Source organism: Terriglobia bacterium, assembly GCA_020073185.1.
GTDB lineage: Bacteria > Acidobacteriota > Terriglobia > Terriglobales > Acidobacteriaceae > JAIQGF01.
Genome location: JAIQFT010000016.1, coordinates 1 through 84,830 on the forward strand (window position 1 = coordinate 1; position 84,830 = coordinate 84,830).

Annotated in this window: 75 protein-coding genes, 1 tRNA gene and 1 pseudogene; 38 read left to right on the forward strand and 39 right to left on the reverse strand. The window is 61.8% G+C overall.

Features of this window, described 5'->3' with window-relative positions; genetic code table 11:
• Positions 1-232 precede the first annotated feature (232 nt).
• Positions 233-307 (forward strand) — tRNA-Cys (locus tag LAN64_07665).
• Positions 308-409: 102 nt separating this feature from the next.
• Positions 410-691: a hypothetical protein gene (locus LAN64_07670; protein MBZ5567714.1), complete on the forward strand. Its 282-nt coding sequence runs from the start codon at positions 410-412 to the stop codon at positions 689-691.
• A 90-nt stretch (positions 692-781) separates the two neighbouring features.
• Here LAN64_07670 and LAN64_07675 read toward each other — a convergent pair whose 3' ends face one another.
• Positions 782-1,681 (reverse strand): NAD(P)H-binding protein, encoded by a 900-nt coding sequence (locus LAN64_07675; GenBank protein MBZ5567715.1) that lies wholly within the window; start codon positions 1,679-1,681, stop codon positions 782-784.
• A 264-nt stretch (positions 1,682-1,945) separates the two neighbouring features.
• On the reverse strand, positions 1,946-2,275 hold the full coding sequence (locus LAN64_07680) for an STAS domain-containing protein (protein MBZ5567716.1): 330 nt from the start codon (positions 2,273-2,275) through the stop codon (positions 1,946-1,948).
• A gap of 1,007 nt (positions 2,276-3,282) precedes the next feature.
• Here LAN64_07680 and LAN64_07685 point away from each other — a divergent pair.
• Both LAN64_07685 and LAN64_07690 read left to right on the forward strand, forming a co-directional pair.
• Complete coding sequence (locus LAN64_07685) at positions 3,283-3,651, forward strand: PilZ domain-containing protein (protein MBZ5567717.1); 369 nt, start codon at positions 3,283-3,285, stop codon at positions 3,649-3,651.
• A 231-nt stretch (positions 3,652-3,882) separates the two neighbouring features.
• Positions 3,883-4,590, forward strand: coding sequence for a DUF4197 domain-containing protein (locus LAN64_07690; GenBank protein ID MBZ5567718.1), 708 nt, complete (start codon positions 3,883-3,885; stop codon positions 4,588-4,590).
• 76 nt (positions 4,591-4,666) lie between these two features.
• Here LAN64_07690 and LAN64_07695 read toward each other — a convergent pair whose 3' ends face one another.
• The 15 genes from LAN64_07695 to dsrA form a co-directional block, all read right to left on the reverse strand.
• Positions 4,667-6,079 carry a cobyrinate a,c-diamide synthase gene (locus LAN64_07695; protein MBZ5567719.1) on the reverse strand — a complete coding sequence of 471 codons (1,413 nt, stop codon included), beginning with the start codon at positions 6,077-6,079 and terminating at the stop codon, positions 4,667-4,669.
• A 10-nt stretch (positions 6,080-6,089) separates the two neighbouring features.
• Entirely contained in the window at positions 6,090-6,347 is a 258-nt protein-coding gene (locus LAN64_07700) for a hypothetical protein (GenBank protein MBZ5567720.1), read from the reverse strand.
• A 17-nt stretch (positions 6,348-6,364) separates the two neighbouring features.
• Entirely contained in the window at positions 6,365-8,074 is a 1,710-nt protein-coding gene (gene cobA / locus LAN64_07705) for a uroporphyrinogen-III C-methyltransferase (GenBank protein MBZ5567721.1), read from the reverse strand.
• 70 nt (positions 8,075-8,144) lie between these two features.
• A complete protein-coding gene (locus tag LAN64_07710) occupies positions 8,145-8,297 on the reverse strand; it encodes a hypothetical protein (protein ID MBZ5567722.1) in 153 nt (50 codons plus the stop codon).
• Positions 8,298-8,300: 3 nt separating this feature from the next.
• Entirely contained in the window at positions 8,301-9,806 is a 1,506-nt protein-coding gene (locus LAN64_07715; protein ID MBZ5567723.1) for a YeiH family protein, read from the reverse strand.
• 3 nt (positions 9,807-9,809) lie between these two features.
• The gene (nrfD, locus tag LAN64_07720) at positions 9,810-10,961 is read right to left on the reverse strand and encodes a polysulfide reductase NrfD (GenBank protein MBZ5567724.1); all 1,152 of its coding nucleotides are present in this window, start codon (positions 10,959-10,961) and stop codon (positions 9,810-9,812) included.
• Positions 10,962-10,973: 12 nt separating this feature from the next.
• Entirely contained in the window at positions 10,974-11,738 is a 765-nt protein-coding gene (locus LAN64_07725; GenBank protein ID MBZ5567725.1) for a 4Fe-4S dicluster domain-containing protein, read from the reverse strand.
• Positions 11,735-12,136 (reverse strand): sulfate reduction electron transfer complex DsrMKJOP subunit DsrJ, encoded by a 402-nt coding sequence (gene dsrJ / locus LAN64_07730; protein MBZ5567726.1) that lies wholly within the window; start codon positions 12,134-12,136, stop codon positions 11,735-11,737. Before dsrJ ends, LAN64_07725 begins: the two co-directional genes overlap by 4 nt.
• The gene (locus LAN64_07735) at positions 12,129-13,724 is read right to left on the reverse strand and encodes a (Fe-S)-binding protein (GenBank protein MBZ5567727.1); all 1,596 of its coding nucleotides are present in this window, start codon (positions 13,722-13,724) and stop codon (positions 12,129-12,131) included. The genes dsrJ and LAN64_07735 overlap by 8 nt, the downstream gene beginning before the upstream one ends.
• Complete coding sequence (gene dsrM, locus LAN64_07740; protein MBZ5567728.1) at positions 13,699-14,706, reverse strand: sulfate reduction electron transfer complex DsrMKJOP subunit DsrM; 1,008 nt, start codon at positions 14,704-14,706, stop codon at positions 13,699-13,701. The genes LAN64_07735 and dsrM overlap by 26 nt, the downstream gene beginning before the upstream one ends.
• Positions 14,707-14,715: 9 nt before the next feature.
• A complete protein-coding gene (locus LAN64_07745; protein ID MBZ5567729.1) occupies positions 14,716-15,162 on the reverse strand; it encodes an RsbRD N-terminal domain-containing protein in 447 nt (148 codons plus the stop codon).
• A gap of 4 nt (positions 15,163-15,166) precedes the next feature.
• A complete protein-coding gene (locus LAN64_07750) occupies positions 15,167-15,529 on the reverse strand; it encodes a TusE/DsrC/DsvC family sulfur relay protein (protein ID MBZ5567730.1) in 363 nt (120 codons plus the stop codon).
• On the reverse strand, positions 15,499-16,698 hold the full coding sequence (locus LAN64_07755) for an FAD-dependent oxidoreductase (GenBank protein ID MBZ5567731.1): 1,200 nt from the start codon (positions 16,696-16,698) through the stop codon (positions 15,499-15,501). The genes LAN64_07750 and LAN64_07755 overlap by 31 nt, the downstream gene beginning before the upstream one ends.
• 35 nt (positions 16,699-16,733) lie before the next feature.
• On the reverse strand, positions 16,734-17,819 hold the full coding sequence (gene dsrB / locus LAN64_07760; protein MBZ5567732.1) for a dissimilatory-type sulfite reductase subunit beta: 1,086 nt from the start codon (positions 17,817-17,819) through the stop codon (positions 16,734-16,736).
• Positions 17,816-19,015 carry a dissimilatory-type sulfite reductase subunit alpha gene (dsrA, locus tag LAN64_07765; GenBank protein ID MBZ5567733.1) on the reverse strand — a complete coding sequence of 400 codons (1,200 nt, stop codon included), beginning with the start codon at positions 19,013-19,015 and terminating at the stop codon, positions 17,816-17,818. The genes dsrB and dsrA overlap by 4 nt, the downstream gene beginning before the upstream one ends.
• 273 nt (positions 19,016-19,288) lie before the next feature.
• On the opposite strand from dsrA, the gene LAN64_07770 reads away from it, so the two are divergent.
• The 4 genes from LAN64_07770 to LAN64_07785 all read left to right on the forward strand — a co-directional run bounded on the left by LAN64_07770 (position 19,289) and on the right by LAN64_07785 (position 23,390).
• Positions 19,289-19,906 carry a bifunctional precorrin-2 dehydrogenase/sirohydrochlorin ferrochelatase gene (locus LAN64_07770; protein MBZ5567734.1) on the forward strand — a complete coding sequence of 206 codons (618 nt, stop codon included), beginning with the start codon at positions 19,289-19,291 and terminating at the stop codon, positions 19,904-19,906.
• Between the two features lie 280 nt (positions 19,907-20,186).
• Positions 20,187-20,852, forward strand: a complete 666-nt coding sequence (locus LAN64_07775; GenBank protein MBZ5567735.1) for a DUF2461 domain-containing protein — start codon at positions 20,187-20,189, stop codon at positions 20,850-20,852.
• 314 nt (positions 20,853-21,166) lie between these two features.
• On the forward strand, positions 21,167-22,744 hold the full coding sequence (locus LAN64_07780) for a 3,4-dehydroadipyl-CoA semialdehyde dehydrogenase (protein ID MBZ5567736.1): 1,578 nt from the start codon (positions 21,167-21,169) through the stop codon (positions 22,742-22,744).
• Positions 22,745-22,826: 82 nt separating this feature from the next.
• Complete coding sequence (locus tag LAN64_07785) at positions 22,827-23,390, forward strand: BON domain-containing protein (protein ID MBZ5567737.1); 564 nt, start codon at positions 22,827-22,829, stop codon at positions 23,388-23,390.
• A gap of 133 nt (positions 23,391-23,523) precedes the next feature.
• Here the strand turns inward: LAN64_07785 and LAN64_07790 are convergent, their stop codons facing one another.
• Positions 23,524-24,465 (reverse strand): 2-dehydropantoate 2-reductase, encoded by a 942-nt coding sequence (locus LAN64_07790; GenBank protein ID MBZ5567738.1) that lies wholly within the window; start codon positions 24,463-24,465, stop codon positions 23,524-23,526.
• 608 nt (positions 24,466-25,073) lie between these two features.
• On the opposite strand from LAN64_07790, the gene LAN64_07795 reads away from it, so the two are divergent.
• The gene (locus LAN64_07795; protein MBZ5567739.1) at positions 25,074-25,991 is read left to right on the forward strand and encodes a DNA adenine methylase; all 918 of its coding nucleotides are present in this window, start codon (positions 25,074-25,076) and stop codon (positions 25,989-25,991) included.
• Here the strand turns inward: LAN64_07795 and LAN64_07800 are convergent.
• The 6 genes from LAN64_07800 to LAN64_07825 form a co-directional block, all read right to left on the reverse strand.
• Positions 25,980-26,675, reverse strand: a complete 696-nt coding sequence (locus LAN64_07800) for an HNH endonuclease (protein ID MBZ5567740.1) — start codon at positions 26,673-26,675, stop codon at positions 25,980-25,982. The two genes, LAN64_07795 and LAN64_07800, sit on opposite strands and share 12 nt — an antisense overlap.
• Positions 26,647-26,901 carry a helix-turn-helix transcriptional regulator gene (locus tag LAN64_07805; GenBank protein MBZ5567741.1) on the reverse strand — a complete coding sequence of 85 codons (255 nt, stop codon included), beginning with the start codon at positions 26,899-26,901 and terminating at the stop codon, positions 26,647-26,649. Before LAN64_07805 ends, LAN64_07800 begins: the two co-directional genes overlap by 29 nt.
• A gap of 158 nt (positions 26,902-27,059) precedes the next feature.
• Positions 27,060-28,064 carry an ArsA family ATPase gene (locus LAN64_07810; GenBank protein MBZ5567742.1) on the reverse strand — a complete coding sequence of 335 codons (1,005 nt, stop codon included), beginning with the start codon at positions 28,062-28,064 and terminating at the stop codon, positions 27,060-27,062.
• A gap of 3 nt (positions 28,065-28,067) precedes the next feature.
• Entirely contained in the window at positions 28,068-29,057 is a 990-nt protein-coding gene (locus LAN64_07815) for an arsenical pump-driving ATPase GET3 (GenBank protein ID MBZ5567743.1), read from the reverse strand.
• Positions 29,058-29,175: 118 nt separating this feature from the next.
• Positions 29,176-29,451, reverse strand: coding sequence for a hypothetical protein (locus tag LAN64_07820; protein MBZ5567744.1), 276 nt, complete (start codon positions 29,449-29,451; stop codon positions 29,176-29,178).
• Positions 29,452-29,570: 119 nt separating this feature from the next.
• A complete protein-coding gene (locus tag LAN64_07825) occupies positions 29,571-29,858 on the reverse strand; it encodes a hypothetical protein (GenBank protein ID MBZ5567745.1) in 288 nt (95 codons plus the stop codon).
• Here LAN64_07825 and LAN64_07830 point away from each other — a divergent pair.
• Entirely contained in the window at positions 29,857-30,540 is a 684-nt protein-coding gene (locus LAN64_07830; protein MBZ5567746.1) for a hypothetical protein, read from the forward strand. The genes LAN64_07825 and LAN64_07830 overlap by 2 nt on opposite strands.
• Positions 30,541-30,581: 41 nt before the next feature.
• On the opposite strand, the gene LAN64_07835 is transcribed toward LAN64_07830, so the two are convergent.
• Together LAN64_07835 and LAN64_07840 are read right to left on the reverse strand one after the other, a co-directional pair.
• Positions 30,582-32,663 carry a carbon starvation protein A gene (locus tag LAN64_07835; protein ID MBZ5567747.1) on the reverse strand — a complete coding sequence of 694 codons (2,082 nt, stop codon included), beginning with the start codon at positions 32,661-32,663 and terminating at the stop codon, positions 30,582-30,584.
• A 181-nt stretch (positions 32,664-32,844) separates the two neighbouring features.
• On the reverse strand, positions 32,845-34,068 hold the full coding sequence (locus LAN64_07840) for an ABC transporter permease (GenBank protein MBZ5567748.1): 1,224 nt from the start codon (positions 34,066-34,068) through the stop codon (positions 32,845-32,847).
• Between the two features lie 356 nt (positions 34,069-34,424).
• Between LAN64_07840 and LAN64_07845 the strand changes: the two genes are divergently transcribed.
• The 4 genes from LAN64_07845 to LAN64_07860 all read left to right on the forward strand — a co-directional run bounded on the left by LAN64_07845 (position 34,425) and on the right by LAN64_07860 (position 38,397).
• A complete protein-coding gene (locus LAN64_07845; protein ID MBZ5567749.1) occupies positions 34,425-34,844 on the forward strand; it encodes a PilZ domain-containing protein in 420 nt (139 codons plus the stop codon).
• Positions 34,845-35,175: 331 nt separating this feature from the next.
• Complete coding sequence (locus LAN64_07850; GenBank protein ID MBZ5567750.1) at positions 35,176-36,474, forward strand: transglycosylase SLT domain-containing protein; 1,299 nt, start codon at positions 35,176-35,178, stop codon at positions 36,472-36,474.
• Between the two features lie 28 nt (positions 36,475-36,502).
• A complete protein-coding gene (locus LAN64_07855) occupies positions 36,503-37,453 on the forward strand; it encodes a hypothetical protein (protein ID MBZ5567751.1) in 951 nt (316 codons plus the stop codon).
• 80 nt (positions 37,454-37,533) lie between these two features.
• Entirely contained in the window at positions 37,534-38,397 is an 864-nt protein-coding gene (locus LAN64_07860) for a hypothetical protein (GenBank protein MBZ5567752.1), read from the forward strand.
• An 80-nt stretch (positions 38,398-38,477) separates the two neighbouring features.
• Here the strand turns inward: LAN64_07860 and LAN64_07865 are convergent, their stop codons facing one another.
• The 7 genes from LAN64_07865 to LAN64_07895 all read right to left on the reverse strand — a co-directional run bounded on the left by LAN64_07865 (position 38,478) and on the right by LAN64_07895 (position 53,468).
• Positions 38,478-41,621 (reverse strand): efflux RND transporter permease subunit, encoded by a 3,144-nt coding sequence (locus LAN64_07865; protein MBZ5567753.1) that lies wholly within the window; start codon positions 41,619-41,621, stop codon positions 38,478-38,480.
• A complete protein-coding gene (locus LAN64_07870) occupies positions 41,618-42,814 on the reverse strand; it encodes an efflux RND transporter periplasmic adaptor subunit (protein MBZ5567754.1) in 1,197 nt (398 codons plus the stop codon). Before LAN64_07870 ends, LAN64_07865 begins: the two co-directional genes overlap by 4 nt.
• Positions 42,815-42,940: 126 nt before the next feature.
• Entirely contained in the window at positions 42,941-46,057 is a 3,117-nt protein-coding gene (locus LAN64_07875) for a multidrug efflux RND transporter permease subunit (GenBank protein MBZ5567755.1), read from the reverse strand.
• Between the two features lie 2 nt (positions 46,058-46,059).
• Positions 46,060-49,176, reverse strand: coding sequence for a multidrug efflux RND transporter permease subunit (locus tag LAN64_07880; protein ID MBZ5567756.1), 3,117 nt, complete (start codon positions 49,174-49,176; stop codon positions 46,060-46,062).
• Positions 49,173-50,345: an MdtA/MuxA family multidrug efflux RND transporter periplasmic adaptor subunit gene (locus LAN64_07885; protein ID MBZ5567757.1), complete on the reverse strand. Its 1,173-nt coding sequence runs from the start codon at positions 50,343-50,345 to the stop codon at positions 49,173-49,175. The genes LAN64_07880 and LAN64_07885 overlap by 4 nt, the downstream gene beginning before the upstream one ends.
• A gap of 204 nt (positions 50,346-50,549) precedes the next feature.
• A complete protein-coding gene (locus tag LAN64_07890; protein MBZ5567758.1) occupies positions 50,550-52,982 on the reverse strand; it encodes a hypothetical protein in 2,433 nt (810 codons plus the stop codon).
• 102 nt (positions 52,983-53,084) lie between these two features.
• Positions 53,085-53,468, reverse strand: a complete 384-nt coding sequence (locus tag LAN64_07895) for a holo-[acyl-carrier-protein] synthase (GenBank protein ID MBZ5567759.1) — start codon at positions 53,466-53,468, stop codon at positions 53,085-53,087.
• 313 nt (positions 53,469-53,781) lie between these two features.
• On the opposite strand from LAN64_07895, the gene LAN64_07900 reads away from it, so the two are divergent.
• Positions 53,782-55,089 (forward strand): citrate synthase, encoded by a 1,308-nt coding sequence (locus LAN64_07900; protein MBZ5567760.1) that lies wholly within the window; start codon positions 53,782-53,784, stop codon positions 55,087-55,089.
• A gap of 149 nt (positions 55,090-55,238) precedes the next feature.
• Here the strand turns inward: LAN64_07900 and LAN64_07905 are convergent, their stop codons facing one another.
• Positions 55,239-55,967 carry a response regulator transcription factor gene (locus LAN64_07905; GenBank protein ID MBZ5567761.1) on the reverse strand — a complete coding sequence of 243 codons (729 nt, stop codon included), beginning with the start codon at positions 55,965-55,967 and terminating at the stop codon, positions 55,239-55,241.
• 146 nt (positions 55,968-56,113) lie between these two features.
• Here LAN64_07905 and LAN64_07910 point away from each other — a divergent pair, with 146 nt between their 5' ends.
• From LAN64_07910 to LAN64_07935, 6 genes are all read left to right on the forward strand, one after another.
• Positions 56,114-56,713, forward strand: coding sequence for a hypothetical protein (locus LAN64_07910; GenBank protein ID MBZ5567762.1), 600 nt, complete (start codon positions 56,114-56,116; stop codon positions 56,711-56,713).
• 158 nt (positions 56,714-56,871) lie between these two features.
• Positions 56,872-57,417 (forward strand): hypothetical protein, encoded by a 546-nt coding sequence (locus LAN64_07915; GenBank protein ID MBZ5567763.1) that lies wholly within the window; start codon positions 56,872-56,874, stop codon positions 57,415-57,417.
• 116 nt (positions 57,418-57,533) lie between these two features.
• Positions 57,534-59,111 carry a bifunctional phosphoribosylaminoimidazolecarboxamide formyltransferase/IMP cyclohydrolase gene (gene purH / locus LAN64_07920; GenBank protein ID MBZ5567764.1) on the forward strand — a complete coding sequence of 526 codons (1,578 nt, stop codon included), beginning with the start codon at positions 57,534-57,536 and terminating at the stop codon, positions 59,109-59,111.
• Between the two features lie 213 nt (positions 59,112-59,324).
• Positions 59,325-61,433 (forward strand): tetratricopeptide repeat protein, encoded by a 2,109-nt coding sequence (locus tag LAN64_07925; protein ID MBZ5567765.1) that lies wholly within the window; start codon positions 59,325-59,327, stop codon positions 61,431-61,433.
• A 198-nt stretch (positions 61,434-61,631) separates the two neighbouring features.
• Positions 61,632-62,765 (forward strand): deoxyguanosinetriphosphate triphosphohydrolase, encoded by a 1,134-nt coding sequence (locus LAN64_07930; GenBank protein ID MBZ5567766.1) that lies wholly within the window; start codon positions 61,632-61,634, stop codon positions 62,763-62,765.
• Between the two features lie 74 nt (positions 62,766-62,839).
• Positions 62,840-63,532 carry a hypothetical protein gene (locus LAN64_07935; protein MBZ5567767.1) on the forward strand — a complete coding sequence of 231 codons (693 nt, stop codon included), beginning with the start codon at positions 62,840-62,842 and terminating at the stop codon, positions 63,530-63,532.
• 107 nt (positions 63,533-63,639) lie between these two features.
• Here LAN64_07935 and LAN64_07940 read toward each other — a convergent pair whose 3' ends face one another.
• Both LAN64_07940 and LAN64_07945 read right to left on the reverse strand, forming a co-directional pair.
• A complete protein-coding gene (locus LAN64_07940) occupies positions 63,640-64,164 on the reverse strand; it encodes a hypothetical protein (protein ID MBZ5567768.1) in 525 nt (174 codons plus the stop codon).
• 78 nt (positions 64,165-64,242) lie between these two features.
• Positions 64,243-65,313: a metal-dependent hydrolase gene (locus LAN64_07945; GenBank protein ID MBZ5567769.1), complete on the reverse strand. Its 1,071-nt coding sequence runs from the start codon at positions 65,311-65,313 to the stop codon at positions 64,243-64,245.
• Between the two features lie 138 nt (positions 65,314-65,451).
• On the opposite strand from LAN64_07945, the gene LAN64_07950 reads away from it, so the two are divergent.
• The 15 genes and pseudogenes from LAN64_07950 to LAN64_08020 all read left to right on the forward strand — a co-directional run bounded on the left by LAN64_07950 (position 65,452) and on the right by LAN64_08020 (position 79,863).
• Positions 65,452-65,847, forward strand: a complete 396-nt coding sequence (locus LAN64_07950) for a thioesterase family protein (GenBank protein ID MBZ5567770.1) — start codon at positions 65,452-65,454, stop codon at positions 65,845-65,847.
• A gap of 132 nt (positions 65,848-65,979) precedes the next feature.
• Positions 65,980-67,191 carry a tRNA guanosine(34) transglycosylase Tgt gene (gene tgt / locus LAN64_07955; protein MBZ5567771.1) on the forward strand — a complete coding sequence of 404 codons (1,212 nt, stop codon included), beginning with the start codon at positions 65,980-65,982 and terminating at the stop codon, positions 67,189-67,191.
• Between the two features lie 211 nt (positions 67,192-67,402).
• On the forward strand, positions 67,403-67,726 hold the full coding sequence (gene yajC / locus LAN64_07960) for a preprotein translocase subunit YajC (protein MBZ5567772.1): 324 nt from the start codon (positions 67,403-67,405) through the stop codon (positions 67,724-67,726).
• Positions 67,727-67,860: 134 nt separating this feature from the next.
• Positions 67,861-69,340: pseudogene (locus LAN64_07965) on the forward strand (protein translocase subunit SecD).
• Between the two features lie 110 nt (positions 69,341-69,450).
• The gene (gene secF / locus LAN64_07970) at positions 69,451-70,659 is read left to right on the forward strand and encodes a protein translocase subunit SecF (GenBank protein ID MBZ5567773.1); all 1,209 of its coding nucleotides are present in this window, start codon (positions 69,451-69,453) and stop codon (positions 70,657-70,659) included.
• 148 nt (positions 70,660-70,807) lie between these two features.
• Positions 70,808-71,545 carry a TonB family protein gene (locus LAN64_07975; GenBank protein MBZ5567774.1) on the forward strand — a complete coding sequence of 246 codons (738 nt, stop codon included), beginning with the start codon at positions 70,808-70,810 and terminating at the stop codon, positions 71,543-71,545.
• A 207-nt stretch (positions 71,546-71,752) separates the two neighbouring features.
• A complete protein-coding gene (locus tag LAN64_07980; protein ID MBZ5567775.1) occupies positions 71,753-72,505 on the forward strand; it encodes a MotA/TolQ/ExbB proton channel family protein in 753 nt (250 codons plus the stop codon).
• Between the two features lie 167 nt (positions 72,506-72,672).
• Positions 72,673-73,146: an ExbD/TolR family protein gene (locus LAN64_07985; GenBank protein MBZ5567776.1), complete on the forward strand. Its 474-nt coding sequence runs from the start codon at positions 72,673-72,675 to the stop codon at positions 73,144-73,146.
• A gap of 116 nt (positions 73,147-73,262) precedes the next feature.
• Positions 73,263-73,700, forward strand: a complete 438-nt coding sequence (locus LAN64_07990) for a biopolymer transporter ExbD (GenBank protein MBZ5567777.1) — start codon at positions 73,263-73,265, stop codon at positions 73,698-73,700.
• A 143-nt stretch (positions 73,701-73,843) separates the two neighbouring features.
• Positions 73,844-74,656 (forward strand): tetratricopeptide repeat protein, encoded by an 813-nt coding sequence (locus tag LAN64_07995; protein ID MBZ5567778.1) that lies wholly within the window; start codon positions 73,844-73,846, stop codon positions 74,654-74,656.
• A 187-nt stretch (positions 74,657-74,843) separates the two neighbouring features.
• Positions 74,844-75,887, forward strand: coding sequence for a methyltransferase domain-containing protein (locus tag LAN64_08000; protein MBZ5567779.1), 1,044 nt, complete (start codon positions 74,844-74,846; stop codon positions 75,885-75,887).
• Positions 75,888-76,078: 191 nt separating this feature from the next.
• Positions 76,079-77,620 carry an acetyl-CoA carboxylase biotin carboxylase subunit gene (gene accC / locus LAN64_08005; protein ID MBZ5567780.1) on the forward strand — a complete coding sequence of 514 codons (1,542 nt, stop codon included), beginning with the start codon at positions 76,079-76,081 and terminating at the stop codon, positions 77,618-77,620.
• A 189-nt stretch (positions 77,621-77,809) separates the two neighbouring features.
• The gene (locus tag LAN64_08010; protein ID MBZ5567781.1) at positions 77,810-78,307 is read left to right on the forward strand and encodes an acetyl-CoA carboxylase biotin carboxyl carrier protein subunit; all 498 of its coding nucleotides are present in this window, start codon (positions 77,810-77,812) and stop codon (positions 78,305-78,307) included.
• A gap of 492 nt (positions 78,308-78,799) precedes the next feature.
• Positions 78,800-79,096 carry a hypothetical protein gene (locus tag LAN64_08015; protein MBZ5567782.1) on the forward strand — a complete coding sequence of 99 codons (297 nt, stop codon included), beginning with the start codon at positions 78,800-78,802 and terminating at the stop codon, positions 79,094-79,096.
• 170 nt (positions 79,097-79,266) lie between these two features.
• Positions 79,267-79,863 (forward strand): thymidine kinase, encoded by a 597-nt coding sequence (locus LAN64_08020; protein ID MBZ5567783.1) that lies wholly within the window; start codon positions 79,267-79,269, stop codon positions 79,861-79,863.
• Positions 79,864-79,871: 8 nt separating this feature from the next.
• On the opposite strand, the gene LAN64_08025 is transcribed toward LAN64_08020, so the two are convergent.
• Positions 79,872-80,240, reverse strand: a complete 369-nt coding sequence (locus LAN64_08025) for a PilZ domain-containing protein (GenBank protein MBZ5567784.1) — start codon at positions 80,238-80,240, stop codon at positions 79,872-79,874.
• 81 nt (positions 80,241-80,321) lie between these two features.
• On the reverse strand, positions 80,322-80,936 hold the full coding sequence (locus tag LAN64_08030) for a hypothetical protein (protein ID MBZ5567785.1): 615 nt from the start codon (positions 80,934-80,936) through the stop codon (positions 80,322-80,324).
• Between the two features lie 970 nt (positions 80,937-81,906).
• Here LAN64_08030 and LAN64_08035 point away from each other — a divergent pair.
• Positions 81,907-82,941 carry a site-specific DNA-methyltransferase gene (locus LAN64_08035; GenBank protein ID MBZ5567786.1) on the forward strand — a complete coding sequence of 345 codons (1,035 nt, stop codon included), beginning with the start codon at positions 81,907-81,909 and terminating at the stop codon, positions 82,939-82,941.
• Here the strand turns inward: LAN64_08035 and LAN64_08040 are convergent.
• Complete coding sequence (locus LAN64_08040) at positions 82,841-83,596, reverse strand: BglI family type II restriction endonuclease (protein MBZ5567787.1); 756 nt, start codon at positions 83,594-83,596, stop codon at positions 82,841-82,843. The two genes, LAN64_08035 and LAN64_08040, sit on opposite strands and share 101 nt — an antisense overlap.
• Before the next feature lie 91 nt (positions 83,597-83,687).
• Here LAN64_08040 and LAN64_08045 point away from each other — a divergent pair, with 91 nt between their 5' ends.
• Complete coding sequence (locus LAN64_08045) at positions 83,688-83,987, forward strand: MarR family transcriptional regulator (protein ID MBZ5567788.1); 300 nt, start codon at positions 83,688-83,690, stop codon at positions 83,985-83,987.
• Positions 83,988-84,830: the final 843 nt, after the last annotated feature.

Consider the following 84,830-nt stretch of genomic DNA (forward strand, 5'->3'; position numbering starts at 1 on the left):
GTGAAAGCTGTGCGCTTGCAAAACCGCCACGCACACGCTGCTCAATCGCACGCGCAAACAATGCGACGGCATACTCCCGGAACTGTCAAACTTTGGGAGCCTCCCCGGCAGAGCCGGGGGAACTCCTAGTTGCATTAGCTCTTCGTCGGTTCCCTACTCCGCTTTGCCTCTGGCGCGTGCACCTCGACTCTTGTCGTCCGGGCGCTTAAACTTAAGGCGCCGCACTGAGGGCGGCGCGGTACCCAAGTGGTAAGGGAGAGGTCTGCAAAACCTTTATACGTGAGTTCGATTCTCACCCGCGCCTCCAAAACTGCCCTTAGCTCTTAGCCGTTAGCTTCCGGAGACTCGGGCAACGCAAGACATGCCGATCCCAGTCTAATTGTATGGCGCCGATGGAGGCGCGCCGGGAATGCATAGGCATGACTACATCACCACGCTGCTGATCGCCTGTACGCTTGCTGCGCCGCTGGTGAACGTCGGCTGCGCAGAGCACAGATACGCCCGCGTATACGACCCCTACCGTCGCGACTACCATCGCTGGAGCCCGGGCGAAGACGCCTACTACCGCCGCTGGGAAACGGATAACCATAGAGAGCATCGCGAGTGGGCTCAGCGCAGCCCCGAAGAGCAGAAAGAATACTGGGGTTGGCGGCACGGCGGTCATGGTGATCACGACCACGACAAACACTGATTCCCGGGGAGTTCGCGTCGCGACCTGCCGATCCGCCGTCCACGCCCTTGACCAAAGACACGCCGCGCGAAGCTCGCGTACCACTAAGCTTCACGCGGCTGCTGCCCGGCTTTGGTAGAGAGGCACGAACTCCTCCGCTACAAAAGCCTCGTACGAAGTCGGCGAACTATTGCGTGCGGAGCGTTGCTCCCACGCCCGCATGTACCCCGAATTCATGGCAGCAGACATTTCCAGAATAAGATTGGCCGTGTTCAGTGAGAGGCCGGTTTGCGTCAACCCCATGCGCACCTGCTCGTCAGGCGCCTGAATGTATGCGAGGTCAGGGTTACCGATTGCTGTGCCGATGATCGCCGCGGCTTCGGTCATGCTGATGTCGCGCTGTCCCAACAACTCGTGGGTCTCCCGCTTGAAGTCGAGCCCCCACAGTACCTCGGCGGCAAAGGCGCCGATATCGCGGGTGGCAATCATCGGGAGCTTCAGGTCGTGGCGCAAAGGCCCGGAGGTGATGCCGTGGGCTTTAATGATCCCGATTTGCGCGAGAGTGTTTTCCATGAAGTAGCCGGCGCGTAGATGGAAAACGTTGAGACCTGCAATGCGATTGAGCCGCTGCTCAAGATGATGCAGCCCCACCACCGGCCCGGTGTGCTCAGATTTGTCCGCCCCGATGCTGCTGAGGGAAACCGCGTACTCGACCCGCGCCTTCTCGATGGCGGCGGCGATTGCTTCTGTGAGGCGGTCTTGAAACGCGCGGAAGTCGTGGCTCCGCATGTCCGGCGGAATCATGACGTAAACCGCCTTCGCCCCAGTGAAGGCATTGGTCAGCGTCTGCGAGTCCGAAATGTCGCCGACAAATGGTTGCGCACCTTTTGCCGCCAGCGCTTTCAAACGCTCGGCATTCCAGCCAATCGCCCGAACTTGTTGCCCCTTGGCCAGCAGGCTGTTCGCAACCACACCTCCCGTGTTCCCGGTTGCACCCATGACAACGTACATAGCAGTCTCCTTTTCAAGCCTTAGATGATGGATGAACCTCGGAGTGCTGCCTGAATATTCGCCTGTGCGGCGGCTTCGCTGTTCCAAGAAAGGGGATAAGCAGCCAGCGCGGCGTCACCGACAATGCAGCTTGGGACCGCGGCCCAGCTGCAACCGGTTCGGCAGACCCGAGCATCCAGCCGGAGGAACGGCTCCGCGCGCGGTTCAAGGTTTACGCAGGCAGGCGCACCTGGCACTGCGGAAGGGGCACTGCAGCCAGTATGCCTACGCGGCGTCGTCACAATCCTGAATGGCAGGGCGAACCTGAAGGACCGAACTCAGTTGCGTGGTCTCCAACACCTCACGGATTCGCTTCGAGGGATTTGTCAGTTGGATGGTTCTATCTCCATCCTTCGCCCATTTTTCCAATGCGACCAAAACTCCCAATCCACCTGCGTCAATTGTCTCGACGCCGCGGAGGTCGATCTGAAGATGGCGTTTGTCCTGAGACATTACTGCCCGGAGAAGGTCATCGGCTCCGTCACCGCGAACGATCCTACCCGAGCAGCGCAGCACTGTAACGTGCGGGAAATTATGAATTTCAAACCTGAGCACTTGGCCCTCCACGAACGGTTGCAGGCTCGCGTATGAAGATGAATACGTCGTTACAGAACGTCTGGTTCTGAAGGATATTCGCCCTGCAAATTAGACGTTTCAGGAGCCCAGACGTTTCCAAAATTGAGCTGGGGCGAGAGTAGCGCAATCCGGTTGGAACTGCGTGAGGGGGCGCCTGAAACAATCACCTGGGCTGCCGCGCGGACAATGGACCAACGTCGATGCAACAGCCTGAGTTACGATTGCCACTCCCAGCCGCAAACACAGCGCAGGGTTTGGTTTGGAGACGATTTGCACAAGACGCCGTTGCACTGGGGGCAAGAGCGCATCCAGACGCCGTTCTCTGAATCAACAGGCTCCAATCCTCTCCTGGGCGTAACGAGGGCGCCCCGATCATCATCGATGCAGACGGTTTCTAGTCCCATACTGGCGCCGTTCACGAGAACTGCGACAAAGTGACCCTGCGTAACGTGGCCACAATCACGCCGCACGACGAATGATGGTTGCCGGTTCCTGCTTCTTCCTGGCCATCTGCGCCGTCTGGTTGGCCAGGCAGCGGCCGGCTTCGGGCGCGGCGCTAACCATGGTATCGGAACCGCATACGCACCATGAACACGTCCAGCACTCAGGTTTCTTGCGAACCAGGCCTCCGGCACGCAGACACAGCGCCGCTTTGTAAACATCGGTGCGAACGTGAGGATAAGGTAGCACCGCCACAACATAGGCCAACCGTGAACCGGAACCAACAGCCTTGGCGCATCTGGCGGAAGTAGTCGTACACTGCTAAATCCGCCTTTGGAACATGCACAACGGGGAAATCTCGGCGCAACACGGCGCATCAAGGCGCACTGTCCAGGCAGCGCCCGCTCCCCCTACCCTGCCTCGCGGCTGCCGAGACAGTTGGGTTGCGCAATCATTTCGGGAACTCCGGGCTGGGATGTGTGATGACGGTCACATTCAAGTATCCGGGTGCGTGCGACGATGGCCGGGAATTCTGACCACGGTACATGAGCCGTCAGCCCTGGGAAACATCGGCCCTGAGTGTTGTGGGAGGCACCGTGACCGATTCCAAATTCAAAGAACGACGCGGCCAGCACCGCACTCGCTTCGAAGCTCCGGCGACCGTGACTGCGGGCAAGCACAGGATCGCCGCGTCCACGAAAGACATCAGCGACCGAGGACTGTTCTTTTTCACCGACGCTCGTTGCAAAGTGGGCAGCGAGATCGACATCGTTATTCGATTGCCGGAGGGAGTGGGATTGCCGTTGAGCGGTATGGTTTGCTGCCATGGGCGCGTCGTTCGCTCGAATTCTGCTGGCGGGCAGTACGGCGTTGCTATGCGGATCGACCGTATCGCCGCAGTGCCGCAGGCATAGGCCCGCCGATTCGGCGCTCTTCGGCCTGCAAGGCCACGTGTGAGACCATTCGCTCTTGGTGTTCCCCAGAGCCGCACCCACATGTTTCGCTTACTCGATCGAACCAAGGAACATATTCCGTTTCAATTGCATTCCTTCAAGGTTACGAAGAACAGGGCTGCGGGTAGAGTCAGGTTGTTGCTGCTGGGCAAGGAGGCTCTCATGCGGCGCATTCTGCAGATTTCAATCATCATGACAGCAGTCGTCGTCGGTTGCGTGGCGCAGACGCAGATTGACGACATCTGGAAGAAAGCGAATCAGAAGGCGCAATCAGCGAACCTGAGCGGAGCCGGCCTGAGTACCGACAAAATCACGGCCGGGCTGAAAGAGGCGCTCGCTGTGAGCACTGGCAAGGCGGTGGCGACCACCGGCAAGCCGGATGGGTTTCTCAAGAACGAAGCCATCAAGATTCTACTTCCCGACAAGCTTCGGAGTGTTGGGAAGGGGATGCGGCTCCTTGGAATGGGATCGCAGGTGGACGAACTTGAAGTGGGCATGAATCGCGCCGCTGAGCAGGCCGCTCCACAAGCCAAGCAGATATTCCTGAGCGCTGTAACCAAGATGACGTTTGATGATGCCCGCAAGATCCTGTCGGGCGGCGATACGGCGGCAACCGAATATTTCAAAGGGCAGACCTCCGCGCAACTGACCACGGCGTTCAAGCCCATTGTTCACAAAGCCATGGTGAATGTGGGCGTCATCAAACAGTACAACGCCATGATGCAGAACTCCGTCGCCGGCCCCCTGGGAGCCCAGAACTTCAACCTTGATGACTACGTCGTAGGGAAAACACTGGACGGGCTTTTCTACATGCTGGGTCAAGAAGAGAAGAAAATCCGCAAGGACCCGGTAGCCCGGACAACTTCCCTGTTGAAGGAAGTATTCGGAAAACGGATGTGACGCGGCTTCGGCGAACAGAGAATTCGATCGGAGGCTCCGCTGTGCTGGAGACGGACCTCGGGTGGCGCATCGCGCGTTAGTTTCCCGCCGTAGCCATCGAGGATGACGCGAAACGCCGCGCGGCATTCACCAGTCCGCTTGCCCATTGCGGAGTTGCCAGGGCATGCACGTGTGTGTAGCCCGCCCAGACGTTCCCGGACACGATGCCGTCACGGTGCTGCCAGGCGCCAGAGCCACGACGGACTTCGCAGACGGTGTCGAGCGTGTCAGCCTGCAATTCGATCCGGGAGTAGTGAAATTCATGGCCGCGAATCACCAGCCCGGATGGATAAAACGGATTCTGGCGGTCAACCAGCAATTCGGTGTATCCGTGGCCCTGGGCCGTACTGCACACATGGGCGTCGAAGGGGAACAGGCCCGCCATCGGATGGCGCGAGCCGTGCCAGACGATTCCCCGGGATAGCAACATCAAGCCGCCACATTCGGCGTAGATCGGCAGCCCACTCTGCGACGCCTCGCGCACGGATTGCAAGAACGACGTGTTCGCCGAGAGCGCGGCGGCGTGGACTTCGGGAAAACCTCCGCCGATATAGAGCGCCGACAATCCTGCGGGCAACCTGCCGGCGGTAAGAGCGGAAATGGGAAGCAGTTCGGCGCCGGCGCTCTCCAGCGCTTCCAGGTTCTCAGCGTAGTAAAAGCTAAAGGCGGCATCCCTAAGATAGCCGACTCTTAAATGGGAAGCGTCGGGCAGATTGGGTTTCGGCTCAAGCTCGGCGCGCAGAGGTCCGGCGGTGCGCGCGATGCGCACAATGGATTCCAGGTCCAGGTGGAGCACGACTTCGGCGAGCAGTTTGCTTTCCAGCGCCTCGCGCGCCGTGTGGTCGTCCGGCGTGACCAGACCGAGGTGGCGCTCGGGCACGAGTTCGCCGATGTCGAGCTTCGGGACAACCCCGACGACAGGAATGTCGGAAACCGAGGCAATCGACTCGCGCACAATCTGCTCGTGTCGGCGGCCGTTGACGTGGTTCAGTACCAGGCCGGCGATCTGCAGATCAGGATCGAGCTGCCGCGCGCCCAGGACGAAGGCGGCAGCGGTGCGCGTGACTTTCGTGACGTTCAACACCAGCAGGACCGGCGCCTGCAACGCCTTGGCAAGCGCGGCGCTGCTGTGAGTGCCGGCGACATCCATGCCGTCGAACACGCCGCGGTTGCCTTCGATGAGGTTCAACCCATCGGAAACCCCGTGGCGGGCGAAGGATGAAACGGCGCAATCGAAGCCCATCAGGTAAGTATCGAGGTTGCGCGCGGGATTGGCCGACGCCCAACTCAGCCAGGCGGCGTCAATGTAGTCCGGGCCTTTCTTGAACGCGCGAACTGCAATACCGGCGCGGCGCGCGGCGAGCAGTAGCGCCATGGAGACAATGGTTTTCCCGCTGCCGCCGCCCAACCCGGCGACAACCACGCGCGGCAATGTGCGCTCCTCTTTCACTGCAAGCCGCCTAGCCGGCACTGGTCCCTTCCTCTTTCGGTGGCAACTGGATGTAGGAGCCGCCCAGATAGGCGTAAATACAGCGGCCGGAATCAATGAGGATGCGAATGGCCTGTTTGCATTGCTCCTTGTTGCAAGCTTCCTCTCCAAACTTGGCTACCATGGCCTTGGTGAGATCGCCGGCCTTGAGGTTCTTCTTCCCGGCACATTCGACGATCAGGGCGTACATTTCCTCGGCGATTTTTTCGACGGGTACCGCTTCCGGCATAGGCCCTCCCTGAAAACTCAATCCGCGCACGCAGCCGCGAGGCTGGTCTTGCACGACTCCGGTTCCGTGCGACGCGCGGTGACCAGCGCACTGTCGCCGCAGATGATGGTGGATTCCACAACCGCAAAACCTGAGCGCTGCAGCGCCGCAGTGAGCCGGTCCGACGACCAGCTATGGACGATGCCGTCGGCCACCTGGCGCGCCAGCGCCCGGAGGGCGGCATGCGGCGCCGGTTGGACGCCCACGGGCAGCAGCGAATCGTGGCACAGCAAAACGCCGTCCGGCGGCATGGAAATTTGCGACAGGAGACCGGCAATGTCGGGTGTGCCGCACCACTCGAGCACGCCCGAGAGTATCACCGTTCCGAACTCTGCGCGGGGCACGCCGGTGCGGTCGCCGGAAAACGGGTTCCAGCCGTGCACTGCCAGTTCCGGCCAGCGCAGTGCGACGGCTTTGCCGTAGGCGACGTATCCCCACCCAACCACGAGCAGCGGGCCGGCGGGCGGCGCGTCGAGGCGGTTCACCACCTCGGCGGCGGCCAGGGCGGCCAGGCACTCGGCGGCCTGCGAGCGCAATTCCTTGTTCCGGGCGACGAACCCGGTTTGATGGCCGTGGCGCGCGAAGTCCGAAAGCGCGTCCCAGTTGCAAAACTGGGCGGCGTCATAGAGGAGCGCGGCGCGCAGGCCCTGCGGCGAGGTCTGGCGCAGATAACGCGACGCCAACTCAAGATTGCGGTAGCCGTCGGCGCAGGATTCGACCAGGCGCAGCGCAACAAGTGTGTTGAGGATCTCGCTGAGCGCCGCTGCGTCGAGACCAAGCTCGTGGGCAAGATCACACACCGGCACGGGCTCTTCCAGCGCGTCGAATAGCTCATTCTGCAGAGCCCACCCCAGCACCTGCGCGCCGAAGCCGGCGGCCGCCAGACGGAAAAGCTCGTCGGGCGCCGGCCCCAAAACCGCGGAAGTAGCGCGCGCGCGGCTGAGGTCGCGCTGGGAATGTTTCAACCTCTCGCGCAGCCGCACCACTTCGCCGACAACGAGAGTTGCGGGGGGTTTCAACGCGGCACGGCGGCACTCTTCAGCGATGGTGGCGAGGGTTCCGGTGACAGTGAATTCGTCGTGCCAGAACGCCTTCTGGACCATGGCGGAGGGGGTTTCCGGGGCACGGCCAGCGGCGATCAGCTTGGCGGCGATCTTGTCCACGTTGTGGACTCCCATGAGAAATACCAGCGTGTCGAGGCGCGCCAGGGCATGCCAGTCCATGCGCGCTTCCGTCCCGTTGGCGTTGTGGCCGGTAACAATGGCGACCGACGACGCGGCGTCGCGATGGGTGACGGCGATGCCCGCGCTCAACGGCGCCGACAAGGCGGAACAGACGCCGGGGATGACTTCAAACGGAATGCCGTGGTCGGCGAGGTACTCGGCCTCTTCGCCGCCGCGTCCGAAGACGAACGGATCGCCGCCCTTGAGGCGGATGACGACTCTTCCCTCGCGCGCTTTTCGCACCAGCAGTTCGTTGACTTCATCCTGGCGCGAGTCGTGCTTCCCGACCGGCTTGCCCATATAAATGCGCTCCGCCGACGGACGCGCGAGGGCCAGCACTTCTTCCTGGATCAGGCGGTCGTAAACAATGACGTCACCCGTCTTGATGAGTTCGGCGGCCTTGACGGTCAGCAGTTCCGGATGACCCGGACCCGCGCCCACCAAATAAACTTTTCCCGGATACATGATCAGACTCGAATGAGTTCCATATCCGGATTGCGGACCACGCTTGCGCGTGGTCCGCAACCCAGGTGTTCTACAAGTACGCTCGGCTGATGGCGACCAGCACGAACAACAAGATGACCCCGGTTCCGAAGGTGTACCAGATCAACTTCTTTTCAATCGGAAGCAGGGGCTCCTTTTCTCTTTCCATCTTTTGCAGTTCATCTTTCAAACGCACATCTGCCATACATCACCCCTTTACGATTGGTGGCAACACTCCGGCGAAGAACAGCCAGGAAATCAGCAGGCCGACCCAGATGATGAACCCGAACAGGCACAGCACGTAGACGCCTGCCAGCTTGGCAATTCCTTCCTCCCAGAGCTTGCGGAAGTTGGAGAGCACACCAATGGCGAAGAACGTAAGCACGAAGAACAGGGCACGAAGGACGTTGGCCTGCCCCATCGACGCCTTGACCTTCGGGATCAGGGCCGGAGCCAGTACGCCGATCGCCAGCACGATCACGAACGTGGCAACGTACCCGAGGATGAATTTCGGGAAGCGCTGCCAGATCGCGGAGGCTTTCACCTTTTCGCCCTGCTTGTGTTCGATCTTAGCCGACCACACCCACGCCAGAATGAACGCCCACACGCCGATGAAGATGTCGATGAACACCTTCACCGTGGTGCTGACGCCCATGATCCAGTTGGGAGCGTAGTTGACCCCGGTTGCGGCCATGGCCTTGGCGCGAATCAGCGAATCGGCAATCGCGCCGCTAGCCACTGCCGCGCCGTCGGTCTTCACCGCCAATCCCATCCAAGCGCCCGCCACCATCGGCTGTCCATAGAGCCAATGCTGCGCGGCGAACGGAAGGATCATCAGTTCGACCACGGCGAAAATCACGACCAGCGAAGACACCATGATCGGCACAATCGGGCGTGCCTTGATGGCGCTGCCGGTGGCAATTGCCGCCGACACCCCGCAGATCGAAATACCCGACGCCAACGGCGCCGCCCACTCGCGGCTGAACCCGAAGTACTTGCGCGAAACGAAGTACACGATCGGCCAGTAGATCAGGTAAGCCTCGACGATGGCGCACGCGCCGCGGAAGATCACGGAAGTGGCAAGCGCCCGCTGCTCCAGCGCGGCGATACCCAGGAACCCACCCAGGATGACGATCGCCGTCTTGATGTAGAGCTCGGGCCGGATTGCCTCTTTCATGCTCTTGGCAACGCCCGGCAGGAAATTCCCCACGATCAGGCCCGCCAACAATGCCAGGATGAATCCCGACTCGTTGGTCAGGTTGAGCGACCATGGGATCTTCAGCGCCGCCCGCTTATCAGGAGTCGCTGCGATGTAGGCCCAGCTTCCAATAAACCAGCACACGTAACTGATGAAGAAAACGCCGGTAAAGCCTTTTGCGAAGGATTTGAGGTTGGCGCGCAAGGCCTTCGCGCCAGCCAGTAGGATCGCCAGCAAGAATATGTAAGTGCCGAGCAGAGAAACCAGCCCCGGCAAAGTTTTATAAGCTTTCGACGCGGGTGCGAGTGCCTTCGCCGGCGCGGTCCAAACCGCCGTCGTGACTACCCACCCCAGGATGTCGGCCCCGAACAGCAGGCCGAGTGAAAGTATGAACACCCCCAGACCGATGCACACCGAGAGCCAGTCCTCGCTCAGCCACGGTTGTGGCGGCGGAGCCGCAGGACGTGCTTCTCGCGGTGGCGCCGGTCTTGGTGGCGCCTCAACCAACGTTGCCATGGTTCACCTCACCTCGCGTACAGAAACCGTGATCTTGTAGAACACGGTGATCATTAACGCCCCAATCGCCCACACCCCCAAAACGATGGTCCATTCCGGGGCGGTGGGCGAATATCGAGTGACCGATCCCAGCGGCGAAGGCACGAAGCCGCCGACGATCAGCCCTAGCCCTTTTTCGATCCAAAGAGAAACAAACACCAACACCGACGCGGCCGCCAACAGGGTGTCTCGCTCCCGCAGCCTGGGGACCAGTAGCAGGACCAGCGCGGCCATTGCCGCAGCGACCGAAATCCACATCCACGGAACCAGGTGGCGCTCCCCCTCGAGCCCCACGAACAGGTACCGGAAATGCTCCATCTCCTCGGGAATGCGGCTGTAGAAGACCGTGAACAGCTCGAGGAGAACAAAGAACACGCTGATCGACGTCGCGTAGGCGACAATCACGCCCAACTTGCGGATGGCCTCCTGCCCAACGTCGAATGACGTCAGCCGCCGCAGCAGCAGGCACAGCAGGATCAGCAAGGCCGGTCCGGAGGCGAACGCCGATGCCAGGAAGCGCGGCGCCAGGATTGCCGACAGCCAGAACGTGCGGCCCGGAAGCCCGCTGTACAGAAACGCGGTTACGGTATGAATGCTGACTGCCCAGGGGATGGAAAGGATCGCCACCGGTTTGATCCATCGCGGCGCCGGCACTCCGTTGTGCTCTGCACTCAGCATCACCACCGAAATCACCGCGTTCAGCGCCAGGTATCCGCCCAGCGATACCATGTCCCAGAACATCACCGAGTGCAGCGTGGGATAGCGCAGCACGTTCAGCACCCGCGCCGGCTGTCCCATGTCCACCAGGATGAAGAGCATGCACATGGTCACGGACGAAACCGCGAGCAGCTCGCCAAGAATCGTGATCTTCTGGAATTGCCGGACGTCATGCAGGTAGTACGGCAGCACCACCATCACCGCCGACGCCGCCACGCCGACAAGAAACGTAAACTGCGCGATGTAGAGGCCCCAGGTAACATCGCGACTGAGCCCGGTGATGACCAACCCGTAGCGAAGCTGCCGGAGGTAGCAGACACCGCCCAGCGCGATCAGGACCAGCAGAAATGCGAGCCAGCCCCAGTACCTGCGGCTGCCGACCATCGCCTTTTCAAACATGAACATAGGCGGTCAAACCAAATAGAAAATCGACGGGCCGGTGCCCAGCTCGGGCGTGCGCTGGATCGAATAACGAGCGCGCAAAACTTGACGCACGGATGACTGTTCGTCGTTCAGGTCGCCGAAGAGGATGGCTTTCTGCCGGCACGCCTCCACGCACGCCGGCGCGCGCCCGTTCGCCAACCGCTCCTCGCAAAAATTGCACTTCTCCACCACGCCCTTGGTGCGCGTGGGAAATTCCGCCGTCAGGTTGCGGATATACGGCCGGGGATCGGACCAGTTGAAACTCCTCGATCCGTAGGGGCATGCCGCCATGCAGTAGCGGCAGCCGATGCAGCGGTGCCAGTCCATCATCACGATGCCGTCTTCGCGCTTCCACGTGGCCGCCGTGGGACACACGCGCACGCAGGCGGGATTGGCGCATTGGTTGCACAGGATTGGCAGCACATGCCCTTCCAACGCCCGCCGCGTGTAATCGGTCTGCTGGAAGGAGAAGACTTTTTCGTATCGCTCTTTCCACACCCACTTCACTTCGCGCTCGCGCTCGGGGATGTTGGGGACGTTGTGCGCCAGACGGCAGGCATTCAGGCAATCGTCGCAGTCCTTATCGGCACGGCATTTCTGGAAATCAATCACCATGCCCCAGCGCTTGGCGGCGGCTGACGCTTGCGGAGCGGTAGGATCGGCGGCGCTGATCGCCTGCACCGCCTTGGCCGCGCCCGCGCCCGCAGCCGCCAAACCTGCTACGCAAAAAAATTCCTTGCGCGTGATCTTCATGGCGTCCTCCGGGCGACGGAGGTCGGGTCCACATGGCAGTCCCAGCAGTACGGGCCTGAAACGGCCGCGTAGGTATGGCAGCGATCGCAGAACTCCCCTTTCTTGGTGTGGCACTCGCCGAGACAGGTGGCAGAGAGATTGACGCGGTATTTCTTGCCGTCGTACGAGGTGTAATCCAGGCGGCGCTCGCGCACCGCGCCTTCGCGCCATTCGTTGAGCAGCTTCATGTGCGAGGCGCGCATGAACGCGACCGGCGCCACGCAAGTCTTCTGCTGTTCCGGCAATTTCAACTGCGGCCCCGCCGCCGTGGTTTTGGCGTAAACCGCGTGCCAGACGGGATACGTCGCCATGGCGACGAACAGCAGCAAGCCGATCGCGATCAGCACCCGGTCACGCATGGGTTGCCTCCGCTGACAGCGGTTCGCCGCGCAGATCGGCCGTGCGTGGCTTCTCGCCGCGCATGACGAGAGCGTTGCCGAGCAACTCGTGCACGCCCCCGACTTCCACGCCCGGCGCCCAGTACTCCATCAACGTCGGCAACGTCGCCTTATCAATGGCGCAAATGCAGGCCAGCAGGTTGACGCCGTGCCTCTCCTGCACATACTTGACCGCGTTGGCGCGGGGGAAGCCGCCGCGCAGGCGCATTTCCAGGTTCTCGTCCGTGCCCAGGCCGGCGCCGCTGCCGCAGCAGAAGGTCTGCTCGCGGATCGTGTTCTCCGGCATTTCGAAGAACCGGTTGCAGGCGTTGCGGATGATGTACCGCGGCTCCTCCAGTAGGCCCATGGAGCGCGCCGGATTGCAGGAATCGTGATAGGTGACCCTCCAGCGGTCGTTGCGCGAGGCATCGAGCCGCAACTTGCCGCTGTGAATCAGGTCGGCGGTGAATTCGCAGATGTGCACCATGCGCGTCGAGCGCGCGTTCTCGAATTTCGTCCCAGTGATCGGCGACACCGGCTTTTCCAGGAAGTCGGCAGGACCGTTCATAGTGTCCATGTACTGGTGAAGCACGCGCCACATGTGGCCGCACTCCCCGCCCAGGATCCACTTCACGCCCAGCCGCTTGGCTTCTTCGTACACTTTCGCGTTCAGGCGTTTCATCAGCTCATGCGAGCTGAACAGCCCGAAATTTCCGCCCTCGGAGGCGAAGGCGCTGAAGCTGAAGTCCAAGCCGATCTCGTGGAACAGCATCATGTAGCCGAGCAGCGTGTAGTAGTGCGGCTCGGCGAAGTAATCGGCCGACGGCATGACGAACAGAATTTCAGCGCCCTTGCGGTTGATCGGGACGTCGACCCGGATGCCGGTGATCTCTTCCAGTTCGTCGGCCGCGAATTCCAGGCTGTCCTTGAAGCCGTGCGGCTGGATGCCGAGGTGATTGCCGGTGCGGAAGCAGTTCGCCGCCGGCTCCAGCACCCAGTTGGTGTTGCAGCCGATCAGGTTCAGCAACTCGCGGCCGATCATGGTGATCTCGGCCGTATCAATGCCGTACGGGCAGAAGACGGAGCAGCGCCGGCATTCGGTGCACTGGTAGAAGTAGTAAAACCATTCCTTGACGATGTCTTCCGTCAACTCGCGCCCGCCGGCCAGTGAGCCAAAAATGCGGCCGGCCAGCGTGAAATAGCGGCGGTACACGGAGCGCATCAATTCGGCGCGCACTACCGGCATGTTTTTCGGGTCGCCGGAGCCGACGTAGAAATGGCACTTGTCGGCACACGCCCCGCAGCGCACGCAGATGTCCATGAATAGCCGGAACGACCGGTATTTCTGCAACCGCTCCTTCATGCCTGCCAGCAGAATCTGTTTCCAGTCGGGCGGGAGCTTCCAATCGGCGTCGAAGGGCTGCCAGTCGCGCGGATTCGGCAGACCGAGGGCGCGGACGTTTTTGGCCGCGGCGCTATAACAAAAGACGCCCTTGCGGAATTGAACCGCAGGGTCCTTCCAGTTACCGCCCGGCTTTTTCGCCTCAATCTGCAGAAGCTCTGGTGGCATGGTCGGCCTCGAGCGGAATCTCTGCTGCCTTGAGCTTGTCCCGGAAGTCGTCCTCCCACTCCGCGTAACTGTGAGTCTTGACCGGATAGTTCCAGGGGTTCACGTGCCGTTTCGCACGGTTGTTATTGGCAAGATTTCGGGTCGGGCTGAGAAACACTCCGCCCATATGCATCAGCTTGCTGAAGGGGATGTACGCCGCCAGTACACTGATCAGCGTCAGGTGCACGGCAAACACCGAACCCAGCGCCGCCGGATGCACCGGGTGAAACGCCGCCAGCCCGAGCGCGAACTGCTTGACGGCGACCACGTCCACGCGGGTCACGTAGCGCATCAACAGGCCGGATGCGGCAATGCCGATCAGCGTCAGCAGCGCGAAGTAGTCGCTGAACTGCGAAATGTAGCGGACCACCGGGTCGCGGAAGCGGCGCAACAGCAGGTACGCGAGCGCGCACGCAAGCACGATGTCCGAGACGTAGACGGCCGGCACGCCGAGTTGGAAAAAGCTATCGATGCGTGCCAGCGCAACGACCAGCGCAGGCACGGGCTCGATGAACAGCCGCAGATGTCGAACCAGGATCATGAGCAACGACCAGTGAAACGCCAGCGCCGCCAGCCAGAGGTACTTTTGCTCGGACAAGATCAGCCGTCTCTCGCGGAGCCCGACCTGGCTGTTGCGGAAGAGCGAGCGGAAGAGGAGGATTTCCAGCCCCATGCGGCCCAGCACGCCGCTGGTGGTTGAGGGATTCTCCAACGACGCGCTCTTGATCCAGGGCAGTGATGCTTGCTGCCCGCAAGTGGTCGGGATGCGAAACGGCACCGGCGCCGCCGCCCATTGCACGACGCGGTAGCAGAGGCCGGCGAGGAAGACGGCAAAGCCGGCATAAGCGACGGCGGCCATCCACGCGCTCCCGCCGATCAACACTCCTGCCCCGGCGGCTACCATGACCGCGCCGAGGGCCCCGAATACGTACACCACCTGCATCTCTTCGCCTCACGGATGGCGCAGCGCCGGCCGTACCCGCAGGCGGCGCCGGGCCTCGTTGGCGCGAATCTCGGCGATCTGCTCGCGGCACAGCATGTACCGGTCGAACGCCATGAGCGCGAGTTGATCGATGCGCGCCTCGATCATCGCCGGCCGCGCCGGATTCGATCCGCGCACGATGGGCCGCAGCAGGAACACGAACCCGACCGCTTGGCTGGGCGTGAAATCCTGCACTACGCGAATACGCACGATTGCGTCCAGCGCCGGCGCGATGTTGCCTGCGTCCATGTTGCCGAGCACTTCCTGCAACAATACGGCCATGCTGGTGTGCAACGCGTGCCCCACAGGGTTGCGGAATCGATCCTTTTCCGACGCCAGAAACTTGGCGCTCAGGTGGGGAAAGGACTCCAGAGTCTGCGCCAACCACTGCTCCACCAGGTCATCACTGCTCGCCATAACATCACACGCAGCCCGTTGGTTTGGGCAGTCCTGCCAGCTTGCACGCACCTTTGGCCGGCCCGGACGGGAACAACTGATAAATCTCGCTGAGCTTGTATCCCGTCTCTTTGCAGAGCTTCCGCACCATGGGCGCGATGCCGAACTGGACATAGTAGTTGCGGATGTAGTTGATCACCTTCCAGTGCCCGTCGGTGAGGTCGGTGATCGCCTCGGTTTGCGCGAAATCCTTGGCCACGTCCTGGTTCCAGCGCTCGGGTTCCTGCAGAAATCCGTCTTCATCCACTTCGTACTTGCGTCCTTCGAATTCGAATACCGGCACGGTTCTGACCTCGCTTAGTTCAGCTCGATGTATCCGCAAGGGCATGCTTCCACGCACTTCTTGCAGCCATTGCAGAGTTCGAGCTTGATCTTGTAATGCTCGCCCTTGGGCAGTTTCACGAAACAGTTGTTGGTGCAATACATCCAGCAGGTTTCGCAGTCCATGCACATGCCGCACGACATGCAGCGCTTGGCTTCTTCGACGACCTCGGCTTCGGTGAGGCCGAACTGGATCGCCGGGGAAACCTCAGCGTGCGGCGGCGCCGCCGGATACCAGTCCAGCTTCACCCGCTCCGCCTTGATTACTGGGGGAGGGGCGGCTTTGCTCTCCGGCTGGCGGCCGGACAGAAAACCGTGAATTGATTCCGCGACCGAGCGTCCCTGGGCGATTGCGGGACTGATGGTGTTGGCGACGCGCGCGTCCAGCTCACTGACTTCCACGTACGGGCCGGCAGGAGACTCGGGAACAAGTTCGCCTACCACAACGGCGCCCTCTCCATCGCGTTGGACGGCGAGCTGCGATGCCTTCTGCAAACCCATGGCGAAGAAGACGGCGGCGTGATCGCGGCGAATATCGGCGAGGGTTACGTCTCGCCCGATCGCCGAACCGCATTTGATCTGCACCCCTAAGTCGAGCAGGTTCTTAATCTCGGCGTCCAGCACCTCCCCGGGGATGACGCTGCGCGGCATGCGGTAGCGCATCATGCCGCCCGGTTGCGGCGCGGCATCGAATACCGTTACCGCGTAGCCGTGGCGCGCCAACTGGTACGCGCACGAGAGTCCCGCCGGCCCGGCGCCCACGATCGCCACTTTTTCGGCGACCGCGCCGGTTGCCTTCGCGAGCTTGAACCCGTGCGCGATTGCATAATCGCCCAGGAATCGCTCGACCAAGTGAACCGCGACCGCGCCATCCTTCGCCTTGCGGTTGCACGCCAGCTCGCACGGGTGTTGGCAAGTCCTGCCGCAGATCGCGGGAAACGGATTGCGTTCGGCGATCCGCTTCCATGCCAGCTCGAACGCCTGCGCTGGCGTTCGTCCGTACGCCGACGCCTGTGCCAAGCCGACCAGCACGTCGCGGATGTCATTTCCGTGCGGACAACGGTCCGCGCACGGCGGCGTCATTTCCACATAACGGGGGCGCAACGGGCTGACATCGCCAGACCCCGCTGTCGCCCCCTTGATCACCGGCTTCTTGACTTCCTTGAATAGCCCCATGAGCCCATTCCCGCTGCCGCGGGCCTCAGGCGCAATCAGTACTTGATGTGCGCCGACCTCGCATACGTCAACCCGGCATGTTTGAAGTCGTCAATGTGGTAGCGGGTGAACTCGAACCCGGTGAGCTGGAAGAACCGCGGCCAGCCAACGCGCTCGATCCACTCGCCCACGCGTTCGTACTTGCGGGCGTTCTTGGCGTACACGTCCACGATCTTGACCACCGCATCCACCACCTCGGGCCAGCGCGGCGGATTGTTGGGCAGGAACGGAACCGCCAGCTTGGAGAACTTCGGCGCGCTGCGCGCGTTGCTCACCTTGCCGCCCACCCAGATCGAAAGCCCGTCGTGCTCCGGGTCGTTCATTGGCATGGCCGGGCATACCGTGTAGCAGTTGCCGCAGAACATGCATTGCTCCTCGATCAGCTCCACCGAGGGCTTGCCCTCATACGTTGCCGGGCGGATCGCGCCGGTGGGACACGATGCGATCAGCGTCGGCACCTCGCACACCTTGGGCAGGGTGGCGTGCTGGATTTTCGGCGGCACCGTATGAATGCCGAGAATGGCGATATCCGAACAGTGCACCGCGCCGCACATGTTCAGGCAACAAGCCATCGCGATGCGCAGCTTGGCCGGCAAGTCCTGGTGGGTAAAACGGTCGTAGAGCGCGTCCATCACCGCCTTCACAATGCCGGACGCATCCGTCGCCGCCGAGTGGCAGTGGACCCAGCCCTGTGTGTGCACGATGTTGCTCAGCGAATTCCCCGTCCCGCCGACCGGGAAGCCAAGCTGCGCCAGTTCCTGCTTGAGCGGCTCGATGTTGTTCCGCTCTTCCAGCAGGAACTCGATATTGTTGCGGCTGGTAAAACGGAGGTGCCCGCCGCAGTACTTGTCCGCCAGGTCGGCGAACTTACGCAGCGTCTGCACCGCCATCAGCCGGGGCGTGGCTGCGCGCACGGTGTACAGCCGGTCGCCCGATTCCGCCACGTGACACAGCACGCCCGGCGCCAGCATTTCGTGATACTTCCATTGCCCGTAGTTCTTCTTCACCAACGGAGGCAGGAACTTCTGGTAATGCGGCGGTCCAATGTCGGTGATGCGTGGAGTCTTCGGTGCCGTTGTCATTGCGCGCCTCCGTTCTTGGTTTCGAAGAATATGTATGGGTTGTCACGCGGCGCCGACACCATCTCCGCCACCGGTTCCAGACCGATTCCGTCCAGGAACGCCGGCATGCCCACGCGCTGAATCAACTCGCCCACCCGCTCGCGGTTGGTGCCGTACTCATCCCAGAAGTCCCAGATCCGTTTGACCAGTTCCTTCAACGTGTCCAGCAGTTCGGCCGCGGGAACAAACGGGATCAGGACCGAGGAGAGCAGCGCCCCCTGCATGATCGGCGCCTTGGCCCCGATCAGGATGACCGCGCCGCGTTCCTTGCCGGGGCGCAGCGCCTTGGGCAGCACGTTGATGCAGTGCATGCAGTGCACGCATTCGCGGTTGTCGATCGAGAGCTTCTTGCCGTCCCAGCCCATGGTTTTGGTGGGGCAGAGATCGCAGACCTCTTTCTGGATATCGACGCCAGCGGCGGCGTAGTTGGCGACCTCCGCATCGTCAACCTGGATGTCGTCCTTCCACGTCCCGATGACGGAAAGATCGGCGCGCGCGATGGAGGCGACGCAATCGTTCGGGCAGCCCGCAAACTTGAACTTGAACTTGTAGGCGAACGCCGGACGATGCAGTTCGTCCTGGTAAGCCTGGGTGACGTCGTAGCACAGCTTCATGGTGTCGAAGCAGGCCCACTCGCAGCGCGCCATGCCCACGCAGCAGTTGGGAGTGCGCACCGCCGAACCGGACCCGCCCAGGTCGAAGCCGTTTTGCGCCAATTCCTGGAACGCAGGCTCAAGTTGGTCGGTAGTCGTTCCCAGCAGGATGATGTCGCCGGTGGAACCGTGCATGTTGGTCAGGCCCGATCCGTGCCGCTCCCAGATATCGCAGATCGTCCGCAGCGCATCGCTGGTGTAAAACCATCCCGCGGGATGGTTCACGCGCATGGTGTGAAAATGCGCGACCTGGGGAAATTCTTCCGGGAGGTCGCTGTAGCGGCCGATTACGCCGCCGCCATAGCCGAGCACGCCGACCATGCCGCCGTGCTTCCAGTGCCCCTTCTTCTCCTCGTAGGAACGTTCCAACTGGCGGAGCAGGTCGGTTGCTTTTTCGCTGCTTTGCGAGGCTGATTTGATTTCCTTGACGAAGCTGGGCCATGGGCCTTGTTCCAACTGGTCCAGCAGCTCGGTTTTCGGTTTTCCGTTGGTGGCATCGGCCATGATGTCTCCTTTGCCTCCTGCCAATTTCCGCAGGAATGCAAGTGGGCTAACGGTTCAGCCTAGGCCCGCTAGAACGCGCTGAATGTGACCCGGGTCAAGCAAGGATGTGATCGGCGAGTACATCACAGGCCATAAAGACAGTGATCACAGGCACGATGTGATAGTGGGGGTGCGCCGCCTGCCGGACGAAGTGGCGCAATGACCGCTGTTGATGCGGGTCCCGCTGGGGTACCATGTTGATATCGCGAAGCCCCCTGGCAGCGAGGATGAGGGATGGACCTGTTTCCCATTTTGGTCCGATTGCGGGCCCGCCGATGCGTCGTGGTAGGCGCGGGTGAGGTTGCGGCCTCCAAAGCGGAGGCTCTGCTGGCTGCCGGCGCGCCGGTGATCGTGGTTGCGCCGCGCGCCGGTGAATGGGTCCAGGAGCAGGCGCGGGCAGCCCGCCTCACCTGGCATCAGCGTGAGTTCGTGCCTCACGACCTTGACGGCACGTTTCTGGTGATCGCCGCTACCGATTCCCCTAGTGTGAACGAAGCAGTTTTTCGCGCCAGCGCCGAGCGGGGGATGCTGTGCAATGTCGTAGACGATCCGGAGCACTGTGATTTCTTTTATCCCGCGGTCGTGCGCCGTGGAGCATTGCAGATTGCCGTCTCCACCAGCGGGCAGAGTCCTGCCCTGGCGCACCGCCTGCGTGTGGAGTTGGAGCAGCAGTTCGGGCCGGAATACGAGCACTGGGTAGAGCACGTCGGCCGGCAGCGCCGCGAAATTCTTGCCCGCAACATGACAGAGGAAGACCGGCGCCGGTTGCTGGACGAGATTGCCAGCCGCGCCGCGTACGAGGAATTTGTCCGCGCGCGCCCCACGGTCACCGAACCCGCGCAAAAGGAATGACCGGCGGCCTGCCGCTCGGTAGTCCAGCCTGTGATCAACACCACACCCACTCAAGGAAACCGGGCTTCATTCCTACCCCCCGCCAATGCTGTCGTTCGCGGCCGCAGGGCACTGCCGCTGGAGCAAGGCTGTGCGTTGTGCCAGGAAACGGGCTCAAGGGTGTGACCTGCATCACGTGACATCGTGCAAGCGGGATACGGCGCTGCAAGCGCTGACTCGCCGGTCCTGTCTTGGCACCTGCGCTGGAGGCGAAGGCAACTGCCCGGCTACACTACGGGTTATGCCCGCCTATTTCACTGCAGAACTATTCGACTTCCTGAAGCGGCTCAAGCGCAACAACAACCGTGACTGGTTTCTGCGTCACAAGCAGGAATATGAACGCTGCGTTCGCCAGCCGGCGCTGAACTTCATCGCCGATTTTGCCGGACCGCTATTCGAGATCTCGCCCTACCTGGTCTCCGATCCGCGCTCCAGCCGGGGATCGCTGTTCCGCATCTATCGTGACACGCGGTTCTCCCACGACAAGCGCCCTTACAAAACTCATCTGGCAATGCGCTTTTCCCATGCCGGGCGCGACGTCCATTCACCCGGCTTCTACCTGCACTTGGAGCCGGGCGGGTGCTTTGCCGCCGCCGGACTATGGCATCCGGAGCCGCCGGTCCTGTTGCAGGTGCGTACCGCGATCACGGCACGCGCCGAGGAATGGAGAAGAGTTCGCGGCCTGTTGAACTGGGACGACGCGAACAAGCTGAGCCGCCCGCCGCGGGGATTTGCGCCCGACCACGCGTTCGTCGAAGACCTCAAGCTGAAGGACCTGGGGACCTCCGTCGACTTCAGCGACCAGCAAGTGTGTAGCCCCAGGTTCATGCCGGTGTTGGCTGGCGCGTGCCGCACCATGGCGCCGCTGGCGCGGTTCTTGAGCAGCGCTCTGGGACTAAAATTCTGATCATGCAGCGGCCGCCGTCCATCCACGAAGTGCTTGCAGCGCTGGACTGGGTGCGGCGCGAAATGATGCACCGTGGCTCACCCGACTTCATCCGCCAGCGCGAGCTCGAGGCGCGAGTGCGCCGGTTGGCCTCCCGACTGGCGCGCGGTCGTGGTTCTTCGCGCCGGGCGGTTGGTGTGAAGCCGCGCGGCGTCCGGTAGACTCTAATTGCCGGGGCTGTGGATTCCCGGGCGGCATGATCGTCGTTCGTCGTTGACCCTTAGCGGTTCGCGCAACGACTAACGACAAACGACCAACGACATTCAGGAGCGGAGATGAAGCTGGCGAACTATGTCTGCGGGCAGTGGCAGCAAGGCGCGGGCAGCGGCGAGGCGCTGCTGGACCCGGTCACCGGCGAAGAACTGGCGCGGGTTTCGTCCGAAAACATCGATGCCGGCGCGGTGCTCGAATTCGCGCGCCAGCACGGCGGCCCGGCGCTGCGGGCGCTCTCCTACGCGCAACGCGCCGACCTGCTGGCCAAGGTTGCCGAGGTGCTGGCGGCCAATCGCGCGGAATACTTCCGCATCTCTGTGCAGAACTCCGGCGCCACCGAGGCGGACGCCTCCTTCGACGTGGACGGCGCAATCTACACCATGAAGCACTACGCCAAGGCCGGACGCGCGCTGGGGGACGGCACCATGCTCAAAGAAGGCGCCGTGGTCGCGCTCTCGAAAACGGGTGCCTTCGTCGGGCAGCACTTCCTCATGCCGCGCAAAGGCGCCGCCGTTTTCATCAACGCCTTCAACTTTCCCGCCTGGGGGTTCTGCGAGAAGGCCGCGCCGGCGTGGCTTTCCGGCGTGCCCGTCGTGGTGAAGCCGGCCTCGGCCACGGCGTGGCTCACGCAACGCATGGTGGAAGATATCGTCAAGGCCAATGTTCTGCCCGAAGGCGCGCTCTCCATCCTATGCGGAGCGGCGCACGACCTCCCCGAGCACGTGCGCGAGGAAGATGTCATCTGCTTCACCGGCTCGGCGCAGACCGGCATGAAAATCCGCTCGCATCCTAACGTGCTCGCCCGCTCGGTGCGCGTCAACCTCGAGGCTGACAGCATCAACTCCACGATTCTCGGCCCCGACGGTGCGCCCGGTAGCGACGTGTTCGACTTGCTGGTGAAGGAGGTGGTGCGTGAGATGACCCTCAAAACCGGCCAGAAATGCACCGCGATCCGCCGCATACTGGTTCCGCGCGCGCAGTTGAAAGTCGTGGGCGATGCCATCGCCGCCAAGCTCGCCGCGGTGAAGGTCGGCAATCCGCGCAATCCGGAAGTGAAAATGGGTCCGGTGGTCAGCAAGTCGCAGCAGGCCGCGTGCCTGAAGGGAATCGCGCAATTGAAGAACGAATGCACGGTGGTATTTGGCGGCGATGACAATTTCCAACCGATCGACGCCGATGCGCAGCGCGCCGCCTTCGTCCAACCCACGCTGCTCGCCTGCACCGACGGGCTCAGTGCCGGCGCCGTGCACGATGTCGAGGTCTTTGGTCCGGCGGCTACGCTGGTGGCCTACGACTCTACCGGCGACTTGATTGCGATCGCCCGCCGCGGCCTCGGTTCCCTGGTCGGCTCCATCTTTTCTAATGATCCGCAATTCGTCGAGCAAACGGTACTCGGTATCGGCGATCTGCACGGGCGCATTATGGTGGTAGACGGTTCCGTCGGCGCCCAGCACACCGGGCATGGCAACGTCGTGCCCAGTTGTCTGCACGGCGGCCCCGGGCGTGCCGGCGGCGGTGAAGAGGCTGCCGGGTTGCGCGCCCTGCTGCTCTATCACCAGCGCATGGTGGTGCAGGGGCCGTCCGCCCTCGTCGCCAGCCTCGCGGCGCGCTGCACCGATGCCGCGTTGCTCTACACGTAAACCGCCAAGGTGCGTTACAGAACGCCGATTCAGCTCAACGCCAACCCTCCTCGCCGCATCGTAAATAAGGGAGGTGAGTAGCATGCGGAAAGTGTGCCTGATTTTCACTTTCGTTTTCTTTGCCGCCACCTTGTCTGCCCAAACCACCGCGCTGCCGCAGGAGCGCGAGAAGCTCGGCGGCGCCGAACCGACGCAGCGCATTACCCGCGAGGTCCTGCACGAGCTGCTGATGCTGCCTTACTACAGCGTCTGGGATAACCTCGCGTTTCAGGTGAACGGGTACACGGTCAAGCTCTCCGGCCAGGTAACGAATCCATCCACCAAGTCCGACGCGGAGTCCGCGGTGAAGCACATCGAGGGCGTGGACAAGGTGGTCAACGACATCGAGGTGCTGCCGACATCGCCGGCGGACGACCGCATCCGGCGCGCGGAGTACCACGCCATCTACGGCTTCGACGGGCTGAGCAAGTATTCCTGGGGCGCGGTGCCTTCCATCCACATCATCGTGAAGAACGGTCACGTGACGCTGGTCGGGGTGGTGAACAACCCGGCCGACAAGCAGATGGCGGAAATGCAGGCTAAGAGCGTGCCGGGCACGTTCGCGGTTACCAACAACCTGCAAGTGGAGAGCCGGGGCAAGAAGTAGTCTGCATGAAGGGGTGGCGCAGGCCTTCAGGCCGGCGGTTTCTGTGAGGCAAAAAAGCAAGCGGACTTTAGCCCCTGCGGTGCATCCGGCGAAAGTCCCTCAGCGGCTGAAGCCCTGCTCCACCCAGGAGTGCTCAATGGCCGGAGCGGGCCCGTGCCTCTTGCGGCAACAGGCTGGCGTAGATGAACTGGGTGGCAGGGCTGGGCACGCCGCCAGCCATGCCGAAGCGGACTACGCTGCCGATGATGGCCTCCAATTCGGACGGACGCCCGTCCGCGACGTCGCGCTGCATGGAGGCGGTACCTTCCTTGGGCATGGTGTCGATAAACGCCATGGTGCGCGTGACGATGTCGTCGGCGAGGCGCACGCCACGCCGGCGCGCGACCGCCGCCACTTCCTCCATTACTTGCTGCAGTAGCGCGCGCGTAGGCGGCGACTGACGCACTTCGCCTACGTTAGCGCGTGACACAGCGCCGACCCCGCTTACCGCGGTGATGAACAGCAGTTTTTCCCACAATGCCGACTGGATGTCCGGCACCGCCTTCACGTTGACACCGGCGGCGCGAAACGCTTCCAGCAGCGCGCGGGCGTTGCCTGCCAGTTCCGAACCGTCGAGTTCCCCGAGCACGACGATCGGCTCCATGCCGCCGATCTTGATCACCCCCGGGGCGGCGATGGAGGCGATGATGCGGCACAATCCGCCCAACACGTGCTCGCGACCGAGCACCTGCACCAGGTCGTCGACGGCTTCCACGCCATTCTGCAGGGGCACGACACGCGTGTTCGGTTTCACCAGCGGGCGCATCGCTTTGGCCGCAGCGGGCACCTGCCAGGCTTTGACGCCGACGAGGACGATGTCCACCGGTCCAATGTCGGCGGGATTGTCGCTGGCCGCGGCAGGAGTGATGGTGAACTCTTCCTTCGGCGTTTGTATGCGCAGGCCCTTTTCGCGAATGGCCTGCAGATGTGCGCCACGCGCAATCAGCGATACGGGATTGCCTGCGCGCGCGAGCACGGCGCCGAAGTATCCTCCGACTCCGCCGACACCATAGACAGCGACTTTCAATTCGCTCATTGGCTCATCCCGGCGACCGGTTGTGGGAAGGCTAAGTCCGCCATCGTCATCTTTAACGTCACTGTGCTGCGGACCTCATTATCAAACAAAGGGACGATGGCGCGCACGCACATTGTCGAAGGGCGAGCGAGGTTGGCGTTAGTAGTGCAATCAGTTTTCATATACCCCCCTGGGGTGTGTGAGTAGTGGAATCAATTACTTAGCCACGGTATACCGTCGAAAACTCACGGTAACCGTGGGGAAGGAGTGGTCAGTGGCTGGTGGCCAGTGGCGAGTGCATGTGGGAGCGACCGGCGGAGTAAGGCGCGCCATCGAAGAGTCGGCCATAATGGTCCCTATTCTGAGCTTAGCAAACTTGAGGGGTAAACCCGCCACATATGGCGGCGATATTTCTCCAGCATTTTCAACAGCGTGCGGGGAAACTTCGGGTTTTGGGGGGTTGACAAGATAGCAGCCCGGATAGGCTGCGGGCTGATGCTGGGTGCGGAAGAATTCGCATTCCCGCCCTTCGGTATTGGGAAAATTCTCATTCCTGCAAATCGCACAAAGCGGACCGCTTTCCTCGCGCTTCCTTCTGGCGTACATACGATGTATATATGTAGCAGCCAATGCGTTTCGAGACTCCACATCCGATTCCGTATCAGGGCAGCAAGCGGCTGCTGGCGCCCGCAATTCTCTCGTTCGTTCCCCCACAGCGGTTCCGACGATTGGTGGAGCCGTTTGCAGGGTCAGCGGCAATCACACTCGCGGCAGCACAGAAGAATCTTTTCCGCGAATATGTGATCGCAGACATTCTCAAGCCGCTCACTGATATCTGGCGCGCAATCCTGAACGAACCATCAAGGTTGAGCGCAGCATACCGGGAACTGTGGGAATCGCAATTGCGCGGCGACCCGATAGACCGGTTCAATGCCATTCGCAACCAATTCAATTGCGACCACGACCCGGCAAAGTTGCTCTTCCTTCTGGCACGATGCGTCAAGAACGCCGTGCGGTTCAGCACCGCAGGCCAGTTCAATCAGTCAGCGGACAAGCGTCGGCGCGGAACCCACCCGGACACGATGGGCAAAGAGATTGAGGGTGCTCACAGGGTCCTTAGTGGCCGCTGCGAAGTTGTGTGTGGAGACTTCCGCTCTGTTTTGAGCAGCGCAACTGACACCGACCTGATCTACATGGACCCACCGTACCAAGGTACGAGTGAAGGCAGGGACAGGCGCTACATAAACGGCGTGGCGCGGAGTTCAATGGTCAAGCAGCTCGAAGACCTGACCGCACGTCGAATTGAATATCTGCTGAGCTACGACGGCCACTGTGGTGGCAAGACCTACGGCGAAGCGCTTCCAGCACACCTGAATGCGCATCGTGTCCTGTTGGAGGTCGGTCGTTCGAGTCAGGCAACGTTGAATGGGAAGGAGGATGTGACCGTCGAGTCGGTCTACTTGTCGCCGGGACTCGCAGACCAGTCGCACCCGACTCGTCCAGTGCCGCTGAAGCAGTTCGGTGCGCAAGCGGCTTTATTTTCCTGACCTGACAAGTTCCTTGATTGCGGTTGGGAGGTCTCTACCCTCACGCTTGCACTTTTCGCGGATAGTGTCAAAAGCCTTCGCGTCGTCACCTTCCCAGACCAAGTCGATTCTGCGTATCTCCTCAAGCGCAACGTGTGTGTGCATCTGCGGATTTGCCCAGTAACAGCTTTGGCATTTCGCAATACTCTTGAGCTGCGCAAAGTTGGCGCAGTGCTCGCAAATCCATGACTTTCGCCGATTGCACGAGCCGCAAAGGACCATGTAGGAATCAGGCTTGTCTTTCAGCGACTCGCCAGCAACTTGGAATGGAACGCGATGGTCTACCTGGAGATCGTGCTTGGCGGCGCAGAGTTGGCACTTGTGACCAGCAACCGCGATGATTTCCTCCCGGTTCCGCTTCGGCAGCGCGATGCGACCGGCCCTGGAATCGCATACGCTCTGCTTGAGGTCGAAAGAATATGCGGCGATGGACTTGCCAGACGAACTCTTCACCCGCTTCGTAATGATGGGAAAGCCGAGATCGAGCGCATCCATTCGTGCGCGGGGTGGGTGGTCGTACCCGATGTCCTTGAGTTCCTCCGTCGTGATGCTTCCGTTCTTGGCGATGCGATCAAGCACGAGCCGCGCTCGCTTGTTCGTCACGCCTTTAATGCGCTTAAGAAACTCTGATGGAACTTTTCCCACGGTGGCCGCGGCTTTCGGAAATGAGTTCTGCCGGTGACGTGCGCAGAGCGATTGCGAGATCGTTCAAGGTTTCGAGCGTCACATTGCGCTCTCCCCGCTCAATCGCACCGACGTAGGTCCTGTGCAACCCGCACCTCTCGGCCATGACTTCCTGCGACCAGCCCCGCGCACGCCTCAGCGCACGCAGATTATGAGCTAGGATGGCATTCGGATGCGGTTGCGGCATCGGTGCAAGTCTGTTCAAATGATGACTGTATATCTACAGACTAGATGTAGCAGGTATCACGGATGGAACTGGCGGGTGGCGCCCGTCCCCTTCGCTACCAAAATGTGGGAACCCACCCTCCGCGATTCGAAGGGTGGGATCAAGGACGACTAATTCGCTTACTTGCTCATTCCGGCCGCGACCGGTTGCGGGAAGGCGAAGTCTGCCACCATCCTCAACGCCGCGGTGCCGCGGACTTCGTTATCGAACAGCGGCAGGACGGCGCGCACGTTGTCGAAGTCGCGCCAGATTTCCGCCATGTAGTTGTCCTGCATGGCCACGCGGTTGCGCACGAACTCGGGCGAGTCGGAGCGCACCTGGGCCTTGTCGATCAGCATGTTGACGATGACGCCGCCGACGGGAATGCCGAAATCGTGGAACCAGTTGATGAAGCGCTTGATCACCGCGATGGGCAGCGCCTCCGGCAAGGTCACGAAGAAGAACGCGGTGAGCGCTGGGTCGGTAAGCAGGTCGCGGGCGTGCGCGATGCGCTCGCGGAAGCTGAGCAGGTAATCCATCAGCGGGTCGGCTTCCTTCTTTTTGGTGAAAGAGAACAGGTCGCGCAGCGACTGCGCTTCCTCGCGCGACTTCACCATCTTGTTCACCCACAGCGAATACACCTTGCTCATGCCGAGCAGGCGGCGGGCGTTAGCGGTGGGCGCGGTATCGAAGACGTAGGCGTCGTACTCGTTCTTGAACATCAGGTCCACCATGTTCTCGAACATCGCCGACTCCTCGAAGGCCGGATTCATGGTGGCGCTCTCCACGAACATGTCGGCCTGGGTGGAAATCTCGGCGAACTTCAGGAACCAGCGGATCTTGGTCTTGATGTCCTGCTTGGAGCGCTCGATGGTTTCCTTGGTGTCAATCTCGTAGGCCCAGAGGTTGGGAACGTTGTTCACCGGAGTGGCCTTGCCGTAGACGTCCTGGTCGAGCAGGCCGCTGAGCGAGTGCACCGGGTTGGTGGAGGCGAGCATGACGCGCTTGCCCTGCGACGCCAGATGAAGCGCCGTCACGCCGGCCATGACGGTCTTGCCCACGCCGCCCTTGCCGCCGAAGAAGGAGAACTTCAACTGCGGGTGGTCGGTCATGTAATCGGTGAGTGAGTGATTAATCCCCGGCATGGCTCAGTGCCTCCCGTTTCCGTTGCCGTACATGATATCGGCAAGCTTCTCGATCATCTTCAGGCCGGTGACGTCGCGCTCCAGCTCGGGAACGCGGCTGACCACCTGCTTGCCGAAGGTCAGATCAATTTCTTCCAGGTAGTGTCCCTGCATCTTGAGGCGGTTCTGGAGGTAGGGCGGTATGTCCTTGCCCGCCAACTCGGCCGGCAGCACGCGATTGACGACGTAGCCGGCAATAGGCACGTCGAACTTGGCGAACAACTGCGCCGCCTTTTGGGTGTCGAGAATGATCATCTCCTCCGGCACCACGACGAAGAAGAACGCGGTCTTGTCCCGGTCGGTCAAAATTCCCGACGACTGGTTGATGCGGTTCTTGATGTACAGCAACTCGTTCAGAACCAGGTCTTCTTCGGTCGTCTTCTGCCGCTTGATGCGCGCCACCATCACTTCGTGCTGACGCATTTCCTCGCGCAGCTTGGTGATGCGGTTGATCCACTCGTCGTAGACCTTGGCCATGGAGAGGTAGTAGAGGGCGTGGCCGAGCGGAACCAAGTCGTAGATGTAGTAGTCGTAGTCGCCGCCGACGACGATGTCGACCACGGCATCGAAGATGGCCGACTCCTCCATCGCGGGCTCGGCCGAGGCCGCCTGGATGTAGTGCTCAATCTCCTCCGGCACCTCCGCCAGGCCGTACATGTCGAGGATCTTCTTGCGGATTTCGTTCTGGTAATTCTTGATGTGGCTGTCGGCGTCAATCTCCTGGGCGTAGAGGTTGTCCATGATCTTGACCGCGCCCTTGCCAAAGATGTCCTTCTGGAAAATGTCGCTGAGCGAGGCTTGCGGGTCCACGGAGAAGACCAGGACCTTGTGTCCCTGCTGCGCCAGCCAGAAGGCGGTGGCGGCGGAGAAGGTGGTTTTACCCAAGCCTCCCTTGCCGCCGAACATGATGTAACGCCGTTCTTTGTTAGCTTCGAAAGTTTCGCGGAATGACATGAGTGAATCCTTTATGAGTGCGTACGAATTGCGGTTGTCGGTTGTCGGTCAGCGGTTATCGGTAAGCAAAACCCGGTCATTAACCGTAAACCGACGACCGAAGACCGAGAACCTGCCTTTAAAACATGGCGTCGGAAACGTCCTTCTCCCGCAGCATGCGGCGCTTCCAGGTGGCGATGTTGGGCACCACGTAAGGGAGCAGGCGCAGCGAGTAATACGGCGGCAGGATGGGAACGCCGATCAGGTCGCCCATGGTGATCAGGATGAACAGGTGCTCCATGCTGGCGCGGGTACGCATGGCGTAGCGCGACATGTCATGAGCGCTCATCCCGTAGGCGATCTCCTTGATCTTGCTGAACAAGCCCTGTTTTTCGTCTTTCGGTTCGTCTGCCATAAGTCTCCTCAATTGCGAAACTGCGGAATTGCCGAATTGCGGAACTGAAACGCCAAGTTGCAAATTCGTTATTGGGCTTTGAATTCCGCAATTCCGCAGTTGTGCAATTCCGCAATCCTTCAAACTCCGTGCAGGTGAAACTCTTCCTTATCCGACAAATCGCGCTCCCGCATGACGCGACGCTTCCACTTCTCGATGGCCGGGACGACGTAGGGGAGCAGGCGCAGCGAGTACAAGGGCGGCAGCACGGGGACGCCGATCATGTCGCCGAAGGTGATCAGCATGAACGCCGACTCGAGCTCGCCGCGCATCTCCAGCGCCTGGCGCTCGAACTCATAGGCGCAAAAGCCGTGGATGAACTCGCGGATCTTGCGCCATGCGTCACCTGACACTGCCGTTGCCCCCATGTTCATCCGTCGCAGCCTGACCGCGCCGCGCTACAATCCTAGTTCCCTGGCGCTTGGCATGTCGCTCAATCTCGCTCTGTTCATCGTCGTCGTCATCTTCGTGGTCGGCTGGTTCGCTGCCGGCACGCACTACAACGTCCGCAAGGGCGAAGCCGCGCTGACCTGGCTGCAGCAGGGCCTGCCGCTGATCGGCGGCAAGACCACGCTGCGCTGGCTCGGCTCCTCCGTCGTCGAGCTCAAAATCCACCCGGCGAAAGCGCCCTTCCGCGAGGCCGCGGTGCTGGTGGTGCTCGAACCGCGCGACGTCGCGCTGCTCTGGTGGATCGCCCGGCTGCGCGGCCGCCGCGACCTGCTGGTTTTCCGCGCGACACTGCAGCAGCGCCCGCGAATCGAAATCGAGGCCCACGACCCGAAATCGTGGACCCTCGGAACGCCCGGGAAGCCCGAGGGCTGGGAAAGTGTCACCGCTCCCGCGCCGCTCGTTGCCCTAGCTCCCCGGCTCCAGCGCAGCGCTGCCGACGCGCTTGCGGCGGCCACGTTGGAGGGCTGCCGGCTGGTCCGACTCACCGTCCGCGCCACCGCACCTCACCTCGAAGCGCAGTGGCGGCTCGATCAACTCCGCAAGCACGAGCCGCGCGAGGTGTTCGAAGCCATACGCAGCATCAGCTCCCTGCTTTCGTAGTTCGCAGTCGGTAGCCCGGCCCGGACTAGCGACCACTGCCTTTAGTCGTGCGCCGACACCAGCTCGCGCTCGCGGTCGCGAGTCGGAGTGGGCGTGGCGCCTTTCACGTCCAGCTTCCGCCAGGCCTTGAACGCGTCCCAGGCGATCAGGATGGCCGCAATGAACAGCAGGCCGGCCACGATCAGCATCGCAATCGCGCCGAAGCTGTTAATCGGCTGCGCTGCAATCTTGGGATTGGACAGGATGCTGGCGTACAAGTTATATGCGGTGACCAGGATCGCCGCCATGGTGGTGACGTACATGAAGATCATCGGCCAGAAGGCATAGCGCGGACTGCGTCCGATGGACTTCAACCACAGGCTGACGATCAGCAGGCTCAGCGCCGCCATCAACTGGTTGGATGCGCCGAACAACTGCCAGAGGTAAATCCAGGTGCCGCTGAGCACGAGCACGAGCGCCAGACCCATGGAGACGATGGCAGAGATGTGCGCGTTCTTGAACCCAGCCCAGGTATCGCCCAGCCACTCGCCCAAAGTGACGCGCATGACGCGGAAGACCAGTTGCACCATGGTGAGCACGATGACAACGAATACGCCGAAGCCCAGGGCGGTACCGTAGGCCGGGGCAATGGCGCCGAAGGTCACCATCCCGAGCAGTTTGCCTACACCCGCCGCGAAGGCTCCCGCACCTGCGCCGCCGGCGATGGAAACCGCCACCAGCGAGAGGAGTGCGAGCGCGTTCTCGGAGAACATGCCGCCGCCGCCGACCGGAAGCGCGTCGGTTTCATATTCCAACTGCCGCGCCGTGCCGATGGAGCCCACCAGCGCGTGCCAGCCCGAGATGGCGCCGCAGGCGATGGTCACGAACAGCATTGGCCAGATCGGCTGGATGGCGGGCAGCGCCTGCAGGATGTTGCCGGCCGCGTCCTTGGCCTGGCTCATCGGCATCAAGGTGGAGAACACCTTGGTCTGGAAGGTGACCGCCTTGATCATCTCGGGATTGCCGAACAGCGCGCGCACACCGCCGACAATGGCGCCGAGCGCGGATAGTCCGATGGTAATGAACGTCACCCAGAACCCAATATAGTTCGTCGGCTGAGCGAATCGCCAGATGGGCAGCACCGTCCCGAGATAGGAGAACAGGAACACCATCAGGCACCAGAAGACGAACGAGGGCATCATCTTGATGGCGCCGCTCTTGTCCACGTACTTGGGAACAATCTTGCCGTCGGCAGTGATGACGGTGGTCGCCAGCCGCGGGTCGGCCTTGGTCGGGTCCACCACCGTGTACATGGGTTCGCCACCGGTGATCCGGTTCAGCCCGTTGCCAACCTTCTCGACGACGGAATTCACCGGGCCGCCGAACACGATGGTGGCCGCCGGCTTGCCATCGGGCGTGACGCCTTTCGCGCTGCTGATTCCCTTTGCGCCCAGCGCCATGCCGCCCAGAGTGAGCGCCACGGCGATGAAGGTCACCAAGATCAGGTCCATCTTCCACTTATAGAGCATCTGCCCCATCAGCAGGCCCATGATGGCGAGCATCAAGATGCCGAACGGGACGTCGGCGCGCGGATCGAAAATGCCGGCCATGATGCCGACGAATGCGCCCGCGAGCAGCAACAGGTAGAAGAAGATGAAGACGAACAGGATGATGCGGGCGCGCGGCGAGATCAGCCGGTGGGCAATGGCGGACAGCGAATTGCCGTCGTTGCGGACGGCCACCACGATGGCCGAGTAGTCGCTCGCCCAGCCCAGGAACGAGACACCCAGCGTCAGCCACAGCAGGGCCGGCATCCAGCCCCACAGCGTGGCCGCGGCAATCGGGCCGACGATGGGGCCCGCCGCCGCGATGGACTTGAAGTGATACCCATACAGCACGTTGCGGCTGGTGGGCATAAAGTCCACCCCGTCCATGTACATGCGCGCCGGCGTCGCCTTCTTGTCATCGGGACGGATGACTTCGGCATCAATGCGCCGGGCGTAGCGGGTGTAGGCGAGCCAGATCATCACCGCGCCCAGAACCGCCACTACGGGCGCGGACATGGGCGTCTTGGTTACCGCGAATCCGCCTGCCACCAGAACGGGAATCAGGACTAGTGCGAGGATCGTGAGCCGGATCTTCATCGGAACCTCCGTGTCACAAAAAGCACTGCGCGCGACACGCGAAAGCCCGCATTCCCGGAAATGGGAAGAGGATAGGCGGGGTGCTAGCCGGCGCTCCGTGCTGACGCTATGTCATTGATTTCAGGAAAACGGTGATGCAACGCACAGCCCTGTGTGAGCTTGGCGTCCCGACCCTTGCCGCCTACTCGTAGCGGAGAGCTTCGATGGGGTCGAGCTTGGAGGCCTTGCGCGCGGGATAGAAGCCGAAGAACACGCCCACGGCGACGGCGAACAGGGCAGCGATGACGATCGCCTGCGGCGGGATTTCCATCGGCCAGCGCAGCGCGCGTCCCACCAGGTAGGAGCCGACGACCCCGAACGCGACACCGATCAGGCCCCCGAACAGACTGAGCATCACGGCCTCGCCGAGAAACTGCATGGCGACGTCGCTGTCGGTGGCGCCGATCGACATGCGCACGCCGATTTCGCGGGTGCGCTCGGTCACCGAAACCAGCATCACGTTCATGATGCCGATGCCGCCCACCAGCAGCGAGACCGAGGCAATCGAGATCAGCAGCAACGAGAAGGTGCGGCGGGCTTCCAGTTGCGTGTTGATGAATTCGTCGGGGCGGCGGATGTTGAAGTCGTCGTCTTGGCCGGGGCGAATGTGGTGGCGCTCGCGCAGCAGCGCGGAAATCTGCTGGATGGCGGGATTGATGGCCTCCGCGGAAACCGCCGAGCAGACGATATCGTCGAGCCAACTGTTGCCCTTGAGTTTTTTCTGCGCGGTGGTGTAGGGCATGACGATGGTGTCGTCCTGGTCCTGGCCAAAGGCGGTTTGTCCCCGGGGCGCCAGCACGCCCATCACCTGGCAGGGCAGGTTTTTCACGCGGATGACTTTGCCGATGGGGTCCTCGACATCAAACAGTTGCTGGCGCACGGTTTCGCCGATGACGCAAACATCGCTGGCGCGGTCCACGTCGGCCTGCGTGAAGGGTGCGCCCATCGATAGCGACCAGCGCTTGATGGTGAACCATTCCGGCGCCACCCCGCGATAGCCGGTGTTCCAGTTCTTGTTTGCGTAAATGATTTGAATGCGGGAATCCACGTTGGCCGAGGCCAGCTTGACCAGCGGCACCTGCTTGACGATGGCCTCGACGTCGCTCTGCAGCAGCGTCTTGGTGCCGTGGCTGCCGCTGCGGATGCCGTTGGGGGCGCGCGATCCCGCCTCGATCCAGATAAAGTTGTCGCCGAGATTGTTGAGCTGTTCCTGGACCTGCGCCGAGCCGGCCTGCCCGATGGCGACCACGCAGATCACCGCGCCAATGCCGATGGTGATGCCCAGCACGGTCAGCGTGCTGCGCATCTTGTTGCGGAACAGCGCGCGCAGGGCTTCGCGGATGATGGCGCGGGGAGACATTGACAACATGATTCTACGCCCAGCTTGGGTACAACCGAAGGTTATGAAGATCGACTTCCGCGAGCACGCTAGTCTAGGGCTCGTAGCGGCTGCAGGATTCGGTCAGAAGTTGAAAATGGCGACGCACAAACGTGAGTCCCTTAACAGGTATGGCGTTGCGGTCATTTGAATAAAGGCAGTCACCGCGGTCAGGAAACGCTGGCATCGGTCAAACTGGCAGAAAAGCGCGCGTCGGCCTAAATACTCTTCGTGCCAGCACCAAAGTACCCTTCCAAACTCTTTGTTCCGAGGACTAGAGTCAACTCGGCTCGGGACGCCCTACCAAGATGCCAGTGAGACGAATCTTACGGAGGCTTTCTGCCTTGCGCAGGTCGCAGGCTAACCGCATCAAGGCTGTCATCTTTCCGCGTCGTCAGCATCCACGGGCATACCTGACCACCGAGGTCAGAGTGGAAGGACACGACCTCGCCTTCACCGCCCGCAGCGTGCAATTGGGAACAAGCGGCATGTCTCTGGAGCACGCAGGCCAGCTTGCGATGGCATACCCGGTACTGCTGACGTTCGCCTTGCCGTCAGGCTTTCCGGTTAGGGTCGGCGCGGTGGTTTGGTGGAAGACGAAAGAACTGGTCGGCTTGCGCTTTGACCCCCGAGACGACAACCGCCAGATCCAAGAATGGGTACAGAGAGCGGCAGTCGCTAAGAGTGCCGCCGCCAGGAGTGAAGAGGCGGCGACGGCCGGTGCCGTAGACGCTTCACAAATCGGTGACTCAAGCTACGCGTAACCAGAACCGCTTGTTTAGCAGTTGCGGGGCCAGAACCTCGTTTCCGTGCGGTGTTCTAAATTAGGAAACCACCCAGATTTTGAAATTGACATCGGGCCGTGTCGGGAATACCGTAAAATCGTCCCCCATATAACTGTTACCTCACGGTGGCGCCATCGGGACGGTACTCCCTATGTTTAGGTCCTCTTGTCGGCTCATCTTTGCGCTGGCAATCCTCGTTCTTCCTCTAGGGTCGCAGCAAACACTTCATTCGGCGCCACAATGGCCTTCAGACCAAGAGTTCTTGAGGGTGAATCGGGCGATCCAAGCAGCGTGCCAGCGGTACACAAACGTGGACGAGACGCTCGTTTGGGCGCTGATGTGGGAAGAGAGCAAGTATGATCCGCTGGCATTGGGCAGCAAGGGCGAGGTTGGGCTGGGACAACTGATGTCGCGCACGGCAGAAGCACTTGGGGTGCGCGACAGAACGGATGTGAATGAGAGCGTCACTGCCTCAGTGAAACACCTTTCGTATTTGTTGACGAAATATAAGAACAACACCCGACTCGCGCTTGGGGCATACAATGCCGGCGAGCCGGCAGTAAATCGCTGCAAGTGTGTTCCAGCGGCTTCGCGTCCTTACGTCAGCCGTATTGATCAGAACCGATTTTTTGCACGGCGCATTGTCGAGTATGTCCAACAGGCAATACTGCCGGTTGCTACGCACGTCGCGCAGGCCAAGCAACTGGAAGAGCGCGTAGCTACGCTCCAGACGAATATTCATCTGGATGCCTCGGCTCGAACCGAGTTAGGCAAGGCACGTGAGACGCTTCAGCGGACGCAGGCCGAGGCGGATGCTCTTCGCGCCGAGCGTGACCGCTTGCAGTCCGAACTTCGACGGGAGAACAGCGTCGGAGCACAGGCACTTGTCATGACTGATACCTTGCGCCAGAGGCTTGAGTTGGTCGAGAAGCAGATCAACACGGGTACCGTGTCGCAGCAGAACGGAACTGAGGCATTTGTCGAATTGGCCGATATCAAGCAGGAGGTTGCCGATCTAAAAGCAGCAATCGAAGCGCGCAATGTGCAGGACAGTGAAACTCAACGCCGTATCGCGGAATTGGCAGCAGCAGTTGAGCGAGCCTCCGACAAGCCGTTGCCGATCGCGAAAGCCGCCAAGAAAAGTTCCACCGAACCGCCGACGGTTGCGCTTGTTACGGCTTCATCGCAGCCGGGAACTTACTTGGCAGACAGCGCCTTGAGTGGCGTGCTGCAGGACGCTCTCTTGAAACACGGGCTGGGTGTAAACGTTGAATTGGAGACGCCAGAGTTCTTGACGCGTAACCTCAATGCGCTCATTGCAGGCCACGGCGAGGCCCTGAAGAAATCCAGGGCAAAGCACGGGCCAAATTGGAACTACGTGGTAGTGGTTCGCTTGGTCGGAAAGCCGAATGGCGACGGAATGGAAGGTACGACTGCGTACAGAGTAATCGCTGACTCACGACTTTATTCGGTAAAAGGCGACATATTGGGCATGCAAACGTTTTCGGAAACAGGCGCAGGTTTTTCGGAAGCGCAGGCCAGAGATGCTGCGACGGCGAGGGTGGGTCGAGTAATTGCTGAGTACGTCAGTTCTGCTCTTCCTCGTTGAATCAGGAGGCGTTATGAGGCGCAGGGGAATGCGCGTTTTGACGATGTTCGCTCTAGTTCTATTTCTTTTTAGCGTCGCGACTCCGGTGATGGTTTCTCAGGACGTGAAGACGTTATCCTCAACTTTGGCGAAGAGCATAACTGCATCTGGTCGAAGGAATGTCGCGGTCGTGGATTTCACCGACTTGCAGGGCAACGTGACGGAACTTGGCCGGTTCTTGGCGGAGGAATTCTCTGTTGACCTGTTGGGCGAGGCGAAGGGTTTCGAGGTGATTGATCGCACTCACCTTAAAGCGATCTTGCAGGAACATCGGCTCGCGACGACCGGTCTGATTGACCCGCAAACAGCCCGAAAGCTGGGGCAGATCGCCGGTGTTGACGCCCTCGTGACCGGTACAATAGTGCCGCTAGGCGACAGCGTCAGGCTTTCTGCAAAGGTCCTCGATACGAACACGGCGAAGATGCTCGGCGCAGCGACCGCGGAAATTCCAAAGACCAAAACAGTGGAAGAGCTCTTGCAACGCGGTATCGGTTCAACAGCTCGTGTTGATGGAGCGCCTTCGCAACCACCGCCAACAGTTCGCTCGCCGGAATTCCGGACGGAGTCTTACAGGATCGTTGCGGAATCGATGCGAAAGGTGGACGACAAGGCAACCCTATTGCTTAACGTCGATGCGGTCCGCTCAGAGGTTACTCACCTCGAACTAAGAGAGTGTTCGTTGTTAGATGAAAGCGGTGAACGCTGGGAAGCGGCAATTTTTATTCAAAATTTCTATTGTGGCGACAGTGCCCAAATAAGTCAGGCAGGATGGGGTTGTGCTGGTGTGGACTTACTGCCCAATTCGAAGGTGAGGAGCCAATTCTGGTTCAAAGCTAGGGGTAGCACTGCCGGAACCCTGTTCTCTTTGAACTGCATCGAGGGATCGCCAAGGAATGGCCGTACTGTCCACATGGAAAATATTCCGCTGAAAGGACGATAGGTACACGGTTGTGGTTTGCGTGAACAAGCATGCATTGCTGACCGCAAGAACCGCTGCTCTTGAGCAGGAGAGTTTACGGCGTGAGAGTCTACCTTGAGCGGTTCATAATCCCGATCCTCGCAAGCCTGCTCGCGGCGGTGCTCACGGGCCAGTTTGCCGTCTCCGCGACATACCGCACACAAATCATGTTGGGCGTTGCGGGAGTTGCATTGATTGCCGCTTTGGTCGCGCAACGGACAGCGCTCGCTCAGGTCGATCGGGATTCTGATGCGAAATCGAGGTTTTTCTCCGTTGTTCTTATACTCGCTGCATGCGCTACTGCTGGTAGTTACCTTCTCGTCCGCTCGCATCCCACGTTGTTAACGAGTGCGCATTCTCAGAGTACCGGCACCGCCGCTGATCAGAAGCAGGTAGGTCAGCAACAGCAGCCCTCAAGCGAGCTTGGATCAGCCCGAACGGCCGTACCACAAACGTCTAACCCGCCGATTCGGGATGGTGTTTCTACTGAACCGAATGGCAGCGGCCGTCATGACCTCAGGCAATGGGCCGTGTTGATTGCGGCCGAGGAAGATACCGGCTTTCCGGAACTGAAGAGTACCGTGTCTGACGCCCTTGCAAGTAAGGGGCATAACATCACAGAAATCCGTCATAATCCCGAAGCGTTTGGAAACGCGGTCGAGCTGAGACGAGCACTGGCTCGTCAATGCGATGGTCTTGTGGCTGCGAAGCGCGTATCCGCCATATCAGAAAGTACTGATCTGGACAAACTGCTAACCGCCCGCGTAACCCTCGATGTCAGGATTCTTAGCATAAGCGAAGCCACAACGGATGTTCGCTTCCGGTTGGAAGAAAATGGCGCAGGGTTCACGGCAGCAGACGCCAACTCCAGGGCGAATGAGCGGATCGCAAAGCAGCTTCGGGAACGATTGAGTGTGATTCCATAGGGGCCTCGAATCATCACATTCGGCGAGCATTTGCCCACCGGACCTCTGAGAGTTGCTGACCACTAACCGGCCCCTGCTTTTCAATCGTGGTGTCCCAGCAGCGCGGCTTCATCCAGTGGCGTGGCGGCGCGCGCCTTGCGGCGTTCTTGCCACACCTGAACGCGACGTTGCAAGCGGTCCAGATAGACGTAATAAACAGGAGTGATGTAGAGGGTCACGAGCTGCGAGAAGAGCAGTCCGCCGACCACCGCCAGGCCCAGTCCGCGCCGCGACTCCGCTCCCGCGCCAAAGCCGATGGCGATGGGCAGCGTGCCCATCAGCGCCGCCATGGTGGTCATCATGATCGGACGGAAGCGCACCAGCGCGCCCTGGTAGATCGAGTCCTCCGGCGACTTGCCTTCGGTGCGTTCCGCTTCCAGCGCGAAGTCGATCATCATGATGGCGTTCTTCTTCACGATGCCGATCAGCATGATGATGCCCACGAAGGAATATAGGTTCAATTCCTGGTGGAAGATGAGCAACGTCAGCAGCGCGCCCACGCCGGCGGAGGGCAGGCCGGAAAGAATGGTGAGCGGGTGGACAAAGCTTTCGTACAAAATTCCCAGGATGATGTAGATCACGAGCACCGCCGCCACCAGCAGCAGGCCCATGCCGGTGAACGACTGTTGGAAGGCCTGCGCCGTGCCCTGGAAGGTGCCGACGATGTCAGGCGGCAGAATCTTCTGCGCCTGCTGCTGCACCACGCGCGTCGCGTCGCCCAGCGCCACGCCCGGCTTCAAGTTAAAGCTGATGGTCACCGCCGGCAGCTGGCCCAGGTGGTTGACGGTGAGCGGACCGACGGAGGGCACGAGCTTCGAAACCGTGTCCAGCGGAATCAGCTTGCCCGCGTTCGAGCGAATGTAGAGCGACGACAGCTCGCTGGGATTGTTCTGGTACCGCGGCTCCAGCTCCGTGATCACGTAGTATTCGTTGTTGGGCGTGTAAATGGTGCTGACCTGGCGCGTGCCGTAAGCGGAGTAGAGCGCGTCGGTAACCTGGCCCGGAGTCACGCCCAGGGCGTAAGCCTTGTCGCGGTCCACCTGGATGGTCAACTGCGGGTTCTTGACCTGCAGATCGCTGGTCACGTCCTGCAACTGCGGCAGATTGCGCAGCGCCGCTTCCAGCTTGGGCGCGCTGGAATACAGTTCGGCCAGATCGGGCGTCTGCAGGGCGTACTGATACTGCGACTTGGTGAGATTGCCGCCAATGCGGATGGTGGGCGGAATCTGCAGGAACGCGTTGATGCCGGGCACCTGCGCCAGTTGGGGACGCAACTCCTGGATAATCTCGGTCGCGCTCATGTGGTGGACGCGGTATTTCTTGTCCTTGAGGCGAAAGAACATGCGCCCCTGGTTGAGCGAGCCGCCGAAGGAGGGATTTCCTCCCATCGAAGAAATCAGGTTCAGCACGTTGGGATCGCGCCGCACTATATTGGCCGCCTTCTGCTGCAACTCGAACATGTCGTGGAACGATATTCCTTGCCGCGCCTCGGTGAAGGCGAACACCAGCCCCTGGTCTTCGTCCGGCAGAAACCCGGTCTTGACCTGAAGGTAGAGCACGGCGGTGAGTGCGATCACCACCAACGACACCATCAGGGTGGCGAACTTGTGCCGCAGCACCTTCTTCAGCGACCAGTCATAGCCGCGCAGCCAGGCGTCGAAGACGCGCTCGCTGGCCTGGTAGAAGCGGCCGTGCTCGCTCGGCGCCTGGTGCTTCAGGAAGCGGCTGCACAGCATCGGGGTCAGGGTCAGGGACACGAAGCCCGACACCAGGATGGCGACACCGATGGTGACCGCAAATTCGTGCAACAGGCGGCCGATGATTCCGCCCATGAACAGCAGGGGAATGAACACCGCCGCCAGAGAAATCGTCATCGAGAGGATGGTGAAGCCGATCTCGCGCGAACCTTCCAGCGCTGCCTGCATCGGGCCCTTGCCCATTTCCATGTGGCGGACGATGTTCTCCAGCATGACGATGGCATCGTCCACCACGAACCCCACCGAGAGGGTTAACGCCATCAGCGACAGGTTGTCCACGCTGTAGCCGAGCAGGTACATCACCGAGAAGGTGCCGATAATCGCCATCGGCAGCGCGAACGAGGGAATCACGGTGGCCGAAATATTGCGCAGGAAGAGAAAGATCACCATCACCACCAGCGCGATGGTGAGCAGGAGGGTGAACTTCACGTCGTTGACCGAGGCGCGAATCGACTCCGAGCGGTCGTACAGGGTATCGATTTTCACCGAGGCGGGAATCTGCGCTTCCAGGCGAGGAAGCAGCTTCTTGACGCCGTTGACGACTTCGACGGTGTTGGTGCCGGGCTGGCGCTGGATAGCGAGCACGACGGCGCGGTCGCCGTTGTACCAGCTCGCGCTCTTGTCGTCCTGCACGCTGTCGATGACTCTGCCCAGTTCGTTCAGGCGCACCGGCGAGCCGTTGCGGTAAGCCACGATCATGGGGCCGAACTGCGCCGCGTTCTGCAACTGGCCGTTCGACAGCAGCGTGAAGGTGTTGGTCTTCCCGTACAGCGTGCCGGTGGGAGTGTTGGTGTTGCCGGCGGCCAGGGCGGCGGTCACCTCGTTAATGCCGATCTGACGGCTGGCCAGCGCGCGGGGATCGAGTTGCGCCCGCACCGCATACTTCTGCGAGCCGAACACCGACACCTGCGCCACCCCGTTCACCATCGAGATATTCTGCGCCATGGTGGTTTCGGCGGCCTCATCCACGTCGGACAGCTTGAGCGTCGGCGAGCTGACGGCGAGATACAGGATCGGCTGGTCGGCGGGATTAACTTTTTGGAACGACGGCGGCGTCGGCATCTCCGGCGGCAGTTGGCTGGCCGCCTTGGATATCGCCGATTGCACGTCCAGCGCGGCTCCGTCCAGGCTGCGGCTGAGGTTGAACTGGATGGTGATGTTCGAGCTCCCCAGCGCGTTGGTCGAGGTCATCGAATCGATGCCGGCGATGGTGGAAAACTGTTTTTCCAGCGGCGTCGCCACCGAGGACGCCATCGTCTCCGGGCTGGCGCCGGGCAACTGCGCGATCACCTGGATGGTGGGGAAGTCCACGTTGGGCAGGTCGCTGACCGGCAGCAGCGTGTAGGCAAAAATGCCGAAGATCAAGATCGCCGCCATGACCAGCGTGGTCATGATCGGCCGCTTGATGAAGAGCTCGGAAATACTCACTGGCTGCCTCCGGCCGCAGGGGCCGACGCGCTGGTGGGAACCGTACTCTGCACATTGACCTTGCCATTCGGTGCGATGCGCAGCTGTCCATCCACCACCACGCGCTCGCGCGGCGCCAGCCCGCTGGCAATCAGCGTCAGATCGTGAAACGTGCCGCTGGTTTGCACCGGCTGCGGCTTTGCCGTGTTGTCCTGTGTCACGATGTAGACGTAGGTGCCCTGTTGGCCGGTCTGCACCGCCTTGGTCGGCACGACAATCGCGTTCTTGCGGACCGAGAGGTCCAACACGACATCCACGTACTCGCCGGGCCACAGCCGCTTGTCCTTGTTCTGGAAGGTGCCCTTCAGCTTCACCGTGCCCGTGGTTGGATCCACGCCGTTGTCAATGAACGTAAGCGTGCCCTCGCCGGGGTCGGTCGTCTGCCCCTTGGGATACGCCAGCACCTTGAGATGCCCGCTGCGGGAATATTCGCGCACCTGCTGAAGCTGTGTTTCAGGAATCGAAAACGTCGCGTAAATGGGCGCGATCTGGTTGAGCTGCACCAGATAGGGCGTGTCGTTCGCCTTGATCAGGTTGCCGACGTTGATCAGCAGCGCCCCGGCGCGCGCCTCAATCGGCGCCTTGATATCGGTGTAGCGCAGTTGCACCTTGGCGGCGTCCACCGCGGCCTTGTCGGCGTTGACCGCCGACGCGTTGGCCTGCGCCTGCGTGCGCATCTGCTCCGCCTGCTCGCGCGAAATCACGCCCTGCTTTTCCAGCGCGGTGTAGCGGGCGGCCTGCGCCTGCGCGTTGACCGCATTCGCCTGATCGCGCTGCAAGTTGCCTTCGGCCTGCTCTAGCGCGGCCTGGAATGGCGCCTTATCGAGTTGGAACAGCAACTGTCCCTTGCGGACGTCGTCGCCTTCCTTGAAGTAAACGCGCTCCAGTTGTCCGTTGACCTGCGAGCGGATTTGCACCGTCTGGTACGCTTCGACGTTGCCGATCGCCGTGATCTGCACCGGAATGTCGCGCTGCTCCACGCTCGCGACCACCACCGGAGCCGCAGGCCGCTGCGCGCTCTGCCCACCGGGGCCAGCCGCCTGCGCGGTGTTCTTGCTGCAACCGAGAAGAACCAGGATGACTGCGAGCGCTGCCGGCAAGGCGCAAGAGCGCAACTTCACAAAACGCGGCTTCATGATGTCGTTACGGATCATTGCGAATGTGCGATGCCCCCACGAACGCGAAGTAAGCAACTACTTACTCTTCGATGCTTCCGATGTAAAGAGGGATTCGCCAGACCAAGTGAAGATTTTACCTTTGTTTACATTCTGACGAACGAACTACGGCGCATGTGGCTCCAAGCCGGCCCCGCCTCCCAGCTCGGGTCCCGCTTTGCCGCGCAGCCGGATCAGCTTCCAGCGCAGCCGGTCGAGATACAGGTACATCACCGGCGTGGTGAACAGGGTCAGCGCCTGGCTGACGATGAGCCCGCCCACGATCGTTAGTCCCAGCGGCCTGCGCAATTCCGCGCCCACGCCTCCGCCCAGCGCTAGCGGCAGCGCGCCGAACATGGCCGCCAGGGTGGTCATCATGATCGGCCGGAAGCGCAGCAACGACGCCTCGTAGATGGCCTTGTCCGGCTCCATGTGGCCGCGCCGCTCCGCGTCGAGCGCGAAATCAATCATCATGATGGCATTCTTCTTCACGATCCCAATCAGCAGGATGATGCCGATCAGTGCCATCACCGTGAGGTCCGTCTTGGAGATCAGCAGCGCCAGCAACGCGCCCACGCCCGCCGAAGGCAGGGTGGAGAGAATCGTGATCGGATGCATGTAGCTCTCGTAGAGCACGCCGAGCACGATGTACACCGTAACCAGCGCTGCCAGGATCAGGATCGGCTGGTTCTTCAAGGATTCCTGGAAGGCCGCCGCCGTGCCCGAAAAGCTGGCCAGAATGTTGCCGGGAAACATCATGCGGCGCTCCGCGTCGTCGATGGCGCGCACTGCCTCGCCCAAGGAAACTCCGGGCGCCAGGTTGAAGGAGATCGTGGTCGCCGGAAACTGCGATTGATGGTTGACCGCCAGCGCCGTGTTACTGGGCTCGTAGTGAGTAAAGGCGCTCAGTGGGACCAACTTGCCGTTCACCGCGTGCACGTAAACCTGCTTCAGCGCGTCCGGATTCTGCTGGAACTGCGGTGCCACCTCCATCACCACGTGATACTGGTTGAGCTGCCGGTAAATGGTGGACACCTGGCGCTGCCCGAAGGCGTCGTACAGCGCCTCATCCACCTGCTGCGGTTGCACGCCGAGGCGTCCGGCGGTGTCGCGGTCAATCACCAGCCTCAGCTCCAGCCCCTTGTTCTGCTGGTCGCTGGAGACGTCGCGCAACTCTTTCATGACCTTCAGGCGCTGCATCAGGCGCGGTGCCCATTCGTTCAACTCGGCGAGATTGGCATCCTGCAGCGTGTACTGGAATTGCGCGTTGCTCATGCGCCCGCCGACGCGCACGTCCTGCACCGGCTGCAAAAAAAGGTTGGCGCCGGGGATGTGGCTGAGTTTTCCGCGCAGCCGGGCGATCACCTGGTCGGCGCTGGCTTTGCGCTGATTCAGCGGCTTCAACTGGATGAAGAAGCGCGCCGTGTTGCGCGCGCCGCCGCCGGTGAAGGCGCCGACCGTGTCCACCGCCGGATCGGAAAGCACGATGTCGCTGAACTGCTGCTGCTTCTGCCGCAGCGAGACGAACGAGATGTCCTGCGACGCCTGGATGCTGCCCATCAGCCGCCCCGTGTCCTGCTGCGGGAAAAAGCCCTTGGGCACGATGATGTAGAGGTAGACGGCCAGCGCCATGGTGGCCAGCATGACCACCAGCATGAGCGCCGAATGTCGCAGCACCCAGCGCAGCCCGCCGGCGTAGCCGTTGTGCATTCCGTTGAACGCCCGCTCGCTGAGCCGGTACAGCCGTCCGTGCTTGCGCTCCGATTCCGGCCGCAGAAACTTCGCGCACAGCATGGGCGTGGTCGTCAGCGACACCAGCAGCGACACGGCCACCGCCATACTCAGGACCACCGCAAACTCGCGGAACAGCCGCCCCACGATGCCGCCCATCAGCAGAATCGGAATGAACACCGCCACCAGCGAGGTGCTCATGGAGAGCACGGTGAATCCGATCTCGCGCGCCCCTTTGAAAGCGGCGCGCACCGGAGGATCGCCCGCCTCGATATAGCGCGTAATGTTCTCGATCACCACAATGGCATCGTCCACCACGAAGCCGGTGGCGACGGTCAGCGCCATCAGCGACAGGTTGTCGATGCTGTAGTGCAGCAGGTACATCAGAGCCACCGTGCCCAGCAGCGACAGCGGCACCGCCACGCTGGGGATAAACGTCGCCGCCGCGTTGCGCAGGAACAGAAAGATCACCATCACCACCAGCGCGACGGCCAGCGTGAGCGTGACCTCAACGTCCTGCACGGAAGTGCGGATGGTGGTGGTGCGGTCGTTGACCACCGACAGCTTCATCGCGCCCGGGATCGAAGCCTGGAACAGCGGCAGCAGCTCGCGAATGCGGTCCACGGTGCCGATAATGTTGGCGCCCGGCTGGCGGAAGATGATCATCAGCACGGCCGGCTTGCTGTTGAACAGCGCCGCGTTAAGCGTGTTCTCGACCGAGTCGAAAACGTTGGCGACCTGGTCCAGCCGCACCGGCGCGCCGTTGCGATAGGTCACCACCAGCGGCTTGTACTGATCGGCGACTTTGAGCTGGTCATCGGCGGTGATCGCCAGCGAGTCATGAGCGCCGCTGAACTCGCCCTTAGGACTGTTGGCATTGGCGCGGTTCAGGGCGTTGCGCACCTCATCGGTTCCAATGCCGTAGGCGGAAAGCTGCGTCGGATTGACCTGCACGCGCACCGCCGGCTTGGCGCCGCCGCCCACGATCACCTGCCCCACGCCTTCCACCTGCGCGATTTTCTGCGCCAGGATGGAATCGGCCGCGTCGTACATGCGTCCCAGCGGCATGGTGTCCGAGGTCAGTGCCAGCAGGATGATCGGGGCGTCGGCGGGATTGGTCTTGCGGTAAGTCGGCGAGTTCGGGAGGTTGGCGGGAAGCTTCCCGCGCGCCGCATTGATCGCCGCCTGTACGTCGCGCGCCGCCGCGTCGATGTTGCGGCTCAGGTCGAACTGCATGGTGATTTGCGTCGAGCCGAGCTGGCTCGTCGAGGTCATCTCGGTGATGCCGGCTATGCGGCCGAATTGCCGCTCCAGCGGCGTCGCTACCGCCGAAGCCATGGTCTCCGGGCTGGCGCCGGGCAGCCCCGCCTGCACGGAAATGGTCGGAAACTCGACTTCCGGCAGCGGCGAGACGGGTAGCAGGAAATACGCGATGAACCCCGCGATCAGCACCGCCACGGCAAGTAGCGACGTCCCCACCGGCCGGCGGATGAACGGTTCCGAGACATTCATGGCTAATCCGCTACCGGCACCTGCTCGGCGTCAATGCGATTGCCCACGCGGAAGCGTTGCAGCTTGCGCGCCAGGCGGTCAAAGAAGAGGTAGACGACGGGCGTCGTGTACAGCGTCAGCAACTGGCTGAGCAGCAATCCGCCGACAATGGTAATGCCCAGCGGATGACGCAACTCCGATCCCGTGCCGCGGCCCAGCGCCAGCGGCAGCCCGCCAAAGAGCGCCGCCATGGTGGTCATCATGATCGGGCGGAAGCGCAACAGGCACGCCTGGTAGATGGCGCCCTCCGGCTCCATGCCCCCCTTGCGCTCGGCCTCGAGCGCGAAGTCAATCATCATGATGGCGTTCTTTTTCACGATGCCGATCAGCAGCACGATGCCGATCAGCCCCACCACTCCCAGGTCCATCCCGAAGATCAGTAGCGCCAGCAGCGCGCCCACACCCGCCGACGGCAGCGTGGACAGGATCGTGATCGGGTGGATGTAGCTCTCGTACAACACGCCGAGCACGATGTAGACGGTCACCACCGCCGCCAGGATCAGCAGCGGCTCATTCTTCAGCGACGACTGAAACGCCGCTGCCGTACCCTGGAAGCTGGCGTGAATGCTCGGCGGAAGTCCGATTTCCTTTTCCGCTTGCTGGATCGCTTTCACTGCATGGCCCAGCGAAATCCCCGGCGCCAAATTGAACGACAGCGTCGTCGCCGGGAATTGCCCCTGGTGCGTAATGGTCAGCGGCGCACTGGTGCGCTCCACGCGGGTGAACGCACTCAGCGGAATGGCTCCCCCAGTCGCCGAGCGCACATAAATACTCTTGAGGTCGTCGGGAGTCTGCTGGAACATGGGGTCCACCTCCAACACCACGTGGTACTGGTTCAACTGGGTGAAGATGGTAGACACCTGCCGCTGCCCGAACGCGTCGTACAGCGTGTTGTCCAGGTCCGCCGGGAGAACACCAAGCCGCCCCGCGGTGTCCCGGTCGATGGTGATCGCCGCCTGCAATCCGCCGTTCTGCTGGTCGCTGGCGACGTCGCGCAGTTCCGGCCGCGTGCGCAGCTTCTCCACCAGCCGTGGCGTCCAATCGTTCAACTCCTGCGCGCTGGCATCTTCAATGGTGTACTGGAACTGGGTACGGCTGACGCGGTCCTCCACCGTCAGGTCCTGCCCCGGCTGCATGTAGAGCGTGATGCCCTCGACCCTGGCCACCTCCGGCTGCAGTCGCCGGATGATTTCCGAAGCCGTGGCGCTGCGTTCCTCGCGCGGCTTGAGATTGATCTGGATTCGTCCGGTGTTGATCGTGGGATTGATTCCATCTACGCCGATGAAGGACGCCAGGCTGGCGACGTCAGGATCCTTCAATATGATTTCCGCCACCCGCTGCTGCCGCTCCGTCATCGCCTGGAACGAGACCGTCTGCGTCGCCTCGGAAATCCCGAGAATCGCGCCCGTGTCCTGCACCGGGAAGAATCCCTTGGGCACCACGATGTACAGGAAGATGGTCAGCACCAGCGTACCCACCGTCACCAGCAGTGTCTCCCGCTGGTGACGCAGCACCCAGCGCAGCGTGGTGCCGTACTTCTCGACCGCCCAGTGAAAGAACTGTTCCGATTTGCGATAGAACCAGCCCCGCTCTTGTTCCGTCCGGTGGCGCAGCAGCATGGCGCACATCATCGGCGTCAAGGTCAGCGAGATGACCGCCGAAACCAGGATGGTGACCGCCAGCGTCACCGCAAATTCGCGGAACAGCCGCCCCACCACGTCGCCCATGAACAGCAGCGGGATCAGCACCGCGATCAGCGACACCGTCAAGCTCACGATGGTGAACCCGATCTGCTCCGAGCCTTTCAGCGCGGCCGTCAACGGCGTCTCGCCTTCTTCAATGTAGCGCGCGATGTTCTCGATCATCACAATGGCGTCGTCCACCACGAAGCCGGTGGAGATGGTCAGCGCCATCAGCGAAAGGTTGTCCAGGCTGTAGCCCAGCAGGTACATCACGCCGAAGGTGCCCACCAGCGACAGCGGCACGGTGATGCTGGGGATCACGGTCGCGGACAGCGTCCGCAGGAAAAGGAACATCACCATCACCACCAGCGCGATGGTGAGCATCATCTCGAACTTCACGTCCTTGACCGAAGCGCGGATGGTTTCCGTACGGTCGGCGAGCACGCTCACGTTGACCGCGCTGGGCAGCGCCGCGCGCAGTTGCGGCAGCAGCTTCTGAATGTGGTCCACCACGCTGATGATGTTCGCGCCCGGCTGGCGCTGGATGTTCATGATCACCGCCGGGTGCGTGTTTTCCCACGCCGCCTGCTTTACGTTCTCGGCGCTGTCCACCACGTTGGCGACATCCATCACGCGCACCGGCGAGCCGTTGCGGTAGGCGACGATCACCGGCCGGTATCCCTCGCCCGTGGCGAGCTGATCGTTGGCGCCGATAGTGTACGAGAGCCGCGGCCCCTCGATGCTGCCCTTGGCCTGATCTACGTTGGCCTGCGCCAGCGCGGTGCGCAGGTCTTCCAAGCCCAGCCCGTACGAAGCCAGCGCCGTCGGGTTGGCCTGCACTCGCACGGCCGGCTTCTGCCCGCCGCTGATCGAGACCAGCCCGACTCCCGGTATCTGCGAAATCTTCTGCGCCAGCGTGGTGTCCGCCAGATCTTCTACTTTCGACAGCGGCAGCGTGTCCGACGTTAGCGCCAGCGTCAGCACCGGCGCATCGGCCGGATTCGTTTTGGTGTAGATCGGCGGGTTAGGCAGATCGCGCGGCAGGTAGGTGGACGCCGCGTTAATGGCCGCCTGGACTTCCTGCTCGGCAACGTCGATGCTTTCGTTGAGATTGAATTGCAGCACCACGATCGAGCTGCCGAACGAGCTCGTCGAGGTCATCTGGTTCAGCCCGGGCAGTTGCCCGAACTGGCGCTCCAGCGGAGTGGTCACGGAAGAAGCCATGACCTCCGGCCCGGCGCCGGGATAAAAAGTGAGAATCTGGATGGTCGGGTAATCCACCTGCGGCAGCGCCGAGACCGGCAGCTGCCGGTACGCCACCAGGCCCACCAGCAGCAGGCCTACGGTCAGCAACGAGGTCGCCACCGGCCGCAGAATAAAGAGCCGCGACGGATTCATGCCCCCGGCGCTCCGCTCGCCTTCGACGCTCCGCTTCCCCGGTTGCCGCGCTGCTGCACTTCCACCTTCGCGCCCGGCTGCAGCTTGTCCTGGCCGTCGGTGACCACCAGCTCTCCCGCGCTCAGCCCCGTCTCGATCGAGGCCACGTTCCCTTCCGTGACCCCCACCTTCACCGCCCGCACTTCCACCGTGTTGTCGGGCTTCACCACGTAGGTGTAGACCCCTTGGCTCCCGCGCTGGATCGCGGCTACCGGCACCGTCAGCGCGTTCGGCATCGTCTCCAGCAGCAGCCGCACGTTGACGAACTGGTTGGGCCACAGCACGCGGTCTTCGTTTTGGAAGACAGCTTTGTACTTGTTCGTTCCCGTGGTCGGATCAATCTCGTTGTTCAGGGTGAGCAGCTTGCCGCTCGCCAGCTTAGTTTTGTCGTCGCGGCTGTAGGCCTCCACATTCAGCGGCCCCTTGCGCATGTGCTGCAACACCTGCGGGATGTAATCCTCCGGCAGCGTGAACAGCACCGCGATGGGGTGCATCTGCGTAATCACCAACAGCCCGTTCTGGTCCGTCGCGTGCACCATGTTGCCGGTGTCCACCAGCCTCAGCCCGATGCGCCCGCTGATGGGTGCCGTGATATGGGAGTAAGTGATTTGCAGCTTCGCGCTTTCGATCGCCGCGTTGTCGGCGCTGATCGCGCCCGTCAACTGCCCCACCATCGACTGCTGCGAGTTGTACTGCTGCTGGCTGATTACGCCCTGCTTGTACAGCTCGGTAAAGCGCGACAGGTTCAGCTTGGCGTCGGCCAGCGTCGCTTCGTCCTTCGCCAGGTTGGCTTCCGCCGTGTGCAGTTGCACCTCGAAGGGGCGCACATCAATCTGTACCAGCAACTGCCCCTGCTCGACCTCCTGCCCCTCCTGGAAATTGATCTTGGTAATCTGGCCGTCCACGCGCGTTCTCACCGTGACCGTGTTGAACGCCAACACCGATCCCAACCCGCGCAGGTACACGGGCACATCGCGCGCCACGACCGGTTCGGCCAACACCGGGACGCCGCGGTTCGCCGGGTTGGGCGCCGGCCCCTTTGCGGTTTTCTTGTTGCGCATCAGGGCCGCGGTGCCGACCACGACCAGCAGAATGCAGGCAAGGATTACGACGATTCGTGCACGAAACATTCGGAATTCCCGTCAGCGACGGCCGCGCGCGAGGGAAGAGTTAATGTAGATGCCGTTTCCCGAGATGAAGCCGCCCCGCAATTCATGATTATATGCCCCAGGGAAACCGCCTATTGAGGCCGCGGGAGAGCCATCGCTCACAATAAACCCATGCACCACGACGGTGGTGTAAAGAGTTTTATTGCCGACGTAAAGTTTTGTAATTTAGCGAACCTGCGGGACATGGCGCAGCCGCGGCAACAGCGCCAGCGCCACCAGATACGCCAGCGCGCCGCAGGCCAGCGTCCAGCTCAAGCCAAATTGCAGCGCAATCACCATCGCCAGCACCGAACCGAGTACGCTGGACGCTGCATTTAACGCCCATGCCCACTCGATGGTGTTGCCGTCCGCCGACCTGCCCGCCGCCAGCGCGCGCAGGCCGCTGGGAAACGGCATGCCCATCGCCAGCCCCAGCGGAATCAGCGCCACGCCGCTGATCATCAGCTTCACCACGAACGGCAACCCGACCAGCGACCGCAGCAGCGGCGGCAGCGCCCACACGTACGCCAGCAATAGCGCGATTACCACCACCAGCGCCGTCCGCACTTGCAGCGGATCCAGCAGCCATCGCCGCGACAACAGGCTGCCCGCGCCGCTGGCCAGCAGCATCAGAAAGATGACCACGGTTAACGCGTACGTCGGGTGGCCGAGGAATAGTACGAAGCGCTGGATGAAGGCGATCTCGGCCAGGATGTAGCCCAACCCGATCGCTACGAAGTACAGCAGCCGAACGCCATGTGGCACACGCGCCCCCGCGTGCGCGGGCGCCAACGCCAACGGCAAAATCAGAAACAACAGCACCGAGAGCACGGAAATCACCAGCACCATCCCCAACACGACCACGCCGAGGTTGATCCGCCAGTCCATGCCTCGTCCGCTGCCGCTCACAATCCCGCGCAACACGTCGCCGATTTTGATGGTGAAAAAGAAGAAGGGCGCATTGTCGGAAACCGGTGCAACGTTATAGCTGTAGTCAGCGGCGAACGAGCGCGGGTCGCCGATCGTGATTAAGGAGCGGAACGTGTGTGGCCCGGGCACGCGCCAGTCGTCAAGATCGAGAGAGGCCGCCTCGGAGGGCATGTACAGCGCGTGCAGTTCGGGATATTGCGCGATGTGCGCGCGCACCGCGGATTCCTCTTGCGGGGTGAACGCCGATTTCTTGAACAGAACCGTGACCGGGCGCCCGTCTTCGTTGAGCGCGCCTTCAGAAACCACGACGAAGTGCGCCCCAGCGTCCGTGATTCCCGCCTGCTTCAGCACCTCCAACTCCTGCGAGACCACGCGCAGCGCCTCCCGCGGCCGCTTGAACTCCCAGCGCGTGATCGCGATGATCCCGTCCGGCTTGAGGTGATCGAAGTACTCTCGGAACGCCTCGACGGTATAGAGATTGTTCTCGCTGAGCGCAAACGCGCCTGCCGCCGTCGAAGCCCACGTATCCACCAACGTCATTTGCACGACATCGAATTTCTCGGTCGCGTTGCGCACCCAGGAACGCCCGTCGCCGACGTGCATATGCACCTCCGGGCGATCGTAGAGGTGATACGACCAGTCGGCCCAGCGGCCGCGCATGATGTCGTTCACGATGATGGGATTGATCTCGATCCCGGTGACACTGGGGCTGCCGTTGGCCAGCGCGCGCAGCACGTCCACGCCGCCGCCGGGTCCGATGATGGCGTAGTCGCCGCGCGGGCGGATCACGTTCACCACCGACGGCGCCGCCGACATCAGGTTCCGCTTGTAGTCCGGCCGCCAGTCGTGCGGGTCGGTGTTCATGATGTAGGTGGAGGCGTCGGCGTCAATCACGATCACCTGCGCCCCGCCCTGGTCATCCACTTCGACGCGGGAAATCGCGTTCCAGCGCGCGAACTTCACCCATGGCTTGTCCCGCCTCACGCCCTTGGCATAGACAATGTCCACCAGCCTGCCCGAGTAGTTTGCCGCCATGACGACCACGATGACCGCGCCGAGTACGATCGCGAAGCGGCGCTTCTTGCGCGTCGGCGCCCAGATGGCTGCCGCAGCGGCGGATGCCACGGCGGCAAACAGGATCGCGTTCGGTCCGCCGATGAAATTCAGCAGCGGCACCACCCCGACGCACGCCAGCGCTCCGCCGCACAAATCCGCCGCATAAAGCTGCGTGATGCCCGAGGTCTGCCGCGCAAACACCACCGCGAAGAACAGGCCGGTGAAAAAGAACGGCGCCGCCGACGTCAGGTACACCACCGTCAGCGACATAAAATTCTGTCCGCTGATCTGCAACGTCACCGGCGTGTGCAGGTCAATCTCCAGCACCACCAGCAGAGCGATCGCATTGATCACGGCAACCCGCGCGCCCAACGTCCGGGTGTCTAAGCGCGCCAGCCAGTTCTTCGCCAGGTAGGCAAACACGCCGCCCGCGCCCAGCCCCAGCAACGCGATAGAAATCGCCAGGAATGCGAAGTGATAAAACAGGATCACCGAAAATAGCCGCGTCAGCGACAGCTCCAGCAGCAAGCTGGAAAAACTCATCACCAGCACGCCGGCGAGAAACACGCGGCGGTCCGCGTCAGGAGTCAGCTCAGCCGCCTGCTGCTGCGGTACGACAACGGTTTCGGACAATGAAATCTCCGGTAGCTAGCGTCCGGTAGCCGGTAGTTGGTGGCTGGTGGCCTGTCCACGCTGCGCAAACTGATACCCGACGGCCATGCGAACTCCCAGCCGCTAGCTACCGTCTTCCAATATCACCGACGCGATCGCATGTTCCTTGGTATGCGACAGCGACAGCGCCGAGCGCTTCACGCCCAGGCGCGCGGCGAATTCAGCCGCTTTGCCGCTGAAGGCGATGGCGGGGCGTCCGCCGGGCTCGCGCCGCACCTCGACGTCAGTCCACGATACGCCGTGTCTCCATCCGGTGCCGATGGCCTTGAGCGCGGCTTCCTTGGCGGCAAAGCGCGCCGCGTAACGCTCCATGCGATTCGCCTTGGAGTCGCAGTACCGGATTTCATTCTCGGTAAAGATGCGCCGCAGAAAGCGCTCGCCGAACCGCTCAATCGCGGCGGCGACGCGAGGCACTTCGGCAACGTCGATGCCGGTCCCGACTATCATGCTGGCAAGCCGATTACGTTAGCACACTAGCTGCAAGCGGCGGGTCGCGAATGCCCGTGACTGACGCGCAACTCGGAACTTGCAACTCGGAACTCCCTCCCAGGGAAGCTCTGATCAAGCACATCGCCGGTCCCTCAGCGGCTAAGGCCCTTTGTACAGCATTTACGGACGACCTGAAGGCCGTCCCCTCCAAAAACCGGGGTTGATCAGACCATCCCTAGCCAACCGCCCCAAAAAGGGCTACCGTGGCGGGTTGCAATTAACGATTCCGGCACCGCCGGTCTCCGTCCGGGCGTTCGCCGAGGAGGAATTCATGGCCAACGACACGCTCACCATCATCGACAACCGCACCAACCGCAGCTACACGCTGCCCATCGAACACGGCACCATTCGCTCCATGGACCTGCGTCAAATCAAGACCGGTCCCGACGATTTTGGCCTGATGGGATACGACCCGGCCTTCATGAATACCGCTTCCTGCCACAGTAGGATCACCTTCATTGACGGCGACCGTGGCATTCTCCGCTACCGCGGCTACAACATCGAGGACCTGGCCGAGAACTGCACCTTCCTCGAAGTCGCGTACCTCCTGCTGAACGGCGAGCTGCCTACGCCCGAGCAGCGCCAGGAGTGGATCAAGCAAGTGACGTTCCACACCATGGTGCACGAGGGGACGCGCAGCTTCATCGGGCACTTTCGCTACGACGCCCATCCCATGGGCATCCTGGTCAGCGCGCTGGCGGCGCTCTCCACTGTCTACCCTGAAGCTAAGAACATCTCCGACCCCGAGTGCCGGCGGATGCAGATCGTGCGCCTGATCGCCAAGACGCCCACCCTGGCCGCCTACTCCTATCGCCACAGCCTCGGATACCCGATCGTTTATCCCGACAACGATCTCAGCTACACCGAAAATTTCATGAATATGCTGTGGAAGATGGTGGAGCCCAAGTACGTCGCCAATCCGGTGATGGCCCGCGCCCTCGACGTGCTCTTCATCCTCCACGCCGACCATGAGCAGAACTGCTCCGCCAACGCCATGCGCTCGGTCGGCAGCTCCCAGGCCGACCCGTACCTATCGGCGGCCGGAGCGGCGGCGGCGCTGGCCGGCCCGCTGCATGGCGGCGCCAACGAGGCCGTTTTGCGCATGCTCGACGAGATCGGGGACATCAAGCACGTGCCTGAGTACGTGAAGCGCATCAAGGAGGGCAAGGGCAAGCTGATGGGCTTCGGTCATCGCGTCTACAAGAACTACGATCCCCGCGCCCGCATCATCAAGCAGACCGCCGAGGACGTGTTCAAGGTCACCGGCCGCAATCCCAAGCTGGACATTGCCCTCGCGCTGGAGAGGGTCGCGCTGGAGGACGAGTACTTCATCTCGCGCAAACTCTATCCCAACGTGGACTTTTACAGCGGCATCATTTACCAGGCGATGGGCTTTAAGCCCGACATGTTCACCGTGCTATTCGCCATTCCGCGCATGGCCGGCTGGCTGGCGCAGTGGCAGGAATTGCTGGAGGACCGCGAACAGAAGATCGCCCGCCCGCGACAGGTCTACCTCGGACACGAGCTGCGGAAGGTCGAAAAGCCCCGGCAGACAGAGCGCGCTTTCGTCACCCGCTAGCGCAACCGCCTTGTTCGTAGCCGGAACAGGGTAGTCCGCGGCCCGGGACAACCCGGACTGCGGACTGCCGGCTCCGGACTACCGCGAATTTCCGCAGTGCAGGGTCTTGTGTTGCAAGCCCTGGGCCGGAGCCTGAAGCCCACAGCTTGCTACGCCACCGCTTTGCGGAGTTCGTTGCGCGCGATTGCCGCCAGCTCCAAGCGGTCGTGCGCGCCGGTCTTGTTGAAGATGGACTGCAGGTGGCACTTCACCGTGTTCTCGCTGATGCTCAACTCCCCCGCAATGTCCTTGTTCTTCATTCCGCGGCCCACCAGCGCGGCGATCTGCCGCTCCCGCTCCGACAATCGCCGCATCGCGGACGGCTCTTGCCTGGTTTCGCGCGCCATCGCACTCAATACCTGCTGCGCCAGGTCTTCCGAGAACGCGAGTTCGCCGTTGGCCACCGAGCGGATGGCGGCAAAAAGCCGCTCGGGGCCTTCTCGCTTCAACACCAGCCCACGGGCGCCGAGCCGGACTACTTGCACGTAGTCGAGCTGGTTCTCCGATCCGGTGAGCACGAGCGACGCAACCTGGCTGCCCGCCTTGTCCAGCGTGCGCAACACTTGGAAGCCGTCGGTATGGGGCAGAAAAAGGTCTAGCACCAGAACCTGCGCATGATTCTGATTTACCATTCGCAGAGCTTCCGCTCCGGTGGCCGCTTTGCCCACCACCTCGAAGTCCTTCTGCGTGTTCAGCAGCAGAGCGAGGGATTCGCGCAACACCGCATGGTCATCGGCGATTACGATCGGGATCCGGTTGTCCATTGACCGTATGGTACACACAACTGTCATTACCTTACGATGCAACGAGCCGAGGCTGGGATAGCTGCCGATCTTCATTTTGGGCCGGCCTCCCGCCTTGACCCCGTTTCCCGGAAACCTGATTTCCCTGATCCCTTTCGCGGCGCCCGCGAATCAACCATCGCAAATCGGAAATTAGAAGTGGTATATTCCGCCACAGCCCCCAGCCCATCGCAGGAGATGCCGTGACGGTCGACGAGGAACTCGACGCCCTGGAGCAGAACGTACGTAGGCTGAAAATTGAGTACGACATCTTTTTCGGCGGCGGCTCCAAAAAACCGCCCGCCGACACCGAGTGGCGCGTCCAGAACCTGATTAAGAAGCACAGTGACTCCTCCAAGCTGAGTTACTCGCAGCGCTTCAGGTACAACGGCATTGTCCAGCGCTACGCCCTGTTCAGCGACCTGTGGCGCCAGAAGATGAAGATCAAGGAAGAAGGCTACCGCCGGCCGCAGGACGCCGTCCTCGGCATTCAGGGCATGCGTCGCGAGGAGGAGAAGGCGGCTGCCGCGGCCCTGGAAGCGGGCGCCGTCGAGGAGCCGTTCAAGATTCACTGCTCCGATGTCGAAGCGGACCACGCCGCCGTCAAGTCGCTCTTTGACGCCATGATGGAAGCCAGAAAGAAGGCGGGCCAGCCGGTCGATCCCAACAGTTTTGACTCCTTCAAGGCCTTCGTCAAGAAAAAGACCGAGCAGATCCGCAGCGAGTACGACTGCTTGGGCGTTGAATTTTCGGTCGTGATGCAAGAAGGCCAGGTCAGGCTGAAGGCAAAAGCAAAAACCTAGTTTCGAGGTTCTAACTGTCGCTCCGAAGGTTTGCCGACCTCCCGTCGGCACATTCAATTACCCGATTCCGCAGTTCCACAGTTCCGCATTCATTCTCGGCGCTCTCGGTGTCTCGGTGGTTACTTGCCAGTCCCTCGACGTGGGCAGACAGTGGAACCATGACCCACCAGGCCCTGGTCGAACTCGCTGTCCGCTGGCTGCGCACGAGGTATCGGTGCGGCATCATCCTTTCCGAGCAGGCCTGCTGCAGCGGTGAAATTCCTGACGTGATCGGCTGGAAAGCGAGCTGCCGGTCCGTCCTGATCGAATGTAAGGTCTCGCGCGCCGATTTCCTCACCGACCGCGGCAAGCCCTGGCGCGTCGATCCCCAGGTCGCCCTCGGCTGCGAACGCTTCTACATGGCGCCGGCGGGTTTGATCGCCGCCGCCGAACTGCCTCCCGGATGGGGACTGCTTGAAGTTCGCGGGCGCAAGCTGGAGATCGCCGTCGCCTGTAATAAGCGGAAATCGCTGCGCACGCCCGAAGGCCTGCTCAACGAGATGAACCTGCTGCTGGCCAGCTTGCGGCGCGTGGAAATCCGCATCGAACCGCAGACCATCACCGACTTTTTGAAATGGGAGAATCGCCTGGCACGCTACAACGGCGGCGCGCTGCCGCAGGGCGTCAGCGACCCGACCGGGCTTAACGCGTACTTGCGTGTTTAGGTCACGGCTTTCGCAATTGTCACTGACTAGCTGTGACCCCCGTCACAGCTACTCTGTTCGCTGCTAAGATTTAATTCTGCTTCCCGCCCAATCCCGCACCCATCGGAAAGGAGCTCATGGCAAAGATTCAGCGCGCCATCCTCAGCGTCACCGACAAGACTGGTCTGGCGGACTTCGCCAAACAACTGGCAGACCTCGGCGTCGAACTCATCTCCACCGGCGGCACTGCGCGCCTGCTGCGCGACAGCGGCATCAAGGTCAAGGACATCTCCGAGCTCACCGGCTTCCCCGAGATGCTCGACGGCCGGGTCAAGACGCTGCATCCGCGGGTGCACGGCGGCATCCTGCACCTGCGCTCCAATCCCGAGCACCGCTCCACCGTCGCCGAGCACGGCATCCAGCCCATCGACATGGTGGTGGTGAACCTCTACGCCTTCGAGAAGACCGCCGCCAAGCCGGGCGTGCGCCTGGACGAACTGATCGAGAACATCGATATCGGCGGGCCTTCCATGATCCGCTCGGCGGCAAAGAATTTTCACGACGTCGCGGTCGTGACCTCGCCCGTCGACTATCCCGCCATCGTGGACGAAATGCGCTCCTGTGGCGGCGAACTCTCCGGCGCCACCAAGTGGAAGCTGGCGCAGAAGGCCTTCGCCCTCACCGCCTCGTACGATTCCGCCATTGCCTCCACACTGGAGCGCGTGCACGCCAACGGCGACTTCGAACTCCAGACCCAGGATGGTTTTGCGGCCACCTTGCGCCTTCGCTACAACAAGGTGATGAACCTGCGCTACGGCGAGAACCCGCACCAGAAGGCGGCCATGTATTCCGACGGCACCAGCGCCGGCGTCGCCAATGGCAAGCAGCTCCAAGGCAAGGAACTCTCCTACAACAACATCGTTGATCTCCAGGCCGCCTGGGACCTAGCCGCCGAGTTCGACGAGCCCTTCTGCGCCATCATCAAGCACACCAACCCCTGCGGCAGCGCCGTGGGCAAGGATTCCATCGAAGCCTTCCGGCGCGCCTTCGAGTGCGATCCCGTATCCGCTTTCGGTGGCGTCATCGCGCTCAACCGCCCGGTGGACGGCGCCATCGCCGAAGCCATCGCCGGCCTGCGGCATAACGGCGTGGCCCTATTCATCGAGTGCATCATCGCTCCCGCCTTCGACGACGCCGCGCGCGCCCGCTTCGGCAAGCGCAAGGATCTACGCCTGCTGGAAGTCACGCCCGCGCCCATGAAGTACGTCATGAAAGCCATCTCCGGTGGCGTGCTGGTTCAGGACAACGACCTGCACAGGCTCGATCCTGCCTCGGTGAAAGTGGTCAGCCAGCGCCCGCCCACCGAGCGGGAAATGCGTGACCTGCTGTTCGCCTGGAAGATCGGCAAGCACGTCAAGTCGAACGCGATTCTTTATGCCAAGGACGGTCGCAGCGTCGGCGTCGGCGCCGGCCAGATGAGCCGCGTCGACTCCGCCAAGATCGGCGCCATGAAATCGCTGCTGGGAACCAATGGTTCAGTCGCCGCTTCGGACGCGTTCTTTCCCTTCCCCGACGGCGTAGAAGAAATCGCCAAAGCCGGCGCCACCGCCATCATCCAGCCCGGCGGCTCGGTGCGCGATCAGGAAGTGATCGACACTGCTAACAAGCTCGGTCTTGCGATGGTGACGACCGGCATCCGGCATTTCCGTCACTGAGGCGCGGCAAGGATGGCAAGGATGGATGATGATAATGATACGTGGCTTGACAACCGGCGCGGTGTGCGCCATTGCGGAACTTTGGTAACGCGTCTTTCTCCCTACGCCAACGCAACTCCCTCTTGAATTTCGCGTAAAATTAGAGTGACACCCGCCGGAAGGGATTAGCATCCAACCCGTGGAGTGGTATTTCTGTCTCGATTAAGGACGTCAATGATCACCGGTAAGCCCGCCTTAGTTGTACTTCTGCTTGCCTCCCTGGGTGGTGCAGCGCAAACGGCTCCGGCCGTCAATCCCGCACCCGCATCGCAAGCCCCAGCCGCTGCCGCCCCGAACACCTCCAAGCAGGCCAGGAAAATCGACCACGCCGCCTCGTATTACCACTACGCCCTGGCCCACATGTACGAAGAGTTGGTTGCGATCTATGGCCGTCCCGAGTACGCCAACAAGGCAATCGACGAATACCGGCTTGCCATCGAGAACGATCCCGCCTCCGAATTCCTGAACGCCGGCCTGGCGGAGCTTTTTGCCAAGACGGGCCGCATCCGCGACGCGGTACTGGAGGCGCAGGACATCATCAAGCGCGATCCCAACAATCTTGAGGCCCGCAAGCTGCTCGGCCGCATCTACCTGCGCTCGCTCGGCGACCTGCAGGCGGGCACGCAGTCGCAGGAAATCCTGAAGCGGGCCATCGAGCAGTACGAAGCCATTGTCCGCCTCGAGCCCAAGAACCTGGAGAACCATGTCCTGCTGGGCCGGCTCTACCGGCTCGACAACGAACTGCTCAAGGCGGAGAGCGAATTCAAAACCGCGGTCAGCCTGGAGCCCGGCTCCGAAGAGGCGCTCACCACCCTCGCCTATCTCTACAACGAGGAGGGCGACTCGGCCCGCGCCGCCGAGGTACTGAAGAAGGTTCCCGAGTCGCAGCGCACCGGCAAGCTCTACTCCGCGCTCGGTTACACCTACGAGCAGCAGAAGGACTACAAGAACGCCATCGCGGCGTACAAGAAAGCCGCCGATCTGGATCACGACAACCTCGATGCGGTGCGCGGCCTGGCGCAGAACTTGATGAGCGACAATCAGAACGACGCCGCGCTGGAGCAGTACAAGACCATCGTCGAAGCCGACCCGCACGACGTTCAGAGCCTGATGCGCATCGCCGAAATCTACCGCCGCAGCGGCCGCTTCGACGATGCCCTCGCCACCCTCAAGAAGGCCGATGCCGAGGTGCAGGACTCGCAGGAAGTCCCCTACAACATGGCCGTCATTTACCAGGCGCAAGGCAAGTTTGACGACGCCATCCAGGTGCTCAACCGCCTGTTGCAGAAGAACGAGAAGCCCGACGGCACCTTCACCCCCGGCGAGCGCAACAATCGCGCCGTGTTCCTGGAGCGTCTGGGCACCATCTATCGCGACACCGGGAAGACGCAGCTCGCCATTGATACTTTCAAAAAAATGCTCGTCCTCGGCGACGACAACGTCACCCGCGGTTATCAGCAGTTGATTGACACCTACCGCGAAGCCAAGCAGTGGAAGGAAGCCACCGCCATCGCGCAGGACGCGGTCGCCAAGCTTCCCAAGGACCGCAATTTGAAGATGGTGCTCGCGGGCCAGTTGGCCGACACCGGCCAGGTGGACCAGGGCCTCAGCCTCATCAAAGGCATGCTCAAGGGCACGCCCGACGACCGCGAGGTCTACATCTCCCTGTCGCAGGTCTACAGCCGCCTGAAGCGCTGGCCGGAAGCCGAGGAGGCCCTGGCCAAGGCCGACCAGCTCTCCAGCAAGCCGGAGGAGAAGGACTACATCATCTTCGTTGCCGGATCCATCTATGAGCGGCAGAAGAAGTACGACAAGGCCGAGGAGATGTTCAAGAAGGTGCTGGCCAACGATCCCAACAGCGCGGTCACCCTCAACTATCTCGGCTACATGCTCGCCGACCGCGGCGTGCGCCTGGAAGAAGCGCTCGGGTACGTGAAGAAAGCCATCCAGCTCGATCCGCAGAACGGCGCCTATCTCGATTCGCTCGGCTGGGCCTACTTCAAACTGGGCAACTACGAACTGGCGGAAGAGAGCCTCCGAAAGGCCATTGATCGCATCCAGAACGATCCCACCGTGCTCGACCACATGGGCGACTTGCTGCAGAAGACCGAGCGCCTGAAGCTCGCAGCCGCCTACTGGGAGCGCGCGCTGGCCGAGTGGGCCAAGAGCGTGCCCACCGACGTGGACAACACCGAGGTCGCCAGGGTGCAGAAGAAGCTCGACTCTGCCCGCGTCCGCCTGGCCAAGCAGAACGAACGCAAGGCGGAAGCGGTGAAACCCTAGTTTCGAGTTTCAGTTTCAGTTTCGAGTTTCAGTTGGTCCGGCCGGAGATGGCCGGACTTTCTTTTGCCACAGATCAACAGTGATCAACGCAGATTGAAAATGTTCCGACCTGCTTTTGCATCGACCATCGACCGCTTTCTCGCAACTCGCAACTCGAAACAACTTGAAACTAGCAACCAGAAACTAGAAACTGTCTTCATGCTCGCTCCCTACGCCGCGCGCGTTGAACAGAGCCGCGGGCGGCGTCATCCCGAGGCTTCGCACCCCTACCGCACCGACTACCAGCGCGACCGCGACCGCGTTGTCCACGCGCGCGCCTTCCGCCGCCTCGAGGACAAAACCCAGGTCTTCACCCGCCGCTACTCTGACCACTTCCGCAACCGCTTGACCCACACCATCGAGGTGGCGCAGATTTCGCGCACCATCGCCGCACAACTCGGGCTGGAGGTGGACCTGGTCGAGGCGCTTGCGCTGGTTCACGACATCGGCCATCCGCCCTTCGGCCACGCCGGCGAAAAGGCGCTCGACGCCGCCATGCGGGCCCACGGCTCCTTTTTCGACCACAACCTGCACGCGCTGCGCATCGTCGAGGACTTCGAGCAGCGCTACGCCGCCTTCCGCGGGCTCAACCTCACGTTTGAAGTCCGCGAAGGCATCATCAAGCACTCCCGCGATTGCAGCCCGCAGGAGTTTCCCGAGCTTGCCGAGTACCTGCTCGACCAGCGTCCGCCGCTGGAGGCGCAGCTCATTGACCTCACCGACGAGATCGCCTACAACACCGCCGACCTCGACGACGGCTACGAGGCCCACATCCTCAAACTCGAGGATATCCGCGCCGGCCTGCCCGTCTTCAATCGCTTTTACGAACAGGCGGAGGCGCGCTATCCGGCAGTCCGCGAGAAACTGAAATTCAACGAAGCGCTCAAGGCCGTGCTCGACCGCATGGTTTCCGACCTGATCTCGGCGGCATGCCGCCGCATCGACGAAGCCGGCGTGAAGTCGCTCGCCGACGTTCGCGCCTGCCCCACGCGCTTGGCCGGCTTCAGCGCTGAAGTCGAAACCGAGCGCCTTCAGTCGAAGTCATTTCTCCACGAAAAGCTCTATTACAGCGACGCACTGCGACCGGAAAAGTCCGGCGCCGAGCGCGTCGTGACCGAATTGTTCTCCTACTGGACGGCGCATCCCGAGTCGCTGCCCACGAGCTATCGCGAGCAGACCACCCGCGAGCCCGTGCACCGCATTGTTTGCGATTACATTGCCGGCATGACCGACAGCTTCATCCTCCACCAGCACCGGGAACTCTGTGGCAACGGTGGAAGCGCCGGGCTCTAGTAGTTCCTGGTCGGTTCCGCCCAGCCACCAGCGACCAACTACCGAAAACGTGAACTCAGCTAAAATCAAAAGCGATGAAGCCCACACCGTTCCTGCTTCTCCTGTTTGCGTCTTCCCTCTGCGTCGCTCAAAGCACCGCCGCCGTCCCCGTCACCAGGGAACCTCACCACCACCTCATTCTGGAGAACCAGTACACGCGCGTCTTCGATGTCACCGTCGCGCCCCACGAATCCACGCTCATGCACCGCCACGACAACGACTACGTTGCCGTCATCCTCTCGCCCTCCGAGATTCAGAACGCGGTCGAAGGCAAGCCCGTCACCACCGGACGCGCCGGACTGGGCGAAGTGCGCTTCGTCTCCGCACCCATGACTCACCGCCTCACCGACACCGGCGACAAGCCGTTTCGCAACATCACCATTGAAATTCTGCACAAGAAGTCACCCCAGGCGAACGTGCCCGCCACCGAGCGCGGCCTCGACGTCGGCCACGGCGGCATGAGCGACGTCGTCGTGGACAACCGCGAGGTGCGCGTACAGGAAGTGCAGATTGGCCCCGGCGGCATGCTGCACAAGCACACCCACAAGTTTCCTTTCCTGGTGGTGGCCATCAGCGACCTCGACCTGCACAACATGCCGCAAGGCAAGCCGGCGACCATGCTGCATCAGAAAGCCGGCGCGGTGAAATGGATCGGCGCCGGTTCCACCCACGAAATGATGAACATGGGCAAGCAGCAAGCCCACTTCATCGAGGTCGAATTCAAGTAGCGAATCGAGGAAACAGCCTGCCCAAAACGAAAGACAAGAACAAAGGCACGGAAGCCGCTCCGTGCCCTTTTCATTTCTTCATCCGTGAAAATCCGCGGCGATCGTGGCTACACTTTTGCCGTAGCCGGCTTCACCAACTCGATGATCGCCGGCACGCTGAACACTACCGCGCTGAACAATAGATCCGACACCACCTCGTTGCGGAAAAACGGCAGTGCGGCGGCATAGCACGCCGCCAGACCGCTGAGGTTGTGTGGGTACATGTTCCACACCAGCCACACCGCGAAGTTGCTGATGGCGAAAAACGACACCGCCGTCGCCAGGGCCGCGCCCGCGATCCGCGCCGGGCCGGCATTCCTACCCAGCAGCGTTCCCAACCCGACCACTGCCGCGTACCAGGCGATGGTGGCAAGATGATCGACCGTGTAGGGATACCCATAGACAAACTTGGTCAGCACGACATCGCTGCCCGCCAGCAGCAGCACTGGAATCCACGCCTGCTTCCGCGGACCGCGCGCCCCGAAAAACAACAGCGAGGCGCCCACCGGCGTGAAGTTCAGCCACATTTCAGGACGCAGCAGAAGCAGAAAACGGGTCGCAATGGCGAGAACCACAAACAGGTAAGCCAGCATGAATTCCTCCCCGATGTCAGGCGATGATTCTCATGCTGCGGGCGTTGAATCGTCAAGCGGAACCCGCCGCGGTCCCAGCTAATCCGGTTGCTGCGGCTGCGACCCGAACCACTCCGCCACCTCGTGCATGTTCGGGTCCAGCAGGACGCGCGCCCCCAGCGTGTGGTTGCGCCGGCGAACCAGGTCGGGATATTCGAAGCGCAGGTCGTAGAAGCGCACCACGTATCCCTTCTGCCCCGCTTCCGTGGGCTCGACTTCCACCACGGGATACTGTGCCCAGTCCAGGTACACCCGTCCCAGCCGCGTGTTCTTGGCAGCCTCGAGCACCGGCGTCTCCTCCCGCTTGTAGCGGGTTTCGCTGCGTGCCCCCGGATCCACCTCCGGCACAAGGGAATCCACGATCACGCGCTCGTAGAAGTTCTCCGTCTCCACCACCCCGTACCACTTGAACGGATTCAGGTAATAGGGAAACGCCGACACCCGCAGCGGCGCGGCCTCGTGATACAGCCGCGCGTCCAACGCCGCCACCGCGCGCCGATGCTGATAGTCCCGCACGCCCCAGAGCGCGACCATCAGCACTAGCGCGGTAATGGCTCCGCCCTGTCCCCGGGGACGCCGCCGCACCCCGATCTCCTCATTAATCAGCGCGAACAACGCTGGCAACGCCAGTCCCGCCAGAAAGAACGCGTACAGCAGCGGCTCGAAGATGAACACGATGTCCCACGAATACCACCTGTAGGAGAACGGCTCGAACGGCCGCACCCCGTAGTTGTTGGTGAAATCCAGCAGGATATGGCTCAACGCGGCAATCAGCGCGAACCCGTACAGCAGGCCCCAGCGCGGCGTTTTCGGCAGCACTGGACCCGTGGCCGCGCCCGCGGGCTCCGGTCCTCTCCTCCGTTTCACCAGCCACAGCAGGTAGACAAAGCCGATGACGAAGGCAGCGACAAACGGCGCTCCGACGAATGCGTGCGTGATCCCCCGGTGATGCGCGAAGCCATCAATTCGGCTCTTGAAGGACCAGACAACGTCGAGGTCGGCCGCTTCCGCCGCCAACACGCACGTGGTGGTCGCCAGCAGCGTCTTGCGGTTCAGCCCGGCGGCGCGCGAGATGCAGGCACCGGTCAGAAAATGGGTCAGCGGCTCCAAGCTGTACACAATATCAAAATCGTCCTGTCAACTGACTCCTGACTACCGGCTCCTGACTCACGCCTACATTCCCTGCGACGTACGCGGCCACCTTTCATCTCTGTAGTCGAAGGAATAATGAATAATAACGAGGAACTTATGTCCAAACCTGTCCCTGTCGGCGCCCGCGCCGAACTTGAAATGACGGTCGAGCTGAAAGACACGCTCACCGGCGTTCACCCCGAGCTTCCGCCAGTGCTTTCCACGCCACGAATGATCCGCCTCATGGAGGAGGCGTGCTTTCACGCGCTGCAGCCCTACGCCGAGGGTGACGAGATCACCGTCGGCACGCACATCAACGTCTCGCACAAGGCCGCCACCGGCATCGGCATCAAGGTGAAGGCCGAGGCGGTCATGGAATCCTTCGACGGTCGCTTCTACACCATGCGTGTCCGCGCCTGGGACGAGGACAACGAAATCGGCAGCGGCACCGTGAACCGCGCCTTCGTCGGCGTCGCCAAATTCATGTCGCGGGTGAAGAGCAAGGGTGCATAGTCGTCGGGCTCACGCACACACTAAAGCTCTCGTTGCCTTTGGTCCTTCCATGCAGGTCTGAAGCCCTGCTCCACCCGATTACTGGTCTGATCTCACTACCGCCCACACCCGTCAATTACAATCAACCCTTCCATGCCCTTCTGCTTCGACATCCTGGCCCGGTCCGGGGCTGCCCGCCGCGCGCGCATGTCCACCGCGCACGGCCCGGTCGAGACTCCGGTTTTCATGCCCGTCGGCACGCAGGCGACGGTGAAAGCGGTCCCGCAGGACGTGCTCGAAGAACTAGGCGCACAGATCATTCTCGGCAACAACTACCACCTCTATCTGCGGCCCGGGGCAGAGCAGATTCGCTCTCTCGGCGGCCTGCACCGTTTCATGAGCTGGGAGCGCGCCCTACTCACCGACTCCGGCGGATTCCAGGTCTGGAGCCTGAGCGAGATGCGCAAGCTATCCGACGAGGGCGTCGAATTTCGCTCGCACCTCGACGGTTCGCTGCATTTCTTCACCCCGGAATCGGCAACGGCCTCGCAGATTGCCCTCGGCGCTGACATCATCATGGCCTTCGACGAGTGCACGGAATACCCCACCGATCACCAACACGCGCGACAGTCCATGGAGTTGACCCTCAGGTGGGCCGAGCGCTGCAAAAAGGCTGCAGGCTGCAGGCTCCAGGCTTCAGGCGAACCAAGCGGAGAACCTGAAGCCTGGAGCCTGGAGCCTGGAGCCCCTGCCCTCTTTGCCATCGTCCAAGGCGGGATGCACCCCGACCTGCGCCGCGAGTGTGCCCTGCGCCTGGTGGATATGGATTTTCCCGGCTACGCCATCGGCGGCCTCAGCGTCGGCGAGCCGCGTGCGCTCACCCGCGAGATCGTGGAATCCACGCTGGAGCATCTGCCCACGGACAAGCCTCGCTACCTCATGGGCGTGGGCACGCCGGAAGAGATCGTCGAATACGCCGCGCTCGGCGTGGACATGATGGACTGCGTGCATCCCACGCGCGCCGCCCGCCACGGCTTGCTGTTCACTTCCGAGGGCAAGATCAACATCAAGGGCGCCCGCTACGCCGCCGATCCGGGTCCGCTCGACCCCAATTGCTCCTGCCGCGTCTGTGCCCGCTACTCGCGCGCCTACTTGCGCCACCTGTTTTCCACCCATGAGGTGCTCGGACAGGTGCTGAACTCCATCCATAATCTGGCCTACTACCTTGACACCATGAAACGGGTGCGGCATTCTATAGAACTTGGGGAATTCAGTAGTTCTCTTTCTGCTCTCCGGCCGCAGACTTTGAACTCCCCTGCTCGTACCCAAAGGGAAGATCCGACTATCGCCCCATCGCGAGAATAAGCGGCTGGGGTTCCCGGGATCCGTCGGTTTTTGATGATCGTTCGGCCGCGCGGGTGCCGACCTGTAGGGCGGAGCCGCGACAGCGCGCCGCTGGAGCTTGCCCTGAGCGAAATCGCGAGGCGCGCAATGGGTGGTGGCTGGAACGCTGCCCCAGATATCCGGCGCATAAGAATGCGCAGGAGGAGATTTGCACGATTTGACATCGCAAGTAATGGTAATGGCCCTGGCCCAGGGCTCTTCAGGCGGCCGCGGAAGCTCCCTGGTGACGTTTGCTCCCCTGGTCCTGATCTTTGTCATCTTTTACTTCCTGCTGATTCTTCCTCAGCAGAGACGACAAAAGAAGTGGCAGCAGATGTTAAGCGAGCTGAAGACGGGGGACCGCGTGGTGACCAGCGGCGGACTGCGCGGCACGGTGATCGCTTTGCGCGATGATTCCATCCACTTGCGCGTCCCGCCCGACAATTTGCGCCTGGAAGTCAGCCGCAGCTCGATCGTTTCCGTCACCTCGGGCGAAGAGACGAAGACCAGTGGTTAACGTATCAGGGCGCGACTTCAGTCGTGCCGGACTGAGCTAGAAGGAATCGGGGCTTCAGCCCCTGCCGAATGTACGCGGCGTTAGCCGCCGAGGTTTTTTGGCCATCGACCATCGAGGGCCGACCATCGACTGACATGAATAAGACTCTACTCTGGAAATCCATCTTCATCGTTGCCGTGCTGCTGGTCTTTCTCTTCGGCATTGTCGGGCTACCGGGCGGGTTCAGTGGCCCCGCCCTGAAGACCGCCGTTCTGGAGCGCATTCACCTCGGACTCGATCTGAAGGGCGGAACCCACCTCATCCTGCAGGTGATGGTCAACGACGCGGTCAACGCCGATAGCGACCGCGCCATCGAGCGGCTGAAGGATAGCCTGAAGAAAAAGGGCATCGCTTACTCCGACCTCACCAAGCCGGACCCGCAGAACGCTCCCGACCGCATCGCCATCAAGGGCGTGCCGCCGGAGTCGGCCGCCGACCTGCGTGACATTGTCAGCAACCAGTTACCGGAATACGATCTCTCTTCCGGCGCGGAAAATTCCTGGACGCTGGCCATGAAGGCGCAATCGCTCACCGAGCTGAAGAATCGTTCCGTCGCGCAGGCGATCGAGACCATCCGCAACCGCATTGACCAGCTCGGCGTCAGCGAGCCGGTGATCGAGGAGCACGGACTCGGCCAGTACCAGATCCTGGTGCAGCTGCCGGGTGTCGACGATCCCGCGCGCGTCAAGCAGATCATGCAGTCCACCGCCATGCTGGAAATCCGCCAGTCGCTGGCCGGACCCTTCCCCAGCGAGCAGGACGCGCTGGCCTCCAAGAACGGCATCCTGCCTCCCGACTCGGTGCTGATGCAGGGCCGCTCCATCGGCGCCCGCAGCAGTGATCCGACGCAGTCGGCCTGGTACATCATTACGCGCGCCTCGGCCGTTACCGGGCGCGATTTGCGCAGCGCGGAGCCCACCCGCGACGAGAACAACCGTCCCGCCGTCCGTTTCCTGCTGACCGGCGAAGGCGGACGCCGTTTCGCCAGCTTCACCGGCAGCCACGTCGGGGAGCAATTGGCCGTCGTGCTGGATAACAAGGTCCAGGAAGTAGCCACCATTCAGGAACAGATTCACGATGAAGGCCGCATCACCGGCGCCTTCACCGAGGAGCAGGCCAAGGACCTGGCCATGGTGCTGCGTTCCGGCGCGCTGCCCGCTGGCATCCGTTATCTCGAAGTTCAATTTGCTCATCCTGCTCGGATTCCTCGGCTTTAGCGGGGCCACGCTTACCCTGCCCGGCATCGCCGGCGTGATTCTGACGGTCGGCATGGGCGTGGATTCCAACGTGCTGATTTTCGAACGCATCCGCGAGGAGCTGCGCAACGGCAAGACCGCGCCTTCGGCGGTGGAACAGGGCTTCGGCCGCGCCTGGATCACCATCGTGGACACTCACGTCACGACCATTGTCTCGGCGTTCATCCTGTTTATCTTCGGCACCGGGCCGGTGAAGGGATTCGCGGTGACGCTGACCTTCGGCCTGCTGGCCAACCTATTCACTGCCGTGTTCGTGTCGCGGGTGATCTTCGACGCGCATCTCAACAACCTGAAGCGCGGCGAGGTGCTGAGCATTTAGTCGACGGTCTGCGGTCGACGGCTGACGGCCTCGATCGCGGCCCGAATGAAACTTGAATTTTGCAGATTGGGCCGTCGACCGTGGACCGTCGACCGCCGACAAGGGAAACAATGGAGTTCTTTCGCAACCCGAACATACATTTCCTGAAGTACAAGTGGTACTTCCTCGCTTTTTCTTTGATCTTCAGCGTGGCCGGCGTGCTCAGCATGACCTTCTGGCACGGCGTCCCGCTGGGCGTGGACTTCCGCGGCGGCACCTTGGTGTACGTGAAATTCACCCACCCGCCGGACAATAACCAGATCCGCGCCGAACTGGACCGCACCGGCTTGAAAAATGCCCGCATCCAGCGCATCGGCGAGCTTGCCACCAACGAGGTTCTGATCGCCCTCGACATCAAGGAGACCAGCGAAGCGGCGCTCGACCAGGGCAAGAACCAGATCATCAACGCCCTGCAACCGCCCAATCCGCCCGCCGGCAAGCAGGACCTGAACAACGCCGGCAGCCAGAGTATCCAGGACTATTTGATGTCGAAGGACCCGCTGCACCTGGGCACCGACGCCGCCCAGCGCTACGCGGCACTGGCCCAGCAGATCCTGCAAGTCCGCAACAAGGATCGCGGCGGCGCCATCGCTTCCCTTGACGATCTCAGCCGCGCCGGCATTCCCGCGCCCGTCGTCCAGTCCCTGAACGAAGGCTTCTTTACCTCCGACTTCGGCGTGCGCAACGTCGAAATCGTCGGTCCGCAGGTCGGAAAGCAGCTCCAGACCCAGGCCAAGCTGGCGATCCTGTACTCGCTGGCGGGCATGCTGGTTTACCTGTGGTTTCGCTTCGAGCTGATTTACGGCGTCGCCGCCGTGGTCGCCTGCTTCCACGACACGCTGATCACGGTCGGCGCCTTCTCCTTGTTGGGCAAGGAAATCTCCCTCACCGTCATCGCCGCCATCCTTACCCTGGTGGGATATTCGATGAACGATACCATCGTGGTATTTGACCGAATCCGGGAGAATGTTAAACTGCTCCGCCGCGAATCGCTGGCCGAGATCGTAGACCGCAGCATCAACCAGACGCTGAGCCGGACGGTGCTGACCTCCGGTTTAACTTTTCTGACGGTGCTCTCGCTCTACCTGTTCGGCGGCGAAGTGCTCCATGGTTTTAGCTTGGCCCTGGTCATTGGCATCATCATCGGGACGTATTCCTCGATTTTCATCGCGTCCCCCATGTTGGTGGCGTACCAGGATTGGCGTTTGCGAAGGGCGCGCGGATTGGCGGCGCCGGTGCCTGTCCCGGCGCAGCAACGCCGCGAAAAGGTCCGCAGTTAGTATTGAATTTCTGTGCGGCTTTAGCCGCCTAAGCTTTTCGGCCATCGACCATCGACTGCATGGCAGTTCTGGTCCAGAAGAAGTGGGAGCAAAACTCGGGGGTCCGGTGTCTAAACTTACGCAAGCAGAAAATACCGGAGAATAGGCCATGTTTGAAGACAGCCTTATCGAATCGGGACGGAGGCTGAAGAGCAAGCGGGGGGCGACTACACTCCTGTCGTTCGTGCTGCAAGCTCTTCTGCTGGGAATCCTGGTCCTGATTCCTCTGATCTATACCGAAGCGCTGCCCAAGCAGCAATTGATGACGTTTCTGGTAGCGCCTCCTCCGCCTCCACCTCCGCCTCCGCCGGCTGCGATGGCGGTCAAGGTCGTCAAGCAGGTGGTCAGTGAAATCGCCAATGGCCAGTTGCGCACCCCGACCAAGATCCCTGAGAAAGTGCAGATGATCAAGGAAGAGGAAGCCCCGCCTCCGGTTTCCGGCATCGGTGGCGTTGTGGGCGGCGTCCCGGGCGGTGTCCCGGGTGGGTCGATGGGTGGCGTGATTGGCGGCATCATCGGCTCCACCCCGGTGGCGGTGCCCAAGGCGGCGACACCGGTGCGGGTGCGAGTGTCGCAGGGGGTGTCGCAAGGTTTGCTCATCCACCAGGTTAAGCCGGCTTATCCGCCGCTGGCGCGACAGGCCAGAATCCAGGGTTCGGTGGTGCTGCAGGCCGTCATCGCCAAGGACGGCACCATCCAGGGCTTGCATGTCGTTAGCGGCCACCCCATGCTGACTACGGCGGCGGTGGATGCCGTCAAGCAGTGGCGCTACAAGCCCTACTTCTTGAATGGCGAGCCGGTTGAGGTGGAGACGCAGATCACGGTGAATTTCACCCTAGCCGGTTGATCCGGTTTTCTCTCTGCGCCGAGCAACGAGATCGGGGCCGCGCCACCTTGGCCGGCCCACTTGCGCGGGGATCGTGGCCGCCCCCAGCTTCGCCGGCAGGCGACGGCGTAGCTTGGAGGCAGCGGGACGCTGAGCGTCCTACCCCCACTCCCCGGGTTGGTTCGCAATCGCGCCTGATCAGCAGTTCTGAGGAGGAATAAGCAACTCATGCTCGTAGCACTGGCAACTCTCTTTTACACACACGTGCCCACCATCGCGCTGGCCATCTTCCAGGAGGGCGAGATTTCCTGGGACCCCATCTCGCTGTGGAAGCAGATGGGACTGCTGGCGAAAATCGTGGTCATTATCCTGTTCATCATGTCCGGCTGGTCCATCGGCGTGATGATCGACCGCTGGATGGCGTTCAGCGCCGCCCGCAAGCAGTCGCGCGCATTCGCTCCCGCGGTTGCCGGCGCCCTGCGCGAAGGCAAGATTGACGAAGCCATCCGCGTCGCCGAGCGTAACAAAAAGAGCCACCTGGCCAAGGTGGTCACTGCTGGCCTGCAGGAATTCAAGGCGCACGGAGAATCCACCGAGATTCCCGGCGAGCAGATTGAAGCCAGCAAGCGTGCCCTGGAGCGTGCCGAAGCGATCGTTCACGCCGAACTCAAGCGCGGTCTGGGCGGGCTGGCCACCATCGGCGCCACCTCACCCTTCGTCGGCCTGTTCGGCACCGTGGTCGGCATCATCAACGCCTTTAAGGGCATCCAGTCGCAGAAGGCGACCGGTCTGGGCGCTGTCGCCGGCGGTATTTCGGAAGCGCTGGTCACGACCGCCATCGGGCTGTTTGTCGCCATCCCCGCGGTGATGATGTACAACTACCTGTCCGGCCGCGTGGAGGCGTTTGACGTGGAGATGGATAACTCCTCCAGCGAGCTGGTGGACTATTTCCTGAAGCGCCGCAACGCCGCCCGCCGCTAACCGGGGTGGCGCAGGGCTTTAACGAAGTACGTGGTTCGATGCGAGCATAGTTGCTTGTCCCTCCTCGCGGTTGCTCCACCCATCCGCCTGCTTTTGGCGGAGGGCGGGCGACAGGGGGGAGGGACAAACGACCTTCGCTTCGGGAGATCGCGCAGGAGACTCACGTTATGGCAATCGCAAAAAAAGCAATGGCGGTCAACTCCACCATCAATGTCACCCCCATGGTGGACGTGATGCTGGTGCTGCTGATCATTTTCATGGTGATTACGCCCATGTTGCAGCACGGTGTCAGCGTTGATCTGGCTAAGACCAACAACCCGGTGCAGATGCCGGATGCTGACAAGGAAGACGCACTCCTGGTCGCCGTCACCCGCGACGGCAAGGTCTTCTTTGGTAGCGACCAGATCTCGCCCGACCAGCTTACCAACAAGATCAAGGACAAGCTGGTCAGCCGTGTCGACAAGCGTGTCTTTATCAAGGCCGATGCGCGCACCAAGTATGGCAATGTGGTGGAAGTTGTGGACAACGTCCGCGCCGCCGGGGTGGACCAGTTGGGTCTGCTCACCGAGCAGCGCAAGATGGGCGCTCCCGCTCCGCCGCCGAGCGCGCCGGCCGCAGCCGCTCCCACCGGCGGCCAATAGGAATTTATTGCGCCGGGTTGTAGGCGCCGTTTCAGTCTGCCCTTTTCGCAGTTCGGGTCAACTGAAACTGAAACTCGAAACTGAGACTGTTCTTCGATTTTAGAGAGGATTTCTTTATGTCAATGGCAGTTGGAGGACCGGGAAGCGGTCCCTCGGCAGACATGAACGTCACCCCGCTGATCGACGTCCTGCTGGTGCTGCTGATCATTTTCATGGTCATCACCCCGCTGACGCCCAAGGGGCTGGACGCGCTTGTCCCGCAGCCGCCCAAGGACCAGAAGGCGCAGCCGCCGTCCACCGACCGCACCGTGGTGGTGCAGGTCATCAAGACCGGGGGACAGCCCGCGCTTAAGATCAACCAGGAAGACGTTACCTGGGACAAGCTCCAGGGACGGCTGGAAGAAATCTACAAGACCCGCGCCGAGAAGGTGATGTTCGTCAAGGCCGACACCGACCTCGCCTTTGCCGACGTCGCCCAGGTGATCGACATCTCGCACTCGGCCGGCGTGGACAAGGTTGGCTTGATCACCGCCAAGATCGAGGCCGGCAACTAGTTCTTCCCGGAAGGGCACGGCGGAACCCGTCCCGAGCTAAGCGAGGGAACCGTGCCGTCCGAGCTTGCAATGACAAAGACGGCTTTAGCCGCGGCGGTCTTTGGCCATCGACCTTCGACCATCGCTTTATGGAGAGACCACTGATGAACCGAGGCGCACGAGTACTGGCGTTCGCCGCCATAGTCCTGGCTCTGTTTACGCTCGCCGGCTGCAACAAGCTGCGCGCGCGCGACCAGCTCAACAAGGGCGTACAGGCATATAAGAACGCAAAATACGAAGAGGCAATCGAGAAGTTCAAGAACGCGGTTGCCCTCGATCCGTCGCTGATTAATGCCCGCCTTTATCTTGCCACTGCCTATGCCCAGCAATACATCCCGGGCGCCGACACGCCAGACAATAACCGCATGGCGGAGCAGGCGATCAACGAGTACCAGGACGTGCTCAAGATGAAGGCCAACGATCTTAACGCCATCAAGGGCATCGCCTATCTCTACCTGCAGATGAAGAAGTTCGACAAGGCCCAGGAGTACTACCGAAAGGTCATCACCGTCGATCCCAACGATCCCGAGGCCTATTACTCCGTCGCCGTGATTGACTGGACCCAAACTTACCAGCCACGCATGGAGCTGAAGGCCAAGCTCGGCCTCAAGCCCGACCAGGCCATCTCCGACAAGAAGGCCTGCGAAGAGCTCAAGGGCAAGAGCCAGGAAGTCGTCAAGGACGGCATGACCATGCTGGAGAAGGCCATTTCTCTTCGGCCCGACTACGACGACGCCATGGCTTACTTGAATCTGATGTGGCGCGAACAGGCCGACATCGAGTGTGGCGATCCCAAGGCCCGCGAGGAGGACCTGAAGAAGGCTGACGAATGGGTCAAGAAGACCATGGCTACCAAGGCCGCTAAAGCCGAAAAACAGCAGGGCCCCGGCGGCATCGTCATGGAGAAGAAAGACTGACGGCCAACATGCCGGCCTTTGGATGAGCCGGCCCTTCGATGACATGTTGGAGCGCGCTCGCTCTGGAGCGCGTTTATTTCTGCTCGCAATTCGCAACTCGCAACTCATCATTCGCATCTTGCTCTACAATGTTCCACATCTCACTCCGGCGCAGCCTGTGGGAGCGGCGCCCGCGGAGGTTCCCTGCATGTCAGCTCAAACGCATCCTCTGCCCCAGCCGTCAGCTCAAGCGCAGCCCTCGCCCATGCTGTTCTTTGAAACCATCAACGGCTACCAGCGCAGCGCCGCCGTCAAGGCCGCCATTGAGCTGGAGCTGTTCACCGCCATCGGTGAAGGCGCTACCACCCCCGAAGCCATCGCCCTCCGCTGCCAGGCGTCGGTCCGCGGCGCTCGTATTCTTGCCGACTACCTCACCGTCCTCGGATTCATCGCCAAGCATCACGGCCACTACGCTCTGACTCAGGACTCCGCCGTCTTCCTCGACCGCCGTTCGCCCGCCTATATCGGCGCCGCCATCGGATTCCTCACCGATGAGCGCCTCAAGGAAAACTTCGACGACCTCACTACATGCGTGCGCCTGGGCCGCACCGTCGCCGGCGACGAAGGCACCATGTCGCTCCAGAATCCCATCTGGCTGGAGTTCGCCCGCTCCATGGGCAGATTGCAATCCCGCCCCGCCGAGGAGGTGGCGCAACTGCTCCGCGTAGATGCCGCCTCCAAGCTCAAGGTGCTCGACATCGCCGCCGGCCACGGCATGTATGGCATCACCGTGGCGCGCCATAACCCGCACGCCGCTGTGGTTGCCGTGGACTGGCCCGGCGTCTTGCTCATTGCCCGCGAGAATGCCGAAGCCGCCGGCATCGCCGATCGCTGGCGTCCCCTGCCCGGCAGCGTCTTTGAGATCGACCTCGGAACCGGCTACGACCTCGCCCTCGTCACCGGCTTCCTGCACCACTTCGACCCACCGACCAACGCAGCCCTGCTACGCAAGATCAGGAACTCGCTCGCGCCCCGCGGCCGCGTCGCCATCGTCGAGTTCGTTCTCGACGACGATCGTGTCACTCCGCCGCCCGCTGCCCTGTTCCCCATGACCATGCTGGTCACAACCCGCTCCGGCGACGCCTACACCTTCGCCGAGTACAGCCAGATGATCGCCAACGCCGGCTTTACTTCGTGCGAACTGCACGATATCCCCAACAACTTCCAGCGCCTGATCGTGGCCAACGTTTGATGTGGCGCGGGCGCCTGATGTGACGCGGGCGCTCTCGCCCGCGAACAAGAAATGCCTACACATCCCGCAGGGCCGGTGCCTGCCGGCAACTGAAAGCAAAGGAAGGTAGGCATCCGCCGCTGCCGACAGACGAAAACCGGCAGCCTACTCCATCACTCCCGCGCTTGCATTACAATCTCCGGGGCACCCCTATGTTCAAGAAGATCCTGATCGCCAATCGCGGCGAGATCGCCGTGCGCGTCCTCCGCGCCTGCCGCGAGATGGGCATCCGCTCCGTCGCCGTCTTCTCCGAGGTCGACCGCGCCTCCCTCCACGTGCGCAAGGCCGACGAGGCCTACCACATCGGCCCCGCCACCGCCAGCGAGTCCTACCTGAACATCGACAAGATCCTCGACGTCGCCCGCCGCAGTGGCGCCGAAGCCATCCATCCCGGTTACGGCTTCCTCTCCGAAAACGCGCGCTTCGCCCAGGCCTGCTCGGATGCCGGCATCAAGTTCATCGGCCCGACCGCCGCCTCCATGGAAGCCATGGGCTCCAAGACGCGCGCCCGCCAGGCCATGGAAAAAGCCGGCGTGCCCTTCGTCCCCGGCTCCTCGCGCGGCCTCGACTTCGGCGAGACCCACAAGGTGGCCGAAAACATCGGCTATCCTGTGATGCTGAAAGCGGCGGCCGGCGGCGGCGGCAAGGGCATGCGCCTGGTGCGCTCCGCCGCCGAACTGCGCTCCGCCTTCGATGGTGCCACCAGCGAGGCCAAGCGCTCCTTCGGCGATGACGAGGTCTACGTCGAGAAGTACATCGAGAACCCGCGCCACATCGAAATGCAAATCCTCGCCGACGAGCACGGGCACACCGTCTATCTCGGCGAGCGCGAATGTTCCGTGCAGCGCCGCCACCAGAAGGTGCTGGAAGAATGCCCTTCCCCCATCGTGCCTCCGGAAATGCGCCGCAACATGGGAGAGATTGCGGTGCGCGTCGCCCATGCCGCCGGCTACACCAACGCCGGCACCGTGGAATTCCTGGTTGACCAGCAGCGCAATTTCTATTTTCTCGAGATGAACACGCGCCTGCAGGTCGAGCACCCCGTCACGGAACTGGTCACTGGCCTCGACCTCGTTCACCTGCAAATCCGCATCGCCGCCGGACAACCGCTGCCCTTCCGGCAGGAAGACATCGTGCTGCGCGGCCACGCCATCGAGTGCCGCATCTACGCCGAGGATCCGGACAACAATTATTTTCCCAGCCCCGGGCTCATTTCGCTGCTGGAAATTCCCGCCGGACCCGGCATCCGCCGCGATACCGGAATTTACGAGGGCTGGATGGTGCCCATCGAATACGATCCGCTGCTCGCCAAGCTCGTCGGCTACGGCGCCGACCGCGAGCAGGCCATCCACCGCCTGCAACGCGCCCTCTACGAATACGTGGTCGCCGGCATCAAGACCAACATCACGCTCTTCCAGCGTATCCTGATGGACCCGGATTTCCGCGCCGGCAAGCTCGACACCGGATTTCTGGATCGCCTGCTCAGCAAGCCCGCGCCGCCGCCAGGCCTCGACGATGGCGTGGACCGCACCGCCGAGCGCGAGCGCGTCGCCGCCCTCGCCGCGGGAATCTTCGCTGCCGTGGAAAGCGCCGCCCCAAAACCTGCCAACGGCGCCGCCGCGAACGGCACGGCTCCGACGAAGACTTCGGCATGGAAACAAGCGGCGCGGGTCGAGGCACTGCGTAACGTCTGAGAAATAATATGAATTGGGCCGATCAACTCGCGCTTGGCACTTGGCAGGGTAAAGAGAAATTTCCCCAGCGGTTGCCCCACCCTTGTCTCGCCCGGGCTTGGCGAGATGGGGTGGGGATTTGCATTGCTGCCAAAGGCCAACAGCCACCGACGACCGATAACTGAGAACCGAGAACCGAGAACCGACAACGTGGTTTACGAGATCTCCATCGACGGCAAGCCCCATAAGCTCGAACTCGAGCGCGAGGGCAATCGCTGGACCTGCCACCTGGACGGCGAGACCATCCGGGCCGACGCCGTCCTGCCCAAGCACGACGTCGTTTCCATCATCATCGCCGGCACGCACTACGAGGTGAAGCGCGAGCGCACTGCCACCGACGTGCATTACTGGGTCAAGAATTCCCGCTTCGCCGTCGAAGTCCGCGATCCGCGCTCGCTGCGCAGCCGCAAAGCCGCCGCCGCCTCGGGTGAAGGCCCGCAAAAGCTGCTCGCGCCCATGCCGGGAAAAGTCGTGCGCGTCATTCTCGCGGCCGGCAGCGAGGTCGAGGCCGGCCAAGCCGTGCTCGTCGTCGAAGCCATGAAGATGCAGAACGAACTCAAGTCACCCAAGAAGGGTACCGTCAAGCAGGTGATGGTCGCCGAAGGCGCCTCCGTCACCGCCGGCGAAGTCCTCGCCATCGTGGAATAGCCCCGGCCCGCGTGGATGTAATCGCGGGTGCCCTCGCCCGCGAAATTCGCGCGATGCTAGGGACTTCGAACCGATGCGATCAACACTGACCGCTGACTGCCGCTGGCCACTGACCACTCCCCTTTGTCATTCCGAACGGCTTCAGCCGTGAGGAATCTGCTGTTCCTGAAGCCTGAAGCCTGAAGCCTGTTTTTCCACCACTAATCCACAGTCATTCCGATTGATTTCGCGCTGCACTCAGCCCACAATGGATTTTCCTTTCATGCGCGCCTATCTCTCAGGACCCATCGAATACTCGCCTGATCGCGGCAAAGGCTGGCGCGAGCAAATCACGCCGTTTCTCCGCGCTCTCGGGCATGAGGTCTACGATCCCGCCGCTGACGAGAAGAAGAACCTCACTGACGAAGAGGTCCTGGAATTCCGCAACTGGAAGACGGCCGACCTGGCGCGTTTTCAGGCCACCATGCGCAAGATCATCATCTGGGACCTGGATTGGATCCAGACCCGCTGCGACTACGTCATCTGCTACTGGACGCGGCTGCCGCACGCGGCGCCGGCACCCAGGGCGAGCTTACCTTCGCGTATCGCTGCGGCATCCCTGCGTATCTCGTGCTCGGCATGCCGGTGCGCGTGGTCAGCGGCTGGATTTTGGGTTGCGCCGGCAAGGTCTTTGACAACTTCGGGGAATTGCAGTCGTTCCTGACCCGCACCTACTCGCAGCGCTACGCCGTCAACATCGCCAAGGAGGTGCAGGCCATCGCGGCGCGGCGCCTGCCGATCGCGGATTGATGCTGAGTTGTGAGTAAGATTCGAGGTCTGAGTGCGCGTCGATAGTCGTTCGTCGTTCGCAACTTCTGGGGATTCACCGTGGATCTTTGCCAGACGTGACCAACGACTAACGGCCAACGATGGTGTTGGACCAAGGACGCTGGGTTTTTTGCTGAGAGCTGATAGCTTCCATGAATTTCGCCAAGGGCAGTCTGGGCTGGATTGAAGTGGTTTGCGGGCCGATGTTCAGCGGCAAGAGCGAGGAACTGATCCGCCGCCTGCGCCGCGCCGAGATCGCGCGCCAGCGCGTGCAGATTTTCAAGCCCGCGTTCGACGACCGCTATTCTAACGACCACATCGTCTCCCACAGCGAGCTGAAAATCCGCTCCGTGCCGGTGAAAGACGCTGCCCAGCTTGAATCCCGTCTCGACCTGCGCACCGAGGTCATCGGCATTGACGAAGCGCAATTCCTCGGCGCCGAACTGGTGGAGGTCGTCGTCCGCCTCGCCGACATGGGCAAGCGCATCGTCATCGCCGGCCTCGACACCGACTACCTCGGCCGCCCCTTCCACCCCATGCCCGAGCTGCTCGCCGTCGCCGATGAGATCACCAAGACCCTCGCCATCTGCATGCAGTGCGGCAATCCCGCCAAGCATACCCAGCGGCTGGTCGCCAGCGAAGATCTGATCGTGGTGGGTGCGGCCGGCATGTACGAAGCCCGCTGCCGCCGCTGCTTCGAACCCAATCTCGCCAGGCAGGAAGTCGAGCGCGCCGCGGCAAAGGCCTGAATATCTGCTTACGGAATCGTGCCCAGAGTCTGGAGAATGGTCTCGAGGTGCCCCACGCTTCTGTAGTCGGTGTCGTTCTCGGTGATGAATTCGATCCCGTACGTGTAGCCAGAACGGTTGCGGACAAATCCCCTGACCCTGATGGGCTGCCCAGCATAGGGAGGCGTGAACTCAACCGCGACTTGCTCGTGGAGAGACACTTCAATTCCGGCAAAGACCGCCATCCCACCGAAATTTAGTTCTTTGCCGCGACCGTGCGCGATGGCAACTTTTGTTGGTCGCTGCGCGATCAGCCGAACCGGCACATCGATTTTGTAACGCGGCCATCGGCGGATGGTCGCAAAACCGTCTTGAGGAAAGACGACTTGGATGCCCATACTGGTCGCTACAGTCTACGCCTTCCGAGCAGCACGGGAAGGTTACCGAAGTGGTGAGACCGCTGGATCCATCCCGCCTTGTCACTCCCATCCCTCCCGCCAGCTCCGATAACACCTCCACCCGAACCAGAACACCGTGCCCATCATCCCCGCCCAGGCGAGCTTGAACACCGCGGCGGCGATGCGCGTGTCGTACTGCAGCACCCCGAAGCGCGAGAACAGGTTGTACCAGTCGTGCATGGAGGGGTCGGGCATCTCGTCGCCGCTGAACGATCCGCCGCCGATGGCGATGTAGGTGAGCGCCCGCGCCCTCGCGTCGCCCATGTACTTGGCGACGTAGAGCAGGTTTTCGAACACGATCAGCAGAAACAGCGCGTAGCCCACAGCCTGCCGCCGCACATGAAACGCCAGCGCCAGCAGCAGCGGCACCAGCAGTTGCAGGATGGTCCCGCCGGCCACGCCCAGGAATTCGCCAAAGTGCCCGAACAGGGCGTGTCCGCCTTCGTGCACCACCGCGTTGCCGGAGTCGAGGAAGAGGAAGTCGCCGCCTTCCTTGCCTATCGCGTACCACAGAAAGAAGACGAAGAAGAGCATCCATCCGATGGCTTCCACCTTCGACAGCGTCAGCCATTCCGCCTGCCACACCTGGCGCAGGTAGTCGCAAAAATCGCGGAACCACTCGATGACTTGGCGCATGGAAGATTGGCGGAGATTTTAGAACAGTTTCGGCTTCGGTTGGGAGTTGGAGGTGACGGGCGGGTAGTCCGTGGCCGGTAGTCGGTAGTCCGGTGTTGGGGCGAACGCATGTGGTGTCTGCCTCGATTGCGCTGCCCTCGTCGGCGCAGGCGTTGATGGTGAAGGTGGGCGCAGATGGTTGTTCAGTGTCTTCCTCGGGGCATTGCAATTGTTCGAGCATCGCCTGCAGCATGGATTTCTGGTCGGCGAGGTCGTCGGTGCCGGTGAGCTCCTGAGTTTCCTGCTGCAGGCGCTTGAGGGTCATATACCCCTCTGGGGGTGTGTGAGTAGTGGAATCAATTGTTTAGCCACGGTATACCGTCGAAAACTCACGGTTACCGTTGGGAGCTAGTGGTCAGTGGCTGGTGGCCAGTGACGAGTAAATGTGGTAGCGACCGGGGGGAGGAAGCAGCGTTATGGAAGAGTCGGAGATGATATGGCCCCTATTCCTAGCTTAGCAAGTTGGAGGCGTAAACCCGCCACATACGGCGGCGATATATTTGATTGATTTTCAGCGGGTTAGGGGGAAATCTAGGTTTTGGGGGGTTGACAAGAAGGGCGGCGGATCGCTGCGGGAGGGTGCAGCAGCAGGCGGCGAACAGCCCAGCCAAGGAAAACTGCCTTGTGTGGGGCACGGGACGACCGCAATGCCTATGGACACGAGGTTGTTGGAATGATAGCGGCGCAGGTGCCGGGCTAAGTCAATCCCACTGGCATTACAAGCGTCGGGAAAACACTAGTATCGGCAAATGGCACCCGTTGCGTTAGACCGAATTAGACCGAATTAGGAAGTTCCCGGATGGGATCATCGCACGTCAACCCGAACCAGTTTCTGCATTGCATATTCGCCGTCTATTCGCCTATGCTGATGCTCGCAGAAGATATCCGCAACAGGTAGGAGTTTTGCACACAAGTAGCAGTTGCGGCGGCCTTGGCGATACGTTTAGATGGAGAGGATTCGTTTCTGCAACCGAATGCGATCTATCGTGGTGACGCTCGCGAACTCCTCCCACGAGTCGAGCCTAACAGCATTGCGTGCAGCATCTGGTCACCTCCCTATTTTGTCGGCAAGTCATATGAGGAATACCTTACGACGTATCGCGAGTGGCGCGACTTGCTGGAGGAAGTCGTTGGGCTGCATTTTCCGATCATTCGACCCGGCGGATTCGTGGTCATCAACATCGCCGATATCCTCTGCTTCGCCGATTCTGGAATGCCACGAATTCAAGCTGAGACCGTCAACCAGCGGCGATCGCCCGTCACACGAGAGGACGTATTGAAGGCAAGAGCTAGGTTTCCGAACTACAACCGCGATCAACTGGCAACCTTACTCGGCTGCAGCGAGCAAACGATTGATCGTCGGTTGAACGGCAACAACATTCGGGGTGGAAAGTATGCGACTCAAACCCGAGTGAAGCTTGTCGCACCCGCGGTCGAAAGGTGGGCGCGGCGCGCGGGTTTCTACGTATACGACCGTCGTGTGTGGGTCAAAGACCCGTGCTGGAAGAATTCCGAGTGGCACAGCTCCTCATACCGTGCGGTGGATGAATTTGAATACATATATTTCTTGTGGAAACCCGGAGCCACGACTGTGGACCGGAGCCGCCTCAGTCCTGGTGAATGGGCAAAATGGGGCTCCCGTGCTGCATGGTACATTCCGTCGGTCCGAGCAAATGACGATCACGAGGCTAAGTTTCCGCTAGAACTGCCGCGTCGCATCATTCGAATGCTCACTGCACCTGGAGACATAGTTTTGGATTGCTTCGTCGGAAGTGGGACCACGGCAGTTGCTGCGATCGAAACGCGAAGACGATTCATCGGGATCGACAAGGTCGAGCGGTATGTCGAAATGGCCAGATACGCAGCTATTCAGTCCACTGAAATGCCACTGGAGGGTCAAGTCGAATATCCTGAACCCTCCAAGCTGCCATTTGCTGCAGCAGCGCAAAGCTTACCCGAACCCTAAAGTCCTCGCCGAGCGTTGGAGCGTCCCGTCCAGCCATCCAGAACGTCTGCTGAGCCGTCGGATTGTAGCGCGCTTGCAGCATTCCGCTTGGAATGCACGCCGCTCGAATCCTGTTCAACGCCCTTATTCCATTTACTTCTGAATACACGAACTTAACGATGATAGTTGTCGTCAGCATATCGCCTGTGGGATGCGGTACGGTCGTGGGGAGCATACCCGGAACGTCGACGGCGACACCGGCCCTAATGTGTCGGATACGCATTGACGTTTGCGACACCTGAAGCGTGGCGCTGTTTGCATCTCGCTCTGCTTTTGAATCGACGAACAGAGCTTGCCTTATCGCGTAATCTTCGTGAAAGACGTAGCGGGCTCGTTTGTAATCGACCTTGCCGAAAAGCCGAACAGGGTTCTTGGACACACCGAGCGTTTCCAGTGCTTCTTGCAGGACGTCTTCAGCAATGTCGGCTGGATCGTCTGGCTCCGCGGCAAAAATGAGTTGCGCCTCGGCTGAGAACGAGAGTAAGTATCCTCCGGCAGAGCCGGAGGCTTTACGGGTCGCGGGCCCCTCAAAGGGGCCTGATCGCGACCCAAAGTCAAAACCGCTCGCTCCAGGCAGTACGGGTGAAAGCTGTGCGCTTGCAAAACCGCCACGCACAGCCGGGGGAACTCCTAGTTGCATTAGCCTTCGCGTTGCCGCCGACGGGGTCACGGGTTTTTTTGAGCGCGCCCGCGAGCACGCCCGCAAGTTGGACCGCGGCCTCGCGCTTCCGCCGGAGATCACGGTTTCTTTTGCCAACGCCGCCGACATGATGCGCGTGCTGTCCACCCAGAGGGTCCGCCTGCTGCGGGCGGCGCGGCAGAAACCGTCGCCCGTATCCGATCTTGCGCTGCGCTTGCGGCGGGATGCGCGCGCCGTCAGCCGCGACGTGGAGTTGCTGGAACAGTTTGGGTTGGTGCGAACGCGGTACGAGAAAAATCCCGGGCACGGGAAGCGCCGGATCGTGGAATCGCGCGCCGCGAGATATCAACTGGTGGCGGCGATTTAGAGCGATGCCACGACGGAACCAGGGCTGAGGTGGGAGCGTGAGAACCTCAGTCGTGCCTACGGCACTGTTAGATTTTTCCCACTTTCCCCCGCCGCTGAAGCGGCGAGCTACCTTCAATCGCCCCGATGGGGCTGCGAGGTCCCAGGTACTTGCCACCCTGAAGCCCGTTTCATAGCGAGCACCCGTGTTCGTCGAACTGAGGCCCGGCGCTTCCAGCCGTGCCGTCCCTACTACGGGACTCGGAAATCTTCAATTGCAAGCTTTCCCAGGACTGCCGTCCTGGGCTACCAGCGTATCGTCCCTGCGGGACTCGGGAGGAGTTTTTGGCGGGAGCTTCCCCGGGACTCGCGCCCCCGGGCTATGAACTGGCGTCGCTTCGCGACTCGGCGCAGCGTCACCGGTACCTCCGCGGCTAAAAACCGAGATCCTTTTTGTGCCCTTTGCCGCACGGCTAAAGAGGCTGCGGAGAAGGTAGAAAAGCAGATTCCTCGCCGCGCCTTCCTCGCTCCGCTCAGTCGGCGCGGCTCGGAATGACAACAACTTAGGACGCGGTTGCGGCACGACTGAAGTCGTGCCCTGACGCAGGATCGAGTTGTTGAGCGCGCGGCGCCCCCAACACGCGGGCGAGTTGCTCGCGCCACATCTACACACACGCGGGGACCGTGTGCCAGACAGCTTGTGCCACACAAATGCCGCGACTCGCAACTAGAGCGGTTCCCGAGTAGATATACCCGCGAATGAGTGTTTGGACGTAAGCTGCTGGTGCTGGCGGTCTCTGCGAATACAGCTGATGGCACGAGCCTTTTCCGACGATCTGCGGCGGAGGATTTTGGTGGCGTACGC

Coding starts and splice junctions, on each gene's coding strand:
- LAN64_07880 (MBZ5567756.1), bottom strand. CDS start 49,176: ATGAATCCGTCGCGGCTCTTTATTCTGCGGCCGGTGGCGACCTCGTTG.
- LAN64_07700 (MBZ5567720.1), bottom strand. CDS start 6,347: ATGCCGGAAGCGGTACCCGTCGAAAAAATCGCCGAGGAAATGTACGCC.
- LAN64_07675 (MBZ5567715.1), bottom strand. CDS start 1,681: ATGTACGTTGTCATGGGTGCAACCGGGAACACGGGAGGTGTGGTTGCG.
- LAN64_07775 (MBZ5567735.1), top strand. CDS start 20,187: ATGCCCGCCTATTTCACTGCAGAACTATTCGACTTCCTGAAGCGGCTC.
- LAN64_07780 (MBZ5567736.1), top strand. CDS start 21,167: ATGAAGCTGGCGAACTATGTCTGCGGGCAGTGGCAGCAAGGCGCGGGC.
- LAN64_07710 (MBZ5567722.1), bottom strand. CDS start 8,297: ATGGCAGATGTGCGTTTGAAAGATGAACTGCAAAAGATGGAAAGAGAA.
- LAN64_07805 (MBZ5567741.1), bottom strand. CDS start 26,901: ATGCCGCAACCGCATCCGAATGCCATCCTAGCTCATAATCTGCGTGCG.
- accC (MBZ5567780.1), top strand. CDS start 76,079: ATGTTCAAGAAGATCCTGATCGCCAATCGCGGCGAGATCGCCGTGCGC.
- LAN64_07825 (MBZ5567745.1), bottom strand. CDS start 29,858: ATGGGGGCAACGGCAGTGTCAGGTGACGCATGGCGCAAGATCCGCGAG.
- LAN64_07770 (MBZ5567734.1), top strand. CDS start 19,289: ATGGACCTGTTTCCCATTTTGGTCCGATTGCGGGCCCGCCGATGCGTC.
- cobA (MBZ5567721.1), bottom strand. CDS start 8,074: ATGTATCCGGGAAAAGTTTATTTGGTGGGCGCGGGTCCGGGTCATCCG.
- LAN64_07810 (MBZ5567742.1), bottom strand. CDS start 28,064: ATGCCGGGGATTAATCACTCACTCACCGATTACATGACCGACCACCCG.
- LAN64_07975 (MBZ5567774.1), top strand. CDS start 70,808: ATGTTTGAAGACAGCCTTATCGAATCGGGACGGAGGCTGAAGAGCAAG.
- LAN64_07995 (MBZ5567778.1), top strand. CDS start 73,844: ATGAACCGAGGCGCACGAGTACTGGCGTTCGCCGCCATAGTCCTGGCT.
- LAN64_07895 (MBZ5567759.1), bottom strand. CDS start 53,468: ATGATAGTCGGGACCGGCATCGACGTTGCCGAAGTGCCTCGCGTCGCC.
- LAN64_08000 (MBZ5567779.1), top strand. CDS start 74,844: ATGTCAGCTCAAACGCATCCTCTGCCCCAGCCGTCAGCTCAAGCGCAG.
- LAN64_07745 (MBZ5567729.1), bottom strand. CDS start 15,162: ATGGCGAGCAGTGATGACCTGGTGGAGCAGTGGTTGGCGCAGACTCTG.
- nrfD (MBZ5567724.1), bottom strand. CDS start 10,961: ATGTTTGAAAAGGCGATGGTCGGCAGCCGCAGGTACTGGGGCTGGCTC.
- LAN64_07980 (MBZ5567775.1), top strand. CDS start 71,753: ATGCTCGTAGCACTGGCAACTCTCTTTTACACACACGTGCCCACCATC.
- LAN64_07820 (MBZ5567744.1), bottom strand. CDS start 29,451: ATGGCAGACGAACCGAAAGACGAAAAACAGGGCTTGTTCAGCAAGATC.
- dsrM (MBZ5567728.1), bottom strand. CDS start 14,706: ATGCAGGTGGTGTACGTATTCGGGGCCCTCGGCGCGGTCATGGTAGCC.
- LAN64_07750 (MBZ5567730.1), bottom strand. CDS start 15,529: ATGCCCTTGCGGATACATCGAGCTGAACTAAGCGAGGTCAGAACCGTG.
- LAN64_07925 (MBZ5567765.1), top strand. CDS start 59,325: ATGATCACCGGTAAGCCCGCCTTAGTTGTACTTCTGCTTGCCTCCCTG.
- LAN64_07885 (MBZ5567757.1), bottom strand. CDS start 50,345: ATGTTTCGTGCACGAATCGTCGTAATCCTTGCCTGCATTCTGCTGGTC.
- LAN64_08030 (MBZ5567785.1), bottom strand. CDS start 80,936: ATGCGCCAAGTCATCGAGTGGTTCCGCGATTTTTGCGACTACCTGCGC.
- LAN64_07670 (MBZ5567714.1), top strand. CDS start 410: ATGCATAGGCATGACTACATCACCACGCTGCTGATCGCCTGTACGCTT.
- LAN64_07685 (MBZ5567717.1), top strand. CDS start 3,283: ATGAGCCGTCAGCCCTGGGAAACATCGGCCCTGAGTGTTGTGGGAGGC.
- LAN64_07755 (MBZ5567731.1), bottom strand. CDS start 16,698: ATGGGGCTATTCAAGGAAGTCAAGAAGCCGGTGATCAAGGGGGCGACA.
- LAN64_07950 (MBZ5567770.1), top strand. CDS start 65,452: ATGTCCAAACCTGTCCCTGTCGGCGCCCGCGCCGAACTTGAAATGACG.
- dsrJ (MBZ5567726.1), bottom strand. CDS start 12,136: ATGCGTGACCGGGTGCTGATCGCGATCGGCTTGCTGCTGTTCGTCGCC.
- LAN64_07900 (MBZ5567760.1), top strand. CDS start 53,782: ATGGCCAACGACACGCTCACCATCATCGACAACCGCACCAACCGCAGC.
- dsrB (MBZ5567732.1), bottom strand. CDS start 17,819: ATGACAACGGCACCGAAGACTCCACGCATCACCGACATTGGACCGCCG.
- LAN64_07815 (MBZ5567743.1), bottom strand. CDS start 29,057: ATGTCATTCCGCGAAACTTTCGAAGCTAACAAAGAACGGCGTTACATC.
- LAN64_07990 (MBZ5567777.1), top strand. CDS start 73,263: ATGTCAATGGCAGTTGGAGGACCGGGAAGCGGTCCCTCGGCAGACATG.
- LAN64_07725 (MBZ5567725.1), bottom strand. CDS start 11,738: ATGAAGATCACGCGCAAGGAATTTTTTTGCGTAGCAGGTTTGGCGGCT.
- LAN64_07830 (MBZ5567746.1), top strand. CDS start 29,857: ATGTTCATCCGTCGCAGCCTGACCGCGCCGCGCTACAATCCTAGTTCC.
- LAN64_07905 (MBZ5567761.1), bottom strand. CDS start 55,967: ATGAAGATCGGCAGCTATCCCAGCCTCGGCTCGTTGCATCGTAAGGTA.
- LAN64_07790 (MBZ5567738.1), bottom strand. CDS start 24,465: ATGAGCGAATTGAAAGTCGCTGTCTATGGTGTCGGCGGAGTCGGAGGA.
- LAN64_07835 (MBZ5567747.1), bottom strand. CDS start 32,663: ATGAAGATCCGGCTCACGATCCTCGCACTAGTCCTGATTCCCGTTCTG.
- LAN64_07690 (MBZ5567718.1), top strand. CDS start 3,883: ATGACAGCAGTCGTCGTCGGTTGCGTGGCGCAGACGCAGATTGACGAC.
- LAN64_07985 (MBZ5567776.1), top strand. CDS start 72,673: ATGGCAATCGCAAAAAAAGCAATGGCGGTCAACTCCACCATCAATGTC.
- LAN64_07875 (MBZ5567755.1), bottom strand. CDS start 46,057: ATGAATGTCTCGGAACCGTTCATCCGCCGGCCGGTGGGGACGTCGCTA.
- tgt (MBZ5567771.1), top strand. CDS start 65,980: ATGCCCTTCTGCTTCGACATCCTGGCCCGGTCCGGGGCTGCCCGCCGC.
- LAN64_07940 (MBZ5567768.1), bottom strand. CDS start 64,164: ATGCTGGCTTACCTGTTTGTGGTTCTCGCCATTGCGACCCGTTTTCTG.
- LAN64_07930 (MBZ5567766.1), top strand. CDS start 61,632: ATGCTCGCTCCCTACGCCGCGCGCGTTGAACAGAGCCGCGGGCGGCGT.
- dsrA (MBZ5567733.1), bottom strand. CDS start 19,015: ATGGCCGATGCCACCAACGGAAAACCGAAAACCGAGCTGCTGGACCAG.
- secF (MBZ5567773.1), top strand. CDS start 69,451: ATGGAGTTCTTTCGCAACCCGAACATACATTTCCTGAAGTACAAGTGG.
- LAN64_07715 (MBZ5567723.1), bottom strand. CDS start 9,806: ATGGCAACGTTGGTTGAGGCGCCACCAAGACCGGCGCCACCGCGAGAA.
- LAN64_07915 (MBZ5567763.1), top strand. CDS start 56,872: ATGACCCACCAGGCCCTGGTCGAACTCGCTGTCCGCTGGCTGCGCACG.
- LAN64_07855 (MBZ5567751.1), top strand. CDS start 36,503: ATGCGCGTTTTGACGATGTTCGCTCTAGTTCTATTTCTTTTTAGCGTC.
- LAN64_07870 (MBZ5567754.1), bottom strand. CDS start 42,814: ATGATCCGTAACGACATCATGAAGCCGCGTTTTGTGAAGTTGCGCTCT.
- LAN64_08025 (MBZ5567784.1), bottom strand. CDS start 80,240: ATGGGCATCCAAGTCGTCTTTCCTCAAGACGGTTTTGCGACCATCCGC.
- LAN64_07935 (MBZ5567767.1), top strand. CDS start 62,840: ATGAAGCCCACACCGTTCCTGCTTCTCCTGTTTGCGTCTTCCCTCTGC.
- LAN64_07795 (MBZ5567739.1), top strand. CDS start 25,074: ATGCGTTTCGAGACTCCACATCCGATTCCGTATCAGGGCAGCAAGCGG.
- LAN64_07735 (MBZ5567727.1), bottom strand. CDS start 13,724: ATGCCACCAGAGCTTCTGCAGATTGAGGCGAAAAAGCCGGGCGGTAAC.
- purH (MBZ5567764.1), top strand. CDS start 57,534: ATGGCAAAGATTCAGCGCGCCATCCTCAGCGTCACCGACAAGACTGGT.
- LAN64_08020 (MBZ5567783.1), top strand. CDS start 79,267: ATGAATTTCGCCAAGGGCAGTCTGGGCTGGATTGAAGTGGTTTGCGGG.
- yajC (MBZ5567772.1), top strand. CDS start 67,403: ATGGTAATGGCCCTGGCCCAGGGCTCTTCAGGCGGCCGCGGAAGCTCC.
- LAN64_07785 (MBZ5567737.1), top strand. CDS start 22,827: ATGCGGAAAGTGTGCCTGATTTTCACTTTCGTTTTCTTTGCCGCCACC.